Genomic DNA, 98,181 nt, shown 5'->3' with positions numbered 1-98,181 from the left:
CGCCACCGCCCGCTTCACCGACACCGGCAACCTCACCGTCGTCGACGCCGACGGCAGCACCGTGCTGTGGGAGTCGAAGACCACCGCCGCCGGCGGCAGGGCCGTCCTCCAGGACCGCGGCAACCTCGTCGTCCACGACGCCCAGGGCGCCTCCCAGTGGGCCGCCGGCACCGTCGTCCGCCACGACTACAACGGCGACGGCCGCAGCGACCTCGCCGACTGGTACGACTACGGCGACGGCCACGACGAGATCCACGCCTTCCTCGCCAAGGCGGACGGCGGCTTCGACAGCCCCGTGCACGGCTGGGAGACCGCGGCCGGCAACTACTGGGCCGAGAACATGAAGCGCTTCACCGGCGACTTCAACGGCGACGGCCTCGGCGACGTCGCCGCCTTCTACGGCTACAGCAACGGCGACGTCGGCCTGATCACCTGGCTCGGCCGGGGCGGCGGCCACTTCGACGGCTCGCTGCACTCCTGGAAGGACACCGACGGCTGGAACTTCGACCGCATGACCGTCAACTCCGGTGACTTCGACGGCGACGGCCGCGACGACGTCGCCGTCTGGTACGACTACGCCGACGGCAGCGACAAGCTCCACACCTTCCTCGCCAAGGCCGACGGCGGCTTCGCCAACCCCTTCTCGTCCTTCACCCGGACCGAGGGCTGGACGGCCTCCAGCATGAAGTTCGCCACCGGCGACTACAACGGTGACGGCCGCGACGACCTCGCAGCCCTGTACGGCTACTCCACCGGTGAGGTCAAGCTCATCACCTTCCCGACCACGCCCGACGGCGGCTTCGACAACACGGCCGTCCACGGCTGGAGCAGCACCGGCTGGAACTTCGACGCCGCCAGCCTCCACTCCGGCGACTTCGACGGCGACGGCCGCGACGACCTGGCCGCCTGGTACGACTACGGCGACGGCCACGACGCCGTGATCGGCTTCACCGCCGACGCCGCCGGCAAGTTCGGCAACCGCACCGAGCTGTGGAACACCGCGGCCGGGAACTACACACGCGACCAGATGAAGATCGTCACCGGCGACTACGACGGCGACGGCCGCGACGACCTCGCCACCCTCTACGGCTACTCGGACGGCAGGGTGAAGACCATCACCTGGACCGCCAAGGCCGACGGCACCCTCAACTCCCCGCTGCACAGCTGGGAGGCCACGGACGGCTGGAACTTCGACCGCATGCACGCGATCGAGCGCTACAACAACCCCGCCTGAGTCCCTGCGAGCGGCCCCGTGGGCACGCTGCCCCGCCGTCACCGGCGGAGCAGCGTGCCCACGGCTGTATGCGGCCGGTATGCGGCCGCCCCGGTCTACCCGAGCGCCGCGACCTTGTCGCGGTATCCCCGTACCGGTGCCGCGTCCTTGTACGGCTCCAGCCGCCGTTCGAAGTCGCGGACGTACTCCGCCGCCCGCGCCGACCTCATCTCGGCCGCCTGTCCGGCCGCCTCGGCGGCCAGCTGGCAGGCCTGGTCGAGTTCGCCGAGGCCCAGGCGGGCGGTGGCGAGGACCACCCGGCAGAAGAGCCTGCTGCGCGCGTACACGGGAGCGCGCAGCAGCAGCGAGCGTTCCGCGTACTGGGCGGCGGCCCGGAACTGCTGCAGGTCGCGGTGGCAGTGCCCGAACTCGTCGGCGAGCTGCGCCTCGTCGAAGAAGCGCGCCCAGTGCGGCACCTCGTCGCCGGGCCGGGCGGCCTCCAGGGCGCGCTCGGCCCGGACCAGTGAGGCGGTGCAGGCCCGCACCTCGCCGAGGACGCCGTGCGCCCGCGCCTCGGCGGCGTGCAGCAGCGTCTGCACTACCGGCGGCGCGGAGGTCCCGACCCCCTGCTGCGCCACCCGCGCGAGCTGCACGGCCTCGCGCCCGTGCCCCAGGTAGACGGCCTGCCGGCTCATGGTGACCAGCACGTACGAGCCGTACGCGCGGTCCCCGGCCGCCTGCGCGAGCCGCAGCGCCTGGACGAAGTAGCGCTGGGCGAGGCCGTGCGCGGCGATGTCGTACGACGTCCAGCCCGCGAGCCGGGTCAGGTCGGCGGCGGCGGCGAACAGGCGGCGGCCGGTCTGCTCGCCGTAGGTACCGCGCAGCATCGGCTCCAGCTCGTGCTCCAGGTAGCGCACGAGGGCCTGCCGGGCGTGCCCGCCGCCGTACCGGTCGTCCAGGCTGCGGAACAGCTCGCCGACCGAGCGCAGCGCGGCGAGGTCGCCGCCGGTGACCTTCTGGCCGGGGCCGCGGTCGGCGGCCGGTGCGCGCCGGCGGGCCGGGTCGAGCGGCACGGGCCCCCTGGGCATCGCGGGGCGGCCCTGCGCGGGGATGCGGACGGGCACCTCGGCGCGGGCCACCTTCTCGTCGGCCCGCCCGATCAGCCAGTCCCGGCTGGGCACGACCAGCCCGGCCGGCGTGAAGGCGATCTTGCGCAGCTCGGCGTGGCTGCCGGAGTCCTTGCGCCACAGCCCGCCGACGATGTCGACCGCCTCCTCCGGGGTGGCGGCGAACTCCAGCCCCGCGTAGACGGGCGCGCAGGCGTCGAGGCCGAGGTCCTGCGCGCTGAGGCGGCGGCCGAGGCGCCGGGTGAAGACCTCGGCGATCAGCGCCGGGGTGGTGCCGCGGGGCTGCTGGCCGCGCAGCCACCGGGTGACGGACGTCTTGTCGTATCTCAGGTCCAGGCCGTGTTCGAGTCCGAGCTGGTCGACGCGACGCGCGAGACCCGCGTTCGAGAACCCCGCTTCGGCGATGAGCGCGGCGAGCTGGCGGTTGGGGGTGCGCTGCGCGGGTCGTTCCGTCATGGTGCGGTGCGGTCTCCTGCCTTCCGGGCGTTCGATGTGCCCGGAGCGCCTGTGAGCAGCCCTTATGGCCTCGTGAACGGCGCGAATGTAGCGGAGAGTAAGCGCACGATCGCACACTTCGACCGGCATTCATCCGATCGTGTGAGGATTGCCCGCCCGGCTGACGACGTGCGGGCGGTCGTACAGTGGCGTGGGCACGCTTCGTGCCTTACGACCTTCCGGGGAGGCATTGCCGTGAGTGAGCTGCGGTTCGTCCGAATGGGGTTCGGTGCCGATCGCGTCGAGTACCAGGAGGCGTGGGACGAGCAGCGCCGGGTGCACGCCGCACGCTTCGCCGACGAGCTCCCCGACACCGTGCTGCTCCTCGAACACCCGCCGGTCTACACCGCCGGCCGGCGCACCGAGGACAGCGAGCGTCCGCTGGACGGCACGCCGGTGATCGACGTGGACCGCGGCGGCAAGATCACCTGGCACGGGCCGGGCCAGCTGGTGGGCTACCCGATCCAGAAGCTCCCGCGCCCGGTGGACGTGGTGGCGCACGTGCGGCGGCTGGAGGAGGCGCTGATCCGGACCTGCGCGGAGTTCGGCGTGGAGACCAGCCGGGTGGAGGGCCGCAGCGGTGTGTGGGTCCTCGGTGACCCGGTCGAGCGCCGCCCCGCGCTCGGCGGACTCTCCCTGGACTTCGATCCACGCCTCACGGACGAGGAGTTCGACCCCCGTCTGAACGGCCCCGACTACGCCCCCTCCAACGCCGGCCAGCGCCGCGAGGACCGCAAGATCGCCGCGATCGGCATCCGGGTCGCCAAGGGCGTCACCATGCACGGCTTCGCCCTGAACGTGAACCCGGACAACAAGTGGTTCGACCGGATCATCCCGTGCGGCATCCGCGACGCGGGCGTCGCCTCGCTGGCGGGCGAGCTCGGCCGCGACGTGACCATCGAGGAGGTCCTGCCGGTGGCCGAGCGCCACCTGCGCGACGTCCTGGAGAACGCGGAACTGAAGCCGCGAGTGATCGAGAAGGCGCCGGCGGCATAAAAACAGCCCGTCCGGCGTTTGAGGACGAGGCCGTTCAGGCCGAAGCGGGGGCCTGGGGGCGGCAGCCCCCAGCAAGGCCAGCACCCTCGCCGGGCATCAAAACAACGGGCGTACCCTGAAGGTCGCCGAAGAATCAATCGCTAGGGAGCCGGTCGTGTCCGCAGTCGCACCCGACGGACGCAAGATGCTGCGCCTGGAGGTCCGCAACAGCCAGACCCCCATCGAGCGCAAGCCCGAGTGGATCAAGACCCGGGCGAAAATGGGCCCCGAGTACACCAAGATGCAGAACCTCGTGAAGAGCGAGGGCCTGCACACGGTCTGCCAGGAAGCGGGCTGTCCCAACATCTACGAGTGCTGGGAGGACCGCGAGGCGACCTTCCTCATCGGCGGTGACCAGTGCACCCGGCGCTGTGACTTCTGCCAGATCGACACCGGCAAGCCCGAGGCGCTCGACCGCGACGAGCCCCGCCGCGTCGGCGAGTCCGTGGTCACCATGGACCTGAACTACGCCACCATCACCGGCGTCGCCCGCGACGACCTCCCGGACGGCGGCGCCTGGCTGTACGCGGAGACGGTGCGCCAGATCCACCAGCAGACGGCGGACCGCGAGGACGGCCGCACCAAGGTGGAGCTGCTCGCCCCCGACTTCAACGCGGTGCCGGAGCTCCTGCGGGAGGTCTTCGACTCCCGCCCCGAGGTCTTCGCGCACAACGTCGAGACGGTCCCCCGCATCTTCAAGCGCATCCGCCCCGGCTTCCGCTACGAGCGCTCGCTGAAGGTCATCACGGACGCCCGCGACTACGGTCTGGTCACGAAGTCGAACCTGATCCTCGGCATGGGCGAGACCCGCGAGGAGATCAGCGAGGCGCTGAAGGAGCTGCACGAGGCCGGCTGCGAGCTGATCACCATCACGCAGTACCTGCGCCCGTCGGTGCGCCACCACCCCGTGGAGCGCTGGGTCAAGCCGCAGGAGTTCGTGGAGCTGAAGGAGGAGGCCGAGCAGATCGGCTTCTCGGGCGTGATGTCGGGCCCGCTGGTGCGGTCCTCGTACCGCGCCGGGCGGCTGTACCAGATGGCCATGGAGCAGCGCCGGACCGCCACCGTCTGATCCGCCCCGCCGGGCCGCCGTCCGGCGAGCGTGTGAATTCACGCACAAGCTGCTACCGGCCAGTAATGGCCGATATCCCGCGGCCCCGACCGTCCTCGCAGATGAGGGCACCGGTCGGGGCCGCGGCGTCGTTGCGGCCCCCGGCATCGCGGCTTCATGTCCGTTTGACCGGCGGGTCACGCCCTGGTAACACCAATCAGTGACCCTGGTATCACGCCACGTACACCCGTCTCCGTACCCGGAGCCGTACCGAGGGGGGACCTCCACGATGCAGGCCGCGCCCGTTCGCGCCACCGCCGTCCGCGCCACCGCCATCCCGTCGTTCACCACCGCCCTGCGGGCCGTCGAGTCGCTGCTGATGAGCGGCGGTCAGCGCACCGCCCGGCGCAACGCGTGGACCTCCGTGCTGGAGGACCGCCGCCGCGCCAAGGACCGGATCGAGACGGAGCGCGTACTGCGGCAGTCCGTCGCCGGCCGCCCCTGATCCCGGCCCCCGACGTCCCGCCTCCCCGCACGCCGGGCACTGCCGTCGTCGGCGCTCGGCGGGGCACGTAGACTTCGTGCCATGGCGAGGAAGGAACCTGCAGCGGACGCTGCGAACCCCGGGCGACTGAAGCAGATCGCTCTGACCTACAAGATGACCCGCAAGGCCGACAAGAAGATCGGTCTTGTACTCGCGGGTGTCGGCATCGTCGTCTTCGGTGTCTTCCTCGCGATCGGTTTCCTGGTCGGTCACCCCATCTATCTCGGCATCCTGGGCGTGCTGCTCGCCTTCCTCGCGACGGCGATCGTCTTCGGGCGCCGGGCCGAGCGGGCGGCCTTCGGCCAGATGGAGGGCCAGCCCGGCGCGGCCGCGGCCGTACTGGACAACGTCGGCCGGGGCTGGACGACGACGCCCGCGGTGGCGATGAACCGCAACCAGGACGTGGTGCACCGCGCGGTGGGCAAGGCCGGCATCGTGCTGGTGGCGGAGGGCAACCCGAACCGGGTGAAGTCCCTGCTCGCCGCCGAGAAGAAGAAGATGAACCGCATCGTCTCCGACGTGCCCGTGCACGACCTGATCGTGGGCACCGGCGAGGGCCAGGTCGAGCTGAAGAAGCTGCGCACCACCATGCTCAAGCTCCCCCGCGTGCTCTCCGGCCCGCAGGTCACCGTGACCAACGACCGGCTGCGCGCCCTGGGCGACCTGATGAGCAACATGCCGCTCCCCAAGGGCCCGATGCCGAAGGGCATGCGCATGCCCAAGGGCGGCAACCCCAGACAGCGCTGACCTCGCGACCCACGGCAACGCGCCGGTACGGCGATGGGGGCACCCGGACTGATCCGGGTGCCCCCATCGCCGTACCGGCGTCGTCGTGCCTCAGACCCGTACTTCCACGGTGCGCGCCAGCCGGTCGTGCAGGCCGCGGCCGTCGCGGTCCCAGATCAGGGCCGGGACGGCGACGCACAGCAGGACCGAGCGCAGCAGGGCGCGCAGCGGGCTCGGGCGGCCCGTGCCCAGCTCGACCACGCGCAGGCCGAACAGGCGCTTGCCGGGGGTGAAGCCGATCGTGCCGACGGTCAGCACGCTCAGCACGAAGAAGATCAGCAGGGCCCAGTTGCTGGTCGCCTGGCCGTAGCCGTCCGTGATCAGGCCGTATGCGATCAGGAGGCACAGGGCCCAGTCGACGGCCAGGGCGCCGATCCGCCGGCCCGGGCGGGCGATCGAGCCCGGCCCCTCCTCCGGCAGACCGAGCTGTTCGCCCCGGTATCCGAGGTCCGCACCGGACTCCTCGATGGCGGCACGCGGCCCGGAAAGCCACGATCCGATTGCTTGCCTGTTGTCCACCCGACCACGGTACTGCGCCCCCGAATGCCCCAAGGACGGAGGGTGCGCGAAGGGCGGCCGGGAGGGCGCACGGCGGGGTGTGACGGGCCCGGATGAGGCCTACGCTGGAACGGAGCCGGTTAACTTCTGCGAAACAAATGGGTCACGCCCGAGAAATCACCCGTCCCTAGGGTCGAGGAAGCGTGTGCCACCCGCACTGGCCGCACGAACGATCTACCACCCCGGCGGGACGGTCGGGAGTAGGAGGAGCTGGATGTTCCAGAACGCCGACGACGCCAAGAAGTACATCGCCGACGAGGACGTCAAGTTCGTCGACGTCCGGTTCTGCGACCTGCCGGGCGTCATGCAGCACTTCACGTTGCCCGCCGAGGCGTTCGACCCCGACGACGAGCAGGCCTTCGACGGGTCCTCGATCCGCGGTTTCCAGGCCATCCACGAGTCGGACATGTCCCTGCGCCCCGACCTGTCCACCGCGCGCGTCGACCCGTTCCGCCGGGACAAGACCCTCAACATCAACTTCTTCATCCACGACCCGATCACGGGCGAGCAGTACTCCCGCGACCCGCGGAACGTGGCGAAGAAGGCCGAGGCCTACCTCGCCTCCACCGGCATCGCCGACACGGCGTTCTTCGGTCCGGAGGCGGAGTTCTACGTCTTCGACAGCGTGCGCTTCAAGACCGCCGAGAACGAGTCCTTCTACCACATCGACTCCGAGGCCGGCGCCTGGAACACCGGCGCCCTGGAGGACAACCGCGGCTACAAGGTCCGCTACAAGGGCGGCTACTTCCCGGTCCCGCCGGTCGACCACTTCGCCGACCTGCGCGCCGAGATGTCCCTGGAGTTGCAGCGCTCCGGCCTCCAGCTGGAGCGCCTGCACCACGAGGTGGGCACCGCCGGCCAGGCCGAGATCAACTACAAGTTCAACACGCTGCTCGCCGCCGCCGACGACCTCATGCTCTTCAAGTACATCGTCAAGAACGTGGCCTGGCGCAACGGCAAGACGGCGACCTTCATGCCGAAGCCGATCTTCGGCGACAACGGCTCGGGCATGCACGTCCACCAGTCGCTGTGGACGAACGGCGAGCCGCTCTTCTACGACGAGCAGGGCTACGCCGGCCTGTCCGACACCGCGCGCTACTACATCGGCGGCATCCTCAAGCACGCCCCGTCGCTGCTGGCCTTCACCAACCCGACGGTGAACTCCTACCACCGCCTGGTCCCGGGCTTCGAGGCGCCGATCAACCTGGTGTACTCGCAGCGCAACCGTTCCGCCGCGATGCGCATCCCGATCACCGGGTCGAACCCGAAGGCCAAGCGCGTCGAGTTCCGCGCGCCGGACGCCTCCGGCAACCCGTACCTGGCCTTCTCGGCCCTGCTGCTGGCGGGTCTGGACGGCATCAAGAACAAGATCGAGCCGGCCGAGCCGATCGACAAGGACCTCTACGAGCTCGCTCCCGAGGAGCACGCGAACGTGGCCCAGGTCCCGACCTCCCTCGGTGCGGTCCTCGACCGCCTGGAGAGCGACCACGAGTTCCTCCTCCAGGGCGACGTGTTCACGCCGGACCTGATCGAGACGTGGATCGACTTCAAGCGCGCGAACGAGATCGCGCCGCTGCAGCTGCGTCCGCACCCGCACGAGTTCGAGATGTACTTCGACGTGTGATCGTGCCTGATCTCCCTGATCGCCACGCGGTCCGTCCGGCGCCCCTCGTCCCCGTCCCCGGGGGCGGGGGGCGCCGTCGTCATACCGGTCGTTGGCCGAAAAGCTTCACAGGGGAAACCCGGCCCGGGATCATAGACACTGAGACTGTTGTTCGAGTCAGGGGACGGGGAGAGGCACCGGACATGTCCGAGCGGGACGACGAGGAACGCGAGTTCGACATCAAGTGGGCGGACGGCGCCGAGCACAAGGAGCCCTCCGCGCGTGCCCGGATGCTCGCCGCGCGCTGGAAGGAGAACCCTCCCGGCCCGGTCCCCTTCCGCGCCGACCCCGACCACGTGGGCTCACGGCGCCGGTCGTCGTGGGTGTCCACCGCCGTGGTCCTCGGCTGCGTCGCGGCGGTGATCGTGCTGCTCGGCTACATCAACTTCCGGGCGCCCTACTAGTACTGCCCGGTGCCGCCGGTCTCAGCGGAACGCGGCGACGTTGCGGGCGGCCCAGTCGGCGAAGGGGCGCGGGGCGCGGCCGAGGACGCGCTCGACGTCCGGGCTGACGCGCTGCTCGGCCGGGCTCGGGTTGCCGACGATGTCCAGGGTGTCGTCGGCGAGTTCCGCCGGCATGCTCCGGGCCATGGCGGCCCTGGCCTCGTCGCGGGTCAGCTCGTGGAAGGCCACGGGCGAGCCCAGCGCTGCCGCGAGGGCCTCCGTCTGCCCGCGCGGAGTGATCACCTCCGGGCCGGTCAGCTCGTACGCGCCGCCGGTGTGCCGGTCCTCCAGCAGGCAGGCCGCCGCCACTGCCGCGATGTCGGCCGGGTCGATCACCGGCACCCCGACGTCACCGAAGGGCGCCGCGACGACCCGTTGCGCGCGGACGGACTCGGCCCACCACAGGGCGTTGGAGGCGAAGCCGCCCGGTCGCAGCACGGCCCACTCCAGGCCGGACTCCCGCACCGTGTCCTCCAGTGCGCGCATCGCGATCCGCGTCGCCCCGAAGGGCCTGGTCACCACGCCGAGCGTGGAGAGCAGGACGATGCGGCGGACCCCGCTGTCCGCGGCCTCGGTGACGATGTCGGCGGGGTGGGCGCCAAGGGCGTGCAGATCGCCGGAGAGCAGCAGGAACAGCGACTTCGCCCCGGCCAGCGCGGGCCGCAGGCCGGCCGGCTCGGCGAGGTCGGCCACCCGGTGGCGGACGCCGTCCGGCACCGCCGCCGGGTGCCGGGACACCGCCGTCACCTGCTCGCCCGCCTCCGCCAGCGCCCGCGTCAGCGGCCGGCCGATGTTCCCGGTCGCCCCGGTCACCACGATCATGATCAGCTCCTTGTCGGATGTGCTCTGAGGACGTTCACGCTAGGAGCGGGAGCTAACTCTTGGTAAGGGCATACCTGGAGGTAAGCTCATGACATGACGGAAGGTGTGCAGCACAGGCGGGTCGAGACCGGCGAGCGGTATGACGTGTTTCACACCGACTGCCTGGCGCGGGACGTGGTCGACCACGTGACCAGCAGGTGGGGCGTCTGGGTGCTGATCTCCCTGCGCCACAACGACCTCCGGTTCTACGAGCTGCGCGAGAGCATCCAGGGCATCAGCGAGAAGATGCTGGCCCAGACCCTGCGCGCACTGGTCGAGGACGGCCTGGTCTGGCGGAAGGTCGAGCCGACGACGCCGCCGCAGGTCACGTACGGGCTGACCGAGTTCGGCCGGGACGTCGGCGAGCCGCTGACGGAGCTGTTCGACCGGATCACCCGGCGGCTGTCGGCGCCCGACGCCGCCTAGCCTCCGCTGTCAGTGGTGCCGGGCACCATGTCCCTACCGAGACACGTACCGAGGACACGCATCGAGGGCGCGGCGAAGGGGCGGAGGGCCTGCATGGGTGACGGCGGACGACGGCACTCGCGGAGGTCGAGGAGTCGGCACTGGCCGCGCTGGCCCGGCGCGGTCAGGCGACGGCCGCCGAGCTGGCCCGGGACGAGCCGCGCCTGAAGGAGCGGTTCGTCTACGCGGCCGGGAAGAGCTACGAGGGCGTGCACACCGTCTCCACCCGGCTGCTGAAGGTGCTGGGCGTGGAGGGCAAGGTGGTGCGGGGTCGGCCCCTGGGCTCGTGGACGTCCAGCCAGTTCCGCTGGGCGCCGGCGCCCGACCATCCCGAGCTGGACGCGGGCGAGGCGCAGGCGGAGCTGCTGCGGGGGTGGCTGACCGCGTGCGGGCCGGCCACCGAGGACGACCTGAAGTGGTGGACGGGGTGGCGGGTGACCGAGGTGCGCCGGGCGCTGGCCGCGGTCGGCGCGGAGGCGGTGTCCCTGTACGAGGGGACCGGGTACGTCGTCGCGGGGGACGCCGGTTCGGCGACCGGGGCGACTCAGCCGTGGGCGGCGCTGCTGCCCGCCCTCGACCCGACGGCGATGGGCTGGCGGCACCGGGACTGGTATCTCGCGCCCGAGCTGCGGCCGATGCTCTTCGACCGCAGCGGCAACGTCGGGCCGACGGTGTGGTGGAACGGCCGCGTCGTCGGCGGCTGGGCCCAGCGGGCCGACGGCGAGATCGTCTGGCGGGTCCTGGACGGTGACGGCATCGGCCGCGACGCGAAAAGCGCGCTCGCGGCCGAGGCGGAGCGCCTGGCGTCCTGGATGGGCACGACCCGGATCACCCCCCGCTTCCGAACGCCGCTGGAACGGGAGTTGTCGGCGTAGGGTCCCGCTCGGCGCCGGTCGGCAAGATCAGCCCGTCCGGCGTTTGAGGACGAGGCCCGTTCAGGGCCGAAGCGGGGGGCCTGGGGGCGGCAGCCCCCAGGGACGGCAACACGAGCGCCGGGCACCGCGAGAAGACACGGCGCCCGGCGCCAGGTTCACCGCGAGTACCGCATCAACGCCCGCACCATGTGGCACGTGGTGTCCGACGGCGGGTGGACGCCGATGGTCAGCGCGGCGCTCCGTATCCTCTCGTCGCGCGCCTGGTCGGCCAGGTAGACGCCGGAGTCGAGCAGGGCGATGGCGAGCCGCATCGCCTTGAGCCGGCGGTTGTGCGTGATGTACCACTCGCGGGGGCGGCCCGCCGGCAGCGGACGCTTCTCCACGGGCTCGTAGGGCAGGTCGAGCAGGACGGGCCGCTTGGCGGTGGACTGGGTGGGCAACGGCTTCGACTTCAGTGCGGCAGCGGGCACGGGCATCCTCCTGTCGCGGTCAGGGCGCCGTCCGGACCTCCCGGCGACACCCTCGAACACTGCTTCTATTTTACCGCCCACCACTGACAAAAGCCCCTGGCCACAAGGGCTTTCGGGGGTACTGTGACGCACGGGGTGAACGAGTTTCCGCACCCTCCGGCTACCGTGTGCGCCATGGAGATCTGGATCAACCCGGCCTGTTCGAAGTGCCGCAGCGCGATCAGCCTGCTCGACGCGGAGGGGGCCGACTACACCGTCCGCCGCTACCTGGACGACGTACCCGGCGAGGACGAGATCCGTGAGGTGCTCACCCGCCTCGGCCTCGAACCCTGGGACATCACCCGCACCCAGGAGGCCGCCGCGAAGGAACTGGGCCTGAAGGACTGGCCCCGTGACGAGACGTCACGCGACCGGTGGGTCACGGCACTCGCCGAGCACCCGAAGCTGATCCAGCGTCCGATCATCACGGCGGACGACGGAACGGCCGTCGTGGGCCGCACGGACGAGGCGGTTCGGGACGCTCTGTCCCGGTAGGGCGCAGGTTACTCGCGCGTAGGGGCGTCGTCGCTGAGCAACTCCGTTCGGTATTCCGTACATAGCCGCGTACGCTCCCCTACCTCTTCAGGAGGCGCGCATGTCGCGCAGGAGAACTCTCGGCACGAAGAAGAAGATCGCACTCCTGGTCAGTGCCGCGACGGTGGCGGGCGGTGGGGCCTTCGTGATGGCGAACGCCTCGAACGCCGCGCAGACCGACCAGAACGCGCGGACCAGGACGGCCCAGGACTCCTCCGTCTGCCAGGGTCTGGCCACCGCGCTCGGCAACAACCAGCGTTTCATCGAAGGCCAGCGGGCCGACCCCGACGCGCAGTCGGAGGCCAGGATCGCCAACCGCGAGGCCGTCATCGCGGAGATCGAGCGCAAACAGGAGGCGTCCGGGTGCGCGGTCGGGGAGTCGGCTCAGGACTCCCAGCCCGCACAGCCGCCGCAGGACGGCCAGGACGCCGGACAGGAGGCGGGCCAGGACGCCGGACAGGAAGCGGGCCAGGAGGCCGCCGGACAGGGCGCCGGTGAGCAGGTGTGCAACGGCTCCACCGTCACCCTCTCCGGCGAGGGCGGCGCACCCGCCGCGTCCAGCAACCAGTTCCCCGTGGGCACCAGACTCAAGGTGACCAACCTCGACAACGCCAAGTCCACGACGGTGGAGGTCTCCTCGGTGTCGGGCAGCTGCGTGCTGCTCAACAACGCGGCGTTCGAGCAGGTCCGGGAGGAGGGCAAGTTCCTGATCCGGCGGGCGCTGATCGAGAAGGTCGGTTGAGACCCGGTCACGAACCGGCCGGCGACCGTGCGGGGGTGGCGGTGGCCGGCCGGCAGCGGTGAGAGACGCACCACACCGCACCCAGGTAACACGGGGTTCACAAACGGGCAACGGACGGGAAATCGCCGGTTGGCACGCTGCACGGCAGCAGGAGCGGCGCACCGGTGCCGCAGCGCCGCAGCACCCGCAGTGCGCCCAGACCACCCCGAAGGATGTGTCCCCGTGACCTTCAAGGCCGAGTACATCTGGATCGACGGCACCGAGCCGACGGCCAAGCTCCGTTCCAAGACGAGGATCATCACGGACGCCCCCGCGGGCGTGGACGCGCTGCCGATCTGGGGCTTCGACGGCTCCTCCACCAACCAGGCCGAGGGCAGCTCCTCGGACTGCGTGCTCAAGCCGGTCTTCTCCTGCCCCGACCCGATCCGCGGCGGCGACGACATCCTGGTGCTGTGCGAGGTCCTCGACACGGACATGACGCCGCACCCGAGCAACACCCGCGCCGCGCTGGCCGAGGTCGCCGGGCGGTTCGCCGCGCAGGAGCCGATCTTCGGCATCGAGCAGGAGTACACCTTCTTCAAGGGCGCCCGCCCGCTCGGCTTCCCGGAGGGCGGCTTCCCGGCCGCGCAGGGCGGCTACTACTGCGGTGTCGGCTCGGACGAGATCTTCGGCCGCGACGTCGTCGAGGCCCACCTGGAGAACTGCCTGAAGGCCGGCCTCGGCATCTCCGGCATCAACGCCGAGGTCATGCCGGGCCAGTGGGAGTTCCAGGTCGGCCCGCTGTCCCCGCTGGAGGTCTCCGACCAGCTGTGGGTGGCCCGCTGGCTGCTCTACCGCACCGCCGAGGACTTCGAGGTCTCCGCGACCCTGGACCCCAAGCCGGTCAAGGGCGACTGGAACGGCGCGGGCGCGCACACCAACTTCTCCACCAAGGCGATGCGCGAGGGTTACGACGCGATCATCACCGCCTGTGAGTCGCTCGGTGAGGGCTCCAAGCCGATGGACCACGTCAAGAACTACGGCGCCGGCATCGACGACCGCCTGACCGGCCTGCACGAGACCGCCCCGTGGAACGAGTACTCCTACGGCGTCTCGGACCGCGGCGCCTCGGTCCGCATCCCGTGGCAGGTCGAGAAGGACGGCAAGGGCTACATCGAGGACCGCCGTCCCAACGCCAACGTCGACCCGTACGTGGTGACCCGCCTGCTCGTCGACACCTGCTGCGCGGCGCTGGAGAAGGCCGGCCAGGTCTGATCCGGCCGACGATCGCCTGAAGGGGGCGTCCACCACGACGGTGGACGCCCCCTTCGCGCTGCCCCGCGACCGTTCGGTGATCGCGTTGTCAGTGGTGCGTGGCACTGTGGGGGCATGGAGACCGACGGGGACCTCGCCATCAGGGTCGAGACGGAGAACTGGCAGACGCACGCCCGCATTCCGGCGTCCCGGCTGCGTGAGCTGGTGGCGCGGATCGGGGGCACCGGCGACCGGTTCCTGGTCGTCCAGCGGATACCGGACCTCCCGGACGTGTTCGTGCAGGTGTGGCACGAGGAGGGCGGGACCTACCGGCTGGAGCACCGGGCCGCCAGGAACCAGTTCTTCGGAACGGACCTCGACGACCCCGACCGGGTGGCGGACCTCCTGACCGGCTGGGCGCGACAGGAGCCCGGCTGGGACTCCGGCGTCGACTGGGCACCGATCGACCTCGGGCCACAGGAGGAGGTTCCCGAACTGCCGGACCAGGTGCGCGAGGACGTCGAGCGGGTGCTGCGGGAGCGGCTGCGCTGCGGGTACGACAGCCGGAAGGCCCTGGTCGAGATCGCCGAGGAGTACCTGGTCGCGGACGCCGACGACGAGCGGCCGGTGTCCAGGGCGCAGGCCTGGCAGTTGGTGGACCGGCTGTGGCTGGAACGGCTGGCGCAGCAGGAGGCGTGGGGCGACGAGACCACCGACCCCGACCGGCTCACCCGCGTCTTCGGGACGCTGGACGCGGCCGGCGTCACCGCCCGGGAGAACTTCACCTGTTGCCGCGGCTGCGGCATGTCGGAGATAGGCGCGGAGCGCGAGGGGGCGCGGGGCTTCGTCTTCTTCCACCGGCAGAGCACGGAGGCCGCGGCCGAGGGGTACGGAGTGACCCTCCACTACGGCGGTTTCGACGGCTCCGAGGAGACGACCACCGCGGTCGGGCGCGAGGTCGTGGCGGCCTTCACGGCGGCCGGGCTGTCCACGGAGTGGAACGGCGATCCGGGCAGAGCCATCACCGTCACGCCGCTGGACTGGCGCAAACGGCTGGTGGGGTGACCGGTACGGCGTCGACTTCGCGCCGGAGTGGTGTCCAGCGGCGGGCAGCGGCGTCCACGCAGCGAGAAGCGGGCTCCTGCCGCGGGCCGGTGTCTGCTTCAATGGGCCCATGGTCGGCTTCCGGAAGTACGCAGCGACGGGTCGCCATGACCTGGAGCCCTTCTGGCCTTCCCGTCAGCACGACGACTTCGACCGGGTGTGTTGCCGCACGACGACCGCGCCGGCCCGCTAGGAAGCCGTACACCCCAGGCCTTCGGCCGGCGCGTCCGACGTACGTCCCGCGACGCGCCCGACCACGATTCGCGCCCGTCGCCCCTCCCGACGAACCTCTCGCGCGAAAGAGCTGACGTCTCATGGCGACCCCTCGTTCCCTGACCACCGTCACCCTCGACTCCCCCGTCTCCGCCATCGACCGCGACGAGGTGGTGGACGTCGCCGGCCTCCTGCCGCCGGGCGCGACCTGGCTGCCCGCTCCCCCGCACGCCCTTCCCTCACTGCCGGGACGGCCTCCGATGGTCGGCTACCTGGTGCTCGTCCCGGCCGACCGGCAGCCGCCGTTCCCGCCGCCGGGCGGCGCCCACCACCGGAACCGCGACCCGCTCGTCCGGATCGACACCGCCCGCCGCACCGCCGCCGTGGCCGGGCGCGAACTGGGCCTGACCTACCTGGAGTTCGAGCTGCTCGCCCACCTCGTCGCGCATCCGCACCGGGTGCACACCCGCGACCAGCTGGTCAGCACGGTGTGGGGGTACGGCCACGTCGGCGACGGGCGCACCGTCGACGTGCACGTGGCCCGGCTGCGCCGCAAGCTCGGTGCCGAGCACCGGCGGACGATCCAGACCGTGCGGCGCGTCGGCTACAAGTACGCGCCGCCCGCCGGAAGCTGAGCTCTGCCGTCGGCAGAGGGGCGTTCCCCGGACGGCCTCCGGAGGGCACAGTGGCCGGCATGAGGCTACTGGTGCTGGGCGGTACGGAGTTCGTGGGGCGGGCCGTGGTGGAGAGTGCGCTCGGGCGCGGCTGGGAGGTGACCGTCCTGCACCGCGGGCGGCATGCCCCGCCGCCCGGCGTGCGCGCGCTGCACGGCGACCGCACCGCACCGGACGGGCTCGCCGCCCTGGCCGGCGACGGCACGTGGGACGCCGTCGTCGACACCTGGTCGGGGGCGCCCCGCGCGGTGCGGGACTCGGCGCGGCTGCTGCGGGACCGCGCCGGGCGGTACGTGTACGTGTCGAGCTGCTCGGTGTACGCCTGGGCGCCGCCCGCCGGGTACACCGAGGACGCCCCGCTGGTCGAGGGCGCCTCGGCGGACGCCGGGCAGAGCGACTACGCGCGGGACAAGCGGGGCGCCGAGCTGGCCGTCCTGGACGCCTTCGGCGCGGACCGTTCGGTGCTCGTCCGGTCCGGGCTGATCCTCGGCCCGTACGAGAACATCGGGCGGCTGCCGTGGTGGCTGAACCGCGTCGCGCGCGGCGGTCCGGTACTCGCGCCGGGCCCGCGTGACCTCCCGCTCCAGTACATCGACGTACGCGACCTCGCCGACTGGGTCCTCGGGGCGGTGGAGCGGGAGCTGAACGGGCCGTACAACCTGGTCTCCCCGCCGGGGCACACCACCATGGGCGCCCTGCTCGAAGCCTGCGTGGCGGCCACGGGCGGCGCGGCCGAGCTGTGCTGGACCGCCCCGGACTCCGTCCTGGCCGCCGGGATCGAACCGTGGACGCAGCTGCCCGTGTGGACACCGCCCGGCAGCGACCTGCACGAGGCGCTGCACACCGCCGACGTCTCCCGGGCCCTGGCCGCGGGCCTGAGCTGCCGCCCGGCCGACGACACGGTCACCGACACCTGGACCTGGCTGCGGAGCATCGGCGGCACGGCCCCGCAGCGCCCGGACCGGCCGCCGGTCGGCCTGGATCCGGAGACGGAGACGAAGCTGCTCGCGGCGGACGAGGGACGTCCCGGCGGGGGCGGCCCCGACCGGGACCGCAACTGAGACCGCACCGTCTCGGGGGCCCCCGGCACGGGCAGGCCCGTCCCGGACCGCCCCGGCTCGGGGCGCCCCGCCCCCCCCGACGGACGCGACCGGCGTGAACCCCGCGCCGCCCGGCCGGCAGCCCCGGGCCGACGGCTCACAGACCCGGCCGAAAGGCACCGACGGAAGGCACCGACCGGTCCGAGAGGTGTACCTGGCAACACCCCCGGACCAGGGGGCTCAGCCCCGTGACCCGCGTCCGTCGGCTCGGCGAGACTGACGCCATGGACATCGAGACGAAGAACGACGGCCGCGGGACCCGGCCGAACCGGACGCGGACCATGGCCCTGTCGGCCGCGCGGGGACTGGCGCTGACGTTCATCACCCTGCCCGGCGCGGTGCTCTGCTTCTGCCTGACCCTGGTGTCCATCGCTCTGATCCCGATCGGGATCGGCATCGTCACCACGCCGTGGGTGCTGACCGGCGTGCGGATGTTCGCGGACTGGCGGCGGGTGCTCGCCGCCGAGTGGGGCGGGGTGCGCATCCAGCGGGCGTACCGGCCGCTGCCCGAGGGCGCCAACCCGTGGGCGCGCACCTTCGGGATGCTCGCCGACCCGGCGACCTGGCGGGACTTCATCTGGCTCCCGGTCGACATGACGGCGGGCTTCGTCACCGCGCTGCTGGCCTTCGCGCTGCCGGTCTACCCACTGGAGGGGTTCGCGATCGCGGCCGGGCTGTGGCGGCTCTGGGACGACACCTACTGGTACGGCTTCGTGCCCGTCACCGACCAGACCACCGCGCTCTACGCCGCCGCCCTGGGCGCCGTCCTCCTCGTCGCCGCCGCCTGGCTCACCCCGCTCCTGCTGAAGGCCCACTTCCGTCTCACCGGCGCGGTCCTCGGCTCGGGCCAGGCCGAGCTGGCCGAGCGGGTGCGCGTGCTGACCGAGACCCGGCGGGACGCCGTCGACACCTCCGCCGCCGAACTGCGCCGCATCGAACGCGACCTGCACGACGGGGCGCAGGCCCGGCTGGTCGCCATGGGCATGGACCTCGGCACCATCGAGGCACTGCTGGAGAAGGACCCGGCGAAGGCCCGGGAACTGCTCGCCCAGGCCCGGCAGTCCTCCGCCGACGCCCTGACCGAGCTGCGCGAACTCGTGCGCGGCATCCACCCCCCGGTCCTCGCCGAACGCGGTCTGGGAGACGCCGTACGGGCGCTGGCGCTGCGGCTGCCCGTCACCGTGGAGACCGACGTGGAGCTGCCCGGCCGCGCGGAGGCGCCGGTGGAGTCCGCCGCCTACTTCGCCGTCAGCGAGGTCCTCACCAACGCCGTCAAGCACTCCGGCGCCGACCGGATCTGGATCGACATGCACCACGCCGAGGGCTGGCTGCGCGTCAGCGTCACCGACAACGGCAAGGGCGGCGCGGTGATCGGCGCGGGGTCGGGGCTGGCCGGGGTCGAGCGGCGACTCGGTACATTCGACGGCGTCCTGGCCGTCAGCTCCCCCGCGGGCGGCCCCACCATGGTCACCGTGGAGATCCCTTGCGCGTTGTCCTAGCCGAAGACCTGTTCCTCCTGCGCGACGGACTGGTCCGGCTCCTGGAGGCCCACGGCTTCGAGATCGCCGCGGCCGTCGAGACCGGCCCCGAGCTGTCCCGCGCGCTGGCCGAACTGGAGCCGGACGTCGCCGTGGTCGACGTGCGCCTGCCGCCCACGCTCACCGACGAGGGATTGCAGTGCGCGCTCCAGGCCCGCCGCGAGCGGCCGGGGCTGCCGGTGCTGGTCCTGTCCCAGCACGTGGAGCAGCTGTACGCGCGCGAACTGCTCGCCGACGGCAGCGGCGGGGTCGGGTACCTGCTCAAGGACCGGGTGTTCGACGCGGAGCAGTTCGTGGACGCCGTACGGCGGGTGGCGGCGGGCGGTACCGCGATGGACCCGCAGGTCATCCAGCAGCTGCTCAGCCGACGGGCGGCGGCGGACCGGCCGCTGGAGCGGCTCACGCCCCGGGAGCTGGAGGTGCTGGAGCTGATGGCGCAGGGCCGGACCAACGCGGCGATCGCCGGGAAGCTGGTCGTCACGGAGCGGGCCATCGCGAAGCACACGGCGAACATCTTCGCCAAGCTGAGCCTCGAGGTCTCGGACGACGACAACCGCCGTGTGCTGGCGGTTCTGGCCTATCTGGACCGCGGCCACTGACCTCACCCGCCGCACAGGACCCGTCAATTCCGCAGCCGACTGAACACCCCTGGGACGGCCTCCGTATGGAAGGGAGCCGCTTCACTCCTGTCGGGCGCCCTCGATGCCCCGCAAGGAAGTCAAAGAGGAGTTCCATGGGACGCAACACGAGAAAACGCCGTACGCCGCTGGCCACCAAGGTCGTAGCCGGGGCGGCGGCCCTGGCGGTCGGCGGGGGCGGGCTGGTCTGGGCCAACTTCTACGCCTCGGCGCACGAGGAGAATCCGGCCCACAACCGGACGAGGTCGGCCGCGGCGCAGGTCGCGACGATCGACTGTCCCGACGTCGGCCAGGAGCTGTCCGACGTGCCGGACCGCGCGCGGGGGGAGGTCGACGGCGAGTTGGCCACGATGGACAGCCAGATCACCGAGGCCTACAAGCGCCTCGCCACCACACGGCGCGCGCAGACGGGTGACCCGCGGTTCGTCGAGAACACCATCCTCGGCCCGCTCAAGGACCGGCGGAAGGCGATCATCGACCGGATCCAGCTGGAGATCAACCGGGCCGGCGGCCGGGCCGACGACGACCTGGACCGCCTGGCCGGCTGCCAGGGACAGCCCGCGCAGCAGCCGCAGAACGGCGACGGCCAGAACGACGGCGGCCAGGACGGCGACGGTCAGAACGGGGACGGCCAGGGTCAGGACGGCGGTCAGAACCAGGACGACAACGGCAACGGCGCCGCGGGCCCGGTCGCGGACGACTTCATCGACATCATGGACGTCGAGCCGAACTCCCGCGACAGCGAGAACGGTCTGGCCGCCAACGGCGACGGCGGTTCCACGGGCACCTTCACCTCGGACTGCGGTGTCAACGAGAACAACCTGTTCAACAGCGACAACCTGATCGCCGCCCCCGGCGTCGACAACGGCGCGCACCACGTGCACGACTACGTCGGCAACCAGGACAACGACGCCTTCTCCAGCGACGAGGACCTGGCCGACGCGGACACCTCGTGCCAGAACCAGGGCGACAAGTCCACGTACTACTGGCCGGTGCTGCGGCTCCAGGACGGTACGGAGGAGTTCGACGCGAACGACCTGGGCGGCGGCGCCGAGGGCAACGTCGGCCGGATCCTGAAGCCGGCCCAGGCCGAGCTGAAGTTCGTCGGCAACCAGCAGAGCGACGTGGTCGCCATGCCGAAGTTCCTGCGGATCATCACCGGTGACGCCAAGTCCTTCACCAACGGCGACGCGAATGCCAACAGTTCGTGGAGCTGCACCGGCTTCGAGGACCGCCAGGTCACCGACAAGTACCCGCTCTGCCCCGACGGCAGCCAGGTGGTGCGCACGTCGAACTTCCAGAGCTGCTGGGACGGCGAGAACATCGACAGCGCCAACCACCGGGACCACATGGCCTTCGTGCAGGAGGACGGCGGCTGCCCGAACGGCTTCCAGGCCATTCCCCAGCTGCAGGTCCGCCTGGTGTACGACATCCCCACCCCGACCATCGAGAACGGTCAGGTGCAGAACCCGTACGCCGTGGACAGCTTCCCGGAGCAGCTGCACAAGCCGATCACCGACCACAACGACTTCATCAACGTCATGGACGAGGAGCTGATGAACGAGGTGGTCGACTGCATCAACAGCGGGGAGGACTGCCAGTAGTTCCCCACCACAGCGCGTGCAGGGGGCCGGTGGCGAGAAACCCGTCACCGGCCCCTTGCGCGTCCCGGTCCGAGGTCAGCCGTCGTGCCCGCCGTGCCCCGCCGGATGACTGCCGCCGCCGTGCTGGGTGCCCTGCTCCAGGGTGCCGCCGAGCCGTCCGCGCAGGTCCGCCACGACGTCCTCGTGGCCGACGGCGACCCACTTGCGGCCGACGAGGTAATAGCCGCCGTAGTCCTTGGCCGTGTTGATCCACTCGCGCTGGCCGCGGTCGGTGGCGAAGGTGGCGAGGACGTACTTCTCGTCGCCCTTCTCGCAGAGCGCCTGGCGGATGGTGTCGGCGTCGGTCTGCATGTCGGGCTCGCACTTCGCCTCGGCGGCCAGGTGCTCCAGGCTGCCGGTCGCGGTCTCGGGCACGGCCGCCTCGCCGTCCCCGTCGGAGCCGCAGCCGGTCAGCGCCAGTACCGCCGCCGCTGCGGCCGGCGCGAGCATCGGTCGGGTCAGCCTCATGTGTTCCTCCGGTCCGTTCCGGCGACATGCCGCACGGAGCCCCCGGCGAGGGGCTCTCGCCCATCGATACGGCCGCGGGGCGCGAACCATTCAGAATCCCCGGTGTCGTTCCGAGTGCGCCCGTGCGAGAGTGGCGCCGTGGACCAGGACTGGGAAGACCGTGTGACGGCCGCGTGGGCGACGGTCGACGACTACGCCGAAGACGGTGCCGCCGACTTCCGCGCGTTGATCGACGCCCTCGCCGACGAGTTGCCGGCGGGCAGTCCGCTCGGCCTGTTCGAGCGGGCCTGCGCCTGGGACTCCACCGGCCGCTCCGACCGGGCCGTGCCGCTCTACCGCGAGGCACTGGAGCGCGGGCTGGGCGAGGTCAGCCGCTACAAGGGCCGCCGGGCGAAGATCCAGCTCTCCAGCTCGCTGCGGAACATCGGCGAGCCGGAGGAGGGCGTCAAGCTGCTGTCGCCGGAACTGCTGGCGCCGTCGGACGAGTTGGACGACGCCGTGCGCGCCACGCTCGCCCTGTGCCTGTCGAGCATGGGCCGCGACCGTGAAGGGCTGTCGCTGGTGCTGGGCGCGCTCGCGCCCCATCTGCCGCGCTACCAGCGCTCGATGGCCGCCTATGCGCGGGCGCTGGTGGAACCCGAGGACTGATCCGGGCAGGACTGAGGCGGGGCCAGAACTGACCTGGGCATGGTGACCATCCACCGATTCGCTCGTTCTGCTGAACGTGCAGTCACAGGATGTCGCCCCGCGCCCCGCACCGTCCTCCGCCACCCCGGCCGACCCGGTCGTCGACGTCGAGCAGGCCGAGGCCGCGCTCGTCGAGCACTATCCGCGCCTGGCCCGGCTCGCCTACCTGGTGCTGCCGCCGGGCCTCGGCCGGGGCCGTCGCGTCCTGTCCGCGCACTCCCTCACCCAGCGCGCCCTGCCCCGGAACCGGACGACGACGCCCGTGATCCCGGCCCAGTCGACCGGCCGCGAGGTGGACCCCGGGTACGCGCTGGTCCGCCTCCGCGTGGTCCGTGCGGCGCTGGAGGCCGGCCGCCCGCTCAAGCGGCGTGCGTGGCCCAAGCGGTCCCAGCTGCCGCCCCTGCTGCCCCAGGTGCGGGGCCTCAAGCTCTTCCCGCGCTCCGGCGGGGCCGACGAACTCGCCCTGGACCAGCGACTGTCCGCCCTCTCCGCGCCCGGCCGTGCGGCCTACGTGCTGCGGGGCCTGGAGCAGCTCCCCGACCCGGACGTACGGCAGCTGCTCGAAGCCGCCGGGGTCGTCGACGCGGACGCCGCGCTGCGGGAGGCCGACGAGGTGCCCGCGCAGTACGCGCTGCTCACCTCGTCCGAGTTCGACCCCTGCTCGCTGCAGGCCCGGCCGACCGACCTGATGCGCCGCCGCCAGCACACGCGGGCCGCGCTGGTCGCCGGGGCGGCCCTGGTCGTGTGCGGGACGCTGCTGGGCATGCCCGGCGACGGCTGGGGACCCGACGGCGCCGCCGCCCCGCCGTACGCGCAGAACCCGGCGGCCGAGGCGGCCCTGGACCCCGCCCAGCTGACGAAGGCCGCCCCGGCCGCCTGGGAGACGTCCGCGCGCACCGACTTCTCGGTGTGGCCGGCGCGCGGCGACCTCACCGGCGACGAGGAACTGCTGCGCCGGGCCCTCGCCGTGTGGGCGCGGCCCGGCGAGAGCGTGGGCGTCTCGGCGACGCCCGGCACCCCGACCGGCGGCCCCTCGGGCCCGCCCCAGCTGCTGTACGCCGGGACCGTCGACAACGCGCGCGTGGTGATCCTGCACGACGGTCTGCGCCTCGCCCGGTACGCCGAGCCGAAGGACGGCACGGCGGGCGCCGCCCTGGACTTCGCGCGCACCGACGGCGCCGGCCGGGCCGAGGCCACCGCGGTGGTCCTGGGCCGGGCCGACGGCAACGTCCGCTATCTGACGGCGCCCTGGGTGACGAAGGCCGCCGTACGGGACCTCGCCGACCCGGACTCCGACGCCCGCGCCCTGACGCTGACCGACGGAGTGACGTCGCCACTCGCCAGCCCGGTGCAGCAGCAGTCCGGGGCGTGTACGTCCTGGAACGTGCTGGAGCTGACCGACGGCTCGGACACCCGGCTGGCGACCGACCTCGGCGAGCTGGTCCCGGCCCGCCTCACCACGGGCCGTCCCGGTGCGGCGAAGGACGTCGCCGGGGCCGGGGCGCGGGCCGACTGGGCGCCGTACGCGTGCTCGCTCGGCGCGGTGCGCGGGCAGGGCGTGCGGTCGGTGAACGCCTGGCAGTTCGCCGCGCAGCCCCTGCCCGACGCCAGCGGCTCGGGGGACTGGGTCTGCACCCGCGCCGAGACCTGGCGGGGCGAGGGGGCCAGGGTCCTGGCCCAGTTCCGCACACCGGGCGGGGCCCAGGGCGCGGTGGCGGCGAAGGCGCAGGACGTGCCGGCGTGCGGCGAGCGCGACCCGCACGTGCTGGCCGGGGTGCTGTGGAAGTCGGAGGGCGGGCACTGGTACCTGCTCGCCGCCGGCGACCGCGACACGCGCTCGGTCGAGGCGACGGGCGGCATCAGCGACTCCGCCGACGGGAATGTGCTGACGGCGAAGGGCGAGCAGGGCGCGCAGGCCGAACTGAAGGGCACCCTGGACAGCGGCCGGACGATCAGCGGACTGCGGTAGCCCCGCCGGTAGGGAGCACCACGGAACACCTGTGCCCGGTCCGGGCCGTTCGAAGGCTGAATTCGATCGGTAAGGTGTTCGTATGACTACCGGGGTACGCCGCAGAATGGGCGTCGAGGAACGGCGGCAGCAACTGATCGGCGTCGCCCTCGATCTGTTCAGCCGCCGCTCGCCCGACGAGGTCTCCATCGACGAGATAGCGTCGGCCGCGGGCATCTCCCGCCCGCTGGTCTACCACTACTTCCCCGGCAAACTCAGCCTGTACGAGGCCGCGTTGCAGCGGGCCGCGGACGATCTCGCGGCCCGGTTCGCGGAGCCGGCCGAAGGCCCGCTGGGCGCGCGGCTGCTGCGCGTCATGGGCCGCTACTTCGACTTCGTGGACGAGCACGGCCCCGGTTTCTCGGCGCTGATGCGCGGCGGTCCGGCGGTCGGCTCCTCGCGGACGAACGCGCTCGTGGACTCCGTACGGCAGGCCGCGTATGACCAGATCCTTTCGCACCTGGGCGTCAACGATCCGCCCGCCCGTCTGGAACTGGTCGTGCGCTCCTGGATCTCGCTGGCCGAGTCGACGGCCCTGATCTGGCTGGACGGGCGCCGCATCCCGCGCGCCGAGCTGGAGGTCCAGCTCGTGCACGACTTCGCCGCGCTGACGGCGGTGAGCGCCGCCCACGACGAGGAGATGGCCGCCCTGCTGCGCCGCGTCGTCGCGAACGAGCCGGCCGACGGCCCCTTCGGGGACCTGGTCGGCCGGCTGTCCGCACTGGCCGCCTAGCTCTCGAACTTCCGGTACGACGGATCGAGGTCGCGGACCTCCGCCGAGGCGTGCAGGGTGAGGCCGTCGCCCGGCTTCACGTGCTGCCGCAGCAGCTCCAGCACGGCCTCGGTCAGCCGCGCCTTGGTCTCGTCCGTGCGCCCCGCGAGCAGCCCGAGGGTGACGTGCACGACGGCGTGCCCGTCGGTGTCGGGGCCGACCGTGGTGTCCTCGGTGCGGCGGAACTGCGTCTTGCACGCCGGCGGCCTGGCGGCCGCGATCTCCACGACGGCGCCGTGCAGGGCCCGCGCGAAGGCGGGCCGGTCGAAGTCGTCCGCGAGCGAGGCGGAGTAGTCGACGGTGATCTGCGGCATGAGCCCTCCCGTTGCGTGAACAGCAGGGCTCACCCTAACCGCAGTACCCCGACTGTCAGCCGGTGCGCTCGAACACGGCGACCGTACGGCCCGGCACGGTGAACGTGCCGGTCCCGGACGCGTACGCGGACTTCTTCACCACCGGGTCCGCGCCCGCCGCCTGCACCGGGTGCAGTCGGTAGCCGGTCCCGGCCGCCGTCTCGATCCGCTGCTCCTGCGCCTGTGGGGTGGCGTTGAAGACGACCACCAGGCCACCGAGGCGCATGGTGATCACGCCGGGTGTCTCGTGCTTCCCGGAGAGCGGGAAGGAGAGCCGGGACTGCACCTGCTCCGCCGTGGCGAGGGAGAAGTCCCGCTCGCCCGTACGGATCTTCAACAGGTCCCGGTACGCCGCCGAGGCGCCGGTGATCTGCGGGCAGCCGACCTGCACAGAGCCGAGCAGGGGCTTGGCGTAGGGCCACTTGTCCTGGTTGTCGGCGGCCGGGGGCAGGCCGCGACCGAAGCCGTTGCCGTCGGCGCAGTTCCAGTGGATGGCGTTGAACCAGTCGCCGCTGTCGTAGGAGTTGCGGTCCAGCGACTTGGAGCGCAGCAGGTCGGTGCCGGCCTGGGAGAGCGCCGGTCCCTGGGAGAGGGCGGCGGTGGCCATGGCGAGGACCTGCATGCGGGCCCGGTCGTCCGCGTTCACCGAAGTCGGCAGCTTGAAGGCGAGCGCGTCGAACAGGGACTCGTTGTCGTGCGCGTCGGCGTAGGCGAGGGCGTCGCCCGGGGCCTCGGCGTATCCGGCGGGGGCGCCGTTGTAGTCGACCTCGGAGCCCTTGACCTCCTTGCCGTCGGTGTCCGTGAAGGTGTAGTCGGCGAGGTTGCCGGTCAGGCCGACCTTGATGAGGTCCTGGTAGTGCAGGAGGCGGGCCTTCTGCTCGGCCTCGGTGCCGTTGGCCTCGGAGCCGTTGGGCTCGGTGTAGAGGCCGGAGGCGAAGCCCTGGACGCCGGGGTCCTCGTCGAAGGGGCCGCCGCCGCGCACGGCGTCGCGGGCGCGGTCGGAGAAGGTCGCGATGCCGGTGCCGGCCATGTTCTTCTGGGTGGCCTGGACGAAGCGGGCGTCGTCGGCGACCTCGCCGAAGTTCCAGCCCTCGCCGTACAGGATGATCTTCTTGCCGTCGACGCCGTCCTCGGCGAGGGTCAGCTCGTCCAGGGCCTTCCTGACCGCGAGGATGTTCTTCTTCGGGTGGTGGCCCATGAGGTCGAAGCGGAAGCCGTCGACCTTGTACTCCTTGGCCCAGGTGACGACCGAGTCGACGACCAGCTTGCCCATCATGGCGTTCTCGGTGGCGGTGTTGGCGCAGCAGGTGCTGTTCGCCACGGAGCCGTCGGCGAGGAGCCGCTGGTAGTAGCCGGGGACGATCCGGTCGAGGACGCTGGTCTTCGCCTGGCCGCTGGCGGCCGTGTGGTTGTAGACGACGTCCATGACGACCCGCAGGCCGTCCTCGTTGAGCGCCTTGACCATCTTCCGGAACTCGACCGTGCGGGCGGTGCCGTCCGGGTCGGTGGCGTAGGAGCCCTCGGGGACCGTGTAGTGGTACGGGTCATAGCCCCAGTTGTAGGCGTCCTCGGCCGCCGCCTTCGCCACGCACTCCTGCTGCTTCTCGGAGTCGGCGGGGAGCGCGGCGAGGTCGCAGTCGACGGTGGCCTGGTCGGACTTCTTCTCGGGGATGGTGGCGATGTCGAAGGCGGGCAGCAGGTGCACGTACGACGTGCCGGCCTCCGCCAGCTCGCGCAGGTGCTTCGAGCCGTCGCTCCGGTCGTCGGTGAAGGCGAGGTAGGTGCCCCGGTGGTCCGGGTCCGCCGTGCGGTCCGCGACGGAGAAGTCGCGGATGTGCAGCTCCTGGATCTGGGCGTCCCTGAGCGGCACGGCCTCGGGCTTGTCGTAGCTGTGCCAGCCGCGCGGGGCGAGCTTCCGGTCGTCCAGGTCGACGACGAGGCTGCGCTCGGAGTCGGTGGTCAGGGCGAGGGAGTACGGGTCGGTGACCTTGTTGGTGACGACCTTCCCGGCCTCGGGCGCCCACACCTTCACGGCGTAGCGGTAGGGCTTGCCCTTCCAGGAGCGCGGGCCGCGGACGGACCAGACGCCGGTGTCGTCGTCGCGCCGCATGCGGACGGTGCGGTCACCGATCTCCAGCTTCACGTCCTGTGCGGTCGGTGCCCACAGGGAGAGGGTGGGGCGGCCGTGGCGGAAGACGGGGCCGAGGTCGGCCTTGGTCGCCTCGGCCGCGTAGAGGTCGTCCAGGACGCCGGCGATCTGCACGCCGGTCGCCGCGAGGACGGCGCCGTTGGCGGCGCGCTGGGAGGCGACGACCTGGCCGCGCAGGGCTTCGCGGACCCGGTCGCGGTCGCGCGGGTCGACCGACCAGGCGGTGTACTCCTTCAGGTGCGGGTACTGCGCCTTCTGGGCGTCCGTGAGGGCCGTCTTCGTGAGGCGGAGCCAGCTCGTCTCGTCGTCGGCGGTCAGGGTGCCGTCCTCGGCCTTGATGGAGCCGGAGCGGGAGGCGAGCAGCTGGGTGGAGGCGGCGCCTGCGGAGCCGTTCCAGGCGACGGTGTTCCGGTCGATCCAGACCGCCTTGGCGGTGGTGAGGTCGACGGCGGCCGCGGAGCCGGCCGGCTGCGGCAGCAGGTACTCAGCCTCGCCGCTCACCAGCCACACCTCGTGACCCTTGGCCCTGAGGTCGAGGGCCTGGTCGGTGGGCAGGTCCTTCTCGTCGCCCTTGTGGACGATGTAGCTGAGGCTGGTGGCACCCTCGGTGAGGGGTACTTCGAAGACCGCGCCATAGGAGTCAGTCTTGACCGGCGTCAGCGGCTTCGACCAGTCGGTGGGGTTCGCGGCGCCGCCCCAGACGTGCAGGCCCCAGCCGTCGTAGTTCCCGTCGGCTCGGTGGTAGTGCAGGACGGCCTTGCTGGTGTCCTGGGCCGGGTAGTCGGGCCGCTCGGTGACGACCTGCTCCTTGCCCTGCTCGATCCACACCTCGCCGGTCTGCGTGACGTCGATGGTGCGGTCGGCGGCGACGTCCTTGTTGCCGTCCTTGTCGATGACGAGGAAGCCGACATTGGACGCGCCGGGCTTGAGCTTGACGTAGGCGAAGGCACCGTAGGCGTCGCGGCCGATGAAGGGGTGGCTGTTCGGCCACTCGGTGGCCTCACCCTCGGCGAGGTCGCCCCAGGCGTACAGGCCCCAGTCGTCGTAGTTCCCGTCCTCCCGCTTGTAGTGGACGATCGCGTAGTCGCGGGAGGCGGCGGTGGGCGGTGCTTCGACGGGCGGGATGCCGGTCGTCGAGGCGGCCGTGGCGCTCGCCGTACGGCCCGCCGAGTCGATCACGACGGCCTTGTAGCGCAGGGCGGTGCCGGCCGGGGTGTCCTCGGCGATGGTGTGGGTGACCTTGTAGGGGGCGTGGTCGGAGGAGCCGAGGGTGCGCCACTTGCCGTCGCCGGTCTGGGCGGCGAAGACGACGCGGTTGAGCTGTCCGCCGCTGACATCGGCCGTCAGCTCCACGGTGCCGGTGGCGCCGGGCTCGGGGGCCTTGAGGATGACGCCGGGCTCGGTGGCGGGCTCGGCGAGGCGGCCCGCGGCCTTCAGGACGACGGCCGATCCGGCCGGGACGGTGACCGTGACCTTCTTGTCGGCGCCGGACTTCACGTCCTCGTCGGTGCCGTAGATGCCCCGGAAGGCCATGTGCGCGGAGCCGGTCGCGAAGGTCGCCGTCCTCTCCTCGTCGGCGTTGTTGAAGGCGACGACGTACTCGGTGCCGCGGTCGGCGTCGGTGCGCGAGAAGGCGTAGACGCCGGCGCCGTCAGCCGCGTACCGCTCGGTCTGGACGCCGTCGGCGAGGGCCGGGTGGGCCTTGCGCAGCTTCGCGAGGGCGCTGATCTGCCGGTACAGGGGCGCGCCCGTGTCGTAGGCGTCCTCGGCGTGGGTGCGGTCGGTGCCGAGCTGGTCGTCGTCGAGGTAGTCGGCGGTGCGGGAGGCGAACATGGTCTGGCGGGCGTCCTTGTCGCCGCCCGCGCCGGTGAAGCCCTGCTCGTCGCCGTAGTAGATCACCGGGTTGCCGCGGCCGAGGAACATCAGCTCGTTGGCGAGGCGGGCCTTCTTCAGCAGTTCGGCGTCGGTGGCGTCGGGGTCGTCCTGCTTGAGGAAGGTGCCGATGCGGCCCATGTCGTGGTTGCCGAGGAAGGTGACCTGTTCGTAGGCGTTGGCCTTGTCGGTCGTGTACTTCCAGTCGTCGCCGTAGACGGCGGCGAGCTTCTGGGCGCTGCCGCCCTGGGAGGCGTAGGCGCGGGCCGCGTCCTGGAAGGGGAAGTCGAGGGTGGAGTCCAGGCGGCCCTGGGTGACGTACGGGGAGGTGACGGCGGTGTCGGCGGAGTAGACCTCGCCGAACATGAAGAAGTCGTCCCGGCCCTTCTTCGCCGCGTAGGCGTCGAGGGCGGTGGCCCACTGGGTCCAGAACTCCATGTTGACGTGCTTCACGGTGTCGATGCGGAAGCCGTCGATGTCGAAGTCCTTGACCCACCGCTGGTAGATCTTCTCCATGCCGCTGACGACCTCGGGACGTTCGGTCCACAGGTCGTCGAGGCCGGAGAAGTCGCCGTACGTGGTGGACTCGCCGGCCCAGGTGGAGTCGCCGCGGTTGTGGTACATCGCGGGGTCGTTGAGCCAGGACGGGACCTTGAGCCCGCGCTTGTCGGCCGGGACGGTCGGCGTACGCGGGAAGGAGCCGGAGTCCGTACGGGGGAACCGGCGCTCGCCGTCCGCGTAGTCGGTGTCGTCGAAGGGCTCACCGTCCTTCGTCAGGTACGGGAAGGCGCCCTTGGAGAGGTAGTCGTAGGACTTCTCCTCGTAGTCGACGACGTCGGCGGTGTGGTTGGTGATGACGTCGAAGAAGACCTTCATGCCCTTGGCGTGTGCCTTGGAGATCAGGTTCTTCAGGTCCTGGTTGGTGCCGAAGTGCGGGTCGACCTGGGTGAAGTCGGTGATCCAGTAGCCGTGGTAGCCGGCGGAGGCGTTGTCGCCGGTGCCCTGCACGGGCTGGTTCTTGAAGATGGGCGCCATCCAGATGGCGGTGGTGCCCAGGCCCTTGATGTAGTCGAGCTTCTGGGTGAGGCCCTTGAGGTCGCCGCCCTGGTAGAAGCCCTTGTCGGTGGGGTCGTAGCCGGTGGTGAGGCGGGTGCCGGTCAGGCCGCCCCTGTCGTTGCGGGTGTCGCCGTTGGCGAAGCGGTCCGGCAGGACGAAGTAGAACTGCTCGCGGGTGAGGTCGTGCCGGGCCTCGGCCTTGGCGAGCTTGGCGTCCGAAGGCGGCCGGGGCGGGGCGTCGGCCCGCGCGGCGAGGGGTGGGAGGAGGGCTGCGGCGAGCGCGGCCACGGTGACGGCCGCGACCCGTCTCGCTCGTGCGGTGCGGCGCGCGACAGGCACCGGCCTTCTCGGTATCACGGCGTGAGCTCCTTGCGATGACGGCTCGTTCGGGTCCGACCCCGGCGAGACGGTAGCGCCGACGCAAGTCTTGCGGCAAGGGTCGTGAAAGCAACGGAAAGAACTTTCACGAACTCTCACGACCCCTGCCCCCTGGGCCCGTTCAGCAGGCGGACTTCCCGGCGTACAGCGCGAGCGCGGTGTTGGCGCCGAGCGTCGCCGTGAACTGGCCGGAGCCGTTCACGGTCACCGGCTTGCCGCTCTGGACGTCGCAGTACGTCCCCGCCGGCAGCGAGGTCTGGTACGTGCGGGTGAGGGCGCCCGACTCGTGGTTGACGGCGACGTAGCCCTTGTTACCGCGCCCGAAGGCGATGGCGTCGTTGCCGTTGTCCCACCAGTTCGTGACGGCCTGCCCGCGGGTGGCGTTGCGGAAGGCGACCATCGACTTGATCTCCGGCCAGGCGTGCTGGCACTTCCAGCCGTCCTGCCAGCAGGCGTTGACCTGACCGCCGTTCGGCGGTCCGGCGTCGTGGTTCGACCACTCGTAGCCGGAGTTGATGTCGGGGGCGCCGTAGGGCCAGGCCAGCATGAAGACGTTGGCCAGGGTGTAGTTGGCGTTGTCCTTGTAGTTGAGCGTGGAGCCGTTGCGCTCGGTGTCGTGGTTGTCGACGAAGACGCCCGCGTCGGAGCTGCTCAGGTATCCCCAGCCCTCGCCGTAGTTCTTCAGGTAGGCGAGTTTCTCGTTGTTGAAGACGCGCTTGAGGTCGTAGGCGTACCGGAACTCCTGCACGTCACCGTTGCCGGTGTACTCGGTCGGCTGGACGGCCTCGCCTGCCCCGTAGATGACCTCGTGCTTCCAGTACACGCCCGGGTCGCTCAGCCGGGATTTGATGTTCGCGAGGTCGGCGGCCGGGATGTGCTTGGCCGCGTCGATGCGGAAGCCGTCGACGCCGAGGGAGAGCAGGTCGTTCAGGTACCCGGCGATCCTGCCGCGGACGTACTCCTCGCCGGTGTCGAGGTCGGCGAGGCCGACCAGCTCGCAGTGCTGGACGTTGTACCGGTCCCGGTAGTTGTTGATCTCCGAGCGGCAGTCGTCGAAGTCGTACGAGGAGTAGATGCCGGGGTAGTCGTACTTGCCGTACGAGGAGCCGCCGGTGCCCGTGCCGCTGCCCGCCGACATGTGGTTGACCACGGCGTCGGCGACGACCTTCACACCGGCCGCGTGGCAGGTGTCCACCATGTTCTTGAAGGCGGCCCGGTCGCCGAGCCGGCCGGCGATCTTGTAGCTGACCGGCTGGTACGAGGTCCACCACTGCCCGCCCTGTATGTGCTCGGCGGGCGGGGAGACCTGGACGTAGCCGTAGCCGGCGGGGCCCAGGGTGTTCGTGCACTCCCTGGCCACGGAGGCGAAGTTCCACTCGAAGAGGACGGCGGTGACGTCCTTGGCGCCGGGCGGGGAGGCCTGCGCGCTCGTCGGGGTCATGACAACGGAAGCTGCCGCGAGTGCGACGGCCGCCGTGAGGGCTCTGCGTGCCATGTGGGGTTTCCTTCATCGTCGAAGGCGTTGCGGGGAGCCGAAGGTGCCCGATAGGCCGGTTGAAGACTCTTGCTGAAACCTTCAGAAACCTTGCGGTGACGCAGATGTTAAGGGTTCACCGACCGAAAGGGCAGTGGTCGGTGCGAAGTCGAGGCAAGAAGTTCCGCCGGGAGCCGGTGCCGGGGCGTTGTCAGTGCCCGGTCGCATACTGCACCCATGCAGACGATCACCGAGGACGCGCTCAAGCAGGCCTGGCACCGGCTGGCCGCAGGCTCCGACCTGCTCGACGAGGCCGTGTTCCCGCCCACCGGCACGTCGTACGAGCAGTACGAGGACCACGCGGAGGAGGACGGGTACGCCGGCCTGTACCTCGTCCTGGAGGAGGACGGCACGGTCTGCGGCTACCACGGCCCCCACGACAACGCCTTCATCGCCCGGGACCTCGACGAGACGCTGTACTTCCTCGCCGAGGAGGCCGTCCGCGGGCTGGACGCGACGGTCGTCGGCCAGGCCGCGCTGATGGACCGGATAGACCCCGCCTGGGGCCGCAGCTTCCGCGGCGGTGGCACGGACGGGACGGAACCGGCGCCGCTCTGCGGTCGCGACCCGCTGGAGGGGTTCGCGTGGATCTCCGGCTCGTGGCGCGAGCAGGCACCCTACACATCCCTGGAGTTCTTCCGTGGCGAGAACGTCAGCGCGGAGCGGATCGCCCTGCTGTACGGGGCCGACCCGCAGCACGTCGCCGCGGGAACCCGCCTGGCGGACCTGAGCGAGGGGAACGGCGGCACCTACGACAACTTGCTCACGGACTGGGACAGCTGCTGCTTCGGACAGAGCGGCGACTGGACGTTCCTGATGTACCACGAGACGGCACCCGGCACCCGGGTCGACGCGGCAGCGTTCGCCGAGCTGGGTGTGACGGAGACCGTGGAGCTGAGCGCCTGCCTCGGCAAGGCCATCTACACGTTCGACTACATGCGCGACGGCCACCGCGTGGACGACGACGGCATCACCGAGCTGATCTACTACGACCGGGGCCGCACCCCGTACCTCCGGGGCGGGCAACTCGACTTCCTCAACCGGGCCCTGCGCCGCGCCGAACTGGACCACCCCGAGCTGACCGACGAGTTCGCCCTGTACTTCCACGCCCTGGAGACCTCGCTGGGTCTGAGCCTGCCCCGCAAGGAGATCGCGGAGGGGACGGTCCGGGCCGCCCGGTGGGCTCGTCGCGAGGGATGACGCGGTGAGGGGCCCGCCCGCGGCCTGCGGACCCCTCCGGGCAGGCGGTCAGGCCCGCGACCACCACACCGTCGTGTCGCCCGGCACCTTCGCCTCGCCGTCGACCTCCGTCACCTCACCGCTGGCCAGCAGCAGCCGCCCGTGCGCGGGCAGCGCCACCGACTCGCCGGTGGTGTTGGCGACGCACACGAACTCCCCGCGCCGGAAGGCGAGGACGCCCTCGGGTGCGCGCAGCCACTCCACGGCGTCGCCCGCGCCCAGGTCGGCCTGCTCTCGGCGGACCGCCAGCGCGGCGCGGTACAGCTCCAGGGTCGAGCCGGGCTCGCCGGTCTGCGCCTCGACGCTCAGCTCGCCCCAGCCCGTCGGCTGCGGGAGCCAGCTGCCGCCGTCGCCGAAGCCGTACGACGATCCGGTGCGCGTCCACGGGATCGGCACCCGGCAGCCGTCGCGGAAGCCGTCCTGGCCGGCGCCCCGGAAGTACGCGGGGTCCTGGCGCACCTCGTCGGGGAGGTCGACGACGTCCGGGAGGCCCAGCTCCTCGCCCTGGTAGACGTAGGCCGAGCCGGGCAGCGCCAGCATGAGGAGGGTGGCCGCCCGTGCCCTGCGCAGGCCCAGTTCGCGGTCGCCGGCCAGGCGGATCTGGGTGCCGAGGCCGGCCGGGTTGGCGAAGCGGGTGGCGTGGCGGGTGACGTCGTGGTTGGACAGGACCCAGGTCGCCGGGGCACCGACCGGGCGCATGGCGTCCAGGGTGCGGTCGATGACGCTGCGCAGTTCCTCGGCGTCCCAGTGGGTGCCCAGGTACTGGAAGTTGAAGGCCTGGTGCAGCTCGTCGGGCCGGACGTAGTTGGCGGTGCGCTCGACGGTCGGGGTCCAGGCCTCGGCGACGAAGATGCGCTCACCGCTGTACTCGTCCAGGATGCGCCGCCACTGGCGGTAGATGTCGTGGACGCCGTCCTGGTCGAAGAACGGCATGACATCGTTGCCCAGCAGCTTCAGCTGCTCGTGGTCGCCCAGGTCGGGCAGCCCCACGGCCTTCACCATGCCGTGCGCGACGTCGATGCGGAAGCCGTCCACGCCCATGTCCAGCCAGAAGCGCAGGATGGAGCGGAACTCGTCGCCGACGGCCGGGTGCTCCCAGTTGAAGTCGGGCTGCTCGGGGGCGAACAGGTGCAGGTACCACTCCCCCGGCGTCCCGTCCGGCTCGGTGACCCGGGTCCAGGCGGGACCGCCGAAGATGGACTCCCAGTCGTTGGGCGGGAGTTCGCCGTTGTCGCCCTTGCCGGGACGGAAGTGGTAGCGGTCGCGGGCCGGGGAGCCGGGGCCCTCGGCGAGGGCGCGCTTGAACCACTCGTACTGGTCGGAGGAGTGGTTGGGGACCAGGTCGACGATGATGCGCAGGCCCAGGGCGTGCGCGTCGCGGATCAGCGCGTCGGCGTCCAGCAGGTTGCCGAACATGGGGTCGACGGCCCGGTAGTCGGCGACGTCGTAGCCGGCGTCGGCCTGCGGGGAGGCGTAGAAGGGGCTGAGCCACACGGCGTCCACGCCCAGGTCGCGCAGGTACGGCAGGCGGGTGCGGACGCCCTCCAGGTCGCCCATGCCGTCGCCGTTGCTGTCGGCGAAGCTGCGCGGGTACACCTGGTAGATCACCGCGTCCCGCCACCAGTCGCGGCGCCGCGCGACGGTCGCCGTGGCGGAGGCGGAGGCGGTCGTGGGGGTGGGGGCCGGTGCGGCGGAAGGCTGCTGGCTCATGTCGTCCTTGGGATGAGACGGAGTTCTGGTCATGGAGGCATGGGTGGGGGGGCGGCCGGCCGCGGTGCTGCGGGGTCGGATGGGCACCGCGGCCGGACGTTTTCCCGGCCGGGCGTCAGCCCTTGGTGCCGCCGGCGGTGAGGCCGGTCACCAGGTTCTTCTGCACGAGGTAGAAGAACGCGGAGACGGGTATCGCGACGAGCACGGCGGTGGCCGCCATCAGGTGACGCTGCGCGTCGTGCTCGCTGATGAAGCTCTGCAGTCCGACCGCGAAGGTGTACTTCGTGTCGCTCAGCATGAACGTCGAGGCGAAGGCGACCTCGCCGAAGGCCGTGATGAAGCTGTAGAAGCCGGCCACCGCCAGGCCCGGCCGGGCCAGCGGCAGGATCAGCCGGAAGAAGGTGCCGAAGGGGGTCAGTCCGTCGACGCGTCCGGCCTCGTCGATCTCGAACGGGATGGTGTCGAAGTAGCCCTTGAGCAGCCACGCGCAGTACGGCACCGCGGTCGAGCAGTAGACGAGGATCAGGCCGAAGTAGCTGTCGACGAGCCGGAGCTCGGACAGGATCTGGTACATCGGCACGATCAGCACGGCGATGGGGAACATCTGGGTGACCAGGAGGACCCACATGAGCTTGCGGTAGCCCGGGAAGCGCATCCGGGAGACCGCGTAGCCGGTGGTGGCGGCGACCATGACGCCGATGACCGTGGTGCCCAGCGAGACGATGAGCGAGCTCTTCAGCCAGTCGAAGAAGTTGGTCTCCTGGAGCACGAAGACGTAGTTGTCGAAGGTCATCTTCGACCAGATGCGCTCGGGGTGCAGGTAGTCGTTCTTGTCCGGGCCGAGGGACAGGTAGACCAGCCAGGCGACCGGGAAGAGCGCGACGAGGCTCGCCACGGTCAGGATGCCGTGCGAGGCCAGGGAGGCGACGCGGCTGCGCTCGCCGCGGGAGCGCACCTTGCGCGGCGGGTCGGCGGGCGCGGTGCCGGCCTGCTCGGCCGGAGCGGACGCCGGAACGGTCGTAGTGCTCATGGTGGCTCCTGCCTCAGATCGCGAGCTGCTGCTCATTGCGGTTCAGCCAGCGGCGGTAGAAGGAGGTGAAGACGATCAGGATGGCCAGCAGCAGGATGCCGTAGGCCGCGGACTGCGCGAAGTCGCGCGGCTGCTGCCCGAAGCCGAGCTGGTACGCCCAGGTGACGAGGATCTGCGCCTCCGGGGCGGTGTTGCCGAACAGCAGGAAGATCACGGCGAACTGGTTGAAGGTCCAGATGACGCCGAGCAGGACGACCGTGGAGCTGACCGAGCGCAGGCCGGGAAGGGTGACGTAGCGGAAGCGCTGCCAGGCGTTCGCGCCGTCCATCTCGGCGGCCTCGTAGAGGCTGTTGTCGATGGACTGAAGGCCGCCGAGGAGCGAGACCATCATGAACGGCACGCCGCACCAGGTGTTCACCATGATCGCGGAGAACCGCTGCCAGAAGGTGTCCTCCAGCCACGCGGGCGTGGGCAGGTGCAGCCAGTCCAGGCCGGAGTTGATGATGCCCTGGTCGGCGAGCATGAAGCGCCAGCCGAAGACGGTGACGAAGGTGGGCACGGCCCACGGCAGGACCAGGATCAGCCGGTAGAAGGTGCGGCCGCGCAGCTTCTGGTTGAGCAGCAGGGCGAGGCCGAGGCCGATGCAGAAGTGCAGGCCGACGCAGACCGCCGTCCACACGATGGTCCAGATGAAGTGGGACCAGAACCGGTCGTACGCCGTCGGGCCCCACAGGATGTCGGCGTAGTTGTCCAGACCGACGAACTGGTAGGTGGCCTCGATCTCGTTGACGCCGATGGTGCGCGCGCTGTTGAGGCTGTTGGCGTCGGTGAGGGTGAGGTAGAGGCCGTAGCCCAGCGGGTACAGCACGAGGACACCGATCACGACGGCCACCGGCGCGATCATGGCGTAGGCGTACCAGTGCTTCTGGTAGCCGTCTTTCAGACGCCGGCCGAGGCCGGGCCGCGGGGTGCGGTCACCGCGGCGCTTGCCGGTCGCGCGGTCGATGGCGACTGTCATGGTTCGACACCTTCGGGAGCAAGGGGAAGGTCAGCAGGTCAGCAGGTCGGGGGTGCGGCGCACGGCCGGTGGCCGCCGGGTCCCTCCCCTCCTGGTGGGAGACCCGGCGGCCACGCGGGCTCACTTGCTGAAGTCCGGCACCAGCTTGGCGATCGCGGTCTCGGCGTCGCTCAGGCCCTCGTCCAGGGACTTCTTGCCGCCGGCGATCTGCGGCAGCTCGTCGTCCAGCGGGGTCAGCAGGGAGCTGTACTCCGGCAGCGACGGGCGCGGCTGGGCGGCGGGCAGGACCGTCTGGAAGCCGGCGATGCCCGGGTCGGCCTTGACCTCGGCGGTGTAGGCGTCGTCGCGGGTCGGCAGCGTGGAGTTCTTCAGGGCGACGGTCTCCTGGGACTTCGCCGAGGTCATGAACTTCACGAACTTCAGCGCCGCCTCCTGGTGGGCCTTGTCCGAGCCGGCGTAGACCGAGAGGTTGTGGCCGCCGGTCGGGGCGCCCGCCTTGCCGGTGGAGCCGGCCGGGACGGTGGCGATGCCGAGGTTGTTCTTGTCCTTGAACGCCGAGCCCTTGTAGAAGTTGGTGATCTCCCACGGGCCCTGGATGATCGAGGCGACCTTGCCGCTGACGAACGCCTCCTGGATGTGGGCGTAGGCGTCGGCGGTGGTGTCGGCCTTGTGCAGGCCCTTGCCGTCGAACAGGCTCAGCCAGGTGCCGTACGCCTTCTTCGCCGCGGGCGAGTTGACGGTGATCTTCTTGGCCTCGACGTCGACCGTGTCGGTGCCCTCGCCGTAGAGGAACGGCTGCGCGTAGTAGCCGGCGGTGGAGGCCCAGTAGCCGTCGACGCCGGTCTTGTCCTTGATGGTGGCGGCGGCCTTCTTCAGCTCGTCCCAGTTCTTGGGGACCTCGACGCCGGCCTTCTCGAACAGTTCCTTGTTGTAGACGAAGGCGAGGGTGTCGGTGACCAGCGGGACGCCGTAGGTCTTGCCCTCGTACTTGGCCTGCTCGATCAGCTTGGGCTGGAACTTGTCCTGCTCGGCGAGGGCCTCGGTGCCGTCCAGCGGCAGGAAGAAGCCCTTCTTGGCGAAGGCGGCGGTCCAGCCGACGTCCGTGCGCAGCACGTCCGGGGCGCCCGAGGCACCGGCGGCGGTGTCGAACTTGTTCTGCGCCTGGTCGAAGGGGACGTTGACGTAGTTGACCTTGATGCCCTTGTTGGCGGCCTCGAACTCCTTGGCCAGGGCCTTGTAGGCCGGCGCCTCGTTGGTCGCGTTCGAGGTGTCCCAGTACGTGATGGTGACCGGTCCGCCGGACTCGCTGTCGCTGTCGCCGTCCCCGCCGCACGCCGTCGCCGCGAGGGCGAGGGACGCCACCAGAGCGGTGGCCGCTATGCCACGCCGCATGAGTTCTCCTTGAGGGTGAAAGCCCGTGTGGTGCAGGGTGCGGGCCCGTCCGCCGCTCCTGCCGACACCGACCGCGTCGTTGGCGCCGTCGGGCGACGTGAACGTAACAGCGTTGAAAGCGACGCGAAAGGTCTTGCAGCAAAAAAGTGCAAGACATCTCCGAAGTTATTCGGGCGTGACCTCCCGGCGACCGTCGTGAGACGCTTCCTTACAAGGGAAGAGCGCTTTGTTACGGGGGGCGAGCGGCGTCCGGGCCGGTTGTGCAAGACTCTGCAAGCTCTTGCCATCACTTTCTCGAGGGAGCGCGATGACGCAGCAGCCCGCGCCGGGCCGTCCGACGGGCCGTCCAACAGGCCGCCCACGGCGCCCGATCGGTGTGCAAGGGGGCGGCCGACAGGTACAGTCCACCCCTGTGACCACACGGCTTGCCGACATCGCCGCCCAGGCGGGGGTGAGCGAAGCGACGGTCAGCCGCGTCCTCAACGGGAAGCCGGGCGTCGCCGCCACCACCCGCCAGTCCGTACTGGCCGCCCTCGACGTGCTCGGCTACGAGCGGCCCGTCCGGCTGCGGCAACGCAGCGAGGGCCTGGTCGGTCTGATCACCCCGGAGCTGGAGAACCCGATATTCCCGGCGCTGGCCCAGGTCATCGGCCAAGCGCTGACCCGGCAGGGATACACCCCGGTGCTCGCCACCCAGACCCCGGGCGGCTCCACCGAGGACGAGCTGACCGAGATGCTGGTCGACCGGGGCGTCGCCGGCATCATCTACGTCTCCGGTCTGCACGCCGACACCACCGCCGACATGCAGCGCTACGAGCGGCTGCGCGCGCAGGGCGTGCCCTTCGTCCTCGTCGACGGTTTCTCGTCGAAGGTGCAGGCGCCGTTCATCTCCCCCGACGACCGCGCCGCGATGAGCCTGGCGGTCACGCACCTGGTCTCGCTCGGCCACACCCGGATCGGGCTGGCCCTCGGACCGCAGCGGTTCGTGCCGGTGCAGCGCAAGATCGAGGGTTTTGTCCGCACGGTCCAGGAGCAGCTGGACCTGAACGCCGAGACGGTGCGGAAGGAACTCGTCCAGCACTCCCTCTACACCCTGGAGGGCGGCCAGGCGGCGGCCACCGCCCTCATGGAACGCGACTGCACGGCCGTGGTCTGCGCCAGCGACATGATGGCGCTGGGGGCGATACGTGCGGCCCGGCAGCGCGGGCTGGACGTGCCCAAGGACATCTCGGTCGTCGGCTTCGACGACTCGCCGCTGATCGCCTTCACCGACCCACCGCTGACGACGGTCCGCAAGCCGGTCCCGGCGATGGGACAGGCGGCGGTGCGCACGCTGCTGGAGGAGATCGGCGGGACACCCGCCCCGCACAGCGAGTTCGTGTTCATGCCGGAGCTGGTGGTGCGCGGTTCGACGGCTTCGGCGCCGGGCGAGCGGAGCCGGCCCTGACGCCCGTCCCGGCCATCCCGTAGTGGCCGGATGCGGCCCGCATCCTCCCGGGGGATGATCGGTGGGACAGGGCTTTTCTGGCAGACTTCATGCCTATGGGTGACGTGACCGTGAGGACTCCGGAACGCCAGGAACTAGGCGTTCCGCACCCCGTCACGGAGGGGACGGGGCAGGGCCTCCTGCGCCGGTTCCGCGCACCGCGCCGGCCCCGGCTGTGGTTCGAGATCCTGCTGATCGCGATCAGTTACTGGACGTACTCCCTGATCCGCAACGCGGTGCCCGAGCAGCGGGTCCAGGCACTGCGCAACGCCGACTGGATCTGGCGCGTCGAGCAGCAACTGGGCATCGCCGTCGAGCAGTCGGTCAACCATGCCGTGAATTCGGTGACCTGGCTGGTCGTCGGCATGAACTACTACTACGCGACACTGCACTTCGTGGTGACGCTGGGTGTCTTGGTGTGGCTGTACCGCAGCCATCCCGGGCGCTACGCGGCGACCCGGCTGGTCCTCTTCGCGACGACGGGCGTCGCCCTGGTCGGCTACTACCTGTATCCGCTCGCCCCGCCCCGGCTGATGAACGGCGGGAACTTCATCGACACCGTGCTGGTCCACGACACGTGGGGCTCGATGGCGTCCGGCGACCTGAAGAACATGTCCAACCAGTACGCGGCGATGCCGTCGATGCACATCGGGTGGTCGGTGTGGTGCGGGGTGACGATCTTCGCGCTGGCCTCGGTGCCGTGGGTGCGGGTGCTGGGGCTGGTGTACCCGGCGCTGACGCTGGTGGTGATCGTGGCGACCGCCAACCACTTCTGGCTGGACGCGGTGGGGGGCGTGCTGTGTCTGGGGTTCGGGTACGCGGTGGCGTTCGCCTGGTACGGGGCGTTGCCGCATGCGCTGCCGAGGGACGTGCCACGGGTCGGTGAGCGGCGCAGGGCGTGGTTGCCCACGCGCGCGTAGCGCGCGGGCGGCTACGCGTAGAACAGCTCCTCCACCACCACCCGAGCCCTCCGCGCCGTACGCCGGTACTCGTCCAGCATGTCCCCCGCGTGCCCCGGCCCGTGCCCCAGGTACCGCCCCACCGCCGCCAGCTCCCGCGGATCGGTCGGGAAGGTGTCCCCCGCCCTCCCCCGCACCAGCATCACCGCGTTCCGCACCCGCGTCGCCAGCACCCACGCCTCGTCGAGCGTCGCGGCGTGCTCCTCGGAGACGAGGCCGGCCTCGCACGCCGCCGCCAGTGCCGCCCGCGTCCGGGTGGTCCGCAGCCCGGCCTCCGCGTGCCCGTGCCGCAGCTGCATCAACTGCACGGTCCACTCCACGTCGGACAGTCCGCCCGGCCCCAGTTTCGCGTGCAGCTTGGGGTCCGCGCCGCGCGGCAGCCGCTCCGACTCCATCCGGGCCTTGAGCCGCCGGATCTCCCGCACCGCGTCGTCGCCGAGCCCGTCCGCCGGGTACCGCAGCGGGTCGACCAGCTCGGTGAACCGGCGCCCCAGGTCCTCGTCCCCGGCCACGAACTCGGCCCGCAGCAGCGCGTGCCGCTCCCACACCAGCGACCAGCGCCGGTAGTACGCCTCGTACGACTTGAGCGTGCGTACCAGCGGCCCGGACTTGCCCTCGGGCCGCAGGTCGGCGTCGATCAGCAGCGGCGGGTCGGCGCTGGGCACCTGGAGCAGGCGGCGCATCTCGGCGACGACCTTGTTGGCCGCGTCCGCCGCCTCCCGCTCGTCGACCCCGTCCCGCGGTTCGTGCACGAAGAGCACGTCCGCGTCCGAGCCGTAGCCCAGCTCGTGCCCGCCGAAGCGGCCCATGCCGATGATCGTGAACCGGGTCGGCAGGGTGTCGCCCCACCCTTCCCGCACGACCGCCCGCAGCGTGCCCGCCAGGGTCGCCGCCGTCAGGTCGGACACGGCGCCGCCGACCCGGTCCACCAGGGCGCCCTGGTCGGCCTCGACGGGCTGCGCCTCGGTGCCGTAGGAGCCGACGATGTCCGCGGCGGCCGTACGGAACAGCTCCCGGCGGCGGACCCCGCGCACCGCGGTGACCGCTTGGACGGCGCCGTCGGCGCGGCGGACCGCGGCGAGGGTCTCCTGCTCCAGCTGCGCCCGGCCGCGCGGCGCCAGCCCCCCGGAGTTGCCGTCGCCGAGCAGCGCGACCGCCTCGGGTGCCCGCATCAGCAGGTCGGGGGCGAGCCGCCCGGCGGAGAGCACCCGGGCCAGGTTCTCGGCCGCGGCCCCCTCGTCCCGCAGCAGCCGCAGGTACCAGGGCGTGTTGCCGAGGGCGTCGGAGACCTTGCGGAAGTTGAGCAGACCGGTGTCCGGGTCGGCGGAGTCCGCGAACCAGCCCAGCAGCACGGGCAGCAGGGTCCGCTGGATGGCCGCCTTGCGGGTGACGCCCGACGCCAGCGCCTCCAGGTGCCGCAGCGCGGCGGCCGGGTCGGCGTACCCGAGGGCGACCATGCGTTCGCGGGCCGCCTCCGCGCTGAGCCGGACCTCCCCCGGCGCCAGCTGGGCGACGGCGTCGAGCAGCGGCCGGTAGAACAGCTTCTCGTGCAGCCGCCGTACGACGGAGGCGTGCCGCTTCCAGGCGCGCAGCAGCCCGGGCACCGGGTCGGTGCGCAGGCCGAGGGAGCGGCCGAGGCGGCGCAGGTCGGCCTCGTCCTCGGGCACGAGGTGGGTGCGCCGCAGCCGGTGCAGCTGGATGCGGTGCTCCATGGAGCGCAGGAAGCGGTACGCCTCGTCGAGCTGGGCGGCGTCCGCCCGGCCCACGTACCCGCCCGCGGCCAGCGCCTCCAGCGCGGCCAGCGTCGTACCGCTGTGCAGGGAGGTGTCGGCCCGGCCGTGCACCAGCTGGAGCAGCTGCACGGCGAACTCGACGTCCCGGAGGCCTCCCGGGCCGAGCTTGAGCTGGCGGTCGACCTCGGCGGCGGGGATGGTCTCCACCACCCGGCGGCGCATCTTCTGCACGTCCGGCACGAAGTTCTCGCGGTCGGCCGCCTGCCAGACCAGGGGCTGGAGGGCGGCGACGTACTCGGCGCCGAGGCCGGGGTCGCCGGCCACCGGACGGGCCTTGAGCAGCGCCTGGAACTCCCAGGTCTTGGCCCAGCGCTGGTAGTAGGCGACGTGGCTGCTGAGGGTGCGCACCAGCGGGCCGTTGCGGCCCTCGGGGCGGAGGTTGGCGTCGACGGGCCAGATGGAGCCCTCGACGGTGGTCTCGGAGCAGATCCGCATCATGTGCGAGGCGAGCGAGGTCGCGGCCCGCAGCGCCTTGGTCTCGTCGGCGTGGGGGCTTCCGGCCGTGCTCTCCGCCGGCTCGCCGACGAAGATGACGTCGACGTCGGAGACGTAGTTCAGCTCGTGTCCGCCGCACTTGCCCATCGCGATCACCGCCAGCCGGCACAGCGCGGCGTCCTCGGGCGCGGCGGCCTCGGCGAGGGCGAGGGCGGCACGCAGCGTGGCGGTGGCGAGGTCGGCCAGTTCGGCGGCGGTCTCGGCGACGTCGATGGTGCCGCACACGTCGCGGGCGGCGATGGACAGCAGGCAGCGCCGGTAGGCGACGCGCAGCGAGACGGGGTCGTCGGCCTCGGCGAGGCCCCGCTCGAAGTCGTCCACGCCTCGGTGCAGGTCGCGGGGTTCGTAGGTGACGAGTGCCTGCCAGTCGCCGGCGTGCCGGGCGAGGTGGTCGGCGAGCGCCTCGGAGGCGCCGAGCACACCGAGGAGACGGTCGCGCAGCGGCTTGGCCGCTATCAGGGTGTCCAGCAGCTCCCGGCGGGCGGTGGGGTCGGGCTGCGCCTCCAGGAGCCGGACCAGGCCGTGCAGGGCGAGGTCGGGGTCGGCGGTGGCGCCGAGGGCCTCCAGCAGCACGGGGTCGTTGCGGACCGGTGCCAGCTCCGCTCCGTCCAGCAGCCGCTCGGCGGCCGAGGGATCGGTGAAGCCGTGCCGCAGCAGCCGCGTGAAGGTACTGCTCCTGCGCCCCGGCGCCGTCATCTCGGCCTCCTTGTCGGACCTGTGGGATCAAGGGGGTGGTAAGGGGGGTGCTACAGAGCTGAGCGTAACCGGGCTTCCGGTGGCCCGCTCTGGACTCGTACGATATCTTGTACAAGCCGTGAAGGGAGGCACCGGTATGTCCATTACCGCCAGCGAAGCCCGTCAGAACTTGTTCCCGCTGATAGAGCAGGTCAACGAGGACCACGCCCCGGTGCACATCACCTCCCGCAAGGGGAACGCCGTGCTGATGTCCGAGGAGGACTTCACGGCGTGGACGGAGACCGTGCACCTGCTGCGGTCGCCGAGGAACGCCCGCCGTCTGCTCGACTCGATCGCGGAGGCCGAGGCCGGCGAGGCGCGGCACCGCGAGCTGATCGACCCGGACGCGGAGCGGGCGTGAGGATCGCTTTCACGTCGCACGGCTGGGAGGACTACGTCCACTGGGCCGAGAGCGACCGGAAGATGACCAGACGGATCAACAGACTGCTCGCCGACACCGCGCGCGACCCCTTCAAGGGCATCGGCAAGCCGGAGCCGCTCAAGGGCGACCTGTCCGGCTACTGGTCACGGCGCATCGACGACACGCACCGTCTGGTGTACAAGCCGGGCGACGACGAGCTGATCGTCGTCCAGGCGCGGTACCACTACTGAAACCACTGACAATCGGCATCGAAGGAGTCACGTCATGGACTTCACCCTCGAAGTGATCCCGCTGCCCGTCACCGACATCGACCGCTCCCGGGACTTCTACCGGGACAAGGTCGGCTTCCACGTCGACATCGACCAGGAGGTCATGCCGGGGATGCGCATCGTCCAGCTCACGCCGCCGGGCTCGGGCTGCTCGATCGCCCTCGGCGACGCCATCTGGGACATGGCACAGGGCCAGACCAAGCCCGAACCGGGCTCCTACCAGGGCCTCCAGCTCTGCGTCGCCGACATCAAGGCGGCCCACGCGGAGCTGGTGGGGCGCGGCCTGGACGTCTCCGAACCCGTCCAGTACGCCCCGGACGACGGCGCCACCTTCATGTACTTCAAGGACCCCGACGGCAACGGCTGGGCGATCCAGGAGTACCGCCGCCGGGAGGCGGAGCCGCTGCACAAGGTGCTGGCGGACCTGAAGCGGCAGGGCTAGCCGCCGGTCAGCCCCGCTCCCGCCACCGGTTGGTGACCGGGAGCCGGCGGTCCTTGCCGAAGCCCTTCGGGGAGATCTTGGTGCCCGGCGGGTACTGGCGCCGCTTGTACTCGGCGGTGTCGACCATGCGCAGCGTCCTGGTCACCAGCTCCCGGTCGTACCCGGCGGCCACGATCTCGTCCGCGCCCCGGTCCCGGTCGACGTACAGCTCCAGGATCGCGTCCAGGACCGGGTAGTCCGGCAGGGAGTCCGTGTCGACCTGGCCCGGGCGCAGTTCGGCGCTGGGCGGCTTGGTGATCGAGTTCTCGGGGATGGGCGGTGTCTGTCCCCGGGTCGTGGCCGCGCGGTTGCGCCACTCGGCGAGCCGGAAGACGGACGTCTTGTACACGTCCTTGATGGGCCCGTACGCGCCCACCGAGTCGCCGTACAGCGTCGAGTACCCGACCGCCAGCTCCGACTTGTTGCCCGGGGCCAGGACCAGGTGGCCCTCCTGGTTGGAGATCGCCATCAGCAGCGTGCCGCGCAGCCGCGACTGGAGGTTCTCCTCGGCCAGACCGGTCAGCTCCAGCGCCCCCGTGTACGCGTCGAACATCGGCTCGATCGGCACGGTGCGGTAGTGGAGCCCGGTGCGCCGGGCCAGCTCCGCCGCGTCGTCCTTGGAGTGCTCGGAGGAGTACTTGGAGGGCATGGAGACGCCGTGGACGTTCTCCGCGCCGACCGCGTCGCAGGCGATGGCGGCGACGAGGGCGGAGTCGATGCCGCCGGAGAGTCCGACGAGCACCGAGCGGAAGCCGTTCTTCGCCACGTACGCGCGCAGTCCGACGACGAGGGCCGAGTAGACCTCCTCGTCGTCGTCCAGCCGCTCGGCGACCCCGCCGGACAGCCACTCACCCACGGTGGGCGCCGGCTCCTCGGAGAGCACGACCCGGTCGATACGCAGCCCGTCGTCCACGACGCCGGTGGGCGCGTCCGCGTCGGCGGCGGGCAGGTCGAGGTCCAGCACCACGCACCCCTCGGTGAACTGCGGCGCCCGCGCCAGCACCTCCCCGTCCCGGTCGACCACGATCGAGTCGCCGTCGAAGACCAACTCGTCCTGTCCGCCGGTCATGGCGAGGTAGGCGGTCGTACAGCCGGCCTCCTGGGCGCGCTTGCGGACCAGCTCCAGCCGGGTGTCGTCCTTGTCCCGCTCGTACGGCGAGGCGTTGACGGACAGCAGCAGACCGGCCCGCGCCGAACGCGCCGCCGGCACCCGGCCGCCGTCCTGCCACAGGTCCTCGCAGACGGCCAGCGCGACATCCACCCCGCGCACCCGCACCACGGGCATGGTGTCGCCGGGCACGAAGTGGCGGAACTCGTCGAAGACGCCGTAGTTGGGCAGGTGGTGCTTGGCGAAGCTCAGGGCCACCTCACCACCGTGCAGCACGGCCGCCGCGTTCTGCGGGGCGCCGGCCGGCTGGCCGTACCTCGGCTGTGCGCTCGCGGAACGGTCGAGGTACCCGACGACCACCGGCAGCCCGCCGAGGCCCTCGTCGGCGAGGCGCGCGGCGAGGGAGCGCAGGGCGGCGCGGGAGGCCGCCACGAAGGACGGCCTGAGGGCCAGGTCCTCGACCGGGTACCCGGTCAGCACCATCTCCGGGAACGCCACCAGGTGCGCTCCCTGCCCGGCCGCGTGCCGGGTCCAGCGGACGACCGACTCGGCGTTGCCGTCGATGTCGCCGACGGTGGAGTCGATCTGGTTCAGGGCGAGTCGTAGGCGGGGCACGGCGGCCAGTGTAATCGTCAGAACGACGCAATGGGGTGACGTACCGGTTTCCGCCTCATGTCCGAAGCCTCACGCGCGTGGCTTCGCACCCCGCTCGGCGAGCAAGTCCGCCATCAGCCGCATCTCCGACTCCTGCGACTCCACCATCCCCTGGGCCAGCCGCTTCTCCACCCCCACCGTGCACTTCTCGGCGCACCCCTCGGCCATGTGGACGCCGCCCTTGTGATGCTCGGTCATGAGCTGGAGGTAGTAGACCTCGGCCTGCTTCCCGTCGAGGGTCGCCAGCTTCTCCATCTCGGCGTCGGTGGCCATGCCCGGCATCAGCGACCCCTCCCCCGCCGAGGGCATCTCACCCATCCCCATCCAGGTCATCGGCGGGTCGGACGACACCTTGGGCAGCCCCCACAGGTCCAGCCAGCCGATCATCATGCCGCGCTGGTTGGCCTGGGTCTGCGCGATGTCGTACGCGAGCCGCCGCACCTCCTCGTCGTCGGTGCGGTCGCGGACGATGTACGACATCTCCACGGCCTGCTGGTGGTGCACGGCCATGTCCCGCGCGAACCCGGCGTCGGCGGAGTCGGCCGTCGGGACCCGGCCCGCGCCGTCGTCCCCGGCGACGGCGTAGGTGATACCGCCGGCCGCGACGAGGGCCGCGGCGGCGGCCCCCGCGATCCAGCCGGCCCGCCTCGGGGTCACTGCGACAGCCCGTTGGTGCACGCGGCCCCAGGCTCGGGGGTCTGCTTACCCTGGACGAACTTCTCGAAGAACTTGTCGACGTTCGGGTCGTCGGCGCCCGTCACGGTGCGCTGGTGGCCCCAGGCGGTCAGCATGATCGGGTCCTTCTGCTTGTCGTTGGGGCTCATCAGCGAGTACGGCGTCTTCTTCACCTTCTCCGCCAGCTTCTCCACCTCGGCCTTCGGGGCCTTGTCGGTGTACGTCACCCACACGGCGCCGTGCTCCAGGGAGTGCACGGCGTTCTCGTTGTTCAGCGGCTTGGTGTAGACGTCGCCGTCGCAGTTCATCCAGACCTGGTTGTGGTCGCCGCCGACGGGGGGCTCGGCGGGGTAGGACACCTTCTTGGTGACGTGGTTGCGGCCCAGGTTCCCCTCCCAGGTGCGCACCCCGTCCTCGCCGGTGACGAACTTGCCGGAGGTCTTCGACCCGTCGCCGTTCGAGGCCATGTCGTCCGAGTCGTCGGACTGCGACCGGACGAGGAAGACGCCGCCGACCACGAGACCGGCGACGACCACGGTGCTGACCGCGATGGTCAGGATCCGGTTCCGGCGCTCGCGGGCCTCCTCGGCGCGTCGCATCTCGGCTATGCGGGCCTGTCGCGCCTGGTTGCTGCTCTTCTTGGCGGAACCCATGGGGTGTGCCCTTCTGGGGAAACGTCAACGGAAAGGGAGCTGTGAGGTCCGCTGATCGTAATGCGGCGGGGCCCGTCGTTCGTAGGGCGATCACAGGATCCGTCCCGGCGGATCCCCGGAATGGCCCGATCGAACAGGTGGCCTCTACGCTGCGGGGAGGGCAGGTGGGCCGACCGCGGTCCGCAACGCGTACGAAACCGTGCTGTGGTGTGATGGCCCAGGTGCCCGACCGCCTCCCGCCGTACCGGAGACAGGCGGCCTGACCAGCGAGGATGGGGAAGCGGAAGATGGACAAGCAGCAGGAGTTCGTGATCCGGACGCTGGAGGAGCGCGACATCCGGTTCGTACGCCTGTGGTTCACGGACGTGCTGGGCTTCCTGAAGTCCGTCGCCGTGGCCCCGGCCGAGCTGGAGCAGGCCTTCGACGAGGGCATCGGCTTCGACGGCTCGGCGATCGAGGGCTTCGCCCGGGTCTACGAGTCCGACATGATCGCCAAGCCGGACCCCTCCACCTTCCAGGTGCTGCCCTGGCGCGCGGAGGCCCCCGGCACGGCCCGTATGTTCTGCGACATCCTGATGCCGGACGGCTCCCCGTCCTTCGCGGACCCGCGCTACGTCCTCAAGCGCGCCCTGGCCCGCACCTCCGACCTGGGCTTCACCTTCTACACCCACCCGGAGATCGAGTTCTTCCTGCTGAAGAACAAGCCGGTCGACGGCACGGTCCCCACCCCCGCCGACAACTCCGGCTACTTCGACCACACCCCGCAGAACATCGGCATGGACTTCCGCCGCCAGGCGATCACCATGCTGGAGTCGATGGGCATCTCGGTGGAGTTCTCCCACCACGAGGGCGCACCCGGCCAGCAGGAGATCGACCTCCGATACGCCGACGCGCTCTCCACGGCCGACAACATCATGACGTTCCGCCTGGTCATGAAGCAGGTGGCCCTCGAACAGGGCCTCCAGGCCACCTTCATGCCGAAGCCGTTCTCGGAGTTCCCCGGCTCGGGCATGCACTCCCACCTGTCCCTCTTCGAAGGCGACCGCAACGCGTTCTACGAGTCCGGCGCCGAGTACCAGCTCTCCAAGGTCGGCCGCTCCTTCATCGCGGGCCTGCTGCGGCACGCGGCGGAGATCTCGGCGGTCACCAACCAGTGGGTGAACTCCTACAAGCGCATCTGGGGCGGCACCGAGCGCACGGCGGGCGCGGGCGGCGAGGCCCCCTCCTACATCTGCTGGGGCCACAACAACCGCTCGGCCCTGGTCCGCGTCCCCATGTACAAGCCCGGCAAGACCGGCTCGGCCCGCGTCGAGGTCCGCTCCATCGACTCCGGCGCCAACCCGTACCTGACCTACGCCGTCCTCCTCGCCGCCGGCCTCAAGGGCATCGAGGAGGGCTACGAACTCCCGCCGGGCGCCGAGGACGACGTCTGGGCCCTGTCCGACTCGGAGCGCCGCGCCCTGGGCATCGAGCCCCTCCCCCAGAACCTGGGCGAGGCCCTCGCCCTGATGGAACGCAGCGACCTGGTCGCCGAGACCCTCGGCGAGCACGTCTTCGACTTCTTCCTGCGCAACAAGCGGCAGGAGTGGGAGGAGTACCGGTCGCAGGTCACCGCGTTCGAGCTGCGGAAGTCGCTGCCGGTGCTGTGAGGGCAGTCGGAGAGAGTTTCCCGCTGATTCAACGGTTGGGGCCGACGGTCGCGCACCGTCGGCCCCAAGGCGTCTCACCAGGCGTGGGATATCCCTGGGCCGTCTGGCGCAAGATCGGCACCCTCGTGCAAGCCGCCCACGGCCTTCGGGACCCGCGCGTCGCTCGACATGTGGTGCAGCTAGACAGACCCAACACTTACCGCGCCGCACTCAAGAGTTCTACGAAGTACTGCTAGTCACGGGCGACTTGCACCCAGTTAGCACGAACGCGTCCATCGGATTCAATCCTTGGAATGAACCGGACGATATTCCCTGTAAGGTCCTCGAAGCTCGCGCCTCGGTTGCCATCTTCTAGCGCCGAAGCGTGAAAGAACACGTCTTTAGGGAATCGCGGATGAGCGATAAAACCGTACGTAGAGCACCAAGCCTTCACCACACCTTCGACCACGTCGTCGCGTTGCAGATCCTGATCCGTTAGCTCTGCACCTGTTGACGGACGAGCATATTCCAAAATTCGATCACACAACTCTTGAATTTCGGAACTACTAGTCGTACGCCGCAACTTGGCAACATGCCCAGGGAAATGCCGCCACGCCCGGCACGCCTCAAATGCGAATAGCTGTGTGCTAACTCGCTTCATCAAACGAGCTGTCTGAAGGTCCTTGATGGTGAAATCAACACCCGGCGCCGTTATGCATCGAATATACTGCGATACACTCTCAAGAACTGTATCAAAGAGACGCAAGTCGGATACGCCACCTCTAATCTCCTGGTCGCCGATAGAGAATCCAGCGTGAGCTTTGTCTGCGGCTTCCAGGGCCCTGTGCTCGTGATCGACAAGGTACTCTGACCAGCGTCGCCAGGAATCCACTAGCGCAGTAAGCGTAATAAGCTTAATCCTCCCTTCAGCGCAATCGAGCCCCCACTCAAGCAGCTGCTGACCTTCGCCGAATTCTTTGATCCAAATCAAGTAGGATCCGAGCGTTTGCGCCGTCTCTGCACTATTGAAGTATCCATGCGCAATACGCGCATACTCCACTGCTTTGTCAGTCTCGTGCGCTTTCCTCGCTAGATGTCCGGCGAAGAAGTATCCCACAACCGCCTCAGCGAGATCATCATCACCTGCCCTGGCCTTCCTAAGGGCCGCAAGGTAAGCAGACGTCGCCGCGTCAACGTTTCCTTGCGCCGACAGGATGAAGCCTTGCACTCGATCCACCTCCCAAAATTCTGGGCTTATGGATCGCGCCTTCTCCACCAAGCTTAGACTCGCTCCGAAGGCGCCATCTTTCGATTCCTTCAGAGCCTTTCGTAGAAGGTGCGCCACCGGTTCGTCATTGTTCGTGCGCGTACGCACGACGTTAGGCGCGAGCTTCCTGGCCTTTTCGTCGTTACGCCGATGCTCGGCAGACCGTCTGAAATCCTGCTCCTTCTCCAAGATCGAGTTCACTGCGACTGGGTTCGGGGTATTAACCCGTCGCAGGTAGGACTTAGCAGTCTCTGTGAGGCTAACACGCGAAATCAATGAACCGTCTGGATCGTTCTCCAGGCGGACCATCGAACCCTTAAGTAGCTCCTGAATCGACCTACGCAGCGAATCGATATCAACCTCCGTGAGCACAGCCAGCTCATCGAAGGTAACCTCTCTTTCGAGAGCGAAAAGCGCCAGAAGAACCCCTTGCGCGCTTTGTGTCGTCCTGTCGTACACAGACCTGACACAGAAGTCCAAAAGTTCTTCTTGGTTCACTAGGGCCAAGTTCGGCTGTTCGCCTGCCTCTACGGATAGAATGTACCACCGAATAGCCAAGGGGCTATACCTGAGCCTTTTAACCACTTCATTCACCGTATCGGAGGCCAGGCGTACTAGCCTAGAAACATCTCGCGATCGAGCGAAGTGGCGAAAGAGACTCGAGGCATCTTTTACTTTCAATGGACCCAACGGAATCCGGCGCTCGAACTGCCCCACCCCAACGCGACTTGTGAATAGATAATTAACACTGTCTGGCAGCCGTTCATACAGTGCCACCACCTCTTCACTATCAACAGTCTCCAAATTGTCAATGACAAGCAACGTCTCAATCCCTTCAAGGGCCTCTGCTAGATCATTGATCCCACCACGGAAATCCGCGTCAAAAGCCTGACCGAGCTCTCGTGCGGCACCCGTGAGATCTCTAATCGAATTTACGATACCAACGACCCCAGAGGGGGTCAGTCGCTCTGTCTTAAGCGAAACCCAAAGAATACACTCGTAGGGCGACTCTGGATCATCAGCCAGCGTGTAAGCCGCTTCAAGCGCGGTTGCCGTCTTGCCAATCCCTCCCTCGCCCGTAATCGTTAGCATTGATTCCCGTCGCTTAACGAGGTGAGAGACGATTTTCTTGCAGTCTTCAGATCGACCAATCAACCCCGTTTCATCGTACTCAGGAAGAGGCAGATTGTGCAGAACTCGATCTGAGCGTCGCCCTTGGTTTTCGAAAGCAGGTTCCCAGGTTGGGTCGGCGTCAAGATGGTCCAGAATGCCTTTCAGGAGGTTCCAGTAACGGGTTCGGAAATTTCTGCAAACACTGACGGCCGTCTCCGGGTCGCCGGCCCGTAGTGGCCGCCCATGCATCACTCGATTTCTGATAGGTACGAGTAGGTCCATGGATGGAGTATTCTCCCGCAGCTCCCTGCCTAGGTCTGCAGGCAGAGATTCGCGATGCCTGTTGAGTACGTCATAAGCCTCACGCACGTCCAAGTACTGGACGGCACTAATCGGTTCCCCCGGCCCCTCCGCCTCGCGACGCAGGTTGGCCTTTTCGTAGTTCGGCCCCAGAGCAGACTCTTCGTCCATGTGATCGAGCACGTAGCGGACTAGAAGGTTCCGCATGTCGGCTTCAACTGAGTCAACGAGAACGTAGAGTCGAGACCTCGTCATACGAGTATGCGGAATCACTCAGTCTCCCAGGTTGGCATCATCAAGCTGACAATCTTGCCACCGCCTTAATGCACACGTCAGTAAAACCTGCAACTTCTCAACCGCGGTGCTGTCCGCGGCAGCGCGTCGCTCAGCCACCATGGCTCAAGCGAGGCTGCTCAGAGGGAGAGGAAGCACGCGTTCTCCCATCCTCATGGGGTAGCCGGTCGTTATGACGGGTCGTCAGCGGTCAGGTGATGCGGCCACGCCTCCATGGCGCCGACGCCGGATGGTGTACTGGCCGGCAGTTCTGGCTACCTACTTGTCGTGGTCGGACTCGCAGCCACGTTCTGGCACTGGGTGCGGGGCAAGCCGTGGGACGACTCGCTGTCCTTCACGCTGACGGTGACGATGACTGCGATCGGCAGCCAGCGGGGAGCCGCGATCACCCGGCGGAAGGCCAGTCGCGGTGACGGCTGGCCATCGGCCGTGGCAGCGGTTGCGCTCGGTCCTGCGGGACGACGCCGGCCGGTGCCAAACCTCCCTCAGACCTGCACACCGTTCATCGCACGGCCGCAGGGAGTGGGTGTGGCGGACGCTCACCGCGCCCGCTGCGCCCGTCCCGGCCCCCGGGGAGCTCTATCACCGGCGGGAAGCGTGAAGACGCGGGCCCTTTCCTCGACCGTTCGCACACACTGATGACCTCAAAGGCACCAGGAGAGGGCCGCCAACCGGACACGGATGCTAGGCCGTTCGCCGCCGTGCTTTGATCGGTGCGCGGCACGCCGGTGGCCGGTTTCGGGCCTCCCACCTCGGAATGCGGGCGTGCGTGCCTTACCGCTCCCACTTTTTCGTCAGCACGAGAGGAAAGACCTGCCATGAACCTCGTCCCCCAGGTCGAAACGGCTGAGATCTCCGACGCGGACCTGGACCAGGTGTCCGGCGGCACCATCGGTGTCGACGCCGGTGTGGCCGTCATCACCGCCGGTGGTGCGCTCGGCGCCGGTTTCCACGCGGAGGTCGGCCCGCTCTCCGTAACCGCCGGTCTGGGCGCCTCGGCGGCCTTCGGCGGCGCCTCGGCGCAGGGTCACGCGCACACGACCATGGCCTGAGGCGCGCGCCTCCAGGTGAGCGTGAGCCCCGGACCGCTGTGTCCGGGGCTCTCTCCTTGCCGTTGTCGGCTGACAACGTCGGCCACACGAGCACCTTGTAGCCGTCGGACAGAGGCGTTTTCACCGCCGACAAACAAGGATGCCGCCGAGGCAGGTGATCTCGTACGCACCGTGCCGGGCGATGCAGTCGGCGACGATTGCACGGGCTCTGCCGATGGTCTCGTCGAAGGGGACGTCGTGCTGGTCCGCCCAGGCGCGATACGAAGCCATGTGGGCGATGACAGGCTCGGGCTCACGAACAGTGATGGTTCCTGGCAGTTCGACGACCTCCACGCGGCTGAACTCGTCGCCAAGCAATGCTGGAGCCTTCTCCAGGGAGAACCGAGCGCTGAGCGAGATTCGCGCCGGACCGCGGTCAATGCCGAGGACCTCTCCGGCGGCCCGCTGCCAGAGGTCGTCGAGTTCGGCCTTGTCGCGATCGCTGTTGGTGGAAGCGATGACCAATCCGTCACGGGCCACGACCCGGGCCAATTCTCTGATCGCCTGGGGAATGTCGGGCACGTGGTACAGCATGTGGAGCGCGAGAGCCGCGTCGACGCTCTTCGCGCCCAGCGGCAGCCTCGTGGCATCCGCCACGGCGACCGGGCCAGGGACGCCGGCGAGAATGCCCGGGGCGATGTCGAGACCGAGCAGAGACAGGTCCGGGCGGTCCTGACGAAGTCGCTGGATGAACTTGCCGTTGCCGCAACCGATGTCCACGACCCGGTCGCGTACGTCACCCAGCCGCTCGGCGACGAGGCCGGGGAGGTCGTACCGGGGTGTCTGCCACCGATAGAGCGACTGCCTGGCAGACAGGTCCCGGTCTCCGTTGTAGGCGCTGTCCGCCAGGCGGGTCCGGTCGGTGACGGCTGCGTCGTGGGCAGCGGACAGGTCGGTCACGTCGGCAACTCCGGAGGGTGGGCGGCGGGCAAGGACGCACGGACGGCCGTGTGCTGGAGTCGTTCACGCAGGTGTACCGCCTGCGCAGCCCTACCGTACTGCGGCGCTCCCAGTTCCCGCCCGAGAGCGGTGAGCCGACGCACGATACTGGCCGACATCCGCTCCGGCGACGCCTCAAGAACGAAGCCGAGCCTCTCCGCCGTACCGTCCAGGTCGCCCAGGAGCAGGTGCCCGCGTGCGAGATCGAGGTGCGCGGCGAACAGGTCGCCTACCGACTGGTCGTCTCCGTCCGCGCTGCGATAAAGGCGAATGGCCGTCTCGGCACTGACGATGGCCCGCTGGACCTGCTCCTGCCCACCCACAGCCAGGAGGGTCGTCCCGGCGTACGCGAACTGCTTGGCCGCAGGGAAGTCAAAAACTCCCCCTACCTCGTCCCGGCCCGTGATCGCCTCACGAGATCGTTCGGCATCCGCCAGGGCATCGAGCGCACGGGCCGAGTCGCCGCATATCGCCAACGCCCGCGCCTCCAGACTCGCAAGCCGTGCGCCGATGGTGCCGCTCGTCCTGTGGCACAGACCGGCCTGCGCCAGTCGGGCCGCCTGCTCGTGCCTTCCCATCCAGTACGCGATCAACGATTCCACCGCACGGACCCACGCGAACATCCCCTCGTGTCCGACCACCTCGGCACAAGCCCGGGCGGTGCGGGCGTGTGTGGCGGCGGAGTCGTAGTCTCCGAGGTCGAGACAGACGTGTGCGGACAGCCCGCAGAGGCGAGAGGCGGAGAGGTAGAGGTCGGTGGTCTGCCGGGGATGTTGACGTCCTCGCAGCAGCTCGAACACTCCGTCCCGTAACCGCTTGATCTCCACGTACTGCTCCATCAGCGGATGGCTGACGTACGTACGAGCGAGGCGGCCGACGTCCGCCTCCAGTTGCTCTACGACGACCTCGTCGGCGTTGCGCTGCGCAATGAACCGGGCAAACTCGGCCGACCGCCACGCGTCCGCCGAGAGCGGCTCCGCCCGGGCATCGGAGTTTCGGACCGGCTGCGGAGAGGGTGCTTGCTCGACGCCAACTGCACCGGCCTCGTCACGCTGCCCCTTGCTTACGGCAACGGCTTGGTCGAGCATGGCGACGTCGACGCCGAAGACCTGTGCCAGGTACTTGCGGGTGTAGGGCACGGGGATCCGCGCTTCGCGCTCGTACCGCCCGACCTCCTTACCGGTCTTCGTCGACCGCCCCTCCAGGGTGTTGTACTCGTCGGCGACCCTCTGCTGGCTCCAGCCGCGCGCGGTACGCAGCCGGACGAGCAAGGCGCCGATGCCGGTGTCGCCCATGCCGTCCCCCAGGAACACGTGACCTCTGGCCCCCATAGTGGCCCCCAGGTTGGCCCCCATGCTGGCTCCCGACCCAAACGAGTTAAGCCGCTTTGCTGTTGGCCATGGCAAGCAGACTCACCTCCGAGGTGGCCAACGGCCTGTCCGATCGCCTTCCGGGCAGGGACCAGCACCGCACCATGCTCTTCCCACGCCGCCGGACCGCACCACGTGCCGCCCGCGACTTCGTCGTCGCCACGCTGACCGAATGGGGTGAGAAGAGCCGCCTCGACGACATGCGACTGTGCGCCTCGGAGCTCGTCACCAACGCGGTGATTCACGGGGCGCCCGCGGGCCGGCTAATCCTCGTGCGTGTCGACTCCCTCGGCGACCAGTTGCGCATCGAGGTTCACGACTCCGGCGACGACACCCCGACCCAACGCACTCCCGAGGAGTCCGCCGTCAACGGTCGCGGCCTGCTGATCGTCTCCGCGACGGCGGACAGCTGGGGCGTGCAGGAGAGGACGGGCCCCGGAAAGTGCGTCTGGGCCGCATTTGACCGCGACAAGAGCGGGGCGGCAGCCACGCCGTCCCGCGATACCGAACCGCAGGGGGACACGTCATGACCATGCACCCCGTCTCGCCGAATACCGTTCTCGCCAACGCCCTCCACCGCGCCGAGGACGTTCTTACCCCTCGAATCCTCGCGAAACCGCCCGAGCGGATCGTGCTGGTCGTCGGGACCCAGATCAACGGTGCCCCGCACATCGGCACCTCGCTCGTACAGTCCCTGGCCTTCGCCATGGCCGTCCGGCTGCGCGACCGCTTCGACCTCCCCACCGAGGTGTTGTTCAGCGCCCTCGACAACGCGCCGTACGAACTGACCACCGACCCGGTCAGCGGTCACCGCTACCAGCGCGCCTATGCCCAAGCCATGGACGAGCAGGACCTGAACGACCTCATCACCGCTCTCTACCAGCCGCTCTTCACCACCCTGTCCAGGCGTCTGGGCATCCCCCACCACATCGAGACGTACTCGCAGCAGCAGGCCGGTGAGCACTACCGCCGCACGTGGCTTCGTCTCCTCCCCCGCATCGATGCCGCCCGCTGGTGGCTAGCGCCTTCCACCGGCGTCCCTCACCTCCGTGTCCCCTGCCCGCGCACCGACTGTGGCTGGGCGGAGAAGCACGCCGAACGCACCCGAATCGGCCGCATCGAAGCCGAGGCGGCGGCGGTCTCCGCCGTCTGCCTGCACCACGGCGAGTACGAGACCAGGGTCATGCCCACCGCCGGCGCGTACCTGGACTTGGCCACGCTCTACCGCAACCTGGTCAAGGAACTCGCCCTGACCAACCTCCAGGGCACGCTGCACGTCATGGTCAAGGGAGGCGACTGGGTCTTCGGCTCCCACCTCGTCGACGAGGCGCTCCATGCCGTGGGCCTCACCCGCGTCCAGCTCCCGGCCCGACTGTTCTGCCCTCAGGTCGTGTCCGACACCGGCGCCAAGCTGTCCAAATCCCTCGTACGGGAAGGCCGTGCCCCCTTGCCCGAGGGCGCGGCCCCTTGGATGCTCGACACCCGGCAGTGGCCCGGCACCGTCACCGAGTACGCCGACCAACTGCTCGGCATGACCGAAACTCTGCTCTCTGACCCCCGTCACTTCTTCCGTTCTTACTCGGTCGCTGAGATCAGCCGTCTGATCACCGCACCGTCCGCGAGGAGCGTTTCCACCCGATGACCGACCGCACAGCCCGCGTCCACGAACTCAACCTCTATCGCCAGTACTTCGACCTCGTCGCAGCGGGCACCAAGACCATCGAGGTGCGAGTCAAGTACCCGCACCTCGCCGACCTCGCCGTCGGCGACACCATCCGCTTCCGTATCAAGGACACCTGCGAGAGCTGCAACGTGATGGTCCTCCGGGTCACCGAGTACCCCGACTTCACGGCACTCCTCGACGGGGAAGGTCCGTCCAACGTCAATCCGACTGCCACCCGCGACCAGCAACTCGCCAACATCCGCACCATCTACGGCCCCGAGAAGGAAGCCCTCGGCGCGCTGGCCATCGAGATCGAGCGCGTGCTGTGACCGTTTACCGGGCTGCTCTTGGCCGTCGACCGTCCAGGCGAAGTGCCCACGGTCACTGAGGAGAGAAACCGGCAGGAACCGGCGGGGTGGCACGGTCCAGCAGCAAGGTGAGGACCAACTCCCCGTGGGTCCACAGCAGGGCACCCCCGATCCCCGGTACGACGTGCCGGCGGGCCCCGCGTATCCGGGTCGTGAGGAGGGCGCCCATGTCCGGGGAGTGGCTGGTGTCGTGTTCGCCGTACCAGAGGTCGACCGAGACGGTGACGGCGTCGAGCGCGAACGGCCAGCGACCCATGGCGAGGACGGTGTCGCGGGCGTATCCGGCCGCCCCGCCCTGAGCGAAGCCTTCCGACAGGGCGCGGCGGTAGGCGGCCGAGAAGCCGTCCTCGCGGTACACGGCGAGGTCACAGGCCGGGCTGCCGCCCAAGACCATGTCCCACATCGCGTCCGCGTCGAAGCCGGCGAAGAGCTCCTCGGCGCCGGACGGGTCCCGTACGGCCCGTTCGGTCAGCGCGCGCAGCTCAGCGGGGAGCGCGGCGGCGAACTCGGGGACCGCCACCTCGTCGGCGGCCGAGACGAGGGCCAGCGCAGAGGCGACGCCCGCCTCGGCGCAGGCGAGGGCGAACGGGGCGCCCTGGGAATTGCCGACCACGGCCGGGCGGTCCAGGCCCCGCAGGGCGCACAGGGCGCGCATGTCGGCGGCGAAGTCGGTGAAGGTGCGGCCGGGGGCGGGTGTCGAGGCGCCCAGGCCGGGGCGGTCGACGGAGACCAGGCGGACGCCGAGCGCCTCCACCACGCCCGCGCCGAAGCCGAGCCGGCGGCTCGTGGCAGCGCCGGGGCAGAGCAGGACCGGTACGCCGTCCGGCGGACCCCACTCGGCCCAGCCGAGCAGGCGTCCGTCCGGGAGGCGGGTCTCACCGAGGCGGGCGGGGGCGGGCACGCGGACGGCGGTCATGTGCCGCATCCTCGCGCCGCAGTGCGGGGCCGCGCACGCGGTTTTCGGTGCCGCCGTACGGCCACAGCTCAACCAGCCGCCCGCCGCGCCCCCGCCGTCACCGCCGTACCGCTTCCACCCCCTCCGGCACGTGCCCCGCGACCACCCGCTCACGCCCGACGGCCGCAGCGGCGGCGCCCCGGCGCCGGTCCACCGCCCACGCCGCGCCCGCGACCGCCAGCCCGAGCACCGCGAGCCCCGCGCCCGCCGTCGCCGGGGAGGTGACGCCGAAGCCCGCGGCCAGGGCGAGGCCGCCGATCCAGGCGCCGCCGGCGTTGGCGAGGTTGAAGGCGGCCTGGTTGGCCGAGGAGGCGAGGGAGGGAGCCGCCGACGCCTTCTCCATGACCATCAGCTGGAGGGGCGAGCCGGTGATGAAGGCGGCCATGCCGAGCAGGGCCACCGCGAGGGCCGCCGTCACCGGGGTGCGCATCAGGAGCGGGAAGAGGGCGAGGACGACGACCAGTGAGGCCAGGCCGCCGAAGAGGGTGCCTCGCAGGGAGTGGTCGGCGAGGCGGCCGCCCAGCAGGTTGCCCGCGGTGGCGCCGACGCCGAAGAGGGCGAGGAGCAGCGTGACGCTGGCCTCGGCGAAACCGGCGGCGTCCGTGAGCATCGGCGTGATGTAGCTGTACGCGGCGAAGAGCGCGCCGAAGCCCGCGACCGTCGTGCCGAGGGCCAGCCAGACGGGGACGGAGCGCAGGGCGGCCAGTTCGCCGCGCAGGCCCGTGGCGGGGGCGGGGGCGTTCTCGCGCGGGATCAGGGCGACCAGCGCCGCTATCGCCGCGACGCCGATCGCGCTGACGCCGAGGAAGGTCGCCCGCCAGCCGAGCTGCTGGCCCATGGCCGTGGCGGCGGGGACGCCGACGATGTTGGCGACGGTCAGGCCCAGGAACATCAGGGAGACGGAGCGGGCCTTGCGTTCCGGCGCGACCATGCCGGTGGCGACCACCGCGCCGACGCCGAAGAAGGCGCCGTGCGGCAGGCCGCTGACGAAGCGGGCGGCGAGGAGGGAGACCTCGCCGGGGGCGACGGCGGACAGGGCGTTGCCGGCCACGAACAGCGCCATCAGGGCGATCAGGACCGTGCGGCGGGACATCCGCGCGGTCGCCGCCGCGAGCAGCGGGGCGCCGATGACGACGCCGAGCGCGTACGCCGAGACCAGGTGGCCGGCGCTGGGGATCGAGATGTCCAGGTCGGCCGCGACGTCGGGCAGCAGGCCCATCATCACGAACTCGGTGGTACCGATGCCGAAGGCGCCCACGGCGAGGGCGAGCAGGGCCAGGGGCATGAGGGGTCTCGCCTTTCGAGAGCTTCGAGCGGAGTGCGTACGGGAAGGGGGACGTCGTTATGTTCCCGTACGGAACAAAGGCTCTCAGGGCGAGTATTCCGCCGACGAATCTCAGGAGGCGGTTGTGTCGACCTTCACACGCGCGGCGATCGGGAGGTGGTCGCTGCCGGTCGCCGGGAGGGTCCAGCTGGTCGTCGGTTCGACGCCGCTGACCAGGATCTGGTCGATGCGGGCCATCGGGAACGCCGCCGGCCAGCTGAAGCCGAAGCCGTCGCCCACCGCGCCCTGCGGGGAGCGCATCTGGGAGGTGATGGCGGTGAGGGCGCGGTCGTTCATGGTGCCGTTGAGGTCGCCGAGCAGGATCTTGCGGTCCAGCTTCTCGTCGGCAATGGCCTCGCCGAGGGCGTTCGCGCTCTTGTCCCGCTGCCGGGCGGTGAAGCCGGCCTCCAGCTTCACCCGTACGGAGGGCAGGTGGGCGACGTACACGGCGACCGGCCCGGCGGGCGTGGCGACGGTGGCGCGCATCGCGCGCTTCCAGCCGAGCTGGATGTCGACGGGCTTCACGTCGCTCAGCGGGTACTTGCTCCACAGCCCGACCGTGCCGACGACGGCGTGGTGCGGGTACTTCGCCTCCAGTGCCGCCTCGTACGTCGGCACCGCGGTCGCCTTCAGCTCCTCCAGGGCCATCACGTCCGCGCCGGCGGCGGCCACGGCGCGGGCGGTGCCGGCCGGGTCGGCGTTGTCGGCGTTGACGTTGTGCGTGGCCACGGTGAGGTCGCCGCCGGCGCCGGTCTTGTCGAAGAGGAGGCCGCCGAAGAGGTTGAGCCACACGCTGACCGGCAGCACCAGCGCGATCAGCGCCGTCGCCGACTTGCGGGCGAGCGCGATCACCAGCAGGACGGGGATCAGCAGGCCGAACCACGGCAGGAAGGTCTCGGTGAGGCTGCCGAGGTTGCCGATGGCGTTCGGGATGTGGGAGTGGGCCGCCATGACGCCCGCCAGGATCACCGCCACCGCCGCGGTGATCAGGCCCCGGCGCCAGATCCGCCGGTCGCCTCGCCACCCGGCGACCGCCCGGTCGTACAGGCGCCGAATCCGGGTCACCCGCGGCTCGGGCCCCGAGCCGCCGTCGTCCGTCTCCGTGATGTACGCCTGCTGCGCCATACCGTCGCCTCACTGCCTGCCGTGCACACCGTCGCCCCCCGTGACTCAGCACCCTAGGGGATGATCGGTTCCGTTCCTGCCGTCCCTGGACGGCCGTACGGGCACGAGGACGTACGGGGCGGCGTCCGGAGTTCCGGACGCCGCCGCCGTGGGCGGCTCTGTGACAGAACGAGCACATTCGCCCCGCCCGGCGCAGGGGGCGCTCCGGGCCCGTGGCGGGGGTCCACTAGCCGCCGGGGCGCGGTAAGTGCCACCATGGAAGGGATCCGGGGACGCCGTGAGGGCGCCTCGAGATGACATGAAGGAGCCGTTGCCATGACGCAGCTTTCGGCTGCCCAGACGCCACAGAGCCGGCCCGCCGACGGGAACAAGGCACTGTACGGGGGCAAGAGCAACCGTCGTATCACCGTCCGGGACATCGCCGCCGCCAAGGAGCGCGGCGAGAAGTGGCCCATGCTCACCGCCTACGACGCGATGACCGCGTCCGTCTTCGACGAGGCCGGCATCCCGGTCATGCTCGTCGGCGACTCCGCGGGCAACTGCCACCTCGGCTACGACACCACCGTGCCGGTCACCCTCGACGAGATGACCATGCTGTCCGCCGCGGTCGTACGGGGCACCTCGCGCGCCCTGATCGTCGGCGACCTGCCGTTCGGCTCGTACCAGGAGGGCCCGGTGCAGGCGCTGCGCTCGGCGACCCGGCTGGTGAAGGAGGCGGGCGTCGGGGCCGTGAAGCTGGAGGGCGGTGAGCGGTCGCACGAACAGATCCGGCTGCTGGTCGAGTCCGGCATCCCGGTGATGGCGCACATCGGCCTCACCCCGCAGTCCGTCAACGCCATGGGCTACCGGGTGCAGGGCCGGGGCGAGGAGGCGGCCCAGCAGCTGCTGCGCGACGCCAAGGCCGTGCAGGACGCGGGCGCCTTCGCGGTCGTCCTGGAGCTGGTGCCGGCCGAGCTGGCCGCCGAGGTGACGCGGTCGCTGCACATCCCGACGGTCGGCATCGGAGCCGGGCCCGACACGGACGCCCAGGTGCTGGTGTGGACCGACATGCTGGGGCTGACCGGCGGCCGGGTGCCGAAGTTCGTGAAGAAGTACGCCGACCTGCGCCAGGTCATCGGCGACGCGGCGAAGTCCTTCGCCGAGGACGTCGTCGGCGGAACGTTCCCGCAGGACGAACACTCCGTCCACTGAACCATCGCGGCACCACACACCGGCCCCGCCGATCTTCCCCCGTCGGCGGGGCCGGTCGCCGTCCCGGCGGTGTCGGTGGGATGTCGGTGCCGCCACCGTCCTGGCGGTGGAGTGTCGGCGGGATGTCGGTGGTTTGTCGGCAGGTGCTGACAACGTCGTCTGCATGAAGCGAATCGATGGCAACCCCCCGACCGTCGCGGGCAGCGCGGTCACCGTGCGGGGGCTGGTCAAGCACTACGGCGAGACCAAGGCACTGGACGGCGTCGACCTCGACGTGCGCGAGGGCACCGTGATGGGTGTGCTCGGGCCGAACGGGGCCGGCAAGACCACCCTCGTCCGCATCCTGTCCACCCTCATCACGCCCGACTCCGGCCAGGCGCACGTCGCCGGCTACGACGTCGTACGGCAGCCCCGGCAGCTGCGGCGGGCGATAGGGCTCACCGGGCAGTACGCGTCCGTGGACGAGAAGCTCCCCGGCTGGGAGAACCTCTACATGATCGGGCGCCTGCTCGACCTGTCCCGCAAGGACGCCCGCAGGCGGGCCGACGAGCTGCTGGAGCGGTTCTCGCTCACCGACGCCGCCAAGCGGCCCGCGTCCACCTACTCGGGCGGCATGCGGCGCCGCCTCGACCTGGCCGCCTCCATGATCGGGCACCCGGCGGTGCTGTACCTGGACGAGCCGACCACCGGACTGGACCCGCGTACCCGCAACGAGGTGTGGGACGAGGTCAAGCGCATGGTCGGCGACGGCGTCACCGTGCTGCTCACCACGCAGTACATGGAGGAGGCCGAGCAGCTCGCCTCCGAGCTGACCGTCGTGGACCGGGGCAAGGTCATCGCGAACGGCGGCATCGAGGACCTGAAGGCCAAGGTCGGCGGCCGCACCCTGCGCGTCCGCCCGGCCGACCCGCTCCAGCTGCGCCCGCTCGCCTCCTACCTGGACGAGCTGGGCATCACGGGGCTCGCCAGCTCCACCGTGGACGTGGAGCGCGGCGCCGTCCTGGTGCCGATCCTCAGCGACGAGCAGCTGACCGCGGTGGTCGGCGCGGTCAGCGCGCGCGGGATCACCGTCTCCTCCGTCACCACCGAACTGCCCAGCCTGGACGAGGTCTTCCTGTCCCTCACCGGCCACCGCGCCAGTGCCCCGCAGGACCCCGCGCCCAGCACCGAAGACGCCCGCGAGGAGGTCGCCGTATGAGCGCCGCCACCATCACCCCCACCCCGGCTCCCGACGCCCGGATCTCGCCGCGCGGGCACGTGCGGCACACCGGGGCCCTGGTCCGCCGCAACCTGCTGTGGATCCGGCAGGACCCGGAGTCGATGTTCGACGCGCTGCTGATGCCGGTCGTCTTCACCCTGCTGTTCGTGTACGTCTTCGGCGGCTCGATCGGCCAGGCCCTGGGCGGCGGCCAGGACGGCTATGTGCAGTACGTGATCCCCGGCATGATCGCGATGATGAGCATGACGCTCTCCCAGGGCGTCGGCACCGGCTTCAGCCAGGACTTCAACTCCGGTGTGATGGACCGCTTCCGGTCGCTGCCGATCGGGCGCGGCTCGGTGCTCTTCGCGAAGATCGCCGTGGAGATGCTGCGGATGCTGTTCGCGACGGCGGTGCTGATGATCGTCGCCGTCCTGGTCGGCTTCGACATCGAGAACTGGGCCGGTCTGTTCGCGGCCGTGGGCCTGTCGGCGGTGTTCGCCTCGTCGATCATGTGGGTGTTCATCACCCTGGGCGTGGTCCTGAAGAACGCCCAGTCCGTGCAGGCCATGGGCTTCCTGGTGCTGTTCCCGCTGCAGTTCGGCTCGTCGATCTTCGCGCCGACGCAGTCGATGCCGGGCTGGTTGCAGGCCTTCACCGACTACAACCCGCTGTCCACGCTCGCCGACGCGGCGCGCGGTCTGATGGTGGGCGGTCCGGTCGCGCACGACCTGTGGATCACGCTGGGCTGGTCGGTGGCGATCACGGCGGTGATGGCGCCGGTCGCGATCCACAAGTTCCGTACGAAGACGTGAGCCGTCCGCAGTGACGTGGTGTCCGGGTCAGACGAGGGCGACGGCCTCCCGCGGGGAGAGGGCGGCACCCTCCGCGTACGCGGCCTCGTACGCCTCGGCGTCGAGCACCTCGCGCACCCGCGCGGTGGCCCGGACGCGCGCGTCCCGCTCCAGGCCCATCGAGACGTGCTCCGGCGGCAGCATCGCCTCGGCGGCGCCGATGCAGCGGGCGGCATCGGCGGCCCGGCGCCCGCCGTCCGCGCGGGCCAGCGCCATCGCGGCGATGGTCAGGTATCCGGAGCGCATGTGCGGGGCGATGGCCGCCGACAGCGGGTCCTCGGCCCGCTCCAGCGCCTTGCGGACCTTGTCCAGGCACTCCTCGTGCCGGTCCTCCAGCGTGGCGATCCACGCCTCGGCCGCGAGGATGAAGGCGTCGAAGACGATGAAGTGGGAGATGGCGAAGTCCTCGCGCAGCAGCCGCAGCTGCACCCGGGCCTCGGCGGTGCGGCCGGTCATGCCGAGCCAGCCGGCGAGGAAGAGCCGGGCGGCCGGCATGGCGCCGCTGTGCCCGGCCCTGTCGGTGCGGTCGATCACGGCGTACAGGATGCGCTCGCCCTCCTCCCCGTCGCCCGCCTCCAGCAGCACGCTGCCGAGGCGGGCCTGAAGGACGTCCACCTGGGCGTGCGCGCCGAGCCGTTCGGCGTGCCGCGCGGCCGCCCGGTAGTCGGCGGCGGCGAGCCGGAACTCGCCCTTGCGCTCCCGGGCCTCGGCGCGGGCGGAGAGCGCCTCGGCGGTGCCCCAGGCGTCGCCGAGGCGGCGGTAGATCTCCAGCGCCTCGTCGGCGTCGGCGGCCGCGTCGCCCGCCCACTCCGTGCGGTTGGCGAGGAAGTTGGCGCGCATCTGGAGGCTGCCGGCCAGCGCCCAGTCGTATCCCGGTGTCTCGCGGCAGGTGCGCACGGCGGCGTCCATGATCACGCGCAGGCGCTCCATGTCGCCGGAGAGCATCACGGCGAAGAACCAGAGCAGGCCGGGCGGGGTGCAGGTCTGGGGCATGCCGGGTTCGTACGTCTCGGAGATGACGCGCAGTTTCCGTCTGGCCGCCGGGTTCTGCCAGGCGTCCAGCTCGGTGTCCATGCAGGCGAGGTGGGCGAGGTGGACGCCGCGCCGGGCCTCGGCGAGGACTTCGCCGGTCATCGGGGGCGGGGCGGCCGTGCACCGCTCCCACACCGGCTCGGCGGGGCGGACCGGCTCGGCGAACGGGTCCGGGCCGAGGGTCATGATCTCGCTGAACCAGTTCCGGGCCTCGACCCGCAGGTCGCGCATCTGCCAGTACCAGACCAGCGACAGGGCCAGGCTCAGCGCCTCCTGCTCGTCGCGCTCGGCGATGGCGTGGCGCAGGGCGGTACGCAGGTTCTCGTACTCGCGCTCCAGCCGCTCGATGGCGGTGAGCTGCTCGGGGCCGCGCAGCAACGGGTCGGTGGTGCGGGCGAGTTCGCGGTAGTACGTCAGGTGCGCGCGCTCGGCGGCGGCCCGGCCGCCGGTCTCGTCGAGGCGTTCGGCGGCGTATTCGGCGACGGTCTCCAGGAGCCGGTAGCGCATGCCGTCGCTCCCGGACGGCGCGGCCACGACCAGGGACTTGTCGACGAGGGAGCCCAGCGCCTGGAGGGCGGCGGGCCCGCAGACGGCCTCGGCGGCGGCCAGGTCGCAGCCGCCCGCGAAGACGGACAGGCGGCGCAGCACGTCCCGCTCCTCCTCGTCCAGCAGCTCCCAGGACCAGTCGACGACGGCGCGCAGGGTCTGCTGGCGGGGCAGGACGGTGCGGCTGCCGGAGGTGAGCAGGCGGAAGCGGTCGTCGAGGCGGTCGGCGATCTGGCGGGGGGTCAGCATCCGCAGCCGGGCGGCGGCCAGTTCGATGGCGAGCGGCAGGCCGTCGAGGCGGCGGCAGATCTCGGCGCAGGCGTGCGCGGTCTCCTCGTCGGCGTCGGGGCGGAAACCGGGGCGGGCGGCGGCTCCCCGGTCGGCGAGCAGGCGCAACGCGGCCGGTTCGGGCAGCGGCTCCACCGGCCGCAGCAGCTCCCCGGGTACGCCGAGGGGTTCACGGCTGGTGGCGAGGACGGTCAGGTTCGGGCAGCGGGAGAGCAGGTCCTCGGCGAGGCGGGCGGCGGCGTCGACGACGTGCTCGCAGTTGTCGAGGACGATCAGCATGCGGCGCCGGCCGCAGTGCTCGACGAGGCGCTCGACGGCGGTGGCCTGCCGGTCGGTGGCGGCGACGGCCCGCATCTCCTCGGCGCCGGCGCCGTACAGCACGGTCTCGCGGGCGCCGAGCGCGGTCAGCACGGCCTCCGGTACGGCGCCGGGGTCGTCGACGGGGGCGAGCTCGGCCAGCCAGGCGCCGTCCCGCGCCGGTTCCCCGACCCCCTCGGCGGCCTCCTGCGACAGCCGGGTCTTGCCGGCACCGCCTGGTCCGAGGAGGGTGACCAGCCGCGTGGCCGCCAGGTCGGCACGCAGGACGTCCAGGTCGGCGTCCCGGCCGACGAAGGAGGTGAGCCGGGCGCGGAGGTTGCCGCGGGGGCGGGGGGCGGCCGGAGCGACCGGGGCGTCACGGCCCTCGGTCGCGGTGAGTGCGTCGGGCGCGGCAGACGTGGCGGTCGCCCCGGGCGTCGCGGGCGTCGCGGGCGTCCTAGGCGTCGCGGTTGTCGCGGGACACGCGGTCGTCTCGGGGGGCACTGGCGTCGCTGGATTGAGCAGTTCCCTGTGCAGGGCCCGAAGTTCGCGCCCTGGATCGGTGCCGAGTCGGTCCGCGAGGAGTCGGCGTACGGCCTCGTAGGCGGCCAGCGCCTCGGCGGTGCGGCCGGTGTCGCGCAGGGCGCGCAGCCGCAGGGCCTGGAGGGGCTCGTCCAGGGGGTGGCCGTCGCACAGCGCGGTCAGCTCGGGCAGGGAGTGCTCGGCCCGCCCGAGGACCAGGGCGGCGGCGTGGCGGGCGCGCAGGGCGTCCAGGTGCCGCACCTCCCAACGAGCCGCCTCGGCGGTGCGGTCGGGCAGGTCGGCGAGGGCGGGGCCGCGCCACAGGGAGAGGGCGTCGTCGAGCACGACGGCCGCCTTGGCGGGGTCGCCGTCGGCCAGGGCGCGGGTACCCTCGCCGGCCAGCCGGTCGAAGCGGTGCAGGTCGACGTCATCGGGGGCCGCGGCGAGCCGGTAGCCGCCGTCGGCCGAAGCCACCGCGTCCGCACTGAGCGCCCGGCGCAGCCGTCCGACCAGCGCCTGCAGCGCACCCGGCGCGTCGGCGGGCGGGTCGCCCGCCCACACCTCCTCCACCAGCAGCCCCGCGGGCACGACGCGGCCGGGCCTGAGCGCGAGGACGGTCAGCAGCGCGCGCAGCCGCGCCCCGCCGAGCGGGACGGCCGTGCCGTCGGGACGGAGTACCTGTGTGGTGCCGAGAATGCGATAGCGCACGGGGTCCATTCTCGCCCGCCCTCCGAACCAGGAGAGAGCGTCCTTGCCATCAGAGTGGATCGAGTAAGGTTTACGCAACCCTCAGCTCTTTAGGTACACACACGCTAACGTGACTCCATGGCACGATCCCCCCGGGCACTCATCGCCGTCCGATTGACCGTCCAGACCGATTCGACGGCCAGCCCCGAACGGCAGCTTGAAGAATGCAGGTCGTTCTGCGAATCGCATGGCTGGGAGGTCGTAGGTATCGCTCAAGACCTCTCCGTGTCCGCCAGCGCGGTACCACCATGGAAACGTCCGGAACTGTCCCGGTGGCTCGATCGCGCCCCAGAGTTCGACGTCATCGTCTTCTGGCGACTCGATCGGTTCGTCCGCCGGGTCGGCGACCTGCACCGGATGATCGAGTGGACCGTGAGTCATGGCGGCAAAGGGCTGGTTTCCGCCACCGAACCCTTCGACCTCACGAGTTCGGCCGGACAGGAGGCAGCCACCATGATCGCCACATTTGCGCAGATGGAAGCCCAGGCCGCCGCCGAACGGGTCGCATCGTCTCGTGCCCACCTGCTCACGTCGACACGATGGGGCGGCAGTTCGCCTCCGTTCGGTTATCGCACCTACCCGAAGGACGGCGCACGGTACCTGGAGGTCAACCCCCAGACAGCGAACATCGTCCGGGAAGCAGCCCGACGGGTCATCAACGGCGAGCCGGTCAATGCCATCTGCCGGGACTTCGAGGAACGTGGGCTCCCCTCCCCGGCAGACACGTACCAACGGAACAAGTCCGGCAAGGACTTCGTCTGGTATCCCCGCACGCTGAAGGGAATCCTCACCTCTCCCACCCTCCTCGGCTGGAAGACACGTAGTGAGGACGTCCCCGGGAAGAAGTACAAAAGGCGTGTCCTGGTCCGTGACCGGGACGGGTGTCCCGTCCGCGTAGCCGAAGCGGTGCTGGACCAGGACGTCTTCGACTGCCTTCAGGACGCTCTGGCACGCTCCGCCTCGCCGGTCACCCGCCGCTCCACTGCACCCAGGACTCCACTCCTCAATGTGATCAAGTGCGGGGGGTGCGGCAAGAACCTCCAACTGCACACTTCCCGGAAACGACGTAAGGATGGAACCTTCCGGGTCACCGAGAAGATCCGCTGCCTTTCACGCGTCGGCTCCCCGGCGTGTCCGGGCTACGTGTTCGCGCCCATGGAGGAGATCGTCATCCCCATCCGGCACATGCTGGTCGAGGCAGTCGGAGATGTGCCGGTCACTCGCCGCGTGTACGTCCGATGTGCTGGGACGTGGGATGAATCGACGCATCCGTCACCCGACGTCGATCAGGACCACTGGCGGTTTGTGCCACTCGGTACCACCTTCGCCGAGCGGTGGCAGGACATGACCGTCACGGAACTCGGTGAGGACCTGTCGCAGGCCGGCGTCACGGTCAGATGCCACCCGCAGGAAGGCGGTGGCCATGCTCTGGAGATCCCCGACGATTTCCGGGAGCGTCTTGCGAAGTCAGTGGGGTAGACGCCTCCACTCGACGGTGTCCTCGTGATCCCCATCACGACCGAAGTTCCCAACAGTTCGGCCGCTACGTCCCAGGAGCCTCACTCATGACAACCGCCTCTCGAACGAGCGAACAGCGGATCAGTCCTGTCTTCCTTGGGATTGTCGCCGTCACAGCAGTCACCGGCTGGGCGCTGTGGACTGGCTTCGCGTCGGCTCCAGGCCTTGCCGTCTTCCTCTTCGTCACCTCGGCCTGGGTGGTCTCCCTCTGCCTGCACGAGTACGCGCACGCCCGCACCGCGCTGCACTCGGGAGACATCACCGTAGTGGCCAAGGGTTACCTGCGCCTCAATCCCCTCGCTTATACACATGCCCTGCTGAGCATCGTGCTGCCGGTGCTGTTCGTGATCATGGGCGGGATCGGTCTGCCGGGCGGTGCGGTCTTCATCGAGCGCGGGCGCATCCGGGGACGTTGGCGGCACAGTCTGATCTCGGCCGCGGGCCCGCTGACCAACGTGCTGTTCGCCGTCGTGTGCACGGCGCCGTTCTGGCTGGACGCGCTGGACGGCGTGCCGCGCGACTTCCGGATCGCGCTGGCCTTCCTGGCGCTGCTCCAGGTCACGGCGGCGATCCTGAACTTCCTGCCGGTGCCCGGTCTGGACGGCTACGGGGTGATCGAGCCGTGGCTGTCGTACAACGTGCGGCGGCAGGTGGAGCCGCTGGCGCCGTTCGGGCTGCTGATCGTGTTCGCGCTGCTGTGGATCCCGGCGGTCAACGGCGTGTTCTTCGACGCGATCGACGCGATCCTGCGGTCCCTCGGGATCGGCGAGATCGACACCTACTGCGGCTTCGAGCTGTACCGCTTCTGGCAGACGGACGAGCTGTGCACGGTCAGCCCGTGACGGAGGTGGCGCGCCGGGTGTCCCGGCCGCGCTTCACGTAGTACCAGCACATGTTGGACGACACGCCGGACAGCAGCACCCACACGACGCCGATGACGACGCTGCCCTGCACGAAGGAGACGACGGCGGCGGCCACCGCGAGGACGCAGACGACCAGGGCGTAGAGGGCGAGGCGGGGCATGGGGCGGGCTCCTGTCGGGGGACACGTGCGGGTACTGCGCCGGCGCGGCCGGCTCCCACCAGTGTCCCCCATCGCCTCACACGTCGGTGACGCGGAGCCCGGCGTGTGCCTTGTAGCGACGGTTGACGGAGATCAGGTTGGCGACCAGCGACTCGACCTGGTGGGCATTGCGCAGCCGCCCGGCGAAGACGCCGCGCATGCCGGGGATGCGCCCGGCGAGGGCCTGCACGATCTCCACATCCGCCCGCTCCTCGCCGAGCACCATCACGTCGGTGTCGATCTCGTCGATGGCGGGGTCCTGGAGGAGGACCGCCGACAGGTGGTGGAAGGCGGCGGTGACCCGGCTGTCCGGCAGCAGCGCGGCGGCCTGCTCGGCGGCGCTGCCCTCCTCGGGCTTGAGCGCGTAGGCGCCCTTCTTGTCGAAGCCGAGCGGGTTGACGCAGTCGACGACGAGCTTGCCGGCCAGTTCCGCGCGCAGGGACTCGAGTGTCTTCCCGTGGCCGTCCCACGGCACGGCGACGATCACGACGTCGCTGCGACGGGCGGTCTCGGCGTTGTCGGCGCCCTCGACGCCGTGCCCGATCTCCTCGGCGGCGGCCTCGGCACGCTCGGCGGCGCGCGAGCCGACGATCACCTTCTGGCCGGCCTTGGCGAGGCGGTAGGCGAGGCCCTTGCCCTGGGGGCCGGTGCCACCGAGCACGCCGACGACCAGCCCGGAGACGTCGGGCAGGTCCCAGGGGTCCTTGGCGGGGGCCTTCTGTGCAGCACTGTCGGTAGAGGTCATGGGCCGACCCTACGTCCGCCCCGGCCGCCGGGCGGGGCGAGGTCCCACCCAGCGCCGGACACCACCGGACCGGTCTCCCGGGCCGTTCCGCCCGTCCCCGGGTCGGGCGAATCCGGGGCGAACGGCGGGCCGCGTGGGTCGGGTTGCGGCAGGATGCGGGCGCATGGACGCCGTACGGGTCGCGCTGTTGCGGGAAGTGCTCGCCGGGACCGAGTGGCTGGGGGCCACCCGGAGGTTCGCGGGGGCGCTCAGGGGGTCGGTGGTGCCGCACGGGGGCGGGCTGCTGCTGGTGGGGACGGCCGGGTACGAGCCCTGGCACCTGGCGGCGCACCTGGTGGACGAGGCCGCCTGGTCGGGGACGCCGGAGCTGGCCCCCACCCTCGTACGGCACGACGCGCGCCCCTCGGACCCGGCACACCTGGCCGTCGGTCTCGGCCGGCTGGCGGCGGCCCGGCGTGGGGAGACGCTGCTCGTGGTGACGCCCGACGACCCCGGCGCCCCGCTCCTGGAACGGGTGCACGACGCCCGCCGGGCCGGCGCCACGGTGCTGGCGCTGGGCGGCGGCGAGCGGGAGCTGACGGCCATGGCGCACGAGACGCTGACCGTGCCGGACGGCGCCGAGCTGGACCTGGACACGGTGCAGCACCTGGTCAGCGCGGCGGCCGGTGAGAACGCGGTACCGCCCCCGCGCGGCCCCCGCCGCTTCCGCGACCGCCTGTCCCGCCTGGCCGACCACCTGACGGCCCCGCCCCCGTCGCGCTGGTGACGGAGGCTGGCACCCGGAAAACCGGTTGCCCACGCCCGTGCACCGGCCGACGATGACCCCTCGTGACCGACGACACCCCCGCACCCGCTGCCGGGCCCACCGGCCTGCGCGCCCTGCTGCCCGACCTCTCCCCCTGGCGGGCCTCGCGGGACTTCCGGCGGCTGTGGGTCTCGGGACTGATCACGAACTTCGGGAGTTTCCTGACGCTGGTCGCGCTGCCCGTTCAGATCAAGGAGCTGACGGGGTCGGCGGCGGCCGTGGGCGCGATCGGCGCCGTGGAGCTTGTGCCGCTGGTGGTGTTCGGGCTGTACGGCGGTGCGCTGGCCGACGCCCTGGACAAGCGGAAGCTGATCGTGTGGACGGAGGCGGGTCAGGGCCTGCTGTCCGCGGCGCTGCTGGTCAACGCGCTGCTGCCGAGCCCGGCCGTGTGGCCGCTGTACGTGATCGCCGCGTTCACCTCGGCGCTCGCGGCCGTCCAGCGCCCGGCCCTGGACGCGCTGATCCCGCGCATCGTGGCCCACGAGCACCTGCCGGCCGCCGCCTCGCTGAACGCGCTGCGCTGGCAGGTGGGCGGCATCGCCGGCCCGGCGCTGGCCGGCGTGGTGGTGGCGTACGCGGGGCTGGGCTGGGCGTACGCGGTCGACCTGCTCACCTTCCTCCTCTCCCTCGTCCTGGTGACCGGCCTCGCCGCCTCCCCCGCCTCGCACGAGGCACGCAGGCCGTCGTGGGCGGCGATCGCGGAGGGCGCCCGGTACGCGTGGCACCGCAAGGAACTGCTGGGCACGTACGCGGTCGACCTGGCCGCGATGTTCCTGGCGATGCCGCTCGCCCTGCTGCCGTTCCTGGCGGACGAGCTGGACGCCGAGTGGTCACTCGGGCTGATGTACGCCGCGATTCCGGCGGGGTCGCTGCTGGTGAGCGTGAGCAGCGGCTGGACGTCCCGGGTGCACCGGCACGGGCGGATGGTGGTGCTGGCGGCGGTCGGGTGGGGCCTCGCGATCGCCGCCGCGGGCATCGCGGGGAACGTGTGGCTGGTGCTGCTGTGCTTCGTCCTCGCCGGTGCCTGCGACATGGTGAGCGGCATCTTCCGCGGCGCGATGTGGAACCAGACCATCCCGGACGAGCTGCGCGGGCGCCTCGCCGGCATCGAGCTGCTGTCGTACTCGGTGGGCCCGCAGCTCGGCCAGGTCCGGGCGGGCGGCACGGCGGCGCTCACGGGGGTGCGGGCGTCGGTGTGGTCGGGCGGGCTGCTGTGCGCGGGCGCGGTGGCGCTGCTGGCGCTGTGCCTGCCGACGATGATGCGGTACGACGTGCGGACGAACGAGCACGCGGTGCGGCTGCGCAAGGAGCGCGCAGCCGCCGCCGGGACCGGCACCGGGACCGAGACCGGGACCGGGTCTGCGGCCGTGGCCGTGGAGGGCTGACCGTCAGTCCTCGTCCGCCCGTCCGGCCGGGGCGTCGTGCCACTTCGGGTCGTTCTCCCACTCGAGGTTGCGCTCGCGGGCCGTCCGCATCGCGTGCTCGGCCTCGGTGCGGGAGGCGTACGGTCCGAAGCGGTCCTTTCCCGGGCAGTCCGGGCCCTCCTCGACCTTCTGGTGCTCCAGGCAGTAGTACCACTCGCCCGGTTTTCCGACCGTGCGCTTCTTGAACAGGGCCATGACCGGCTCCTTTCGCCAGGGACATGGTCTCGTATGCCCGCTGGTTAGACTCGCTGTCATGTCTTCTGGCCAGTCGCTGCTCGTACCTGGGGAGCTCTCTCCCACCCGTTCCGTGCCCGGAAACATCCGGCGGCCCGAGTATGTCGGCAAGCCCGCGCCGACGCCGTACACCGGCCCGGAGGTGCAGACGCCCGAGACGATCGAGGCGATGCGCCTGGCCGGGCGGATCGCGGCGCGGGCCATGGAGGAGGCCGCGAAGCTCATCGCGCCCGGCGTGACGACGGACGAGCTGGACCGGGTGGCGCACGCGTACATGTGCGACCACGGCGCCTACCCGTCGACGCTCGGCTACCGCGGTTTCCCCAAGTCGCTGTGCAGCTCGGTCAACGAGGTCATCTGCCACGGCATCCCGGACTCGACGGTGCTGCGCGACGGCGACATCGTGAACCTGGACGTGACGGCGTACATCGGCGGCGTGCACGGCGACAACAACGCGACGTACCTGGTCGGCGACGTGGACGAGGAGAGCCGGCTGCTGGTCGAGCGGACCCGGGAGTCGCTGGCCCGCGCGATCAAGGCGGTCAGGCCGGGCCGGCAGATCAACATCATCGGCCGGGTCATCGAGTCGTACGCGAAGCGGTTCGGGTACGGGGTGGTGCGGGACTTCACCGGGCACGGGATCAACTCGTCGTTCCACTCCGGGCTCATCGTCCCGCACTACGACAGCCCGCACGCGACCACCGTCATCCAGCCCGGGATGACCTTTACGATCGAGCCGATGCTGACGCTCGGGACGCACGAGTACGACATGTGGGACGACGGCTGGACGGTCGTGACGAAGGACCGCAAGCGGACGGCGCAGTTCGAGCACACGCTGGTGGTGACCGACTCCGGGGCCGAGATCCTGACCCTTCCGTAGCCTCGGCACACCCCGAAACGGCCCGCTCTCCCCGGAGGGCGGGCCGTTTCGCGTCCGAGTGGGTACGCTTTTACCGACAGGCCGTCGGCAAGCTATTGACTTAGGTAAGCCTAACCATAGAAAATCATGCTCATGGACTCCTTCTCGACGCTCATCCGCACCGCCTCCCACGAGCAGCACGTGGAGGCGGAGACCTCGACGTTCATGAGCGACCTGCTGGGCGGGCGGCTCGGCGTCGACGCCTACGCGCGCTACACCGAGCAGCTGTGGTTCGTCTACGAGGCCCTGGAGGCCGGCGCCGACCGGCTGGCGTCGGACCCGGTCGCCGGGCCGTTCGTCCGGCCGGAGCTGATGCGGCTGGCGTCGCTGGAGCGGGACCTGGCGCACCTGCGGGGCCCGGACTGGCGCGCGGGGCTGACCGCCCTGCCCGCGACCGAGGAGTACGCGGCCCGGGTGCGCGAGTGCGCCGAGAGCTGGCCGGCGGGGTACGTCGCCCACCACTACACCCGCTACCTCGGCGACCTGTCCGGCGGCCAGATCATCCGCGACAAGGCGGAGCGGACGTGGGGCTTCGCCAGGAAGGGCGACGGGGTCCGGTTCTACGTCTTCGAGGAGATCACCAACCCGGCCGCCTTCAAGCGCGAGTACCGGGAGCTGCTGGACGGCATCCACGCGGACGACCTGGACAAGCAGCGGGTCGTCGCCGAGTGCAAGCGGGCCTTCGCGCTGAACACGGGGGTCTTCCGGGCGCTGGGCGAGGAGTTCCCGCTGTCCGCGTGAGCGACCCGGACACGGACACGGCCGGTCCCCCTCGGCCGCCTGGGCCGAGGGGGACCGGGTGCGAACGGCCCGACCGACTCAGTTGTCGATGTCGTAGTCGTCGCTGCGGCAGTTAATGCCGCCGTAGGTCACGTCGCTACCGGTGATCTCCGTGGAGACGCTGCCGAAGTACGGGCTGCAGGTGGCGTCCTCGTCACCGTGCAGGGAGCCGTCGAAGGCGGTGGCCGTCGCGGCACCGCCGGCGGTCATGGCGGCGGTCAGCAGGACGGTGGCGAGGGCGGAGCGGATGCGCATGGATTTCCTCTCGCGTGAGGGAACGGTCAGGCGAGAGTTAACCCCTCGTGCCCGCGCGCACACGCTGTTCCACCCGTACGGCGGCGCCCGTCACCGCTCCAGGCGCACCCGTCCGCCGATCTCCACCCATCCCTCGGGCTGCGGCGCGGTCAGGATCTGCGAACCGGTCCCCTGGGTGATGTTCAGGGCCCGGCCCAGCCGCTCGGTCAGCAGCAGCGCCGCCGCACCGGTCGCCTCGTCCTCGTCGATGCCGTCGTCGCGGCCCGGGAAGGCACGGGCGCGTACCCGCCCCGCCGGCTCGTCCTCCCAGGCCCAGGCGTAGACCCACTCCCCCGGCGGCGGCACCGCCAGGTCGTCGACCTCGGCGGCGGAGGCGTACTGGCGCAGGGTGCGCGGCGGGGCCCACTCGGGGCGGGCCTCGATCCAGCTGAACTCGCCGTCCAGCCGGGCGCCCACCACCCCGGCCGGGGTGACGAGTTCGGGTACGTCGAGCAGCCAGGCCGTGCCGACGCAGGGGTGTCCGGCGAACGGCAGCCGCAGGGTGGGTGTGTAGATGTCGACGACGCCGCGCTCGGGGTCGTCGACGAACACGGTCTCGCTGAAGCCGAGTTTCGCGGCGAGTTCCTGCCGTCCGGCGGGGTCGGGCAGCACGGAACCGTCCCGGACCACGCCGAGCTCGTTGCCGTATCCGCCGTTCGGCGCGCAGAAGACGCGCAGTACGTCGTAGTCGGTCACCGGATCATTCAAGCATCGCGCGTGGGCGGCCAGAGGGGCGTGGGTGCCTCGTCGTACGGCAGGGCGGCGAGGGTGTCCGCGTACGCGCGGGCCAGGCCGGCGGGGCGGGCCGCGCGTTCCTCGTGCGCCGCGGTGAGCTCGTCCGCCTCCCGGCGCCAGTGCGCCCCGTCCGGCAGGCGGGCCAGCACCACGCACTCCGGCTCCCGGCCCTCGGCCAGCGCCGCCACGGCCCGGTCGTGTCCGTCGAGGATCAGCCAGCCGTCGAGGAAGGACACCCACCACAGCAGTACGGGGGCGAGGGTGCCGTCCCGGGCGTGCTTGCGGTACGCCTTCACGCGCGGCGCGTCGGGACCGGAGAGGGGACGCAGCGGCAGTACGCCGTGCCAGCCGCCCCCGCAGAGCAGTTCGAGGACGCAGTCCGGCCAGTCCCGCACGAAGTCCTCGGTCCAGATGCCGGGGGCGAAGGACGCCCGCGCGGTGAGCCCCCAACGCCCGTCGTGCAGGGGACCGCCGGACGCGTCCTCCAGCCAACGGGCGTATCGGTGGCGCCAGTCGGCGGGCTCGCGCATCGACGCGGCGCGCAGCGGCGGCAGCGGGGAGCGGTGGCCGGGCAGGCGGCGCAGGTGCAGCTCGCGGCAGCAGCCGTCGCCGGCGGACCGGGCCAGGAACAGCGGGCGGTTGCCCTGGTGGAGGGCGGGCGGGGCACCGTCGTCCGGCCGTACGAAGCGCAGCGGGGGCGGGCCGGGGCGGCCCCGGACGTCCAGGACCAGGGGTCCCGGTGTCCGTTCCCTCGCCGCCCGTCGCATGCGGACAGTATCGAGGGTGGGCCGCCCCGGCCCGCAACGCCTTTCCGACCGACTCCGACCGGCTCCTACGCCTGCGTGCGCCGCTTGCGCGTCGCGAACACCGTGCCCGCGCCGACCGCGACGGCGATGCCGGCCGCACCCGCGAGGGCCGGGCCCGGGATGTCCGAGCCGGTGGAGGCGAGGCTGCCGCCGCCGATGGTCGAGCCGCCCGTGGTGGAACCGGTGCCGCCGATGGTGGACCCGGTGCCTCCGGTCGTCGTCCCGGTGCCTCCGGCCGTCGAACCCGTACCGCCGCCGGTGCCACCCGTGGTGCCCGAACCGCCGCTGCCGCCCGTGCCGCCGCCCGGCGGGAGCTGCGCGTCCTCGCTCAGCGCCACCGACAGGTCGACGGCGTCGAGGGCCGTGCCGGCGGTGTAGAAGTCGCCGAAGGCCTTCGCTCCGGCCTCGGTGAGCGTGGCGGCGACGCCGTCGACCGTGATGACGTCGTTCCGGGCGGTCAGGTCGGCGGACTTCGCCTTGAGGTCGGCCAGGACGACACCCTTGGTCTGCGTGCCGAGGCTGTTCACGTCGGCGGTGAGCGTGCCGGTGCCGCCGTCCAGGGTGGCCTTCAGGTTGCTCAGGGTCAGGTCGAGGCCGTACGTGCCGTTCGTCTCGTGGCCCGTGAAGTTCACGGCGCCCTGGAAGGCGGCGGTGAGCTTGTCGGCGTCGGTGTCGTAGGTGCCGGTGGCGTCCTTGAAGGTGAAGGCGCCGTTGCCGGCCGCCTGGACGGCGCCGCCGGAGACGGTGATCTTCCCCTTGGCCACGGGACCGGTGACGTAGGAGCGGAAGGACTGCTTCACGCCCCAGCCGAGGGTGCCGTCGGCTATGTCGCCCTTGGTGGCGGCCTGCGTGGCCGTGGCGGAGGCGGACGTGGACGGGCCCGTGCCGGTGGTCTTCGAGGGCGTCGGGTCCGGCGCCGGCGTCCCGGTCTTCGGCGGTGTGGTGGGGGTGGTCTCCGTGGCCGACGGGGACGGCACCGGCGACTCCGGGTCCTCGGTGGGGGACGGGGAGGCGGGCGGCGTGGTCGGCGGCGTCTTCTCGACCACCGTCAGCGGGTCGCCCGCGGCGCCCGCGTAATCCGGGCTGCCGAGAAACTCCCCGGCCTCAGCCGTGAGGGTGGTCGCCATCTCCTTCATGCCGCGGGTCACGGCGACGGTGGCGAGCGGGACGTCGTCGCCCTCCGTGGTCTTCGGAGCCCCCTGGGAGCTGTCGACCTTCTTCACGTCGGCGGTGATCTCACCGGCCTTGCTGTCGAAGCGCACGTCGGTGAGGGTCACCTCGAAGCCGTGCGCCTTGGACGCGCTCACCAGGCTGCCCTGGAAGGCGAGGTCCACGGTGTGGCCGGTGGTGTCGTAGGTGCCGGTGCCGTCGACGAAGGTGAAGGCGCCGTTTCCGGCGGCCTGCGAGGCGCCGTCCGCCGTGGTGAAGCCGCCGAACATCCCGACGTAGGTGCGGTACGACTGCTTGATGCCCCAGGTCAGTTCGTAGTCCTTGAGGGGCATCTCGGCGGCCGAGGCGGTGGTCGTACCGACCGTGGCCAGCGCGGTGGCGCCGAGTGCGGCGGCCGTGGCCACGGCGGCGGCGAGTGCGGTGGAGCGGCGTCGTCCGACGGGCATGCTCGGTTCTCCTTGGGTGGCGGGCCGCCGGTGGGCGGCCGGTGTCGTGGGTTCAGCCCTGGTCCGCGTCCGAGGGGGACGCGGCGGGCCGGGTGCGGCGCCTGCGGACGGCGACGGCCACGAGGGCCGCGGCCACCAGCAGCAGGGCGCCGGCCGTGAGGGAGACGGGAAGTGCGGGGAAGTCGCCGTTGTCACCGTCGTCGGCGGTGCCGGCGAGGGGTTCGGCGGAGTTGTCCGGCCCGGTGGTCTTCTTCGGCTGCGGGCTCGCGCTCGCCGTGGGGGCGCTGCCCAGGTCGGGCAGGGCGGGCAGTTCGGCGTCGGCCGTGAGGGCGACGGCCAGGGACACCGGGTCCATCTCGGTGCCCGCCTGGTACATGCCGCCGAAGGCCTCGGCGCCGTGCGCGGTGAGCTTCGCGGGGGCCTCGGTGACCTTCACCAGGCCGTCGGCGGGCTTCAGGTCCCCGGTGGTGAAGGTGACCAGGGGCACCTTGTCACCGTTCAGGTCCGGGCTCTTCACGTCGGCGTAGAGCGTGCCCTCGCCGCCTTGGACCTCGGCCCGTACGCCGCTCAGGCTCAGGTCGAGGCCGTGCGCGCCGGTGAAGCGCACCGCGCCGTCGAAGGCCGCGGTGAGGGCGCCGTCCTCGTACGTCCCCTCGCCGCCGGGGAAGCGGAAGAGGGCGCCGCCGTCCTGGGCGCCCGCGGTCAGGGCCCACTTGCCGTCGGCGATGTCGCCGGTGACGTACTCGCGGAAGGTGCGGCGCACACCCCAGTCGACGGCGCCGTCCTCGATGGCGCCGTCCGGAGTCCGCCTGCTCTCCGGTGACTTGGTGGGCGTGCTCGAAGGCTGCTTCTCCGGCTGCTGCCGCGCCGCCGCCTTCACGTCGGCGGACAGGCTCACCGGGTCGAGCGCGGTGCCGGCGGTGTAGTACCCGGCGAAGGACCGGGCGCCCTCGGCGGTGAGGGTGGCGGGCAGGTTGTTCAGGGCCACGGTGCTGCCGCCGCCCCGCATGTCGATGCCGCCGAGGGAGAGCGCGGCGAAGGGCACCTGACGGGACGTCGTGACCGTCCCGGTGTCCTTCGCCTTGCTGGTGACGTCCACGTAGAGCGTGCCGGTGGAGCCGGAGATGCTCACGGTGGGACGGCTGAGGGTGAGGTCGAGCTGGTGGCCGCCCGTGCCGGTGCGGTGGCCGAGGAAGTGGACGCCGCCCGAGAAGGCGGCGTGGAAGGCGCCGGTGTCGCCGTCGTAGGTGCCGGCCGCCGAGTGGAAGCGGAAGGTGCTGCCGCCGACGGTGGCCGCTCCCCCGCTCAGGGAGTAACCGCCTTTCGCGATGGGCCCGGTGACGTAGCTCTGGAACGACGACTTGATGCCCCAGTCCAGCCGTCCGCCCTGCACGGTCCGGCTCTCGGCGTGCGCGGCGGCAGCGGGGAGCAGGGCTCCGAGAACCGCCGCGCACAACACGGTGACCAGGGCGCGAAGACGGGCGGGCATGCGAAGTCCTCCGGATCGGGGGGCCGGTAGCGAACGAAGGTAAGGCTAACCTAAGCTCTAGCCGACTGATACTGGCGGTCGAAGGAAAGGACGGACGGAACCGTGCGACGCTTGCGAGGCCGACTGGCGGGAGCAGTGCTGTCCGTGCTCGCCCTGACCCTGACCGCGACTGGATGCGGAGGCTCTTCCGAAGCCTCGTCAGGCACCGGGACCGAGCCGGGGGCCGCTGCGGCGGCCGGGTCCATCCCCAACCGGGTGGAACCGCTCGCGAAGAGACCCGAGCCCAGGCTCCCCGTGACCGTCCGCTCCGCCGACGGCGAGCAGGTGCGGGTCGAGCGGGCCGACCGGATCGTCCCCCTCTCCGGCAGCCTCAGCGAGATCGTCTTCACGCTCGGGCTCGGCGACCGGGTCGTCGCCCGGGACGTCACCGCCACCTTCGAACAGGCGGCGAAGCTCCCCGTGGTCACCCGGGGCCACGGCGTCTCCGCCGAGAGCGTGCTGTCGCTGAAGCCGGACCTGGTGATCGCCGAGACCACCACCGGACCGGAGGAGGCCGTGGACCAGATCCGCGCCGCCGGAGTGCCGGTGCTGTTCGTCGAGGCGGCCAAGGGCCTGGACGACGTGGGCCCGCGCATCCAGGCGGTCGCCGACGCGCTCGGCGTACCGGCGGCCGGCCGGGAGCTGACCCGGCGCTCCGAGCAGCGGATCGAGGCCGTACGCGAGGACGTCCCGCGGGGAGAGGAGCCCCGGGTCGCCTTCCTGTACCTGCGTGGCTCGGCCTCCGTCTACCTGATCGGCGGCGCGGACTCCGGTGCCGGTTCGCTGATCGAGGCGGCCGGCGCGGTGGACGCCGGGGCGGCCTCGGGCCTGGAGAAGGACTTCACCGCGATCACCAGCGAGGCACTGGTGAAGGCGGCGCCCGACGCGATCCTCGTGATGAGCAAGGGCCTGGAGTCGGTCGGCGGCGTCGACGGGCTGGTGAAGATCCCCGGCGTCGCCCAGACCCCGGCCGGGATGGACCGCAGGATCGTCTCCGTCGAGGACGGCGTGCTCCTCAACTACGGCCCGCGCACCGACCAGGTGCTGAAGTCGGTCGTGGCCCAGCTGTACGGCGAGGGCGGCGCGCGGTGACCGTACTGGACAAGCCCGCACGCCCCGAGGCGCCCGCCGAAGCGTCCCCGCCTCGCACCCGGCGCACCACCGGCTGGCTGCTGACCGCCGCCCTGATCGCCGGTCTCCTCCTCCTGGTCCCGGTCGCGGCCGGCACCGGCGCCTACCCGATCCCGGTCGGCGACGTGCTGGGCTCGGTACTGCACCACCTCGGCCTCGGCGGTACGGAGCTGGACCGGGTGGCCGACTCCGTGCTGTGGAACGTGCGGTTCCCGAGGATCGTGCTGGCGCTGCTGGTCGGCGCCTCGCTGGGCTGCGCGGGCGCGTTGATGCAGGGCGTGTTCGGCAACCCGCTCGCCGAGCCGGGCGTCATCGGCGTCTCCTCCGGCGCGGCGGTCGGCGCGGTCGCCGCCATCGCGTTCGGCCTGAACCTCCTCGGCAACTGGACGGTGTCCGTCTTCGCCTTCGTCTCCGGCCTGATCACCGTCCTGGTCGTCTACGCGATGTCCCGCTCGGGCGGCCGTACGGAGGTCGTGACGCTGATCCTGACCGGCATCGCGGTGAACGCCTTCGCGGGGGCGCTGATCGGGCTGTTCCTGTTCTTCGCGGACACGGCGGCGGTCAACCAGATCACCTTCTGGCAGCTGGGCTCGCTCGCCCAGGCGACCTGGCCGAAGGTGCTCGCGGTCCTGCCGTGCGCCGCGCTCGGGCTCGGCGTCGCCCCGCTGTACGCCCGCCGCCTGGACCTCCTGGCCCTCGGTGAGCGTCCGGCCCGGCACCTGGGCGTGGACGTGGAGCGGCTGCGGATCGTGCTGGTCCTGGTGATCGCGCTGCTGACCGCGGCGGCGGTGAGCGTGGCCGGGGTCATCGGCTTCGTCGGCCTGGTCGTCCCGCACCTGCTGCGGATGGTGGCCGGCCCGGGGCACCGGTTCCTGATCCCGGGCAGCGCGCTGCTCGGCGCGCTGGTGCTGCTCGCCGCGGACCTGGCGGCCCGCACGGTCGCCGAGCCCGCCGAGCTGCCGCTCGGAGTACTGACGGCGCTGCTGGGCAGCCCGTTCTTCTTCTGGCTGCTGCGCCGCACCCGGCGCAGGCAAGGGGGTTGGGCATGAGGAGCACCATGCGCCCGAGAGGCACGAGGACCGCGCACGCCAGAGGGCTGCTGCGCCTCGTCCCCTCCCGTCCGGTGCCGCCGCCCCCGGCCGCGCCCGGCGACGTGCTCGCCGAGGCGGAGGGCGTCCGCGTCCACCTCGGCGGCCGGCCGGTCCTGGACGGCGTGGACGTCACCGTCCGAGCGGGCGAGGTCCTCGCGCTGGTGGGTCCCAACGGCGCGGGCAAGTCCACACTGTTGGGGACGCTGGCCGCCGACGTCGCGGCCGCCCAGGGGGTCGTACGGGTCCACGGCCGTCCGGTGACGGACTGGACCGCGCCCGAACTCGCCCTGCGCCGGGCCGTGCTGCCCCAGTCGGCGTCGCTGTCCTTCCCGTTCCCGGTCGAGGAGGTGGTCCGGATGGGCCGGGCCCCGTGGGCGGGCACCGACCTGGCGGACGAGGACGACGCGGCGGTGGCCGAGGCGATGGCGCGCACCGAGGTCACCGGCTTCGCCGGCCGCCCGTTCTCGGCGCTCAGCGGCGGCGAGCGGGCCCGGGTGGCGCTGGCCCGCGTCCTCGCCCAACGCGCCCCGCTGCTCCTGCTGGACGAGCCGACGGCGGCGCTGGACCTGCGCCACCAGGAGCTGGTGCTGCGGCTGTGCCGGGAGCGGGCGCGGGCCGGGGACGCGGTGGTCGTCGTCCTGCACGACCTGGCGCTGGCGGCGGCGTACGCGGACCGGGTGGCGGTCCTGCGGGCCGGCCGGATCGCGGCCGACGGCCCGCCGGAGCGGGTCTTCTCCGAGGAGCTGCTCTCCGAGGTCTACGACCAGCCGGTGGAGGTGCTGCCGCACCCGCGCACGGGCGCCGTGCTGGTTCTGCCGCGCCGCGACCCCTGACGTCGGGGCGGCGAGGTCACGGAGAGGCGGCGGTACCCGGTCCCGGCGTCCGGGCGTCGTCCCACCCCGGTAGGGTTCGCCTCCGGGAAGGGGAAGGTGAAGGAACCTGATGAGCAGGGATCGCGGCCCTCGTAGGCCCCGCAGGCTTGGCAAGCACGCGCTGGTGGCCGCCTCGGCGACCGCTTTGTCGTTGACGGCGAGCGGATGCGTGGTGGTGCACGGTGAGCGCGAGGTGCTGCCGTCGGCCACCCGGGCCGAGGCCGCGAAGGCGCTCCAGCAGTTCACCTCCGCGTACAACGCGGCCGACAAGGCGTACGACGCCTCCCTGGACGCCGAGCACACCACGGGCGCCCTCGCCGCCATCGACTCGGCGCGGCTGAAGGCGGGCCGGGCCAACCACCCGGACGGCAACCCGTCGCACGCTCCGCTGGAGCTGACGGACGCCGAGTTCACCATCCCGGAGAAGGCGGGCTGGCCGCGCTGGTTCGTCGCGGACGCCAAGGGCAACAAGGGCGGCGAGGCACGCTGGCTGCTGGTGTTCACCAAGCACGGCCTGGACGAGACCTGGCAGGCGGCGTACCTGACGCTGGTCGCCCCGGACAAGGTGCCGGAGTTCAAGACCGACGCGGACGGCTGGGCCGAGGCCGTCCCCGCGAACTCCACGGACGTGGCGATACCCCCCGCCGACCTGAGCAAGGGCTACACGACGTATCTGAAGGACGGCGGCGAGGCCTTCGCCGAGGGAGTCCACACCAGTTCCTGGCGCGAGTTGCGTCAGAAGCGGTCGACGCGCCCCGGACTGGCCACCCAGTACATCGACGAGCCGTTGACGAACGGCGACTACGCGCCGCTGGCGCTGCGCACGAAGGACGGCGGGGCGGCGGTGTTCTTCACCTCCCGCCACTACGAGAAGCAGACGGCGGCGCGGGGCGCGGCCGTGCCGACGCCGAACAAGGACGTGCTGGCGCTGACGGACGGCGAGATCAAGCAGTCGCTGACGATGGAGTTCGTCTCCAACCAGCTGGCGCTCGACCCGGCGGACGGACCGGTGTCGGTCGTGGGCCGGGTCCAGGGCCTGACGTCGGCGAAGGGCGAGTAGCCCCGGGCGGCGGTCAGCGGCGCAGGGGCCAGACGGCACCCGCGTGGTCGCCGTCCGCGCCGGCGTACCGGGCGCAGGCGTCGGTGAGGATCTCCAGCAGGGTCAGCGGGTCCGGCAGCGGGTGCTCGGGGCCGCGCACCCAGTGCACCGTACGGTCCTCGCCGGGCAGCCGGGCGGGCGGTACGAGCACGTAGGAGCCGCGGCAGTGCCAGCGCAGGCCCGGGTGCTCGTCCATCGTCTCGGGGTGGCAGTCCAGCTCGCAGGGCCACCACTCGTCCTCGTCCTCGGGGGTGCCCCGGGTGAGGGTGAACAGCAGCATGCGGCCGTCGTCGCTCTCGGCGACCGGACCGACCTCGACACCGGCGTCGAGCAGCCTCTCCAGCGCCTCACGACCGGCCTGAAGGGGCACGTCCAGTACGTCGTGCACCATGCCGGTCGCGGTGATGAAGTTGGCCTCCGGCTGGTGGCGGGCCCAGCGCTCGATCTGCGCGCGGTCGGTCGTGGACTGCGTCTGCCAGGCGAAGGACACCGGGTGCCGGGCGGGAGTGGGGCAGCCGACGCGCTCGCAGGAGCAGCGGTATCCGGCCGGGTGCGCGGCGGGCGCCAGCGGCAGTCCCGCACCGGCGGCGGCGAGCAGCAGACCCTCCCGGCCACCGTCACCGGCGGCCTCCTTGGGGCGGCGTCCGCGCAGCCACGAGGAGAGTTTGCCCTGCAGACCGCTCCGACCGCCGAACTCCGCGCTCATCAATCTCCTCGCCTCGCCGTCGTGCGCTCCAGCATGCCCTATCGTCGCACCATTGCGCGCTTCGGGGTCGGGAAGGGACAAACTTCCCTGGTCAGGCTGATTGGCCGGAATTATTCGGTCAGCGCGGGGCGAGCCCGTGGAGGGCGTAGTCGACGAGCGTGTCGGTGTACTCGTGGGAGATCGGGGCCGTGCGCTGGAGCCAGCGCTGGGCGAGCGGCGAGACGAAGAGTTCGAGCGCGATGCGCGGGTCGAGGTCCGCACGGACGTGGCCGGCGTCCTGGGCCGCGCGCAGCCGGTCGACGAACAGCTGGAGCGACGGGTCCAGGAGCTCGGTCAGGAACGTCCGCCCGAGCTGCTCGTTGACCACGCCCTCCGCGGCGAGGGCACGGTAGGGGGCCTCGAAGCCGGGGTCGCGCAGTTCGTCGACGGTGGCGCGCAGCACGCTCTTGAGGTCGGCGGCGAGGTCGCCGGTGTCCGGGATGCCGACGCCCTGCTCCCCCGCCTCCTGCACGGCCCGGTCGCCGAGGTCGAGGAACGCCTCCAGCAGGACGTCCGCCTTGGAGGACCACCAGCGGTAGATCGTCTGCTTGCCGACGCCGGCGCGGGCCGCGATGCCCTCGATGGTGGTCCTCGGGTAGCCGACCTCGGCGACCAGCGCGAGGGCCGCGTCGTAGATGGCCCGGCGGGAGCGCTGGCTGCGGCGGCTGACGTCGGGGTGCGGCTTGTCGGGAGCGGGAGTCGGGGCGTGGGTGGGTTTCTGGGCGGCCATGGCTCAAAGCTACCAGGCTGACAAGACGGTACGTCTCGCCGAACGGGGAAGGCGACCGCCGGGAAACCCTCATGACGAGCCGCGGGGCTGGGCGCGCGCGTTCTCCAGGTAGTGCAGGACGGCCGCCACCCGCCGGTCGACCCGGTCGGCCGGGGACAGGTCGAGCTTGGCGAAGATGCTGCGGATGTGCTTGTGGACCGCGCCGTCGGTGACGACGAGCCGCGCGGCGATCGCCCCGTTGCCCAGGCCCTCGGCCATGAGGGCGAGCACCTCCCGCTCACGCGGGCTCAGCCGCTCCAGCCGGGTGTCCTGCCGGGTCCGGGTGAACAGCTGGGCGACGACCTCCGGGTCGATGGCGGTCCCCCCGGCCGCGACCCGGCGCAGCGCGTCCATGAACTCCTCGACCCGTCCCACCCTTTCCTTGAGCAGGTAACCGAGGCCGCCCACCCCGCCGGTCAGCAGGTCGGTGGCGAAGGACTGCTCGACGTACGCGGACAGCACCAGGACGGCCGTCGAGGGCCGCCGGCGCCGGGCCTCGACGGCCGCGCGGACGCCCTCGTCGGTGTGCGTGGGCGGCATCCGTACGTCCAGGACGGCCACGTCGGGCTCGTGCTCGTCGATGGCGTCGAGCACCGACTCGGCGGTGTCCGCGGTCGCCACGACGTCCAGGCCCTCCGCGCGCAGCAGCAGGGCGAGCCCCTCGCGCAGCAGTGGGTCGTCCTCGGCGATCACGATCCGCAGGGCCGCTTCATGTTCCACAGGGCAGGTCCACTTCCAGAGTCGTAGGTCCGCCCGGCGGGCTGGCCAGGCGGAGAGAACCGTCATGGGCCGCGACCCGGCGCCGGATGCCCGTCAGCCCCGAACCACCGCCCTCGTCCGCACCGCCGCGCCCGTCGTCCTCGACCAGGACCCGCAGCCGCCCGCCGCCCCCGCGCACGGTCACGGACGCCCGCCGGGCCCCGCTGTGCTTCGCGATGTTCGTCAGCGCCTCCGCCACCACGAAGTACGCCGTCGCCTCCACCGACGCCGCACACCGCCCCGGCACCTCCGCCTCGACCCGGCACGGCACCGCACAGTCCGCCGCCAGCCCCGACAGCGCCCCCGCCAGGCCCCGGTCCGCCAGCACCGGCGGCAGGATCCCGCGCGCCACCCCGCGCAGCTCCGCCAACGCCTGCTCCGCCGCCGACTGCGCCCGCTCCAGCAACTCGTCGGCCCCCGCCGGGTCCCGCCCCGCCATCCGACGCGCCGCACCCAACAGCACCGTCACCGAAACCAGCCGGTTCTGCGCACCGTCGTGCAACGACCGCTCGATCCGCCGCAGCTCCGTCGCATGCGCGTCCAGCGCCGCCGCCCGCGTCGCCGTCAGCTCCGCCACCCGCAACGACAGGTCCACGTCCGGCCCCGCCGCCAGCAGCCGCCGCCCCGGACCCGCCTGCGTCCGCGCCAGCCCCGGACCCAGCCCGAGCAGGATCGCGACCCAGCCCACCCCCAGCAGCGCCGCCGCGAGGGCGTCCGGCCAGGAATGTGCGGTGCCGATGCCCACGGACGTGGTCGTGGCGTCCCCGGGCCCGAGCCGCCACCACAGCGGGAAGGTGGTGTCCCGGACGGCACAGAGCGGCAGCAGAACCCCCAGCAGGCCCAACAACAGCCCCAGGGTGCCGTGCCGGGCCAGCCAGCGCAGCTCACGCCGGGTGACCGGGTCGGCCAGGGCGGGACGCAGCCCGGTCGGCGGCGGGTCCGGGGCGACGACCTCGCCGCCCCAGCGCCCCAGCCGTTCCCGCTCCCGCCCGGCCAGGGCGTGCAGCGCGCGCAGCACGACCGGAGCCGTCAACAGCCCCGCACCCACCAGACAGGCCACGGCGTTGAGGGCGATGGCGCCCAGCAGGAAGAACGCGAGCAGCGCCGTACCGAGCCCCCCGGTGAGCTGCCGCATCGCCGCGAGCGCGGCGGAGACGGCACGGAGGACGGTCTCCCGACGCCCGACGCTCGGTACTGCCATACGCCCTCCTCCCCTCAGGAACCCTACTGGCCGGGCGAGTTGACCTCCCCCGACGGCCAGGGATCGCCCCAGTCAGCGTCCCGGGCGGCCTTGTACAGGTCACCGTGGCGCTTGGTGACCGTCCGCCGGCGCAACTGCTCGTCGGGCTCGCACAGGTCGAGCAGCACCTGTCCCTTGCGGATCTGCGGACGCCGGACCACCCGGGACGGCGCGGGCTCGACGGGGAACCGGGCGGCCGCGACATAGCTGAACTTCTCGTCCTCGTGGGCGAGCGAGCCGCCCTTGACCTGCCGGTGCAGGCTGGACCGGCTGACCCGCGCCGCGAAGTGGCACCAGTCCGTGCCGGGCACGATCGGGCAGGCGGCGCTGTGCGGGCAGGGCGCGGCGACCCGGAACCCGGCGGCGATCAGCCGGTCGCGGGCCTCGATGACCCGGGCGTACCCGTCCGGCGTACCGGCCTCCACGAGCACGACGGCCTGCGCGGCCGAGGCGGCGGCGTCGACGAGGGCGGCGCGGTCGGGGCCGGTCAGCTCGTTGAGCACGTAGGAAACGGTGACGAGGTCGGTGCCCGCCACGTCGAGCGCCGCTCCGATGCGGGCGCGCTGCCAGCGGACGCCGTCCAGCTCCGGGAGGGCACCGGCGATCTCCCGGCCGAGGGCGAGCGCGGGCTCGGCCCAGTCGAGCACGGTCACCGGGCGGGCGCCGGGCCAGGTGTCGCTGACGGCCCAGGTCGCGGCGCCGGTCCCGCCGCCCACGTCGACGTGGCTGCCGGGCACCCACCCGGGCACGGCGTCCGCGAACGCCGCGAGCGCGGAGCGTACGGCGGCGAAGGTGGCGGGCATGCGGTAGGCGGCGTAGGCGACGACGTCCGCGCGGTCGCGCAGGATCGGGGCGTCGGTCGGGGTGGCCCCGCGGTAGTTGGCGATCAGCCGCTCCACGGCCTGCGCGGCCTGGCGGGGCGGCAGCCCGTCGACCAGCTCGGCGAGGGCGGCACGCAGGGTTTCGGCGGGGTCGTTCACTCGGTGCATTGTATGGGGCGGGTCGCCTGCGGCGCGGGGGCGTGGGGAGGGTGGGTGCGCAGCCCGGCGCTGACGGGGTGCCCGGCGTGAGTGTGGGCGTCGGGGGTGGGTGCGCGGCCCGGCGCTGACGGGGTGCCCGGCGTGAGTGTGGGCGTCGGGGGTGGGTGCGCGGCCCGGCGCTGACGGGGTGCCGCCTGCGCCCACCCGTGCCGCCCCAGCGGCACGACTGCCCGCAGCTGGGCGGGACGGGGCCCGCAGCTCCCGGCGCGGCCCCGACCCACCACCGAACCAGCCGCGCTACCCGCACCCCCACCGACCAGACACCCCGCTCAACCGCCGGAGGCAACCCGTACGGCCCGAGCCACCCGAGTCCCCACCCCCGCCCGAGGCCCGTTGTCCGGCGTCCGCCGCCGCGGGTGGACCGTGTTGGCCAGCAGGATCGCGAACGTGTCCGTCGCCCGGTCGAGGACCAGCATCGTCCCCGTGAACCCGGTGTGCCCGGCCGCCCCCCGCCCCGCCAGCTCCCCCATGAACCACGGCTGGTCGAGGGCGAACCCCAGCCCCGGCCCGGTCAGCAGCAGCTCCACGAAGTCCGGCCCGAGGATCCGCGCCGGCCCGTACGAGCCCCCCGCCAGCAGCGCCCGGCAGAACACCGCCAGGTCCCGCGCCGTCGAGAACAGCCCCGCATGGCCCGCCACCCCGCCAAGCGCCCACGCGTTCTCGTCGTGCACGACCCCCCGCAGCATCCCCCGGTCCGCCTTGGCCCAAGGCCGCCGCTGGTCCTCCGTGGCCGCCGCCCCCGGGCACGGCCCGAACCGCGTCGCCGTCATGCCCAGCGGCCGGGTGATCCCGTCGCGGACGAGGACGTCGAGCGTCCGCCCGGTGATGCGCTCCAGGACGTGCTGGAGGAGCAGCATGTTCAGGTCGGAGTAGCAGTACGTCCCCGGCACCCCCACCGGCGGCTCCGCCCGCAGCCTCCGCAGCCGCTCCTCCCCGTCGGCGCAGTCGTACAGCGGCAGCTCGGGCCGCAGCCCCGACGTGTGCGTGAGCAGCTGCCGCACCGTGATCCCGTGCACCGCCGCCGCCCGGAAGTCCGGCAGGTACCCCCCGACTTCCGCGTCGATGCCGAGCGTGCCCCGCTCGATCTGCTGCACGGCGGCGACGGCGCTGAACACCTTCGTCAGGGAGGCCAGATCGAACGGCGTACCGACAGTCATCGGCACCCGCGCCCCCTCGGCCAGCTCCACGCCCGCGTCGGCGCGCGCGTCGTAGGCCGAGTAGCGCACGGCCCACCCCGCCGCCTCCTCCACGGCGAGCACGGGCCCGCGCCCCACCGCGACGACGGCGCCCGCCGCCCAGGGCCGCTCCCCGACGACAAGGCCGTGCACCTCTTCCACGACACGGCGGAGCTGCTCGGGGTCGAGCCCGGCCCGCTCCGGGGTGCCGTGACGCAGTCTCGGGGTGCTCAGCTCTCTTCTCCCTCCGGAGGACGACGGCACATCCCGGCGAAGAAGGCGAGCGCCACCACCGCCGCGACGAGCTGCACCACGGCCATCGGCAGGGCAGTGTCCTCCCCCGCGATCCCGACCAGCGGCGAGGCGACGGCGCCGATGAGGAAGGACGACGTGCCGAGCAGCGCCGAGGCGGAGCCGGCCGACTTCTTCACCCGCATCAGCGCGAGCGCCTGGGTGTTGGGCAGGCTGATGCCCATCGCCGACATCAGCACGAACAGCGCGGCGGCGACCGGCACGAGCCCGACCTCGCCGAAGACGCCGAGGGACATCAGCAGCAGCGCGGTCGCGGCGGCGATGACGATGAGGAGGCCGAGGACCAGTACCCGGTCCAGCCGCACCCGTCCGACCAGGACCTTCCCGTTGATCTGCCCGACCACGACCAGCCCGATCGAGTTGAGCCCGAACAGCAGGCTGAACGTCTGCGGCGAGGCCCCGTAGATCTCCTGGATGACGAACGGCGACGCGGAGATGTACGCGAACAGCGAGGCGAAGGCGAATCCGCCGGCGAGCATGTACCCGGTGAAGGCCCGGTCGGCGAGCAGCCCCCGCATGGCGCGCAGCGTGTCGCCGACCCCGCCCTCGTGCCGCTCCCCCTCCGGCAGCGTCTCGGGCAGCTTGGCCCACACGACGACGCCCAGCGCCACCCCCACCACCGTGAGCACGACGAAGACGCCCCGCCAGTCCGTCACCCGCAGGATCTGCCCGCCGATGAGCGGCGCGACGACGGGCGCGACCCCGGAGATCAGCATGAGGGTGGAGAAGAAGCGGGCCATGGCCACACCGTCGTAGAGGTCGCGTACGACGGCCCGGGCGATGACGATCGCGGCGGCCCCCGCGAGGCCCTGCGCCAGCCGGAAGGCGACCAGCAGTTCCACGGTGGGCGCGAGCGCGCACAGCGCGGTGGCGACGACGTAGACGGCGAGGCCGGTCAGCAGTGGACGCCGCCTCCCCCATTTGTCGCTCATCGGCCCGACCACGAGCTGCCCGAGTGCCATGCCGGCCAGGCAGGCGGTGAGCGTGAGCTGCACGGTGGCGGCGGGCGCGCTCAGGGCCCGGGTGACCTCCGGGAGCGCGGGGAGGTACATGTCCATCGCCAGCGGCGGCGTCGCGGTCAGCCCGCCGAGGAGCAGCGTGACGAGCAGCCCGGCGCGGCGGGCACCGCGGACGTCCCCGCGGACGTCCCCGACGTCGCCGGCGTGCGGCGTGTTCGTTTGTGGGGTGGTGGTCGGTTGCGGCGGTGTGTGCGGTATGGACGGCCCGCGCTCGGGCATGTGCCCCTCCCTCTTCGACAGATCCGGCACCTATGCTCTCAGCTCGTACGGTCTTGAACGAACACAGAACCAACAGACTCGAACGAGTCGAACGACCTGAGCGAGGGTGGGGCAGGGTGTCAGCGGTGACCGGGCAGAAGGTGCGCTGGGGGATTCTGGCGACCGGTGGGATGGCGGCGACGTTCACGGCGGATCTGGTCGATCTGCCGGACGCGGAGGTCGTGGCGGTGGCCTCACGGACCGAGGCGTCGGCGAAGGCGTTCGCGGAGCGGTTCGGGATACCGCGGGCGTACGGCGACTGGGAGACCCTCGCCCGGGACGAGGACGTGGACGTGGTGTACGTCGCCACCCCGCACTCCGCGCACCGCAGGGCAGCCGGGATGTGCCTGGAGGCGGGCCGCAACGTGCTGTGCGAGAAACCGTTCACGCTGAACGCGCGCGAGGCGGCGGAACTGGTCGCGCTCGCCCGCGCGAACGGCCGCTTCCTGATGGAAGCGATGTGGATGTACTGCAACCCGCTGGTGCGGCGGCTGAAGGCGCTGGTCGACGACGGCGCGATCGGCGAGGTCCGCAGCGTCCAGGCGGACTTCGGGCTCGCGGGTCCCTTCCCTCCCACCCACCGGCTGCGCGACCCCGCGCAGGGCGGCGGCGCGCTGCTCGACCTGGGCGTGTACCCGGTGTCGTTCGCGCAGTTGCTGCTCGGCGAGCCGTCGGACGTCGCCGCGCGGGCGGTCCTCTCGGAGGAGGGCGTGGACCTCCAGACGGGCGCGCTGCTCTCCTACGACAGCGGCGCGCTGGCCTCCCTGCACTGCTCCATCACCGGCGGCACGCCCAACTCCGCCTCGGTCACCGGGTCCGGGGGCCGCGTCGACGTGCCGTACGGCTTCTTCTTCCCGGACCACTTCGTGCTGCACCGCGACGGCAAGGAGCCCGAGGAGTTCCGGGCCGACCCGGCCGACGGGCCCCGGGCCAGCCTCAAGCACGAGGCCCGGGAGGTGATGCGGGCCCTGCGGGCCGGTGAGACCGAGTCGCCGCTGGTGCCGCTGGACGGCACGCTGGCCGTGATGCGGACGCTCGACGCGATCCGGGACCGCGTCGGCGTCCGCTACCCCGGCGAGGAGAGCGGTCCGGGCGAGGAGAGCGACGAGCCGGCCGCCGGCCGCGAGGTCACGCCGGCTTGAGCCCCTGCTCCCCCAACTCCGTCACGAAGGACGCGGCGGTCGTGAGCGGCGCCCCCTCGGTGGTGACGTGGGAGACCGTCTTGAAGTCGGCGCGCGCCAGCTCGCGGCCGAGCGAGACGGTCGTGTAGCCGCGCAGCCCGCTGTAGAACTTCAGGTGCGGGTTGGCGGCCATGAGGGTGTCCCAGTTGGACGGCTTCGCGGAGCCGTCGCGTCCGCTGGTGACGGAGGTGGTGACGATCTCGGTGCCCAGGGTCCGGGAGCCGGGGTCGTCGAAGTCGCGCTTGATGTCGAAGCCGTAGTGGACGTGCACGTCGCCGGTGAGGACCATCAGGTTCTGGACGCCGGCGGCCTGCGCGCCGGCCAGCACCCGCTCGCGGGAGGCCGGGTAGCCGTCCCAGGAGTCCATGGAGACCTTGGACGGGCTGCTGGTCGAGTTGAACCGCTGCGAGAAGGTGACCTGCTGGGGCACCACGTTCCACAGGGCGTTCGACCGGTGCCAGCCGTTGATCAGCCAGCGTTCCTGGGCGCCGCCGGTCATCGTGCGGCCGGGGTCCTCCGACTCGGGTCCGGGGAACTGCCAGCCGTCGCCGTAGGCCTGGTTGGAGCGGTACTGGCGGGTGTCGAGCACGTCGAACTGGGCGAGCCGGCCCCAGTGCAGGCGGCGGTACAGCCTCAGGTCCGCCCCGTCGGGGAGCTGCGGCCGGCGCAGCGGCATGTTCTCCCAGTACGCCCGGTAGGCGGCGGCCCGCCGGATCAGGAACTCCTCCGGCGGCACGCTGTTCTCGGGTGTCTCACCGGCGTAGTTGTTCTCGGTCTCGTGGTCGTCCCAGGTGACGACGAAGGGGTGCGCGGCGTGCGCGGCCCTCAGGTCGGGGTCGGACTTGTAGAGGGCGTACCGCAGGCGGTAGTCGTCCAGCGTCACCGTCTCGCGGTCGAAGAGGTCCGGCAGGGTGCCCGCGGGGTAGGCGCGGGAGCCCGCGCCGGAGTTGACGGCGTACTCGTAGAGGTAGTCGCCGAGGTGGAAGACGACGTCCACGTCCTCCTGTGCCAGGTGCTTGTACGCGGTGTAGTGGCCCTGGTCGTAGCGCTGGCAGGAGACCAGGCCGAAGGTGAGGTCGGAGGCCCGGCTGTGCCGGGCGGGCGCGGTGCGGGTGCGGCCGGCCGGGCTGACGTACCGCCCGGCGCGGAAGCGGTAGTAGTAGACGTGGCCGGGGGCGAGGTGGTCGACCTCGACGTGCACGGCGTGGTGGAACTCGGGGTGCGCGGTGGCCCGGCCCCGTCTGACCACGCGGCGGAAGCGTTCGTCGAGCGCCAACTCCCAGTTCACGTCGATCCGTTTCGCGGGCAGTCCGCTGTCGGCCTGGTACGGGACGGGGGCCAGGCGCGTCCACAGCAGGACGGAGTCGAGCTGCGGGTCGCCGGAGGCGACGCCGAGGGTGAAGGGATCGTCGGTGAGCCGCGCCGCGTCGAGCTCGGCGGCGCTCGCGGTGCCGGCGGCCGGCAGGTTGACGGAGAAGGCGAGCGCCGCGGCGGCGCCGGTGACGGTCAGGAAGCGGCGGCGGCCCAGCTGCCGGGCGGCGGCGCGGAGTTCGGGGGCGTGCGCGGGCCCGTCGGTCCGGGTCTGGTGGTTCGCGGGTGTCATCCGTTCCTCCCCTTGCGGTGGTTGCAAGGGGCATTCGAATGGCCGGGGACGACCCCGGCTTGGCGCGGACATGACCGACCCATGTCGGACGGATGAGTTCCGCATGATCGGCCACGCGTACGCTGCCGACTCATGAACACCGTGAGAACCGGCGCCGAGGAGAACACCGGCGCACAGAAGGTAGCCCTCGTCACGGGGGCCGGCTCCGGCATCGGCCGGGCGGTCGCCGTCGAACTGCTCGCGGCCGGCTGGTCGGTGGCCCTGGCCGGCCGACGCGTGGAGACGCTGGAGGAAACGGCCGCACTGGCCCCTGCGGGTGCCGGGACGGCGCTCCCCGTGCGCGCCGACGTGTCACGCCCCGAAGACGTGGCCGCCCTGTTCGCCGCCGTACGCGACCGCTTCGGCCGGCTCGACCTGCTGTTCAACAACGCGGGGACGTTCGGCCCCGGCGGGGTGCCGGTCGAGGAGCTGCCCTACGAGGCGTGGCGGCACGTGGTGGACACCAACCTCAACGGCGCGTTCCTGTGCGCGCAGGCGGCGTACCGACAGATGAAGGAACAGGAGCCGCAGGGCGGCCGGATCATCAACAACGGCTCGATCTCGGCGCACACCCCGCGCCCGCACTCGGTGGCGTACACGGCGACCAAGCACGCGCTGACCGGCCTGACCAAGTCGCTGTCCCTGGACGGCAGGCCCTACGGCATCGCGGTCGGCCAGATCGACATCGGCAACGCGGCGACCGACATGACGGCGGGCATGCAGACCGGCGCGCTCCAGGCCAACGGTCAGACTGCGCCCGAGCCGGTGATGGACGTCGCCGACGTGGCGCGCACGGTGCGGCACATGGCCGAGCTGCCGCTGGAGGCGAACGTGCAGTTCGCGACGGTCATGGCGACGGCGATGCCGTACGTGGGCCGCGGCTGAGATCCACACAACCGGAATATCGAAGTCCGCAGTATTGCGGCCGGTGGCGGACTTATGCTCAACTCTCCTTCACCAGAGCTTCACACATGGAAGCCAGTACTTCCACGAAGCTCGGCGAGCCACACCGAGGGGGGAGGCGGCAGCCGTGCCGCCGCACCGGCTGGGGGGCCGGCAGGCGGCACGGCTGCCGTGTTTTCGTGCCTGCTCAGGCCTGACCGGTCTCGAACCGCGCGATCCGGCCGTCACCGTCCACGGTGAAGCTCCACCGCGTACGCATCTCGCCCCAGGTGTCGTTGCGGTAGCGGGCGATGAGGGCGCGACCGCCGTTCGACTCGTTGTCGACCTCCAGGTGCCCGTTGGAGGAGAAGATCTCCTGGTCGATCCACTGGGCGAGGTCCCGGTCGTCCCCGTCGTCGGCCATGGTGGCGTCCGGGGCGAGGGTCGCGAGGAAGGCGTCACGGTCGTGGGCGTTGACGGCGGCGACGAAGGCGCGGACGGCCGGGTCGCTCAGTCGCGTGGTCTGAATCGTCATGCCGGCCAGAGTCACACCGCCCACGACACCCCGCCACCCGACCGTGGGCCCGCTCGCCCGCCGGACCTCCCTCCGCTTCACCCGAACGGCGTCCGCAAAAGGTCCGCGCGACAGCGGCGGGCGACGGTGGATGGCGAGTGAGGTGCCGATCCACCGTCCGCGAGGGAGTCGACGACGTGAACTGTTATGACCGGCGTGATGTGGGCCTGCTGCTGCTCCGGCTGGGCACCGGCGGCGTCCTGGCCGCCCACGGCGCGCAGAAGCTGCTCGGCTGGTTCGGCGGTGGCGGCATCGAGGGAACCGGCCAGGCCATGGAGGCCATGGGCTACGCGCCCGGCCGGGCCAGCGCCACCGCGGCGGGCCTCGCGGAGGCCGGCGGCGGAACGCTGCTGGCACTGGGCCTGGCCACCCCGGCCGCGGGCGCGGCGGCGGCCGGCGCGATGGCGGGCGCCGCGGCGGTGCACGCCCCCAACGGCTTCTTCGCCCAGGCCGGCGGCTACGAGTACGCGGTCTCCCTCGGCCTGACGGCGGCGGGCCTCGCGGTCTCGGGCCCGGGCCGCTACTCCCTGGACCACGCCCTCGGCCACGCGGTCAACCGGAACTGGATGGTCCCGGCCGCGCTCGCGGCGACGGCGGCGGCCGCGGTGGCGGTCGTCGGGGCCCGGAACAAGCGGGTACGGAAGGCGGCGGAGGGCGAGCAGGAGCCCCTGTTCGACTGACGTACCACTCGCTCCCCGTCACGTGGCAGGCTCCCCGCCATGACCGACAACGACCACGGCACCCGTGTCTCCGCCCCCACCGACCTGTGGACCACCATCGACGCCCTGTGGAAGTGGCTGGAGGCGGATCAGCCCGTGAGCGGCAGGGAGGGCCTGCTGCTGCGGATGCTGAAGCTGTCCGAGGAGGTCGGCGAGGTCTCCGAGGCGGTGATCGGCGCGACCGGCCAGAACCCGCGCAAGGGCGTCACCCACACGTGGGACGACGTCGAGGCGGAGCTGTGCGACGTCGTGATCACGGCACTGGTGGCACTGCGCACGCTGACGCCTGACACACGGGCGGTGTTCGAGGGGCATCTGACGCGGGTGGCTGAGCGGTCGCTGCCGCCTGGTAGGTGAGGTGCCGGGCCCGGGAGCGGCGTCCCGGGCCCGTCTGACCGGGCTCAGCCCGTACTGCAGGGGACCGTCGGCCAGGTCCAGTTGCCGTTGGCCTGAATGGTGGCGCCCCAGGTGTCGCCGCTGCCGTTGGACTTGGCGGTCAGCACCTGGGCGCTGGGGTAACTGGCGTTGACGTTCCAGGTCGACATGACCCGGGCCGGGGACGGCACGTTCATCGTCACGGTCCAGTCACTGGCGCCGCTCACGGAGACGTTGAGGTTGTACCGGTCCCCCCACCGCTGCCCGGCGGACAGGACGGCGGTACAACCACCGCCACCGCCTCCACCGCCACCGTCGTTGCC

89 protein-coding genes and 1 pseudogene (1 of these 90 only partly in view) are annotated in these 98,181 nt (G+C 71.4%); 49 read left to right on the top strand and 41 right to left on the bottom strand.

The window, feature by feature from the left end:
- Positions 1-1,234: FG-GAP-like repeat-containing protein (locus KUM03_RS38600; protein WP_254399900.1), on the top strand; the 1,234-nt coding region annotated here is incomplete at its 5' end.
- Positions 1,235-1,329: 95 nt separating this feature from the next.
- Here KUM03_RS38600 and KUM03_RS28155 read toward each other — a convergent pair.
- On the bottom strand, positions 1,330-2,796 hold the full coding sequence (locus KUM03_RS28155) for a regulator (RefSeq protein ID WP_217252647.1): 1,467 nt from the start codon (positions 2,794-2,796) through the stop codon (positions 1,330-1,332).
- Positions 2,797-3,030: 234 nt separating this feature from the next.
- Here KUM03_RS28155 and lipB point away from each other — a divergent pair, with 234 nt between their 5' ends.
- The 4 genes from lipB to KUM03_RS28135 all read left to right on the top strand — a co-directional run bounded on the left by lipB (position 3,031) and on the right by KUM03_RS28135 (position 6,209).
- On the top strand, positions 3,031-3,831 hold the full coding sequence (gene lipB, locus KUM03_RS28150; protein ID WP_217252645.1) for a lipoyl(octanoyl) transferase LipB: 801 nt from the start codon (positions 3,031-3,033) through the stop codon (positions 3,829-3,831).
- A gap of 154 nt (positions 3,832-3,985) precedes the next feature.
- Entirely contained in the window at positions 3,986-4,939 is a 954-nt protein-coding gene (gene lipA / locus KUM03_RS28145; RefSeq protein ID WP_217252643.1) for a lipoyl synthase, read from the top strand.
- A 268-nt stretch (positions 4,940-5,207) separates the two neighbouring features.
- A complete protein-coding gene (locus KUM03_RS28140; protein ID WP_217252641.1) occupies positions 5,208-5,423 on the top strand; it encodes a hypothetical protein in 216 nt (71 codons plus the stop codon).
- A gap of 81 nt (positions 5,424-5,504) precedes the next feature.
- On the top strand, positions 5,505-6,209 hold the full coding sequence (locus tag KUM03_RS28135) for a DUF4191 domain-containing protein (protein ID WP_217252638.1): 705 nt from the start codon (positions 5,505-5,507) through the stop codon (positions 6,207-6,209).
- 90 nt (positions 6,210-6,299) lie between these two features.
- On the opposite strand, the gene KUM03_RS28130 is transcribed toward KUM03_RS28135, so the two are convergent.
- Positions 6,300-6,767 carry an RDD family protein gene (locus tag KUM03_RS28130; protein ID WP_217252636.1) on the bottom strand — a complete coding sequence of 156 codons (468 nt, stop codon included), beginning with the start codon at positions 6,765-6,767 and terminating at the stop codon, positions 6,300-6,302.
- A gap of 253 nt (positions 6,768-7,020) precedes the next feature.
- Between KUM03_RS28130 and glnA (KUM03_RS28125) the strand changes: the two genes are divergently transcribed.
- Complete coding sequence (gene glnA / locus KUM03_RS28125) at positions 7,021-8,430, top strand: type I glutamate--ammonia ligase (RefSeq protein ID WP_217252634.1); 1,410 nt, start codon at positions 7,021-7,023, stop codon at positions 8,428-8,430.
- A 182-nt stretch (positions 8,431-8,612) separates the two neighbouring features.
- Positions 8,613-8,873, top strand: coding sequence for a hypothetical protein (locus tag KUM03_RS28120; RefSeq protein WP_073722279.1), 261 nt, complete (start codon positions 8,613-8,615; stop codon positions 8,871-8,873).
- A gap of 21 nt (positions 8,874-8,894) precedes the next feature.
- Here the strand turns inward: KUM03_RS28120 and KUM03_RS28115 are convergent, their stop codons facing one another.
- Positions 8,895-9,734 carry an SDR family oxidoreductase gene (locus tag KUM03_RS28115; RefSeq protein ID WP_217252632.1) on the bottom strand — a complete coding sequence of 280 codons (840 nt, stop codon included), beginning with the start codon at positions 9,732-9,734 and terminating at the stop codon, positions 8,895-8,897.
- Positions 9,735-9,827: 93 nt separating this feature from the next.
- Between KUM03_RS28115 and KUM03_RS28110 the strand changes: the two genes are divergently transcribed.
- Complete coding sequence (locus tag KUM03_RS28110; RefSeq protein ID WP_217252630.1) at positions 9,828-10,199, top strand: helix-turn-helix domain-containing protein; 372 nt, start codon at positions 9,828-9,830, stop codon at positions 10,197-10,199.
- A 116-nt stretch (positions 10,200-10,315) separates the two neighbouring features.
- Positions 10,316-11,113: pseudogene (locus KUM03_RS28105) on the top strand (winged helix DNA-binding domain-containing protein); the annotation flags it as partial.
- Positions 11,114-11,268: 155 nt separating this feature from the next.
- Here KUM03_RS28105 and KUM03_RS28100 read toward each other — a convergent pair.
- Complete coding sequence (locus tag KUM03_RS28100) at positions 11,269-11,583, bottom strand: hypothetical protein (protein WP_217252628.1); 315 nt, start codon at positions 11,581-11,583, stop codon at positions 11,269-11,271.
- A gap of 174 nt (positions 11,584-11,757) precedes the next feature.
- Here KUM03_RS28100 and KUM03_RS28095 point away from each other — a divergent pair, with 174 nt between their 5' ends.
- The 9 genes from KUM03_RS28095 to KUM03_RS28055 all read left to right on the top strand — a co-directional run bounded on the left by KUM03_RS28095 (position 11,758) and on the right by KUM03_RS28055 (position 21,002).
- Positions 11,758-12,117, top strand: a complete 360-nt coding sequence (locus KUM03_RS28095; RefSeq protein ID WP_217252625.1) for an arsenate reductase family protein — start codon at positions 11,758-11,760, stop codon at positions 12,115-12,117.
- Between the two features lie 100 nt (positions 12,118-12,217).
- Positions 12,218-12,898, top strand: coding sequence for a hypothetical protein (locus KUM03_RS28090; RefSeq protein ID WP_217252623.1), 681 nt, complete (start codon positions 12,218-12,220; stop codon positions 12,896-12,898).
- A gap of 222 nt (positions 12,899-13,120) precedes the next feature.
- Entirely contained in the window at positions 13,121-14,152 is a 1,032-nt protein-coding gene (gene glnII, locus KUM03_RS28085) for a glutamine synthetase (RefSeq protein WP_217252621.1), read from the top strand.
- A gap of 114 nt (positions 14,153-14,266) precedes the next feature.
- Positions 14,267-15,196, top strand: coding sequence for a hypothetical protein (locus KUM03_RS28080; protein WP_217252619.1), 930 nt, complete (start codon positions 14,267-14,269; stop codon positions 15,194-15,196).
- Positions 15,197-15,549: 353 nt separating this feature from the next.
- On the top strand, positions 15,550-16,083 hold the full coding sequence (locus tag KUM03_RS28075) for a winged helix-turn-helix domain-containing protein (RefSeq protein WP_217252616.1): 534 nt from the start codon (positions 15,550-15,552) through the stop codon (positions 16,081-16,083).
- A 59-nt stretch (positions 16,084-16,142) separates the two neighbouring features.
- On the top strand, positions 16,143-17,183 hold the full coding sequence (locus tag KUM03_RS28070) for an SDR family oxidoreductase (protein WP_217252614.1): 1,041 nt from the start codon (positions 16,143-16,145) through the stop codon (positions 17,181-17,183).
- 263 nt (positions 17,184-17,446) lie between these two features.
- The gene (locus tag KUM03_RS28065) at positions 17,447-18,721 is read left to right on the top strand and encodes a sensor domain-containing protein (RefSeq protein ID WP_217252611.1); all 1,275 of its coding nucleotides are present in this window, start codon (positions 17,447-17,449) and stop codon (positions 18,719-18,721) included.
- Positions 18,706-19,359 (top strand): response regulator transcription factor, encoded by a 654-nt coding sequence (locus tag KUM03_RS28060; RefSeq protein ID WP_217252609.1) that lies wholly within the window; start codon positions 18,706-18,708, stop codon positions 19,357-19,359. The genes KUM03_RS28065 and KUM03_RS28060 overlap by 16 nt, the downstream gene beginning before the upstream one ends.
- Positions 19,360-19,493: 134 nt before the next feature.
- The gene (locus KUM03_RS28055; protein WP_217252607.1) at positions 19,494-21,002 is read left to right on the top strand and encodes a DUF1996 domain-containing protein; all 1,509 of its coding nucleotides are present in this window, start codon (positions 19,494-19,496) and stop codon (positions 21,000-21,002) included.
- A gap of 75 nt (positions 21,003-21,077) precedes the next feature.
- Here KUM03_RS28055 and KUM03_RS28050 read toward each other — a convergent pair whose 3' ends face one another.
- On the bottom strand, positions 21,078-21,509 hold the full coding sequence (locus KUM03_RS28050) for a hypothetical protein (protein ID WP_217252605.1): 432 nt from the start codon (positions 21,507-21,509) through the stop codon (positions 21,078-21,080).
- A 138-nt stretch (positions 21,510-21,647) separates the two neighbouring features.
- Between KUM03_RS28050 and KUM03_RS28045 the strand changes: the two genes are divergently transcribed.
- The 3 genes from KUM03_RS28045 (at position 21,648) to KUM03_RS28035 (ending at position 24,937) form a co-directional block, all read left to right on the top strand.
- Positions 21,648-22,157 (top strand): tetratricopeptide repeat protein, encoded by a 510-nt coding sequence (locus KUM03_RS28045; RefSeq protein ID WP_308406428.1) that lies wholly within the window; start codon positions 21,648-21,650, stop codon positions 22,155-22,157.
- Positions 22,158-22,233: 76 nt separating this feature from the next.
- Positions 22,234-24,165, top strand: a complete 1,932-nt coding sequence (locus tag KUM03_RS28040) for a hypothetical protein (RefSeq protein WP_217252600.1) — start codon at positions 22,234-22,236, stop codon at positions 24,163-24,165.
- A gap of 82 nt (positions 24,166-24,247) precedes the next feature.
- A complete protein-coding gene (locus tag KUM03_RS28035; protein WP_217252598.1) occupies positions 24,248-24,937 on the top strand; it encodes a TetR/AcrR family transcriptional regulator in 690 nt (229 codons plus the stop codon).
- On the opposite strand, the gene KUM03_RS28030 is transcribed toward KUM03_RS28035, so the two are convergent.
- The 3 genes from KUM03_RS28030 to KUM03_RS28020 all read right to left on the bottom strand — a co-directional run bounded on the left by KUM03_RS28030 (position 24,934) and on the right by KUM03_RS28020 (position 32,279).
- Positions 24,934-25,290, bottom strand: coding sequence for a 5-carboxymethyl-2-hydroxymuconate Delta-isomerase (locus KUM03_RS28030; protein WP_217252596.1), 357 nt, complete (start codon positions 25,288-25,290; stop codon positions 24,934-24,936). The two genes, KUM03_RS28035 and KUM03_RS28030, sit on opposite strands and share 4 nt — an antisense overlap.
- Positions 25,291-25,345: 55 nt before the next feature.
- A complete protein-coding gene (gene pulA / locus KUM03_RS28025; RefSeq protein WP_217252593.1) occupies positions 25,346-30,763 on the bottom strand; it encodes a pullulanase-type alpha-1,6-glucosidase in 5,418 nt (1,805 codons plus the stop codon).
- Positions 30,764-30,905: 142 nt separating this feature from the next.
- Positions 30,906-32,279, bottom strand: a complete 1,374-nt coding sequence (locus KUM03_RS28020) for an alpha-amylase family protein (RefSeq protein WP_217252591.1) — start codon at positions 32,277-32,279, stop codon at positions 30,906-30,908.
- Between the two features lie 216 nt (positions 32,280-32,495).
- Between KUM03_RS28020 and KUM03_RS28015 the strand changes: the two genes are divergently transcribed.
- Positions 32,496-33,518, top strand: a complete 1,023-nt coding sequence (locus tag KUM03_RS28015; protein ID WP_217252589.1) for a hypothetical protein — start codon at positions 32,496-32,498, stop codon at positions 33,516-33,518.
- Positions 33,519-33,566: 48 nt separating this feature from the next.
- Here the strand turns inward: KUM03_RS28015 and KUM03_RS28010 are convergent, their stop codons facing one another.
- The 4 genes from KUM03_RS28010 to KUM03_RS27995 form a co-directional block, all read right to left on the bottom strand.
- Positions 33,567-35,267, bottom strand: a complete 1,701-nt coding sequence (locus KUM03_RS28010) for a glycoside hydrolase family 13 protein (RefSeq protein ID WP_217252587.1) — start codon at positions 35,265-35,267, stop codon at positions 33,567-33,569.
- A gap of 115 nt (positions 35,268-35,382) precedes the next feature.
- Positions 35,383-36,297, bottom strand: coding sequence for a sugar ABC transporter permease (locus KUM03_RS28005; RefSeq protein WP_217252584.1), 915 nt, complete (start codon positions 36,295-36,297; stop codon positions 35,383-35,385).
- A 13-nt stretch (positions 36,298-36,310) separates the two neighbouring features.
- Entirely contained in the window at positions 36,311-37,315 is a 1,005-nt protein-coding gene (locus tag KUM03_RS28000; RefSeq protein WP_217252582.1) for a carbohydrate ABC transporter permease, read from the bottom strand.
- Between the two features lie 120 nt (positions 37,316-37,435).
- On the bottom strand, positions 37,436-38,707 hold the full coding sequence (locus KUM03_RS27995; protein WP_217252580.1) for an extracellular solute-binding protein: 1,272 nt from the start codon (positions 38,705-38,707) through the stop codon (positions 37,436-37,438).
- Positions 38,708-39,119: 412 nt separating this feature from the next.
- On the opposite strand from KUM03_RS27995, the gene KUM03_RS27990 reads away from it, so the two are divergent.
- Both KUM03_RS27990 and KUM03_RS27985 read left to right on the top strand, forming a co-directional pair.
- On the top strand, positions 39,120-40,154 hold the full coding sequence (locus KUM03_RS27990; RefSeq protein WP_217252578.1) for a LacI family DNA-binding transcriptional regulator: 1,035 nt from the start codon (positions 39,120-39,122) through the stop codon (positions 40,152-40,154).
- 95 nt (positions 40,155-40,249) lie between these two features.
- A complete protein-coding gene (locus KUM03_RS27985) occupies positions 40,250-41,113 on the top strand; it encodes a phosphatase PAP2 family protein (protein ID WP_217252576.1) in 864 nt (287 codons plus the stop codon).
- Positions 41,114-41,124: 11 nt separating this feature from the next.
- On the opposite strand, the gene KUM03_RS27980 is transcribed toward KUM03_RS27985, so the two are convergent.
- Complete coding sequence (locus KUM03_RS27980) at positions 41,125-44,136, bottom strand: bifunctional [glutamine synthetase] adenylyltransferase/[glutamine synthetase]-adenylyl-L-tyrosine phosphorylase (protein WP_217252573.1); 3,012 nt, start codon at positions 44,134-44,136, stop codon at positions 41,125-41,127.
- A gap of 136 nt (positions 44,137-44,272) precedes the next feature.
- Here KUM03_RS27980 and KUM03_RS27975 point away from each other — a divergent pair, with 136 nt between their 5' ends.
- From KUM03_RS27975 to KUM03_RS27965, 3 genes are read left to right on the top strand one after another with little or no spacing between them, the layout of a single operon-like run.
- A complete protein-coding gene (locus KUM03_RS27975) occupies positions 44,273-44,536 on the top strand; it encodes a type II toxin-antitoxin system Phd/YefM family antitoxin (RefSeq protein ID WP_043373664.1) in 264 nt (87 codons plus the stop codon).
- A complete protein-coding gene (locus tag KUM03_RS27970) occupies positions 44,533-44,787 on the top strand; it encodes a Txe/YoeB family addiction module toxin (RefSeq protein WP_073722360.1) in 255 nt (84 codons plus the stop codon). Before KUM03_RS27975 ends, KUM03_RS27970 begins: the two co-directional genes overlap by 4 nt.
- A 34-nt stretch (positions 44,788-44,821) precedes the next feature.
- On the top strand, positions 44,822-45,268 hold the full coding sequence (locus KUM03_RS27965; protein WP_217252571.1) for a VOC family protein: 447 nt from the start codon (positions 44,822-44,824) through the stop codon (positions 45,266-45,268).
- Between the two features lie 7 nt (positions 45,269-45,275).
- Here the strand turns inward: KUM03_RS27965 and KUM03_RS27960 are convergent, their stop codons facing one another.
- The 3 genes from KUM03_RS27960 to KUM03_RS27950 form a co-directional block, all read right to left on the bottom strand.
- On the bottom strand, positions 45,276-47,030 hold the full coding sequence (locus KUM03_RS27960; RefSeq protein ID WP_217252569.1) for an NAD+ synthase: 1,755 nt from the start codon (positions 47,028-47,030) through the stop codon (positions 45,276-45,278).
- 69 nt (positions 47,031-47,099) lie between these two features.
- Positions 47,100-47,726 carry a DUF305 domain-containing protein gene (locus KUM03_RS27955; RefSeq protein WP_217252567.1) on the bottom strand — a complete coding sequence of 209 codons (627 nt, stop codon included), beginning with the start codon at positions 47,724-47,726 and terminating at the stop codon, positions 47,100-47,102.
- The gene (locus KUM03_RS27950; RefSeq protein WP_217252564.1) at positions 47,723-48,397 is read right to left on the bottom strand and encodes a DUF3105 domain-containing protein; all 675 of its coding nucleotides are present in this window, start codon (positions 48,395-48,397) and stop codon (positions 47,723-47,725) included. Before KUM03_RS27950 ends, KUM03_RS27955 begins: the two co-directional genes overlap by 4 nt.
- Positions 48,398-48,684: 287 nt before the next feature.
- On the opposite strand from KUM03_RS27950, the gene glnA (KUM03_RS27945) reads away from it, so the two are divergent.
- Positions 48,685-50,046 (top strand): type I glutamate--ammonia ligase, encoded by a 1,362-nt coding sequence (gene glnA, locus KUM03_RS27945; RefSeq protein ID WP_217252562.1) that lies wholly within the window; start codon positions 48,685-48,687, stop codon positions 50,044-50,046.
- A gap of 232 nt (positions 50,047-50,278) precedes the next feature.
- On the opposite strand, the gene KUM03_RS27940 is transcribed toward glnA (KUM03_RS27945), so the two are convergent.
- Complete coding sequence (locus tag KUM03_RS27940; RefSeq protein WP_217252560.1) at positions 50,279-52,888, bottom strand: NB-ARC domain-containing protein; 2,610 nt, start codon at positions 52,886-52,888, stop codon at positions 50,279-50,281.
- Positions 52,889-53,817: 929 nt separating this feature from the next.
- On the opposite strand from KUM03_RS27940, the gene KUM03_RS27935 reads away from it, so the two are divergent.
- Positions 53,818-54,051 carry a hypothetical protein gene (locus KUM03_RS27935; protein WP_217252558.1) on the top strand — a complete coding sequence of 78 codons (234 nt, stop codon included), beginning with the start codon at positions 53,818-53,820 and terminating at the stop codon, positions 54,049-54,051.
- Between the two features lie 120 nt (positions 54,052-54,171).
- Here the strand turns inward: KUM03_RS27935 and KUM03_RS27930 are convergent, their stop codons facing one another.
- On the bottom strand, positions 54,172-54,990 hold the full coding sequence (locus KUM03_RS27930) for a class I SAM-dependent methyltransferase (RefSeq protein WP_217252556.1): 819 nt from the start codon (positions 54,988-54,990) through the stop codon (positions 54,172-54,174).
- Positions 54,987-56,324: a helix-turn-helix domain-containing protein gene (locus KUM03_RS27925; RefSeq protein ID WP_217252554.1), complete on the bottom strand. Its 1,338-nt coding sequence runs from the start codon at positions 56,322-56,324 to the stop codon at positions 54,987-54,989. Before KUM03_RS27925 ends, KUM03_RS27930 begins: the two co-directional genes overlap by 4 nt.
- A gap of 104 nt (positions 56,325-56,428) precedes the next feature.
- Here KUM03_RS27925 and KUM03_RS27920 point away from each other — a divergent pair, with 104 nt between their 5' ends.
- From KUM03_RS27920 to KUM03_RS27910, 3 genes are read left to right on the top strand one after another with little or no spacing between them, the layout of a single operon-like run.
- Positions 56,429-56,929: an ATP-binding protein gene (locus tag KUM03_RS27920; protein WP_217252552.1), complete on the top strand. Its 501-nt coding sequence runs from the start codon at positions 56,429-56,431 to the stop codon at positions 56,927-56,929.
- Positions 56,926-58,041, top strand: a complete 1,116-nt coding sequence (locus KUM03_RS27915) for a hypothetical protein (protein WP_217252550.1) — start codon at positions 56,926-56,928, stop codon at positions 58,039-58,041. The genes KUM03_RS27920 and KUM03_RS27915 overlap by 4 nt, the downstream gene beginning before the upstream one ends.
- Positions 58,038-58,391, top strand: coding sequence for an ASCH domain-containing protein (locus tag KUM03_RS27910; protein WP_217252548.1), 354 nt, complete (start codon positions 58,038-58,040; stop codon positions 58,389-58,391). Before KUM03_RS27915 ends, KUM03_RS27910 begins: the two co-directional genes overlap by 4 nt.
- Positions 58,392-58,443: 52 nt before the next feature.
- Here the strand turns inward: KUM03_RS27910 and KUM03_RS27905 are convergent, their stop codons facing one another.
- The 3 genes from KUM03_RS27905 to KUM03_RS27895 all read right to left on the bottom strand — a co-directional run bounded on the left by KUM03_RS27905 (position 58,444) and on the right by KUM03_RS27895 (position 61,834).
- Entirely contained in the window at positions 58,444-59,346 is a 903-nt protein-coding gene (locus tag KUM03_RS27905) for an alpha/beta fold hydrolase (protein WP_217252546.1), read from the bottom strand.
- Between the two features lie 97 nt (positions 59,347-59,443).
- A complete protein-coding gene (locus tag KUM03_RS27900; RefSeq protein ID WP_217252543.1) occupies positions 59,444-60,670 on the bottom strand; it encodes an MFS transporter in 1,227 nt (408 codons plus the stop codon).
- Between the two features lie 111 nt (positions 60,671-60,781).
- The gene (locus KUM03_RS27895) at positions 60,782-61,834 is read right to left on the bottom strand and encodes an endonuclease/exonuclease/phosphatase family protein (protein ID WP_217252541.1); all 1,053 of its coding nucleotides are present in this window, start codon (positions 61,832-61,834) and stop codon (positions 60,782-60,784) included.
- Between the two features lie 315 nt (positions 61,835-62,149).
- Between KUM03_RS27895 and panB the strand changes: the two genes are divergently transcribed.
- The 3 genes from panB (at position 62,150) to KUM03_RS27880 (ending at position 65,038) form a co-directional block, all read left to right on the top strand.
- Entirely contained in the window at positions 62,150-63,025 is an 876-nt protein-coding gene (gene panB / locus KUM03_RS27890) for a 3-methyl-2-oxobutanoate hydroxymethyltransferase (RefSeq protein WP_217252539.1), read from the top strand.
- Positions 63,026-63,188: 163 nt separating this feature from the next.
- A complete protein-coding gene (locus KUM03_RS27885; RefSeq protein ID WP_217252536.1) occupies positions 63,189-64,223 on the top strand; it encodes an ATP-binding cassette domain-containing protein in 1,035 nt (344 codons plus the stop codon).
- The gene (locus KUM03_RS27880; protein ID WP_217252534.1) at positions 64,220-65,038 is read left to right on the top strand and encodes an ABC transporter permease; all 819 of its coding nucleotides are present in this window, start codon (positions 64,220-64,222) and stop codon (positions 65,036-65,038) included. Before KUM03_RS27885 ends, KUM03_RS27880 begins: the two co-directional genes overlap by 4 nt.
- Positions 65,039-65,065: 27 nt before the next feature.
- On the opposite strand, the gene KUM03_RS27875 is transcribed toward KUM03_RS27880, so the two are convergent.
- Positions 65,066-68,479, bottom strand: a complete 3,414-nt coding sequence (locus KUM03_RS27875; protein WP_217252532.1) for a BTAD domain-containing putative transcriptional regulator — start codon at positions 68,477-68,479, stop codon at positions 65,066-65,068.
- A gap of 108 nt (positions 68,480-68,587) precedes the next feature.
- On the opposite strand from KUM03_RS27875, the gene KUM03_RS27870 reads away from it, so the two are divergent.
- Together KUM03_RS27870 and KUM03_RS27865 are read left to right on the top strand one after the other, a co-directional pair.
- The gene (locus KUM03_RS27870; RefSeq protein WP_217252529.1) at positions 68,588-69,988 is read left to right on the top strand and encodes a recombinase family protein; all 1,401 of its coding nucleotides are present in this window, start codon (positions 68,588-68,590) and stop codon (positions 69,986-69,988) included.
- An 86-nt stretch (positions 69,989-70,074) separates the two neighbouring features.
- Positions 70,075-70,869, top strand: coding sequence for a site-2 protease family protein (locus KUM03_RS27865; RefSeq protein ID WP_217252527.1), 795 nt, complete (start codon positions 70,075-70,077; stop codon positions 70,867-70,869).
- On the opposite strand, the gene KUM03_RS27860 is transcribed toward KUM03_RS27865, so the two are convergent.
- Both KUM03_RS27860 and npdG read right to left on the bottom strand, forming a co-directional pair.
- Positions 70,859-71,050: a hypothetical protein gene (locus tag KUM03_RS27860; protein ID WP_217252526.1), complete on the bottom strand. Its 192-nt coding sequence runs from the start codon at positions 71,048-71,050 to the stop codon at positions 70,859-70,861. The two genes, KUM03_RS27865 and KUM03_RS27860, sit on opposite strands and share 11 nt — an antisense overlap.
- Before the next feature lie 76 nt (positions 71,051-71,126).
- Entirely contained in the window at positions 71,127-71,834 is a 708-nt protein-coding gene (npdG, locus tag KUM03_RS27855; RefSeq protein WP_217252525.1) for an NADPH-dependent F420 reductase, read from the bottom strand.
- A 163-nt stretch (positions 71,835-71,997) separates the two neighbouring features.
- On the opposite strand from npdG, the gene KUM03_RS27850 reads away from it, so the two are divergent.
- Positions 71,998-72,600, top strand: coding sequence for a hypothetical protein (locus tag KUM03_RS27850; protein ID WP_217252524.1), 603 nt, complete (start codon positions 71,998-72,000; stop codon positions 72,598-72,600).
- Between the two features lie 62 nt (positions 72,601-72,662).
- The gene (locus KUM03_RS27845; RefSeq protein ID WP_217252521.1) at positions 72,663-74,024 is read left to right on the top strand and encodes an MFS transporter; all 1,362 of its coding nucleotides are present in this window, start codon (positions 72,663-72,665) and stop codon (positions 74,022-74,024) included.
- A gap of 3 nt (positions 74,025-74,027) precedes the next feature.
- Here KUM03_RS27845 and KUM03_RS27840 read toward each other — a convergent pair whose 3' ends face one another.
- Positions 74,028-74,258, bottom strand: a complete 231-nt coding sequence (locus KUM03_RS27840; protein WP_217252519.1) for a hypothetical protein — start codon at positions 74,256-74,258, stop codon at positions 74,028-74,030.
- A gap of 58 nt (positions 74,259-74,316) precedes the next feature.
- On the opposite strand from KUM03_RS27840, the gene map reads away from it, so the two are divergent.
- Positions 74,317-75,177, top strand: coding sequence for a type I methionyl aminopeptidase (gene map / locus KUM03_RS27835; protein WP_217252517.1), 861 nt, complete (start codon positions 74,317-74,319; stop codon positions 75,175-75,177).
- 132 nt (positions 75,178-75,309) lie between these two features.
- Positions 75,310-75,957: a heme oxygenase (biliverdin-producing) gene (locus KUM03_RS27830; RefSeq protein ID WP_217252515.1), complete on the top strand. Its 648-nt coding sequence runs from the start codon at positions 75,310-75,312 to the stop codon at positions 75,955-75,957.
- Positions 75,958-76,035: 78 nt separating this feature from the next.
- Here KUM03_RS27830 and KUM03_RS27825 read toward each other — a convergent pair whose 3' ends face one another.
- The 5 genes from KUM03_RS27825 to KUM03_RS27805 form a co-directional block, all read right to left on the bottom strand.
- Positions 76,036-76,251 (bottom strand): hypothetical protein, encoded by a 216-nt coding sequence (locus tag KUM03_RS27825; RefSeq protein ID WP_217252513.1) that lies wholly within the window; start codon positions 76,249-76,251, stop codon positions 76,036-76,038.
- Positions 76,252-76,341: 90 nt separating this feature from the next.
- Positions 76,342-76,986 carry a PhzF family phenazine biosynthesis protein gene (locus KUM03_RS27820; protein ID WP_217252511.1) on the bottom strand — a complete coding sequence of 215 codons (645 nt, stop codon included), beginning with the start codon at positions 76,984-76,986 and terminating at the stop codon, positions 76,342-76,344.
- 8 nt (positions 76,987-76,994) lie between these two features.
- Positions 76,995-77,792 carry a hypothetical protein gene (locus tag KUM03_RS27815; protein ID WP_217252509.1) on the bottom strand — a complete coding sequence of 266 codons (798 nt, stop codon included), beginning with the start codon at positions 77,790-77,792 and terminating at the stop codon, positions 76,995-76,997.
- A gap of 65 nt (positions 77,793-77,857) precedes the next feature.
- The gene (locus tag KUM03_RS27810) at positions 77,858-79,447 is read right to left on the bottom strand and encodes an HtaA domain-containing protein (protein WP_217252507.1); all 1,590 of its coding nucleotides are present in this window, start codon (positions 79,445-79,447) and stop codon (positions 77,858-77,860) included.
- A 52-nt stretch (positions 79,448-79,499) separates the two neighbouring features.
- Positions 79,500-80,936, bottom strand: a complete 1,437-nt coding sequence (locus KUM03_RS27805; RefSeq protein ID WP_217252505.1) for an HtaA domain-containing protein — start codon at positions 80,934-80,936, stop codon at positions 79,500-79,502.
- 102 nt (positions 80,937-81,038) lie between these two features.
- Between KUM03_RS27805 and KUM03_RS27800 the strand changes: the two genes are divergently transcribed.
- The 4 genes from KUM03_RS27800 (at position 81,039) to KUM03_RS27785 (ending at position 85,129) form a co-directional block, all read left to right on the top strand.
- The gene (locus tag KUM03_RS27800; RefSeq protein ID WP_217252503.1) at positions 81,039-82,067 is read left to right on the top strand and encodes an ABC transporter substrate-binding protein; all 1,029 of its coding nucleotides are present in this window, start codon (positions 81,039-81,041) and stop codon (positions 82,065-82,067) included.
- Positions 82,064-83,155 carry an iron ABC transporter permease gene (locus KUM03_RS27795; protein ID WP_217252501.1) on the top strand — a complete coding sequence of 364 codons (1,092 nt, stop codon included), beginning with the start codon at positions 82,064-82,066 and terminating at the stop codon, positions 83,153-83,155. The genes KUM03_RS27800 and KUM03_RS27795 overlap by 4 nt, the downstream gene beginning before the upstream one ends.
- 8 nt (positions 83,156-83,163) lie before the next feature.
- Positions 83,164-84,030: a heme ABC transporter ATP-binding protein gene (locus tag KUM03_RS27790; protein WP_217253041.1), complete on the top strand. Its 867-nt coding sequence runs from the start codon at positions 83,164-83,166 to the stop codon at positions 84,028-84,030.
- A 109-nt stretch (positions 84,031-84,139) separates the two neighbouring features.
- Entirely contained in the window at positions 84,140-85,129 is a 990-nt protein-coding gene (locus KUM03_RS27785; RefSeq protein WP_217252498.1) for a hypothetical protein, read from the top strand.
- Between the two features lie 13 nt (positions 85,130-85,142).
- Here the strand turns inward: KUM03_RS27785 and KUM03_RS27780 are convergent, their stop codons facing one another.
- The 7 genes from KUM03_RS27780 to KUM03_RS27750 form a co-directional block, all read right to left on the bottom strand.
- Positions 85,143-85,874 (bottom strand): bifunctional DNA primase/polymerase, encoded by a 732-nt coding sequence (locus tag KUM03_RS27780; RefSeq protein WP_217252496.1) that lies wholly within the window; start codon positions 85,872-85,874, stop codon positions 85,143-85,145.
- Positions 85,875-85,992: 118 nt separating this feature from the next.
- Positions 85,993-86,643 (bottom strand): TetR/AcrR family transcriptional regulator, encoded by a 651-nt coding sequence (locus KUM03_RS27775; protein WP_217252494.1) that lies wholly within the window; start codon positions 86,641-86,643, stop codon positions 85,993-85,995.
- A 69-nt stretch (positions 86,644-86,712) separates the two neighbouring features.
- A complete protein-coding gene (locus tag KUM03_RS27770; protein ID WP_217253039.1) occupies positions 86,713-87,384 on the bottom strand; it encodes a response regulator transcription factor in 672 nt (223 codons plus the stop codon).
- A 7-nt stretch (positions 87,385-87,391) separates the two neighbouring features.
- Positions 87,392-88,642, bottom strand: coding sequence for a sensor histidine kinase (locus KUM03_RS27765; protein ID WP_217252491.1), 1,251 nt, complete (start codon positions 88,640-88,642; stop codon positions 87,392-87,394).
- Positions 88,643-88,665: 23 nt separating this feature from the next.
- Entirely contained in the window at positions 88,666-89,670 is a 1,005-nt protein-coding gene (locus tag KUM03_RS27760; RefSeq protein ID WP_374225398.1) for a small ribosomal subunit Rsm22 family protein, read from the bottom strand.
- A 320-nt stretch (positions 89,671-89,990) separates the two neighbouring features.
- Entirely contained in the window at positions 89,991-91,160 is a 1,170-nt protein-coding gene (locus tag KUM03_RS27755) for a serine hydrolase (protein ID WP_217252487.1), read from the bottom strand.
- Positions 91,127-92,446, bottom strand: a complete 1,320-nt coding sequence (locus KUM03_RS27750; RefSeq protein WP_217252485.1) for a multidrug effflux MFS transporter — start codon at positions 92,444-92,446, stop codon at positions 91,127-91,129. The genes KUM03_RS27755 and KUM03_RS27750 overlap by 34 nt, the downstream gene beginning before the upstream one ends.
- 125 nt (positions 92,447-92,571) lie before the next feature.
- On the opposite strand from KUM03_RS27750, the gene KUM03_RS27745 reads away from it, so the two are divergent.
- Complete coding sequence (locus KUM03_RS27745; RefSeq protein ID WP_217252483.1) at positions 92,572-93,627, top strand: Gfo/Idh/MocA family protein; 1,056 nt, start codon at positions 92,572-92,574, stop codon at positions 93,625-93,627.
- Here the strand turns inward: KUM03_RS27745 and KUM03_RS27740 are convergent.
- A complete protein-coding gene (locus KUM03_RS27740; protein ID WP_217252480.1) occupies positions 93,614-95,269 on the bottom strand; it encodes an alkaline phosphatase in 1,656 nt (551 codons plus the stop codon). The two genes, KUM03_RS27745 and KUM03_RS27740, sit on opposite strands and share 14 nt — an antisense overlap.
- Positions 95,270-95,401: 132 nt before the next feature.
- On the opposite strand from KUM03_RS27740, the gene KUM03_RS27735 reads away from it, so the two are divergent.
- Positions 95,402-96,193: an SDR family oxidoreductase gene (locus KUM03_RS27735; RefSeq protein WP_217252477.1), complete on the top strand. Its 792-nt coding sequence runs from the start codon at positions 95,402-95,404 to the stop codon at positions 96,191-96,193.
- Positions 96,194-96,398: 205 nt separating this feature from the next.
- Here KUM03_RS27735 and KUM03_RS27730 read toward each other — a convergent pair whose 3' ends face one another.
- On the bottom strand, positions 96,399-96,725 hold the full coding sequence (locus KUM03_RS27730) for a nuclear transport factor 2 family protein (RefSeq protein ID WP_100049558.1): 327 nt from the start codon (positions 96,723-96,725) through the stop codon (positions 96,399-96,401).
- Between the two features lie 176 nt (positions 96,726-96,901).
- On the opposite strand from KUM03_RS27730, the gene KUM03_RS27725 reads away from it, so the two are divergent.
- Positions 96,902-97,444: a DoxX family protein gene (locus tag KUM03_RS27725; protein WP_217252475.1), complete on the top strand. Its 543-nt coding sequence runs from the start codon at positions 96,902-96,904 to the stop codon at positions 97,442-97,444.
- Between the two features lie 39 nt (positions 97,445-97,483).
- Entirely contained in the window at positions 97,484-97,840 is a 357-nt protein-coding gene (locus tag KUM03_RS27720) for a MazG-like family protein (RefSeq protein ID WP_217252471.1), read from the top strand.
- Between the two features lie 44 nt (positions 97,841-97,884).
- Here the strand turns inward: KUM03_RS27720 and KUM03_RS27715 are convergent, their stop codons facing one another.
- Positions 97,885-98,181, bottom strand: the 3' portion of a protein-coding gene (locus KUM03_RS27715) for a polysaccharide deacetylase family protein (protein WP_217252469.1). 708 nt of this gene lie beyond the right edge of the window; the window shows 297 of its 1,005 coding nt (coding positions 709-1,005); the start codon falls outside the window, past its right edge; it ends in the stop codon at positions 97,885-97,887.

Source organism: Streptomyces sp. AC602_WCS936 (genome assembly GCF_019049125.1).
Lineage (GTDB): Bacteria > Actinomycetota > Actinomycetes > Streptomycetales > Streptomycetaceae > Streptomyces.
The sequence above is the reverse complement of the archived record's forward strand: the minus strand, read 5'-3'. Positions and strand labels throughout refer to the sequence as shown.

What these genes read in the sequence shown, in the direction of transcription:
- KUM03_RS28155 (WP_217252647.1), bottom strand. Translation starts at nt 2,796, where the DNA reads ATGACGGAACGACCCGCGCAGCGCACCCCCAACCGCCAGCTCGCCGCG.
- KUM03_RS28140 (WP_217252641.1), top strand. Translation starts at nt 5,208, where the DNA reads ATGCAGGCCGCGCCCGTTCGCGCCACCGCCGTCCGCGCCACCGCCATC.
- KUM03_RS28135 (WP_217252638.1), top strand. Translation starts at nt 5,505, where the DNA reads ATGGCGAGGAAGGAACCTGCAGCGGACGCTGCGAACCCCGGGCGACTG.
- glnA (WP_217252634.1), top strand. Translation starts at nt 7,021, where the DNA reads ATGTTCCAGAACGCCGACGACGCCAAGAAGTACATCGCCGACGAGGAC.
- KUM03_RS28120 (WP_073722279.1), top strand. Translation starts at nt 8,613, where the DNA reads ATGTCCGAGCGGGACGACGAGGAACGCGAGTTCGACATCAAGTGGGCG.
- KUM03_RS28115 (WP_217252632.1), bottom strand. Translation starts at nt 9,734, where the DNA reads ATGATCGTGGTGACCGGGGCGACCGGGAACATCGGCCGGCCGCTGACG.
- KUM03_RS28110 (WP_217252630.1), top strand. Translation starts at nt 9,828, where the DNA reads ATGACGGAAGGTGTGCAGCACAGGCGGGTCGAGACCGGCGAGCGGTAT.
- KUM03_RS28095 (WP_217252625.1), top strand. Translation starts at nt 11,758, where the DNA reads ATGGAGATCTGGATCAACCCGGCCTGTTCGAAGTGCCGCAGCGCGATC.
- KUM03_RS28090 (WP_217252623.1), top strand. Translation starts at nt 12,218, where the DNA reads ATGTCGCGCAGGAGAACTCTCGGCACGAAGAAGAAGATCGCACTCCTG.
- KUM03_RS28080 (WP_217252619.1), top strand. Translation starts at nt 14,267, where the DNA reads ATGGAGACCGACGGGGACCTCGCCATCAGGGTCGAGACGGAGAACTGG.
- KUM03_RS28075 (WP_217252616.1), top strand. Translation starts at nt 15,550, where the DNA reads ATGGCGACCCCTCGTTCCCTGACCACCGTCACCCTCGACTCCCCCGTC.
- KUM03_RS28070 (WP_217252614.1), top strand. Translation starts at nt 16,143, where the DNA reads ATGAGGCTACTGGTGCTGGGCGGTACGGAGTTCGTGGGGCGGGCCGTG.
- KUM03_RS28065 (WP_217252611.1), top strand. Translation starts at nt 17,447, where the DNA reads ATGGACATCGAGACGAAGAACGACGGCCGCGGGACCCGGCCGAACCGG.
- KUM03_RS28055 (WP_217252607.1), top strand. Translation starts at nt 19,494, where the DNA reads ATGGGACGCAACACGAGAAAACGCCGTACGCCGCTGGCCACCAAGGTC.
- KUM03_RS28050 (WP_217252605.1), bottom strand. Translation starts at nt 21,509, where the DNA reads ATGAGGCTGACCCGACCGATGCTCGCGCCGGCCGCAGCGGCGGCGGTA.
- KUM03_RS28035 (WP_217252598.1), top strand. Translation starts at nt 24,248, where the DNA reads ATGACTACCGGGGTACGCCGCAGAATGGGCGTCGAGGAACGGCGGCAG.
- KUM03_RS28030 (WP_217252596.1), bottom strand. Translation starts at nt 25,290, where the DNA reads ATGCCGCAGATCACCGTCGACTACTCCGCCTCGCTCGCGGACGACTTC.
- KUM03_RS28020 (WP_217252591.1), bottom strand. Translation starts at nt 32,279, where the DNA reads ATGGCACGCAGAGCCCTCACGGCGGCCGTCGCACTCGCGGCAGCTTCC.
- KUM03_RS28015 (WP_217252589.1), top strand. Translation starts at nt 32,496, where the DNA reads ATGCAGACGATCACCGAGGACGCGCTCAAGCAGGCCTGGCACCGGCTG.
- KUM03_RS28010 (WP_217252587.1), bottom strand. Translation starts at nt 35,267, where the DNA reads ATGAGCCAGCAGCCTTCCGCCGCACCGGCCCCCACCCCCACGACCGCC.
- KUM03_RS28005 (WP_217252584.1), bottom strand. Translation starts at nt 36,297, where the DNA reads ATGAGCACTACGACCGTTCCGGCGTCCGCTCCGGCCGAGCAGGCCGGC.
- KUM03_RS28000 (WP_217252582.1), bottom strand. Translation starts at nt 37,315, where the DNA reads ATGACAGTCGCCATCGACCGCGCGACCGGCAAGCGCCGCGGTGACCGC.
- KUM03_RS27995 (WP_217252580.1), bottom strand. Translation starts at nt 38,707, where the DNA reads ATGCGGCGTGGCATAGCGGCCACCGCTCTGGTGGCGTCCCTCGCCCTC.
- KUM03_RS27985 (WP_217252576.1), top strand. Translation starts at nt 40,250, where the DNA reads ATGGGTGACGTGACCGTGAGGACTCCGGAACGCCAGGAACTAGGCGTT.
- KUM03_RS27980 (WP_217252573.1), bottom strand. Translation starts at nt 44,136, where the DNA reads ATGACGGCGCCGGGGCGCAGGAGCAGTACCTTCACGCGGCTGCTGCGG.
- KUM03_RS27975 (WP_043373664.1), top strand. Translation starts at nt 44,273, where the DNA reads ATGTCCATTACCGCCAGCGAAGCCCGTCAGAACTTGTTCCCGCTGATA.
- KUM03_RS27965 (WP_217252571.1), top strand. Translation starts at nt 44,822, where the DNA reads ATGGACTTCACCCTCGAAGTGATCCCGCTGCCCGTCACCGACATCGAC.
- KUM03_RS27950 (WP_217252564.1), bottom strand. Translation starts at nt 48,397, where the DNA reads ATGGGTTCCGCCAAGAAGAGCAGCAACCAGGCGCGACAGGCCCGCATA.
- glnA (WP_217252562.1), top strand. Translation starts at nt 48,685, where the DNA reads ATGGACAAGCAGCAGGAGTTCGTGATCCGGACGCTGGAGGAGCGCGAC.
- KUM03_RS27935 (WP_217252558.1), top strand. Translation starts at nt 53,818, where the DNA reads ATGAACCTCGTCCCCCAGGTCGAAACGGCTGAGATCTCCGACGCGGAC.
- KUM03_RS27925 (WP_217252554.1), bottom strand. Translation starts at nt 56,324, where the DNA reads ATGGGCGACACCGGCATCGGCGCCTTGCTCGTCCGGCTGCGTACCGCG.
- KUM03_RS27920 (WP_217252552.1), top strand. Translation starts at nt 56,429, where the DNA reads ATGGCAAGCAGACTCACCTCCGAGGTGGCCAACGGCCTGTCCGATCGC.
- KUM03_RS27915 (WP_217252550.1), top strand. Translation starts at nt 56,926, where the DNA reads ATGACCATGCACCCCGTCTCGCCGAATACCGTTCTCGCCAACGCCCTC.
- KUM03_RS27910 (WP_217252548.1), top strand. Translation starts at nt 58,038, where the DNA reads ATGACCGACCGCACAGCCCGCGTCCACGAACTCAACCTCTATCGCCAG.
- KUM03_RS27905 (WP_217252546.1), bottom strand. Translation starts at nt 59,346, where the DNA reads ATGACCGCCGTCCGCGTGCCCGCCCCCGCCCGCCTCGGTGAGACCCGC.
- KUM03_RS27900 (WP_217252543.1), bottom strand. Translation starts at nt 60,670, where the DNA reads ATGCCCCTGGCCCTGCTCGCCCTCGCCGTGGGCGCCTTCGGCATCGGT.
- KUM03_RS27895 (WP_217252541.1), bottom strand. Translation starts at nt 61,834, where the DNA reads ATGGCGCAGCAGGCGTACATCACGGAGACGGACGACGGCGGCTCGGGG.
- panB (WP_217252539.1), top strand. Translation starts at nt 62,150, where the DNA reads ATGACGCAGCTTTCGGCTGCCCAGACGCCACAGAGCCGGCCCGCCGAC.
- KUM03_RS27885 (WP_217252536.1), top strand. Translation starts at nt 63,189, where the DNA reads ATGAAGCGAATCGATGGCAACCCCCCGACCGTCGCGGGCAGCGCGGTC.
- KUM03_RS27880 (WP_217252534.1), top strand. Translation starts at nt 64,220, where the DNA reads ATGAGCGCCGCCACCATCACCCCCACCCCGGCTCCCGACGCCCGGATC.
- KUM03_RS27875 (WP_217252532.1), bottom strand. Translation starts at nt 68,479, where the DNA reads ATGGACCCCGTGCGCTATCGCATTCTCGGCACCACACAGGTACTCCGT.
- KUM03_RS27870 (WP_217252529.1), top strand. Translation starts at nt 68,588, where the DNA reads ATGGCACGATCCCCCCGGGCACTCATCGCCGTCCGATTGACCGTCCAG.
- KUM03_RS27865 (WP_217252527.1), top strand. Translation starts at nt 70,075, where the DNA reads ATGACAACCGCCTCTCGAACGAGCGAACAGCGGATCAGTCCTGTCTTC.
- KUM03_RS27860 (WP_217252526.1), bottom strand. Translation starts at nt 71,050, where the DNA reads ATGCCCCGCCTCGCCCTCTACGCCCTGGTCGTCTGCGTCCTCGCGGTG.
- npdG (WP_217252525.1), bottom strand. Translation starts at nt 71,834, where the DNA reads ATGACCTCTACCGACAGTGCTGCACAGAAGGCCCCCGCCAAGGACCCC.
- KUM03_RS27850 (WP_217252524.1), top strand. Translation starts at nt 71,998, where the DNA reads ATGGACGCCGTACGGGTCGCGCTGTTGCGGGAAGTGCTCGCCGGGACC.
- KUM03_RS27840 (WP_217252519.1), bottom strand. Translation starts at nt 74,258, where the DNA reads ATGGCCCTGTTCAAGAAGCGCACGGTCGGAAAACCGGGCGAGTGGTAC.
- map (WP_217252517.1), top strand. Translation starts at nt 74,317, where the DNA reads ATGTCTTCTGGCCAGTCGCTGCTCGTACCTGGGGAGCTCTCTCCCACC.
- KUM03_RS27830 (WP_217252515.1), top strand. Translation starts at nt 75,310, where the DNA reads ATGGACTCCTTCTCGACGCTCATCCGCACCGCCTCCCACGAGCAGCAC.
- KUM03_RS27825 (WP_217252513.1), bottom strand. Translation starts at nt 76,251, where the DNA reads ATGCGCATCCGCTCCGCCCTCGCCACCGTCCTGCTGACCGCCGCCATG.
- KUM03_RS27815 (WP_217252509.1), bottom strand. Translation starts at nt 77,792, where the DNA reads ATGCGACGGGCGGCGAGGGAACGGACACCGGGACCCCTGGTCCTGGAC.
- KUM03_RS27810 (WP_217252507.1), bottom strand. Translation starts at nt 79,447, where the DNA reads ATGCCCGTCGGACGACGCCGCTCCACCGCACTCGCCGCCGCCGTGGCC.
- KUM03_RS27805 (WP_217252505.1), bottom strand. Translation starts at nt 80,936, where the DNA reads ATGCCCGCCCGTCTTCGCGCCCTGGTCACCGTGTTGTGCGCGGCGGTT.
- KUM03_RS27790 (WP_217253041.1), top strand. Translation starts at nt 83,164, where the DNA reads ATGCGCCCGAGAGGCACGAGGACCGCGCACGCCAGAGGGCTGCTGCGC.
- KUM03_RS27785 (WP_217252498.1), top strand. Translation starts at nt 84,140, where the DNA reads ATGAGCAGGGATCGCGGCCCTCGTAGGCCCCGCAGGCTTGGCAAGCAC.
- KUM03_RS27780 (WP_217252496.1), bottom strand. Translation starts at nt 85,874, where the DNA reads ATGAGCGCGGAGTTCGGCGGTCGGAGCGGTCTGCAGGGCAAACTCTCC.
- KUM03_RS27775 (WP_217252494.1), bottom strand. Translation starts at nt 86,643, where the DNA reads ATGGCCGCCCAGAAACCCACCCACGCCCCGACTCCCGCTCCCGACAAG.
- KUM03_RS27765 (WP_217252491.1), bottom strand. Translation starts at nt 88,642, where the DNA reads ATGGCAGTACCGAGCGTCGGGCGTCGGGAGACCGTCCTCCGTGCCGTC.
- KUM03_RS27760 (WP_374225398.1), bottom strand. Translation starts at nt 89,670, where the DNA reads ATGCACCGAGTGAACGACCCCGCCGAAACCCTGCGTGCCGCCCTCGCC.
- KUM03_RS27750 (WP_217252485.1), bottom strand. Translation starts at nt 92,446, where the DNA reads ATGCCCGAGCGCGGGCCGTCCATACCGCACACACCGCCGCAACCGACC.
- KUM03_RS27740 (WP_217252480.1), bottom strand. Translation starts at nt 95,269, where the DNA reads ATGACACCCGCGAACCACCAGACCCGGACCGACGGGCCCGCGCACGCC.
- KUM03_RS27735 (WP_217252477.1), top strand. Translation starts at nt 95,402, where the DNA reads ATGAACACCGTGAGAACCGGCGCCGAGGAGAACACCGGCGCACAGAAG.
- KUM03_RS27730 (WP_100049558.1), bottom strand. Translation starts at nt 96,725, where the DNA reads ATGACGATTCAGACCACGCGACTGAGCGACCCGGCCGTCCGCGCCTTC.
- KUM03_RS27720 (WP_217252471.1), top strand. Translation starts at nt 97,484, where the DNA reads ATGACCGACAACGACCACGGCACCCGTGTCTCCGCCCCCACCGACCTG.